The sequence below is a fragment of the Roseibium sp. AWQ4_254 genome, assembly GCF_056161025.1.
In genome coordinates this window covers 1-115,343 of record NZ_JBSWYH010000021.1, presented here as the reverse complement: position 1 = coordinate 115,343, position 115,343 = coordinate 1, and the positions used below count along the sequence as shown (strand labels likewise).

At 58.2% G+C, this 115,343-nt stretch carries 91 protein-coding genes, 4 tRNA genes and 2 pseudogenes; 20 read left to right on the top strand and 77 right to left on the bottom strand.

Translation table 11 applies throughout. The features are described from left to right. Nucleotides 1–39 precede the first annotated feature (39 nt). From ACXAIC_RS16850 to glmU, 3 genes are all read right to left on the bottom strand, one after another. A complete protein-coding gene (locus tag ACXAIC_RS16850; RefSeq protein WP_475182404.1) occupies nt 40–627 on the bottom strand; it encodes a hypothetical protein in 588 nt (195 codons plus the stop codon). Between the two features lie 54 nt (nt 628–681). Beyond that, complete coding sequence (glmS, locus tag ACXAIC_RS16845; protein ID WP_475182402.1) at nt 682–2,508, bottom strand: glutamine--fructose-6-phosphate transaminase (isomerizing); 1,827 nt, start codon at nt 2,506–2,508, stop codon at nt 682–684. 117 nt (nt 2,509–2,625) lie between these two features. After that, nucleotides 2,626–3,990 carry a bifunctional UDP-N-acetylglucosamine diphosphorylase/glucosamine-1-phosphate N-acetyltransferase GlmU gene (glmU, locus tag ACXAIC_RS16840; protein ID WP_475182398.1) on the bottom strand — a complete coding sequence of 455 codons (1,365 nt, stop codon included), beginning with the start codon at nt 3,988–3,990 and terminating at the stop codon, nt 2,626–2,628. A 482-nt stretch (nt 3,991–4,472) separates the two neighbouring features. Between glmU and ACXAIC_RS16835 the strand changes: the two genes are divergently transcribed. Beyond that, entirely contained in the window at nt 4,473–5,489 is a 1,017-nt protein-coding gene (locus ACXAIC_RS16835) for a hypothetical protein (RefSeq protein WP_475182395.1), read from the top strand. A gap of 233 nt (nt 5,490–5,722) precedes the next feature. Here the strand turns inward: ACXAIC_RS16835 and ACXAIC_RS16830 are convergent, their stop codons facing one another. The 3 genes from ACXAIC_RS16830 to ACXAIC_RS16820 form a co-directional block, all read right to left on the bottom strand. Continuing rightward, nucleotides 5,723–6,463 (bottom strand): cytochrome c biogenesis CcdA family protein, encoded by a 741-nt coding sequence (locus ACXAIC_RS16830; protein ID WP_475182393.1) that lies wholly within the window; start codon nt 6,461–6,463, stop codon nt 5,723–5,725. A 241-nt stretch (nt 6,464–6,704) separates the two neighbouring features. Then, entirely contained in the window at nt 6,705–7,670 is a 966-nt protein-coding gene (locus tag ACXAIC_RS16825; protein ID WP_475182390.1) for a TAXI family TRAP transporter solute-binding subunit, read from the bottom strand. Nucleotides 7,671–8,692: 1,022 nt separating this feature from the next. Beyond that, nucleotides 8,693–8,986 (bottom strand): hypothetical protein, encoded by a 294-nt coding sequence (locus ACXAIC_RS16820; RefSeq protein ID WP_475182385.1) that lies wholly within the window; start codon nt 8,984–8,986, stop codon nt 8,693–8,695. A gap of 502 nt (nt 8,987–9,488) precedes the next feature. On the opposite strand from ACXAIC_RS16820, the gene ACXAIC_RS16815 reads away from it, so the two are divergent. Beyond that, nucleotides 9,489–9,564, top strand: a tRNA-Lys gene (locus ACXAIC_RS16815). A 163-nt stretch (nt 9,565–9,727) separates the two neighbouring features. On the opposite strand, the gene ACXAIC_RS16810 is transcribed toward ACXAIC_RS16815, so the two are convergent. The 7 genes from ACXAIC_RS16810 to tpiA form a co-directional block, all read right to left on the bottom strand. Beyond that, nucleotides 9,728–10,114: a thiol-disulfide oxidoreductase DCC family protein gene (locus ACXAIC_RS16810; RefSeq protein ID WP_475182381.1), complete on the bottom strand. Its 387-nt coding sequence runs from the start codon at nt 10,112–10,114 to the stop codon at nt 9,728–9,730. Nucleotides 10,115–10,336: 222 nt separating this feature from the next. Then, nucleotides 10,337–13,486, bottom strand: coding sequence for an efflux RND transporter permease subunit (locus ACXAIC_RS16805; protein ID WP_475182377.1), 3,150 nt, complete (start codon nt 13,484–13,486; stop codon nt 10,337–10,339). Further along, nucleotides 13,487–14,650, bottom strand: a complete 1,164-nt coding sequence (locus tag ACXAIC_RS16800) for an efflux RND transporter periplasmic adaptor subunit (protein WP_475182374.1) — start codon at nt 14,648–14,650, stop codon at nt 13,487–13,489. Nucleotides 14,651–14,786: 136 nt separating this feature from the next. Continuing rightward, nucleotides 14,787–15,665, bottom strand: coding sequence for a VOC family protein (locus ACXAIC_RS16795; protein WP_475182372.1), 879 nt, complete (start codon nt 15,663–15,665; stop codon nt 14,787–14,789). Between the two features lie 74 nt (nt 15,666–15,739). Next, nucleotides 15,740–17,368 (bottom strand): CTP synthase, encoded by a 1,629-nt coding sequence (locus tag ACXAIC_RS16790; RefSeq protein WP_475182369.1) that lies wholly within the window; start codon nt 17,366–17,368, stop codon nt 15,740–15,742. A gap of 133 nt (nt 17,369–17,501) precedes the next feature. After that, entirely contained in the window at nt 17,502–17,888 is a 387-nt protein-coding gene (gene secG, locus ACXAIC_RS16785; protein ID WP_475182366.1) for a preprotein translocase subunit SecG, read from the bottom strand. 119 nt (nt 17,889–18,007) lie between these two features. Next, entirely contained in the window at nt 18,008–18,766 is a 759-nt protein-coding gene (gene tpiA / locus ACXAIC_RS16780) for a triose-phosphate isomerase (RefSeq protein ID WP_475182362.1), read from the bottom strand. Between the two features lie 229 nt (nt 18,767–18,995). Between tpiA and ACXAIC_RS16775 the strand changes: the two genes are divergently transcribed. From ACXAIC_RS16775 to ACXAIC_RS16755, 5 genes are read left to right on the top strand one after another with little or no spacing between them, the layout of a single operon-like run. After that, nucleotides 18,996–20,888: a SurA N-terminal domain-containing protein gene (locus tag ACXAIC_RS16775; protein WP_475182359.1), complete on the top strand. Its 1,893-nt coding sequence runs from the start codon at nt 18,996–18,998 to the stop codon at nt 20,886–20,888. Nucleotides 20,889–20,913: 25 nt separating this feature from the next. Then, the gene (gene trpD, locus ACXAIC_RS16770) at nt 20,914–21,927 is read left to right on the top strand and encodes an anthranilate phosphoribosyltransferase (protein WP_475182357.1); all 1,014 of its coding nucleotides are present in this window, start codon (nt 20,914–20,916) and stop codon (nt 21,925–21,927) included. Nucleotides 21,928–21,931: 4 nt separating this feature from the next. Further along, entirely contained in the window at nt 21,932–22,744 is an 813-nt protein-coding gene (gene trpC / locus ACXAIC_RS16765; protein WP_475182354.1) for an indole-3-glycerol phosphate synthase TrpC, read from the top strand. 12 nt (nt 22,745–22,756) lie between these two features. Continuing rightward, nucleotides 22,757–23,269 carry a cyclic pyranopterin monophosphate synthase MoaC gene (moaC, locus tag ACXAIC_RS16760; protein ID WP_475182351.1) on the top strand — a complete coding sequence of 171 codons (513 nt, stop codon included), beginning with the start codon at nt 22,757–22,759 and terminating at the stop codon, nt 23,267–23,269. Then, nucleotides 23,269–24,474, top strand: a complete 1,206-nt coding sequence (locus ACXAIC_RS16755) for a molybdopterin molybdotransferase MoeA (RefSeq protein ID WP_475182345.1) — start codon at nt 23,269–23,271, stop codon at nt 24,472–24,474. Before moaC ends, ACXAIC_RS16755 begins: the two co-directional genes overlap by 1 nt. Nucleotides 24,475–24,644: 170 nt before the next feature. Here ACXAIC_RS16755 and ACXAIC_RS16750 read toward each other — a convergent pair whose 3' ends face one another. The 9 genes from ACXAIC_RS16750 to ACXAIC_RS16710 all read right to left on the bottom strand — a co-directional run bounded on the left by ACXAIC_RS16750 (nt 24,645) and on the right by ACXAIC_RS16710 (nt 37,985). Continuing rightward, nucleotides 24,645–25,973: an HlyD family type I secretion periplasmic adaptor subunit gene (locus tag ACXAIC_RS16750; protein WP_475182339.1), complete on the bottom strand. Its 1,329-nt coding sequence runs from the start codon at nt 25,971–25,973 to the stop codon at nt 24,645–24,647. Beyond that, entirely contained in the window at nt 25,970–27,724 is a 1,755-nt protein-coding gene (locus ACXAIC_RS16745; protein WP_475182333.1) for a type I secretion system permease/ATPase, read from the bottom strand. The genes ACXAIC_RS16750 and ACXAIC_RS16745 overlap by 4 nt, the downstream gene beginning before the upstream one ends. A 320-nt stretch (nt 27,725–28,044) precedes the next feature. Further along, a complete protein-coding gene (locus tag ACXAIC_RS16740) occupies nt 28,045–28,845 on the bottom strand; it encodes an FAD binding domain-containing protein (protein ID WP_475182326.1) in 801 nt (266 codons plus the stop codon). Nucleotides 28,846–28,920: 75 nt separating this feature from the next. Beyond that, the gene (locus ACXAIC_RS16735; protein WP_475182321.1) at nt 28,921–31,281 is read right to left on the bottom strand and encodes a xanthine dehydrogenase family protein molybdopterin-binding subunit; all 2,361 of its coding nucleotides are present in this window, start codon (nt 31,279–31,281) and stop codon (nt 28,921–28,923) included. Nucleotides 31,282–31,477: 196 nt separating this feature from the next. Beyond that, entirely contained in the window at nt 31,478–31,969 is a 492-nt protein-coding gene (locus tag ACXAIC_RS16730; RefSeq protein ID WP_475182318.1) for a (2Fe-2S)-binding protein, read from the bottom strand. A 117-nt stretch (nt 31,970–32,086) separates the two neighbouring features. Continuing rightward, nucleotides 32,087–32,833: an SRPBCC family protein gene (locus ACXAIC_RS16725; protein WP_475182315.1), complete on the bottom strand. Its 747-nt coding sequence runs from the start codon at nt 32,831–32,833 to the stop codon at nt 32,087–32,089. A gap of 232 nt (nt 32,834–33,065) precedes the next feature. Then, nucleotides 33,066–35,273, bottom strand: a complete 2,208-nt coding sequence (locus tag ACXAIC_RS16720) for a bifunctional diguanylate cyclase/phosphodiesterase (RefSeq protein ID WP_475182312.1) — start codon at nt 35,271–35,273, stop codon at nt 33,066–33,068. Between the two features lie 35 nt (nt 35,274–35,308). Then, on the bottom strand, nt 35,309–36,943 hold the full coding sequence (locus ACXAIC_RS16715) for a sensor histidine kinase (RefSeq protein ID WP_475182309.1): 1,635 nt from the start codon (nt 36,941–36,943) through the stop codon (nt 35,309–35,311). Between the two features lie 232 nt (nt 36,944–37,175). After that, a complete protein-coding gene (locus tag ACXAIC_RS16710; protein ID WP_475182306.1) occupies nt 37,176–37,985 on the bottom strand; it encodes an alpha/beta hydrolase in 810 nt (269 codons plus the stop codon). 307 nt (nt 37,986–38,292) lie between these two features. Between ACXAIC_RS16710 and ACXAIC_RS16705 the strand changes: the two genes are divergently transcribed. The 3 genes from ACXAIC_RS16705 to lexA all read left to right on the top strand — a co-directional run bounded on the left by ACXAIC_RS16705 (nt 38,293) and on the right by lexA (nt 42,211). Then, entirely contained in the window at nt 38,293–39,873 is a 1,581-nt protein-coding gene (locus ACXAIC_RS16705; RefSeq protein WP_475182301.1) for an acyl-CoA synthetase, read from the top strand. Beyond that, on the top strand, nt 39,870–40,739 hold the full coding sequence (locus ACXAIC_RS16700) for a hypothetical protein (protein ID WP_475182298.1): 870 nt from the start codon (nt 39,870–39,872) through the stop codon (nt 40,737–40,739). The genes ACXAIC_RS16705 and ACXAIC_RS16700 overlap by 4 nt, the downstream gene beginning before the upstream one ends. Before the next feature lie 761 nt (nt 40,740–41,500). Then, nucleotides 41,501–42,211: a transcriptional repressor LexA gene (gene lexA / locus ACXAIC_RS16695; RefSeq protein WP_475182295.1), complete on the top strand. Its 711-nt coding sequence runs from the start codon at nt 41,501–41,503 to the stop codon at nt 42,209–42,211. Between the two features lie 4 nt (nt 42,212–42,215). Here lexA and ACXAIC_RS16690 read toward each other — a convergent pair whose 3' ends face one another. Further along, nucleotides 42,216–44,639 carry a ComEC/Rec2 family competence protein gene (locus ACXAIC_RS16690; RefSeq protein ID WP_475182291.1) on the bottom strand — a complete coding sequence of 808 codons (2,424 nt, stop codon included), beginning with the start codon at nt 44,637–44,639 and terminating at the stop codon, nt 42,216–42,218. Between the two features lie 138 nt (nt 44,640–44,777). On the opposite strand from ACXAIC_RS16690, the gene gltX reads away from it, so the two are divergent. From gltX to ACXAIC_RS16675, 3 genes are all read left to right on the top strand, one after another. Continuing rightward, entirely contained in the window at nt 44,778–46,202 is a 1,425-nt protein-coding gene (gltX, locus tag ACXAIC_RS16685; protein ID WP_475182287.1) for a glutamate--tRNA ligase, read from the top strand. A 227-nt stretch (nt 46,203–46,429) separates the two neighbouring features. Continuing rightward, nucleotides 46,430–47,722 (top strand): citrate synthase, encoded by a 1,293-nt coding sequence (gene gltA, locus ACXAIC_RS16680; RefSeq protein WP_475182283.1) that lies wholly within the window; start codon nt 46,430–46,432, stop codon nt 47,720–47,722. A 413-nt stretch (nt 47,723–48,135) separates the two neighbouring features. Further along, nucleotides 48,136–50,562 carry a methyl-accepting chemotaxis protein gene (locus ACXAIC_RS16675; RefSeq protein WP_475182280.1) on the top strand — a complete coding sequence of 809 codons (2,427 nt, stop codon included), beginning with the start codon at nt 48,136–48,138 and terminating at the stop codon, nt 50,560–50,562. A 141-nt stretch (nt 50,563–50,703) separates the two neighbouring features. Here the strand turns inward: ACXAIC_RS16675 and lpxB are convergent, their stop codons facing one another. From lpxB to proS, 19 genes are all read right to left on the bottom strand, one after another. Further along, nucleotides 50,704–51,888 (bottom strand): lipid-A-disaccharide synthase, encoded by a 1,185-nt coding sequence (gene lpxB / locus ACXAIC_RS16670; RefSeq protein ID WP_475182275.1) that lies wholly within the window; start codon nt 51,886–51,888, stop codon nt 50,704–50,706. A gap of 8 nt (nt 51,889–51,896) precedes the next feature. Continuing rightward, nucleotides 51,897–52,781 carry an LpxI family protein gene (locus ACXAIC_RS16665; RefSeq protein ID WP_475182272.1) on the bottom strand — a complete coding sequence of 295 codons (885 nt, stop codon included), beginning with the start codon at nt 52,779–52,781 and terminating at the stop codon, nt 51,897–51,899. A 3-nt stretch (nt 52,782–52,784) separates the two neighbouring features. Beyond that, nucleotides 52,785–53,582, bottom strand: a complete 798-nt coding sequence (gene lpxA, locus ACXAIC_RS16660) for an acyl-ACP--UDP-N-acetylglucosamine O-acyltransferase (RefSeq protein ID WP_475182270.1) — start codon at nt 53,580–53,582, stop codon at nt 52,785–52,787. Between the two features lie 6 nt (nt 53,583–53,588). Further along, the gene (gene fabZ / locus ACXAIC_RS16655) at nt 53,589–54,053 is read right to left on the bottom strand and encodes a 3-hydroxyacyl-ACP dehydratase FabZ (RefSeq protein WP_475182267.1); all 465 of its coding nucleotides are present in this window, start codon (nt 54,051–54,053) and stop codon (nt 53,589–53,591) included. 52 nt (nt 54,054–54,105) lie between these two features. Continuing rightward, nucleotides 54,106–55,143, bottom strand: a complete 1,038-nt coding sequence (gene lpxD, locus ACXAIC_RS16650; protein WP_475182263.1) for a UDP-3-O-(3-hydroxymyristoyl)glucosamine N-acyltransferase — start codon at nt 55,141–55,143, stop codon at nt 54,106–54,108. 78 nt (nt 55,144–55,221) lie between these two features. Then, the gene (bamA, locus tag ACXAIC_RS16645; RefSeq protein WP_475182259.1) at nt 55,222–57,465 is read right to left on the bottom strand and encodes an outer membrane protein assembly factor BamA; all 2,244 of its coding nucleotides are present in this window, start codon (nt 57,463–57,465) and stop codon (nt 55,222–55,224) included. 302 nt (nt 57,466–57,767) lie between these two features. Further along, nucleotides 57,768–58,910: an RIP metalloprotease RseP gene (gene rseP / locus ACXAIC_RS16640; protein ID WP_475182257.1), complete on the bottom strand. Its 1,143-nt coding sequence runs from the start codon at nt 58,908–58,910 to the stop codon at nt 57,768–57,770. A 108-nt stretch (nt 58,911–59,018) separates the two neighbouring features. Further along, nucleotides 59,019–60,227, bottom strand: coding sequence for a 1-deoxy-D-xylulose-5-phosphate reductoisomerase (dxr, locus tag ACXAIC_RS16635; protein ID WP_475182254.1), 1,209 nt, complete (start codon nt 60,225–60,227; stop codon nt 59,019–59,021). A 9-nt stretch (nt 60,228–60,236) separates the two neighbouring features. Continuing rightward, complete coding sequence (locus tag ACXAIC_RS16630; RefSeq protein ID WP_475182252.1) at nt 60,237–61,082, bottom strand: phosphatidate cytidylyltransferase; 846 nt, start codon at nt 61,080–61,082, stop codon at nt 60,237–60,239. Between the two features lie 12 nt (nt 61,083–61,094). Then, on the bottom strand, nt 61,095–61,856 hold the full coding sequence (locus ACXAIC_RS16625) for an isoprenyl transferase (protein WP_475182249.1): 762 nt from the start codon (nt 61,854–61,856) through the stop codon (nt 61,095–61,097). A gap of 30 nt (nt 61,857–61,886) precedes the next feature. After that, complete coding sequence (frr, locus tag ACXAIC_RS16620; RefSeq protein ID WP_475182245.1) at nt 61,887–62,450, bottom strand: ribosome recycling factor; 564 nt, start codon at nt 62,448–62,450, stop codon at nt 61,887–61,889. A 111-nt stretch (nt 62,451–62,561) separates the two neighbouring features. After that, on the bottom strand, nt 62,562–63,281 hold the full coding sequence (gene pyrH, locus ACXAIC_RS16615) for a UMP kinase (protein ID WP_475182240.1): 720 nt from the start codon (nt 63,279–63,281) through the stop codon (nt 62,562–62,564). A gap of 69 nt (nt 63,282–63,350) precedes the next feature. Next, the gene (gene tsf / locus ACXAIC_RS16610) at nt 63,351–64,268 is read right to left on the bottom strand and encodes a translation elongation factor Ts (protein WP_475182235.1); all 918 of its coding nucleotides are present in this window, start codon (nt 64,266–64,268) and stop codon (nt 63,351–63,353) included. Nucleotides 64,269–64,411: 143 nt separating this feature from the next. Continuing rightward, the gene (gene rpsB, locus ACXAIC_RS16605; protein WP_475182231.1) at nt 64,412–65,239 is read right to left on the bottom strand and encodes a 30S ribosomal protein S2; all 828 of its coding nucleotides are present in this window, start codon (nt 65,237–65,239) and stop codon (nt 64,412–64,414) included. A 373-nt stretch (nt 65,240–65,612) separates the two neighbouring features. Continuing rightward, entirely contained in the window at nt 65,613–66,410 is a 798-nt protein-coding gene (gene cpaB, locus ACXAIC_RS16600) for a Flp pilus assembly protein CpaB (RefSeq protein WP_475182228.1), read from the bottom strand. Nucleotides 66,411–66,713: 303 nt separating this feature from the next. Further along, nucleotides 66,714–70,232 carry a DNA polymerase III subunit alpha gene (gene dnaE / locus ACXAIC_RS16595; RefSeq protein WP_475182224.1) on the bottom strand — a complete coding sequence of 1,173 codons (3,519 nt, stop codon included), beginning with the start codon at nt 70,230–70,232 and terminating at the stop codon, nt 66,714–66,716. A gap of 527 nt (nt 70,233–70,759) precedes the next feature. Next, nucleotides 70,760–71,482: an ABC transporter ATP-binding protein gene (locus ACXAIC_RS16590; RefSeq protein ID WP_475182221.1), complete on the bottom strand. Its 723-nt coding sequence runs from the start codon at nt 71,480–71,482 to the stop codon at nt 70,760–70,762. A 9-nt stretch (nt 71,483–71,491) separates the two neighbouring features. Next, complete coding sequence (locus tag ACXAIC_RS16585) at nt 71,492–72,796, bottom strand: lipoprotein-releasing ABC transporter permease subunit (protein ID WP_475182216.1); 1,305 nt, start codon at nt 72,794–72,796, stop codon at nt 71,492–71,494. An 80-nt stretch (nt 72,797–72,876) separates the two neighbouring features. Beyond that, entirely contained in the window at nt 72,877–74,208 is a 1,332-nt protein-coding gene (gene proS / locus ACXAIC_RS16580) for a proline--tRNA ligase (protein WP_475182211.1), read from the bottom strand. Nucleotides 74,209–74,961: 753 nt separating this feature from the next. Here proS and ACXAIC_RS16575 point away from each other — a divergent pair. Then, nucleotides 74,962–75,747: a hypothetical protein gene (locus tag ACXAIC_RS16575; RefSeq protein WP_475182206.1), complete on the top strand. Its 786-nt coding sequence runs from the start codon at nt 74,962–74,964 to the stop codon at nt 75,745–75,747. A 201-nt stretch (nt 75,748–75,948) separates the two neighbouring features. On the opposite strand, the gene ACXAIC_RS16570 is transcribed toward ACXAIC_RS16575, so the two are convergent. From ACXAIC_RS16570 to tig, 29 genes are all read right to left on the bottom strand, one after another. After that, the gene (locus ACXAIC_RS16570) at nt 75,949–76,236 is read right to left on the bottom strand and encodes a DUF1467 family protein (RefSeq protein ID WP_475182203.1); all 288 of its coding nucleotides are present in this window, start codon (nt 76,234–76,236) and stop codon (nt 75,949–75,951) included. A gap of 4 nt (nt 76,237–76,240) precedes the next feature. Continuing rightward, nucleotides 76,241–76,645, bottom strand: a complete 405-nt coding sequence (mce, locus tag ACXAIC_RS16565) for a methylmalonyl-CoA epimerase (RefSeq protein ID WP_475182199.1) — start codon at nt 76,643–76,645, stop codon at nt 76,241–76,243. A 47-nt stretch (nt 76,646–76,692) separates the two neighbouring features. Next, a complete protein-coding gene (locus ACXAIC_RS16560; protein ID WP_475182195.1) occupies nt 76,693–78,372 on the bottom strand; it encodes a ribonuclease J in 1,680 nt (559 codons plus the stop codon). Nucleotides 78,373–78,405: 33 nt separating this feature from the next. After that, nucleotides 78,406–79,188: a biotin--[acetyl-CoA-carboxylase] ligase gene (locus ACXAIC_RS16555; RefSeq protein WP_475182191.1), complete on the bottom strand. Its 783-nt coding sequence runs from the start codon at nt 79,186–79,188 to the stop codon at nt 78,406–78,408. 6 nt (nt 79,189–79,194) lie between these two features. After that, on the bottom strand, nt 79,195–80,634 hold the full coding sequence (nuoN, locus tag ACXAIC_RS16550) for an NADH-quinone oxidoreductase subunit NuoN (protein ID WP_475182187.1): 1,440 nt from the start codon (nt 80,632–80,634) through the stop codon (nt 79,195–79,197). A gap of 23 nt (nt 80,635–80,657) precedes the next feature. Next, a complete protein-coding gene (locus tag ACXAIC_RS16545; protein WP_475182181.1) occupies nt 80,658–82,187 on the bottom strand; it encodes an NADH-quinone oxidoreductase subunit M in 1,530 nt (509 codons plus the stop codon). Then, a complete protein-coding gene (gene nuoL / locus ACXAIC_RS16540; protein WP_475182176.1) occupies nt 82,187–84,190 on the bottom strand; it encodes an NADH-quinone oxidoreductase subunit L in 2,004 nt (667 codons plus the stop codon). Before nuoL ends, ACXAIC_RS16545 begins: the two co-directional genes overlap by 1 nt. Nucleotides 84,191–84,196: 6 nt before the next feature. Further along, nucleotides 84,197–84,505 (bottom strand): NADH-quinone oxidoreductase subunit NuoK, encoded by a 309-nt coding sequence (gene nuoK / locus ACXAIC_RS16535; protein WP_475182170.1) that lies wholly within the window; start codon nt 84,503–84,505, stop codon nt 84,197–84,199. 99 nt (nt 84,506–84,604) lie between these two features. Then, complete coding sequence (locus ACXAIC_RS16530; RefSeq protein WP_475182166.1) at nt 84,605–85,219, bottom strand: NADH-quinone oxidoreductase subunit J; 615 nt, start codon at nt 85,217–85,219, stop codon at nt 84,605–84,607. A 97-nt stretch (nt 85,220–85,316) separates the two neighbouring features. Further along, nucleotides 85,317–85,805: an NADH-quinone oxidoreductase subunit NuoI gene (gene nuoI, locus ACXAIC_RS16525; RefSeq protein WP_475182161.1), complete on the bottom strand. Its 489-nt coding sequence runs from the start codon at nt 85,803–85,805 to the stop codon at nt 85,317–85,319. A 20-nt stretch (nt 85,806–85,825) separates the two neighbouring features. Next, a complete protein-coding gene (locus ACXAIC_RS16520) occupies nt 85,826–86,062 on the bottom strand; it encodes a hypothetical protein (protein ID WP_475182156.1) in 237 nt (78 codons plus the stop codon). Further along, nucleotides 86,059–87,117 carry an NADH-quinone oxidoreductase subunit NuoH gene (gene nuoH, locus ACXAIC_RS16515; RefSeq protein ID WP_475182152.1) on the bottom strand — a complete coding sequence of 353 codons (1,059 nt, stop codon included), beginning with the start codon at nt 87,115–87,117 and terminating at the stop codon, nt 86,059–86,061. The genes ACXAIC_RS16520 and nuoH overlap by 4 nt, the downstream gene beginning before the upstream one ends. Nucleotides 87,118–87,133: 16 nt before the next feature. Then, nucleotides 87,134–89,197, bottom strand: a complete 2,064-nt coding sequence (gene nuoG, locus ACXAIC_RS16510; protein ID WP_475182147.1) for an NADH-quinone oxidoreductase subunit NuoG — start codon at nt 89,195–89,197, stop codon at nt 87,134–87,136. Between the two features lie 26 nt (nt 89,198–89,223). After that, complete coding sequence (gene nuoF, locus ACXAIC_RS16505) at nt 89,224–90,525, bottom strand: NADH-quinone oxidoreductase subunit NuoF (RefSeq protein WP_475182143.1); 1,302 nt, start codon at nt 90,523–90,525, stop codon at nt 89,224–89,226. Between the two features lie 9 nt (nt 90,526–90,534). Continuing rightward, nucleotides 90,535–91,914 (bottom strand): NADH-quinone oxidoreductase subunit NuoE, encoded by a 1,380-nt coding sequence (gene nuoE / locus ACXAIC_RS16500; RefSeq protein WP_475182136.1) that lies wholly within the window; start codon nt 91,912–91,914, stop codon nt 90,535–90,537. Nucleotides 91,915–91,995: 81 nt separating this feature from the next. Beyond that, nucleotides 91,996–93,180, bottom strand: a complete 1,185-nt coding sequence (locus tag ACXAIC_RS16495; RefSeq protein WP_475182131.1) for an NADH-quinone oxidoreductase subunit D — start codon at nt 93,178–93,180, stop codon at nt 91,996–91,998. After that, the gene (locus ACXAIC_RS16490; RefSeq protein ID WP_475182125.1) at nt 93,173–93,604 is read right to left on the bottom strand and encodes a GFA family protein; all 432 of its coding nucleotides are present in this window, start codon (nt 93,602–93,604) and stop codon (nt 93,173–93,175) included. The genes ACXAIC_RS16495 and ACXAIC_RS16490 overlap by 8 nt, the downstream gene beginning before the upstream one ends. An 11-nt stretch (nt 93,605–93,615) precedes the next feature. After that, nucleotides 93,616–94,221: an NADH-quinone oxidoreductase subunit C gene (locus ACXAIC_RS16485; RefSeq protein ID WP_475182117.1), complete on the bottom strand. Its 606-nt coding sequence runs from the start codon at nt 94,219–94,221 to the stop codon at nt 93,616–93,618. Nucleotides 94,222–94,308: 87 nt separating this feature from the next. Next, nucleotides 94,309–94,887 carry a NuoB/complex I 20 kDa subunit family protein gene (locus tag ACXAIC_RS16480; protein WP_475182111.1) on the bottom strand — a complete coding sequence of 193 codons (579 nt, stop codon included), beginning with the start codon at nt 94,885–94,887 and terminating at the stop codon, nt 94,309–94,311. Next, nucleotides 94,878–95,243 (bottom strand): NADH-quinone oxidoreductase subunit A, encoded by a 366-nt coding sequence (locus ACXAIC_RS16475; protein WP_475182108.1) that lies wholly within the window; start codon nt 95,241–95,243, stop codon nt 94,878–94,880. The genes ACXAIC_RS16480 and ACXAIC_RS16475 overlap by 10 nt, the downstream gene beginning before the upstream one ends. A 540-nt stretch (nt 95,244–95,783) precedes the next feature. Then, nucleotides 95,784–95,860: transfer RNA gene (locus ACXAIC_RS16470), tRNA-Asp, on the bottom strand. Nucleotides 95,861–95,911: 51 nt separating this feature from the next. Beyond that, nucleotides 95,912–95,988: transfer RNA gene (locus ACXAIC_RS16465), tRNA-Asp, on the bottom strand. A 368-nt stretch (nt 95,989–96,356) separates the two neighbouring features. Continuing rightward, nucleotides 96,357–96,432 (bottom strand) — tRNA-Val (locus tag ACXAIC_RS16460). Between the two features lie 210 nt (nt 96,433–96,642). After that, a complete protein-coding gene (locus ACXAIC_RS16455; protein WP_475182105.1) occupies nt 96,643–97,302 on the bottom strand; it encodes a hypothetical protein in 660 nt (219 codons plus the stop codon). A gap of 351 nt (nt 97,303–97,653) precedes the next feature. Continuing rightward, nucleotides 97,654–97,929: an HU family DNA-binding protein gene (locus ACXAIC_RS16450; protein WP_006934728.1), complete on the bottom strand. Its 276-nt coding sequence runs from the start codon at nt 97,927–97,929 to the stop codon at nt 97,654–97,656. A 188-nt stretch (nt 97,930–98,117) separates the two neighbouring features. Further along, on the bottom strand, nt 98,118–100,547 hold the full coding sequence (gene lon, locus ACXAIC_RS16445) for an endopeptidase La (protein WP_475182097.1): 2,430 nt from the start codon (nt 100,545–100,547) through the stop codon (nt 98,118–98,120). A gap of 355 nt (nt 100,548–100,902) precedes the next feature. Next, nucleotides 100,903–102,168, bottom strand: coding sequence for an ATP-dependent Clp protease ATP-binding subunit ClpX (gene clpX, locus ACXAIC_RS16440; RefSeq protein ID WP_475182093.1), 1,266 nt, complete (start codon nt 102,166–102,168; stop codon nt 100,903–100,905). Nucleotides 102,169–102,405: 237 nt separating this feature from the next. Further along, nucleotides 102,406–103,041, bottom strand: coding sequence for an ATP-dependent Clp protease proteolytic subunit (locus ACXAIC_RS16435; RefSeq protein WP_475182090.1), 636 nt, complete (start codon nt 103,039–103,041; stop codon nt 102,406–102,408). 238 nt (nt 103,042–103,279) lie between these two features. Next, nucleotides 103,280–104,629 carry a trigger factor gene (gene tig / locus ACXAIC_RS16430; RefSeq protein ID WP_475182084.1) on the bottom strand — a complete coding sequence of 450 codons (1,350 nt, stop codon included), beginning with the start codon at nt 104,627–104,629 and terminating at the stop codon, nt 103,280–103,282. Between the two features lie 959 nt (nt 104,630–105,588). On the opposite strand from tig, the gene ACXAIC_RS16425 reads away from it, so the two are divergent. From ACXAIC_RS16425 to ACXAIC_RS16415, 3 genes are all read left to right on the top strand, one after another. Beyond that, on the top strand, nt 105,589–106,935 hold the full coding sequence (locus tag ACXAIC_RS16425; protein WP_475182414.1) for a formylglycine-generating enzyme family protein: 1,347 nt from the start codon (nt 105,589–105,591) through the stop codon (nt 106,933–106,935). A gap of 24 nt (nt 106,936–106,959) precedes the next feature. Beyond that, nucleotides 106,960–108,081, top strand: coding sequence for a hypothetical protein (locus ACXAIC_RS16420; protein WP_475182079.1), 1,122 nt, complete (start codon nt 106,960–106,962; stop codon nt 108,079–108,081). 181 nt (nt 108,082–108,262) lie between these two features. Continuing rightward, nucleotides 108,263–109,357: a hypothetical protein gene (locus ACXAIC_RS16415; protein ID WP_475182076.1), complete on the top strand. Its 1,095-nt coding sequence runs from the start codon at nt 108,263–108,265 to the stop codon at nt 109,355–109,357. Between the two features lie 220 nt (nt 109,358–109,577). Here the strand turns inward: ACXAIC_RS16415 and ACXAIC_RS16410 are convergent, their stop codons facing one another. Then, nucleotides 109,578–110,792: a S8 family peptidase gene (locus ACXAIC_RS16410; protein WP_475182066.1), complete on the bottom strand. Its 1,215-nt coding sequence runs from the start codon at nt 110,790–110,792 to the stop codon at nt 109,578–109,580. A gap of 49 nt (nt 110,793–110,841) precedes the next feature. Between ACXAIC_RS16410 and ACXAIC_RS16405 the strand changes: the two genes are divergently transcribed. After that, nucleotides 110,842–111,363, top strand: coding sequence for a transposase domain-containing protein (locus ACXAIC_RS16405; protein WP_475182062.1), 522 nt, complete (start codon nt 110,842–110,844; stop codon nt 111,361–111,363). A 175-nt stretch (nt 111,364–111,538) separates the two neighbouring features. Here ACXAIC_RS16405 and ACXAIC_RS16400 read toward each other — a convergent pair whose 3' ends face one another. After that, on the bottom strand, nt 111,539–112,660 hold the full coding sequence (locus tag ACXAIC_RS16400; protein WP_475182057.1) for an oxidoreductase: 1,122 nt from the start codon (nt 112,658–112,660) through the stop codon (nt 111,539–111,541). Between the two features lie 109 nt (nt 112,661–112,769). Here ACXAIC_RS16400 and ACXAIC_RS16395 point away from each other — a divergent pair, with 109 nt between their 5' ends. Further along, nucleotides 112,770–113,135, top strand: coding sequence for a winged helix-turn-helix transcriptional regulator (locus tag ACXAIC_RS16395; RefSeq protein ID WP_475182055.1), 366 nt, complete (start codon nt 112,770–112,772; stop codon nt 113,133–113,135). Nucleotides 113,136–113,201: 66 nt separating this feature from the next. Here the strand turns inward: ACXAIC_RS16395 and ACXAIC_RS16390 are convergent. From ACXAIC_RS16390 to ACXAIC_RS16380, 3 genes and pseudogenes are all read right to left on the bottom strand, one after another. Continuing rightward, nucleotides 113,202–113,522 (bottom strand): annotated as a pseudogene (locus ACXAIC_RS16390) (transposase); the annotation flags it as partial. 58 nt (nt 113,523–113,580) lie between these two features. Then, a complete protein-coding gene (locus ACXAIC_RS16385) occupies nt 113,581–113,970 on the bottom strand; it encodes a transposase (protein WP_475182050.1) in 390 nt (129 codons plus the stop codon). 129 nt (nt 113,971–114,099) lie between these two features. Then, nucleotides 114,100–114,633: a DUF6653 family protein gene (locus ACXAIC_RS16380; protein ID WP_475182044.1), complete on the bottom strand. Its 534-nt coding sequence runs from the start codon at nt 114,631–114,633 to the stop codon at nt 114,100–114,102. Between the two features lie 188 nt (nt 114,634–114,821). Here ACXAIC_RS16380 and ACXAIC_RS16375 point away from each other — a divergent pair, with 188 nt between their 5' ends. Beyond that, nucleotides 114,822–115,136: a hypothetical protein gene (locus tag ACXAIC_RS16375; protein ID WP_475182422.1), complete on the top strand. Its 315-nt coding sequence runs from the start codon at nt 114,822–114,824 to the stop codon at nt 115,134–115,136. Here ACXAIC_RS16375 and ACXAIC_RS16370 read toward each other — a convergent pair. Further along, nucleotides 115,081–115,251 (bottom strand): annotated as a pseudogene (locus tag ACXAIC_RS16370) (IS630 family transposase); the annotation flags it as partial. The gene ACXAIC_RS16375 and the pseudogene ACXAIC_RS16370 overlap by 56 nt on opposite strands. Nucleotides 115,252–115,343: the final 92 nt, after the last annotated feature.

Below are 115,343 nucleotides of genomic sequence, written 5' to 3'. Positions count from 1 at the left end.
AAGGTTTTAAGGCAATGGGCAGCTTACGAAGGCGACAAGTCACTCGAAAAATGTCGTTTCTTCAAGTGATTTCTGCATGGTATGGATCAAGATGTAGAAGCCTTTCAAGGCTTCCATAACACTGTCAGTGTCCTTTGATCCGACCGATTGCGTGTATCTGATTTTGTGAAAACACCCGTTCAGCAGCGCCATGGACGCTATGGTGACCTTGTGCTGTCCCTTCGTCGACACGGTGAAGTAAACGGCTTCCTCAACAAGGCGCGACGTATCCAAAAAGACGTCCGGCACGAGATAGGGATCTGATAGGTTCACGTCCGGGATCATCTTGCGCTGAAAATACTCTATTTCCTGAACAGCATAGGCCAGCTGCTTGGCCGCATCGCTCCGGTCCGGAGCCTTGATCCCAAAATCGTATATGTAAAAGGTTCCCTTGGCATAGTCCCCTTTGAACGGAAAGGATACGCCGTATTTCGGGTCAGAGTAAGTCTCAGGCGTGCCGATGTGCCAGGAGCCGCTTTCAAACAGTGCGAAATCGGGAATTTTGCACGCGGCCAGCGCAAAAGACGGACTTAGGAACAAAGGGCAAAAAGCGGCCAGAACGATCCTTAGGGTGGCAAAGGTTTTCAAATGATCGCCCCCCGTTTTCTGCCCAAAGGCGCGGCTACCAACCGTTGCAGCGCCCTATTCCACCGTGACCGATTTGGCCAGATTGCGTGGCTGGTCCACATCCGTTCCCATGAACACCGCCGTGTGATAGGCAATCAGCTGAACTGGCAGGGCATAAATGATCGGGGCGACCATGTCGGACATGTCCGGCAAGATCACCGTGCTTTCGGCAGCCCCGCCGCTTTCTTCCGCCCCGCGGGCATCGGTGATAAGCACGATGCGGCCGCCGCGTGCAGCCACTTCCTGCATATTGGAGACGGTTTTCTCGTAAATCCCATCATAGGGTGCGATCACAAAGACCGGCATATTCTCGTCGATCAGCGCGATCGGACCGTGTTTCAACTCGCCAGCCGCGTAACCCTCCGCGTGAATATAGGAGAGTTCCTTCAGCTTCAGCGCTCCTTCCAGGGCCAGGGGAAAGTTGGTCGAGCGCCCAAGATAAAGCGCGTTGCTCGCCTTGGAGAGGGGCTGGGACAGTTTTTCAATGTCGTATTCCGCCGCCAGCGCTTTCAGAGCCAGACTTGGCACTTCGGTCAGTTCTGTCACCAGGGCCTGTTCTTCGGCTTCCGTCAAGACGCCCCGTTCCCGGCCGGCCTGAAGGGCCAGCGCGGCCAGTACGGCCAGCTGGCAGGTAAAGGCCTTGGTCGAGGCAACGCCGATTTCCGGGCCCGCAATTGTCTGGAAGACGGTGTCGGCTTCCCGCGCGATGGTGCTTTCCGGCACATTGACGACGGCCCCAATGGCAGCTCCGTTTTCCTTGCAATAGCGCAGGGATGCGAGCGTATCAGCGGTTTCTCCGGACTGGGAAATGAACAGCGCCGCATCCCGGCTGCTGACCGGGGCTTCCCGGTAGCGGAACTCGCTTGCAATGTCGATTTCCACCGGCAGGCGGGCGTATTTTTCAAACCAGTATTTCGACACCAGACCGGCAAGATAAGCCGTTCCGCAGGCTGAAATGATCAACCTGGACAACCCGGCGAAATTCAGCTTGTCCGTTCCGGCAACATCGGCCGCCTTACGCGAATAGTCGAAATAGCGCGACAGGGTATGACCCAGCACTTCGGGCTGCTCATGGATTTCCTTGGCCATGAAGTGCTTGTAATTGCCCTTGTCCATCAAGTTGGAGGTGACGGAGGACTTAGATTCCGGTCGCTCGGCCGGCTGGTTGTGCTGATCAAAAACCTGAACGCCGCGTCGGCTCAAAACCGCCCAGTCCCCCTCCTCAAGATAAGTAATGCGGTCCGTGAAAGGCGACAGGGCAATCGCATCAGAGCCGAGGAACATTTCCCCCTCGCCATGGCCGACGGCCAGCGGCGAGCCCTTGCGGGCACCAATCATCAGATCTTCGTGCCCGGCAAACAAAAGCGCCAGGGCAAAGGCGCCGCGCAGCCGTGGCAGCGTGTCGGCAACCGCTTCCTGAGGCGACTTACCGCTCGCACAGGCGAGATGAAGCAAATGGGCGACGACTTCCGTGTCCGTGTCGGTGCTGAGCACTGCGCCTTTGGCAACCACCTCGTCCCGAAGATCCAGATAGTTTTCGATAATGCCATTGTGAACGACGGCGACAGACCCGGCCTGATGGGGGTGGGCATTGGTCACGGTCGGTGCACCATGGGTTGCCCATCGGGTGTGGCCGATCCCGGCGGTTCCGGGCAAAGGCGCCGCTGCCAGCGCCTCTTCCAGTTTGCGTAATTTGCCTTCTGCCCGGCGGCGCACCAGCTGGCCGTCGACAAGGGTCGCAACACCGGCGGAATCATACCCCCGGTATTCCAGCCGCTTGAGTGAATCGACAATAAGCGGAGCCACTTTGGAAGCCCCCAGGACGCCAACAATTCCGCACATGAAAATGTCCTCTTCAAATAGCAGCAAGCTAGTCTTCACTTAGTCGTCATCACTTAGACGAAGGAGTGCTTCCTGTTGAAATCAATACGTGTTTCAGAAAATGTCAGGGGCACCTGGTCAGGCACTCCGGGTCTTGTCAGCCTTGGCCTTTTGCAATTCGTCCCGCTTTTGCGCGGCGCGGCCTTCCTTGACCACCTGCCGGGCCCGGCCAAAGGCAAGCGCATCCTTTGGAATATCGTCCGTAATCACGCTGCCTGCGGAGACAAAAACCCCCTCCTCCAGACGCACCGGGGCAACAAGGGTGGAATTTGACCCGACAAAGCTGCCCGCGCCGATTTCCGTTCGGTGCTTCATAAATCCATCATAGTTGCAAGTAATTGTGCCTGCGCCGATATTCGACTTCGCCCCGATGCTGGCGTCGCCAATGTAACTCAGGTGATTGGCCTTTGCGCCAGCGCCAAAAACGGCATTTTTCACTTCCACAAAATTGCCGATCTTCACGTCCTCACCAAGAATCGCACCGGGTCTGAGACGGGCATAGGGGCCCACAACGCAGCCGGGACCGACATCGGCACCTTCCAGATGACTGAACGCCCGGATGCGAGCCCCGGCAGCCACCGTCACCCCTCCGGCGAAAACCACATTCTGTTCCACGGTCACCCCGGGCTCCAGAACCGTATCATGGGCGAAAAAAACCGTCTCCGGGGCCAGCAGCGTGCAGCCATCTGCCAGCGCCTGACGGCGGCGTCGTTTTTGGTAATCCTGTTCGCAGGCGGCCAGCTGCTCCCGTGTGTTGATACCCTGGGTCTCCACCTCGGAGGCTTCGACCGCAACCACGCTCAGCCCGCGCGCATTGGCGAGTTCCACAGCGTCGGTCAGGTAATATTCGCTCTTGGCGTTGTGATTGCCGATGGCCCCGATCAGGGACAGGGCTTGCTTGCCGGAAAAACCCATGACCCCGCAATTGCAGAACGTCACTTTCCGCTCGTCTTCACTGGCGTCCTTTTCTTCGCGGATTGCTTTCAGGCGGCCCTCTTCAACCAGCAACCGGCCGTAACCGGAAGGGTCTTCAGTTTCAAACCCAAGCACAACCACATCCGCCCCATCCGCCAGGTGCTTGCGTAAGGTCTGAAGCGTTTCCGGCGTGATCAAGGGCGTATCACCAAAAAGCACCAGAACATCGTCCGGAGCCTGTTCGAGTGCGGGCTGCGCAGACAGGACAGCGTGGGCCGTTCCAAGCCGCTCCTGCTGAATATAGCAGCGCGCTCCGGGCATGCGTTCGGCCACCAGCGCCTCAAGGTCCGCCATACCCGGCCCAGAGACAACGGCCACCGTGTCAGACCCCGCCTCTTCAAGCGCCTTCAGCACATGGCCCACCATTGGCAGGCCTCCAATTTCATGCAGCACTTTGGGCAACTCCGACTTCATACGGGTGCCAAGACCAGCTGCAAGGACAACAGACAGGCAAGAACGAGCAGTCATGAAAAATCCATCTATAAAAAAGCGGATGCAGTTCGGATGATCGGAGCTCTATATGCACCGATCCACAGAACATTAAAAGATCTGACGGTCAGAGCATTTTCGTTTTAGGTTCGTTAACCATAATGACCGCCTGATGCAGTATTGTTACTCAGATTCGTGATCAGGATCCGGAAAAAGACCTCTTGTTCGAACCGCAGGCCCCTAAGACACCCCGTGAGATAGTCCGGGACACTTTCACGCCGCCGCGCGTGGGCCTGTTGTCGTGGGCATTTGCCGCTCTTGTTATGGGGACTATCGGTCTGGCGTCCTATCAATTCGGCAGCAAAGCATTTTTTGTGGGCGACCGGCCGGCCGCAAGGGCACCTGGTCTGCTCCTTCCCCCTCAAGGCGCGGTTGAAACGACCGCCTCGCTTGTCTCGACTGTGCCGCATCACCGGGACCCAGCTACCACATCAGCACGACAACAGCCCGGCTTCGCCGCCTTGCGTGGCCTAAGCCTGGAACAGAGCCAGATTGAGGTGCTGCAAAAGGAAGTCGTCGGCCTGAGGCGGCGGCTCATGGCCCTGTCTGAGCAAAACATGGCCTATTCCCGGCGGATCGCGGCCCTGGAAGCGGAAATCGCCGTTGCAAAGCCTGATCCGGCTTCAGCAACGGTCCCCGCCATCGCCCCACCTGTCCCTGAGGCCGCCTCTCTTGAAGACACGCCCCCTGTGCCCCGGCCCGGTGCGGTGTCCTCATTGCCAAAACAAATACCTGATTCAGAGACAGGGAATGTAGCCGCTAAGCAGGCAACAACACCGCATGCCAAACCGGCTCGCCCCCCTGCATCGCCAGACATCCAGGCTGAAACCAGAACAGCAGCGACCTCCCCAAAATTTGAAGAGGCCCTGAAGCGGGCGAAACGAAAGATCAGCCTGTCCAAGAACTTGCCGCCGCCCGACACGACGCCGGCGCCAGAAGTGGCGCAAAACGCACCGGTGCGCATCATCTCCCAAGCTCCACCTCTGGCCTCATCCCCGCAAGAAACCCTGCCTGATATGACGGACCAGAGAGATCCTGGTGTCACCGGGGCCATTCACGGTCCGGAAACGATTGCCAATCAGACATTTGACAGCACACCGACCCGCACGACAGAAGCTCCGCGGGTGCTGAGCCCGTCCAGCCCGTCCGGCAAGATCAAGGGGGGGAGCCACAGTGCGATCCAACGCAGTGATTTCGGGGCAGTCATCGGCCACTACCCGTCTCATGCAGCAGCGGCAAAAGCCTGGGCGGACTTTAAGGAGCAGAATGAAGAACGCATGCACGACCTGCGGCCACTGCTGCTGAAGCGCCAGCGCGAAGACGCCGGCATTGCCCTGATGATCGGCCCCTTTGCAAATGCAGCCGATGCCTCTATCGCCTGCCTGCATCTTCTGGCCATGACAGAGCTGTGCCGTCCGGCCCTCTATGCTGGCGACCCGCTGACGACGACAGCCAGGATCCGGGACACTGTATTCTGACCCTCTTGCCACCTGCATTAATTCAAATGACATCTTTCAGTGACTTGAAGATCAATATACTTTTCAGTATATTAAAATACTTTTCTCAATTTATGATTTAAAATTCAGATTGCGGTCATTAGAATGGCAAAAATCCGTCTTGTCTTCTCGGAGAACACGTCCGATTGCGCGCATTGGTAAATTGAGACTGTGTCGCGTTCATCGCGTGTCAAGCACTCTGGATGCGGATTGCCCTAACCAATGGTCTGGAAGACCGGAAAGGTTTCCAGAAGCCAGTAAGACAGAACCGCCATCTGACCTGTCAGGAACATGACGCCGGTCAGAACCAGCACACCGCCCATGGCTTTTTCAACGGTCCCCATATGTTTGCGGAAACGTTTCATGAAGCCCAGAAACGGCCCGGCAAACAGCGCGGCGAGCAAAAAGGGAATACCGAGCCCAAGCGCATAGGCGCTCAAGAGAAGCGCCCCCTTCCCGACCGTATCTTCAGAGCCTGCCACAAACAGAATGGCTGCCAGAATCGGACCGACACAGGGCGTCCACCCGAAGCCGAAGGCCAATCCGATCACATAGGCGCCGAGGGCTCCGGCCGGTTTCTTCTCCACATGCACCCGCGCCTCCCTGTAGAGCAGACCGATCCGGAACACCCCGAGAAAATGCAGCCCCATCACGATGATGGCCGCCCCGGCGATGTAGCCAAGATAGTCCAGATAGGCCCGGATAAACTGACCGAGGAAACTGGCTGTCGCCCCCAGAAGCACAAAGACGGTCGAAAACCCAAGGACAAAAGCAACCGCGCTGAAAAAGACCCGTCTGGACGCCTCCCGGTCTTCCCCCGCCTCACCCGTGAGCTGATCCAGCGACACACCTGCCAGAAACCCGAGATAGGGCGGTACGAGCGGCAAAACACAAGGAGAGACAAAAGACAGAACGCCCGCCAGCAGGGCGCCGATTGTTGTTACATCCTGGATCATCGGTGGTGTGGGTCCGGTTGGCCGAAGTTAAAGACAGGTCGATATCGTCTCATCGTGGTAATACCGCCACCGGCTGCAATTACAAACACAAAAGCGCTCACCTTTTGGAGAGGCGCTGCTGAGATCCGGCCGGCCTTGCCGCTTCCATAGCAAATCGTGTTTGACCGGTTTTGTCTTTCGCAGCCTGATATCAAAAATGTCAACGCAGGAGACAAGGCAGATCCGGTCAAATGGCGCTGCCTTATCGCCCGATGCTCTGATCAGGCAAAAGGCCGTGTTCGGCGAAAAACTGCGCCGCGCCCGGATGGAGCGGCACCTCCGCGCTTGAAGCGGCCAGATCCGCTTGTTCCAGGCCACTCAGCGCTGGATGAAGCGTTTTGAACTCATCGAAGTTTGCGGCAACGGCTGCAACCAGGACCCTGACAACATCTTCCGGCATTTCAGAAGTGGTTACGACCGACGCCCCCACGCCGAAAGAGCGGACTGGCGTTTCAAGGCCATAGAGCCCCGCCGGAATACTTGCTGCCCTATAGTAAGGCGCCTCGGTAGCGAAGGGCTCCAGCGCAGCCTCATGAAGCCCGATAAGACGAATGCCGCATTGCTCCTGCGTTTCTTCAATCAAGGCTGCCGGATGGCCGATCAGGACAAAATAGGCGTCAATTGCTCCGGAGCACAACTCCTCTGGAACCGCAGAGCTGCCTGTATGGGAGAGCGCGATGTTGTCAGCATCCGTCCAGCCCAGCAGCTCGGCAAGGGTTTGCCAGGAGGCAAACGAGCCCGACCCGGCCGCTCCGATATTGATCCTGGCGCCTTTCAAATCTTCAAGGGAACTGAACCGGCTTGTGTCCCGCACCACAAGCGTTGCGACCTCGCGATGCAGTGTCAGAACCGTTCTCAAATCCCTGAACGGACCATCTTCCTGAAAATTCGAGGTCCCGAGATAGGCATGATGCAGCCAGTCGGACTGCGCAAACCCGAAATCAAGACCACCGGACCGGATCTGGCGGATATTGGTGATCGTGCCAAGCGTGGATTCAACCGAACAACGGATCCCATGCCCGGCCCGGGTCTCGTTGACAAGTTTGCAAGCCGCGCCGCCCGCCGGATAATAGACACCGGTCACGCCTGCAGTGCCAAGCGTGATGAAACGTTGCTGCAGCGCGTCTGCCGCTTGGGCCGGGGCAGACACTCCCGCGGCGATCCCCATGAGCAGAACCGGCAGTTGGCATGACACCAAGCAGACCAAGATCCGCCATTGCCAAGGTCTTTTCGTACATCTTCGCAAGCACATTAGAACCGGACCTTATTGCTACAACACCATAGGCTCCAAAAGACGTAACGTATAACAAAGTTTATACATAGCGCTATTAATCCAGACCGTTCTGACCGGGCTTGGAGGGTCTTCGGCCAAGAGCGCGTCGCGGTTGAGACGGGGTCTCGGGCCAGACGTGCGACAACGTACGAAGTCCCTCCGAGCGCCGCCTCCGGTGACCCATTCCCGCTCAACGGCCATCGTTGCTCCGCTTGCCCGGTCAACAGCACCGGGCCGCGCGATCCGCCAAGAGCATGTCGCGTTTTTCCAGATTGAAACTGCTTTGTCTTTTGCGTTGAAGTCTTTGATTTCAGGCAGCGAAAGGCAAATCCGATGAAAAGCGACTTGCTTTCGCCGATAATCGGAAATGGGGCCTCAAAGAGGTTATGCTCGACTGCGATTGGAACTGCGTGGCTTGACCAAATTTGGACAACACTCTCAAAAGCAAATTGCGATCTATTGATCTCAAAGGCAGCGGTTCCAAAGTGAAAGACAAATATCATACCAACCTCAATAGCTAGGAACCGATCTGACCGTGTTTGGGGACTGTTCGGCAAGGAGCAGGTTGCAGGGCGATATGGTTTATCGTTCAAAACCTGGGACGCAGCTGAACAGTCCTCAAACACGGCCTCGGTGGCCTGCTCCGGCCCGCCGGACTGCGTTGCGCCGCTTGAACGGCCAACCAGGCCGTCCTGCGCAACGCGCCTTGCCGGCAAATCCCGACCAGCGCCATCAGATGGGTTTCTATCTATTGAGGTTGGTATAATTCCCCCTGTCCAAGGGCCTCACATTGGCGGAAAAACAGATCAAAACGAAGCGCTAGAATCAAAAAAGGCGCCAAAGCGCCTGACCCTTCGACAAATGTCTCTTTCAAAACACCCAGGCCCCCACCCCAGGGCCACGGGTTAGGGGCAAATCTAGTTCGTCCGCCCTCCCCGGATCACTTCAAAAAGCATCCCGGACAGTTCTTCTTCGGGTTTACCATCCCGCAATCCCTGACGCCATTGGTCGATAATCAAACGCAAGCCAAGAGTTTCCCGGCTATGGGGCAAATCTCCAATGAAACCTTCAAAAAACGTATCAAGCCGGTCGCGGTCAATAACGCCTTGTTCAATCAGGGCGTGAATGAGCGTCATCGTCGCGGCGATGTGCCCTTTCACGAAATCGAACTCAACAGAGTTCGTCTGTGTGTCAATTGTTGTTGTTTGCATGTAACCTCGCTCGTCCACAATAAACTTACATCACAAATCAAAACCGCGCCACCTGACAGTTTTTCCAGTAGAATAACCATTATTTTCAATGCAATGAATATTTAATTTAGAAATATAGGTATTCCTATTACTTCTGCCTAACCTGAACTGCCGTTCAGTAGACAATATTCATTATATTCAAACCTCCGCACATATATCAGGCCCTCGCTCTAAACGTCCAGCCTTAAAAGCAAATACGGCCCGCTGAACACTTCTTTGGGCGTGGTTCGTCACCTTAAAACAACACTTTGCCCTTAAACGGTCGATAAACAGGGTTTGAAAGATGCGCCGGGATCAGAAGGCCCGCTTCAGCAGACCATTTTGCCAATTCCTGTCAGTTTTCCGCAGGGCTGTTGAAAAAATGAATTTTGCCTCTTGCAATGTCCCCGGTGTCGTCATAAACACACGCCACCAACGCGGCGGCGCCATCAAATCAGCGCCGCATTGCTCCGGAAATTGGTGAGAGCCGATAGCTCAGCTGGTAGAGCAACTGACTTTTAATCAGTAGGTCCAGGGTTCGACCCCCTGTCGGCTCACCAAAGTTCCGGACAGGTTTTAAAGCTCCTTTTCAAAGAATTTGCTTCATTGGTTGAATGAATGGGACCGTTTTCGTTGTCCTTTTCGATCTCCGCTTTTCCGGCCACTTGTACATAGCGTCCGAAACCTTGCAAAACTGCTGTGACACTGACCTCCGAACGCTCTTCACATCCGCCCGGTGCTCTCCTCTGCTCCCATGCTGACACGGCAATGGGGATACCGGTTGAAGCGGCGGTGGGCGAAGTGGCGATAGAGCCAACTTGTGAAACTGTAGGTGCCCGGCAGGGACACAAGCCTTGCCAGAACGGACCAGCCGGCGAACTGGCTCCAGAGCACGATAAAGGCATCAACACCTGTCTTGAGATCTCCGGCACCATCCCGCACACGCAGATATAACAAGGCATCCGCCTGGCAGAGACCGGTTCCAGCAAGCGCCGACGGGTCACTGGCAATGTCATGCCAGACGATCGCTTGTTTTGAAGGTCTCTTTTTGAAATAGCCAATTTCGCGGGAACACAGCCCGCACTTGCCGTCGTAATAGACCGAAATCATACCGCCTCCTGACATAATGCCTATCGTCTACGGCGGGCAGGTGCGGCCGGATTGGAATACGCTTAAACGCATGGCGGTGCGCTCAAAGAAACCAATGCGCGCAAGTGTCCGGTATACCGTCCTGAGCGCATCGCGTTTCTTTGGGTTTGCCTGTCGCGGCCTGATATCAAAGATGCCACGCAACAGACAAAACAGATCAAAACCATATGAAGGCGACACGGCCTAACTGGCGGGAGCACCCCGCCCGGCCGTGGTGTCAGCACCAAAGAAGCCTTTGACCTTCTCGCGCATATATTGAAGGCAAACATAGAGGATTGGGATCATCAGAACGCCGATCACGGTCGCAAACAGCATCCCGCCAAACACCGCAAAGCCGATCGCCTTCTGGCTGGCAGCCCCCGCGCTGGAGGCTGTCATAAGCGGCACGACGCCGAGAAGGAATGACAAGGCCGTCATCATCACAGCCCGAAAGCGCAGATGGGCCGCTTGGGTGGCCGCTTCAACGATGCTCTTGCCGCCATCCCGCTGCTCCATGGCGAATTCCACGATCAAAATCGCGTTCTTCGCCCCCATTCCGATCAGCATGATCATCCCGATCTGCGTGTAGAGATTCACGTCTCCGCCGGTCACCAGAACCGCCACCAGCGCACCCATCAGCGCGAAAGTAACCGACATCAGGATCGCCACGGGCATGGTCCAGCTCTCATATTGCGCCACAAGGAACAAGTAGGTGAAGAGCACAGACAACAGCAGGATAAAAAGCACGACCTGCCCGGAATCCAGCTGCTGCTGGGCCGTTCCCGTCCATTCATAGGAATAGCCAGGCGGCAGCGCATCCTTGGCCGCTGTCTCCACCTCGTTGATGACAACGCCTGTGGAGGCCCCCGGGGTCGGATCCGCCATGACGGCGGCTGCGCGGAACAGATTGTATCGGGTCAGGATCTGCGGTCCGAGCACGTTCTCCGTCGTCACGATAGTGCGCAGAGGCACCATGGTTCCATCTGTCGAGCGTACATAGAGACGGCCGATATCCTCAACCCGGTCACGGAACTGACCCTCGGCCTGGATCATCACCTTGTAGACCCGGCCGAAAATATTGAAATCGTTAATGTAATAGGACCCAAGATAGGCCTGCAATGTGGTGAAGACATTGGAGACATCAATCCCGAGCGTCTTGGCTTTCTCCCGGTCCAGATCGACAAAGACCTGGGGCACATTGGCCCGGAAGGTTGAATAGGCCCGAGAGATTTCCGGGCTCTGGTTGGCCGAATAGACCATGGAGCCCACCGCAGATGCCAGATCCTGCGGCGTGCCGCCACCGGTCTGTTGCAGCATCATCTGGACACCACCGGTCGTGCCGAGCCCTGGAATGGGCGGCGGGTTGAAGGCAATAATATTGGCGCCCGGAATGGTGGAGAAATCAGCCCAGAACTTGCCCAGGATCGCATTGATCCTGAGGCCTGGCTCCTGACGCTCCGACCAGTTCTTCATGGTGGCAATCACTAGAGCCGCGTTGGACGAGGTCGCACCGTTCAAAATGGAGAAGCCATTGACGATCACGACATTCTCCACCCCAGGCGTTGCCTGGGTCAACTCCACCACCCGTTTGGTCACCTCTTCCGTGCGCTGCAGGGAAGCCCCGTCGGGAAGCTGCACATCAACCATCAGGTAGCCCTGATCCTCCGAGGGCAGAAAGCCCTGCGGCAATGACGTGAACAGGGTCAGGATGACTGCAACGGCACCGCCGACCACGACCAGCCCCACAAAAGCCACCCGCACCAGGCGGCGGATAATTGCGGTATAGCCGTTGCGCACCCCGGTAATGCCCTTGTCGAACAGCCCCATAATGCCCCTCGGCGGACCGGACCGGGCCTTCAGGATCAGGCCGCAGAGTGCCGGTGACAAGGTCAGGGCGTTGATCGAGGAGATCACCACGGAGACCGAAATGGTGACCGCAAACTGGGAATAAAGCCGGCCGGTGATGCCAGGCATGAAGATCGTGGGCACGAATACGGCCAGCAGCACAAGCGTGGTCGCAATCACCGGACTGGTGATCTGCATCATCGCCTTTTCGGTAGCCTCCTTGGGCGCCAGCCCCTCATCTGCGATGATACGCTCCACATTCTCCACCACGACAATGGCATCATCCACCACGATGCCGATGGCCAGCACCAGAGCAAACAGCGAAATCGTATTGAGCGACATGCCAAGAGCCAACAACACAGCAAAGGTGCCGATCAGCGATACCGGAATGGCCACGGTCGGAATGATCGTTGCGCGCCAGTTGCCCAGAAAGATGAACACCACAGAGACCACCAGCAGGAAGGTCAGGAACAAAGTGGTGATCACATCATCGAGCGAGGCCTGAACAAAGTCCGTCGTGTTGAAAGGAACCCCATAGGCCATGTCTTCGGGAAAATCATTGGCCAGATTTTGCATGCGCTTCAGCACATTTTCAGACACATCCAGCGCATTTGCGCCTGGTGCCTGGTAGATCGCAAGGACCGTGGACGGCTTGCCGTTGAATTCTCCGGACGCATTGTATAACTGGGCGCCCAATTCCACCCGCGCCACATCGCCAATCGTCACCACTGCACCGTCGTCACCGGTGCGCAGAACGATTTTCTCGAATTCTTCCGGGGTCGACAAGCGCCCCTTGGCCTTGATGGTGTACTGAAACTGCTGACCTTCCGGAACAGGCGGCGCGCCAATCTGACCTGCCGCCACCTGGATATTCTGATCCTGCACTGCGGATATGAAATCGCTCGGCGTCATGTTTAGGCTGGCAAGCCGGTCCGGATCCAACCAGATCCGCATGCCATAGGCGAAATCGGTCATCACATCCGCACGGCCAACACCGGGAACACGCGCAAGCGCGTCCTTCAGGTTGATCGACGCGTAGTTGGACAAAAACACCGGGTCGTAGGTGCCGTTGGGCGAATAAAGTGTGACCACCAGCAGCATATTCGTGCTGGCTTTTTGAACGGTCACCCCATTCGCGGTCACCTCGCTCGGCAACTGGCTGGTGGCCTGGGACACCCGGTTTTGGGTGTTCACCGTTGCAATATCGGGATCGGTTCCGACCGCAAAGGTCACGTTCAGCGAATAGCTGCCGCTATCATTGCTGGTCGACTGCATGTAGAGCATGTCGTCCACACCGTTGACCTGCGCCTCAATCGGCGCAGCAACGGTCTCTTCCAGCACCTCCGCATTCGCTCCGGTATACGTGGCCGACACATTGACCACCGGCGGCGTGATGTTGGGAAACTGTTCAACCGGCAGGGATACATATCCCAGAACACCAGCAATTGTAATGACAATGGAAATCACCAGCGCGAATTTCGGCCGGTAGATAAAAAAGCGTGAAAACATTTAGCTCTGCTCCGCCGGCTTCGAAGCAAGGACGGGCTCAACCTCAACTCCCGGGCGGACTTTCTGAAGCCCTTCGGTGATGACTTCTTCGCCTTCTTCCAACCCCTTGGTGACGACAAAATTCGTGCCGACCTGCTGGCCCAGTTCAACATATTTCTGGGTGACTTTCTTGTCGTCTGACACTGCAAGGGCAAACGCCCCCTGCTGATCCCGCTGGATCGCGGCCTGCGGCACCACCAGAGCCGTTTCGCTCTTGGGGGCTTCCAGAACTACAGTCACATATGTCCCGGACAGGAGCCGCACATCCTTGTTTTCAAACTGCCCCCGGAACGAGATGGTCCCGGTGGTCGAATCCACCTTGTTGTCGATATAGACGATCTTGCCGGTCTCCCCATATTTCTGGCCATTGGGCAGAATGAGACTTATGGAGGGCGCCTGATCCGGTGTGAGGTCGGCAGGGTTGATATGGTGGGTTTTCACTGCATTCAGATACTGCGCCTCGCTCACCGAGAAATTCACATAGACCGGCGCAAGACGGATCAGCTTGGCCAATGACTCAGTCGACGGTCCGACCACTTCTCCCACACTGTAGGTGCTCTTGCCGATCTGGCCTGGAAACGGTGCAGAAATATCCGTGTAGCTGAGGTTGAGTTCCGCCTGCTGGAGCGAGGCCTGGGCCGCCTCGACCGAGGCTTGGGCCTGCTGAAGCTGTGCCAGCGTCGATTCGTAAGCTGCTTCCGATACGTGCCCCTTTTCCACCAAGTCCTTGTCGCGCTTCTCATCCGCCGCCTTGAGGGCCTCATCTGCCTTGGCACTGGCAAGATCCGCCTTGGCATTGGTGAGTTGCGCTTCATATTCCGCTTTTTCGATGGTGAAGAGCAGCTCGTCTTTCTTCACGAACGACCCGTCAGGCACGGCCTTTTTCTCCAGGAAACCACTGACACGGGCGACAAGGTCTACCTGATCCACAGCCGCAATCTGCCCGACAAATGTTTCGCTCTGGCGAACGTCCTCTGAGGTAACCTTGGCAACGGTCACGGAAGGCGGTGGGGCTGCCGGGGCCTGGGCAGTCTTCGACTCATCCGAACAGGCCGCAAGAAGACTTGCTGCTGCAACCGCAAGGGTGGCTCGGCTTGGGACACAGGCAAAACGCTGGAAAACCATTCGTGAACTCCGCTGTCGGCCCGCATGGGCACGCGCATGATTTGGCGTTCACTATAAAAGGACTGGTGCATTCAACAAGAGAATTCTAAATGCCAATTGCCGCAGCAGCTAGAAAATTAACGCTACGTCTTCAATCTTAAACGCCGCGTTGTGTGTCACCGCTTTCAAACACGTGCGAACGGTTCCGGTCACAGGTTGCCGGGACCAGAATTACGGTCAACCCGAACAGCGCATCAGCGGCCGTAATGTGTGGGGCCGAAACTTTTGAAGAGGCAATCTCCACAGCGGCAATCACCGGCAGATCTCCAGTCCCGACAGACGCCGCTGCCTTTCCGGTCAGGTCGTTATAGGCAGCCTGTGTGTGCACGAGAATCTGCCCGCGCGGTGTTGTCACAACAAGCGTTTCCTGCGCACTTTCAACTACAGACCCGCCTGAAAAGGCTTTTAGAAACGGCGCATGCGCAGCTGGATTGTTTGCGGCCATGTGCACGGCCAGCACACTGTGAGCCCCATTTGCATGTGCTTGAAAGGCCGGTTTCCAGAAATTTTCCGGATAGCGGTTGTCACAGGTGAAATAGCCGAGTCCCGGACTCGCCGGATCCTGGAGCAGTGTCAGGTCAAAGGCGACCTTTGCCGTACTGCCGTCGGGCAGATTGGCCACCCTTTCAAAGGAAAACGGGTCGAACAACGTCAGTCCGGCCGCTTCAAAAGCCTGCCGGTCTCCGGTCGCGCCCGCGCTTTCCAGAACCAGCATGCTAGCCCCTTCCCGCTTGCGCAGAAAATCCCGGTTGAAGGCGCCAAACGAAAACTCGCTGCCTTGGGGGGCCGGGATCTTGTCCGGCTCGGCCACACTGAGGAATTCAAGGAAAAAGCCGTCGAGCTGCACCAGCCGGTTGGCCGTACCCCAGGGGTGGCGGTTTTCAGGCGTCACCGTAAACCCGAGCGCCTCATAGGCCTGCCCCGCCGCGTCCAGATCATTGACGGCAACAACAAGATGATCCAGACCGCGCGCCATGGCCATTCCTTTGCAAAAGTGTTCCGAATTCCGCCAAAACCAAAGCCACGCGCAAAGGTGTCAGGCGGGACCGGTCAGACCATCCGGCTCTGCTGCAGGGCAGCGCCCACGAAAGAGGCAAAGAGCGGATGCGGCTCGAACGGGCGGGATTTCAGCTCCGGATGATACTGCACCCCGATGAACCAGGGATGGCCCTCGATTTCGACCGTTTCCGGCAGAACCCCATCGGGAGAGGTGCCCGCAAAAATCAGGCCGCAGGCTTCCAGCTGCTCCCGATAGCCGATATTGACCTCATAGCGGTGCCGGTGCCGCTCCGAAACATGCGTCGTGCCATAGATATCTGCAATCTGGGAGCCCGGTTTCAGGGCCGCCGGATAAGCACCAAGACGCATGGTGCCGCCCAGATCACCATCAGCAGCGCGCAGTTCCTTGTCATTGCCCTTCGTCCACTCGGTCATGAGGCCCACAACCGGCTCCTTGGCGGGGCCGAATTCGGTGGAATTGGCGTCAGAAATACCCGCCAGATTGCGGGCAGCTTCCAGAACCGCCATCTGCATTCCGAAACAGATACCGAAATAAGGGATGTTGCGGGTCCGGGCAAAATGCGCGGCGGCAATCTTGCCTTCCGCCCCCCGCTCGCCAAAGCCGCCCGGTACCAGAATGCCGTGCACACCTTCAAGATAGGGACTCGGATCTTCCTTTTCGAAGATCTCCGATTCGATCCACTCCAGATTGACCTTCACCCGATTAGCGATACCGCCATGGACCAGGGCTTCGATCAAGGATTTGTAGGCGTCTTTCAGCACCGTGTATTTGCCGACAATGGCGATCTTGACCTCGCCTTCCGGGTTGGCCACAGCTTCGGAAATGCCCTCCCAGCGGTCAAGAACCGGAGCCGGCGCGCCTTTCAGGCCAAAAGCCGCCAGCACCTCATCATCCAGGCCTTCCTCGTGATAGGCAATCGGCACATCATAGATGGATTTGACATCATAAGCGGGAATGACAGCACTTTCACGCACGTTGCAGAAGAGCGAGAGTTTGCGCTTTTCCGTTTCGGGAATCGGCCGGTCGCAGCGGATCATCAAAATGTCCGGCTGAATGCCGATGGAGCGCAGTTCCTTCACCGAATGCTGGGTTGGCTTGGTTTTCATCTCGCCCGCGCTCGGGATGTAGGGCATCAGTGTCAGATGCACATAAACCGCATCGCCGCGCGGCAGATCATTGCCAAGCTGGCGTATCGCCTCAAAGAAGGGCAGACCTTCAATGTCGCCAACGGTGCCGCCGATTTCCACCAGCACAAAGTCATAGTCTTCATTGCCGGTCAGGACGAAGTTCTTGATCGCATCCGTCACATGGGGGATGACCTGAACGGTTCCACCCAGATAGTCACCGCGCCGCTCCTTGGCGATGATGTCCTGGTAGATGCGGCCGGTGGTGATGTTGTCCTGCTGGTTCGCCGGACGTCCCGTGAACCGCTCGTAGTGCCCCAGATCAAGGTCGGTCTCCGCACCATCATCGGTGACAAAACACTCGCCGTGCTGATAAGGGCTCATGGTGCCCGGATCTACGTTAAGATAAGGGTCAAGCTTGCGCAAGCGCACCTTGTAGCCACGCGCCTGGAGCAATGCGCCCAGTGCCGCAGAAGCAAGACCTTTTCCAAGCGAGGAGACCACGCCGCCAGTGATGAAAATGTATCGCGCCATGGACCAATACCATATCCTTGCCGAGCGCTATTTGGCCACTCGGGAGTTGCGTTCTTAACACATAAAAATGCCCTGCGAGGGAAGCCGCAGGGCATATGTCAGGTGAAAGGACCGGCAGGCTGCCGACGCCGCGTTACTGAGCGGCGGGAACCTGCGGGCCGGAAGGCTCTTCGCTCTGCTGTTTCAGAGAATCGAGGATGCCGCCGTTGCCGCCATTTGCAGCGCCGTCCGCCGGTGCAGGCGCTTCTTCAGAAGCGGCCGGAAGCGCATCGAGAACCGAGCCCGGGCGTTCAGCGTTTTTTGCGATCAGGCTGAGAGCCAGAGACGTCGCAAAGAAAGCCACTGCAAGAATGGCGGTCGCCCGGGTCAGAACATTGGCCGTGCCGCGGCTGGACATCAGGCCACCGCCTCCGCCCCCGCCGCCAATACCAAGCGCACCGCCTTCGGAGCGCTGCAGGAGGACAACAAGCACCAGGGCCAGCACGACCATGAGGTGGATAACGATGACTACGGTTTCCATCGAATACCATTCTGTATTGAATTCAGGTTTGGCGGCCTTCTACACCAGACGCCGTCAGCTTTCCACCCTTCAATTGCGCCTTGATCACAGAAGCTTCAAGCCCCGCATCCCCGTCATCTTCAGCTATATGCGCTCAAGATACCGAGAAAATCATCAGCCTTGAGGCTTGCACCGCCCACAAGAGCCCCGTCCACATTGGCAACAGCCATCAACTCAGCCGCGTTGCCAGGCTTGACCGACCCACCGTAAAGAAGCCGCATTGCCGCGCCTTCCGCAGCAAAACGGCGGCTCAAGACGTCCCGCATCGCACCGTGCATCTCTGCCACGTCCTGCACGGTCGGGGTCAGGCCCGTCCCGATGGCCCAGACAGGCTCATAGGCAATGACCGTGTTCCTGGCCGTTGCCCCGTCCGGAACCGAACCGGCAAGCTGACCATCGACAATCTCAACCGCCCGGCCTGCCTTGCGTTCGGCCTCCGTTTCCCCAACGCAGATGATGGCGACAAGACCGGCGCGCCAGGCTGCTTCCGCCTTGGCTTTCACAGCCGCATCGCTTTCCCCGTGGTTCGTGCGCCGCTCCGAGTGGCCAACAATCACGGCAGAAGCCCCTGCATCTTTGAGCATCTCGGCCGACACGTCTCCGGTATGGGCACCAGAGGCGGCCGCGTGGCAATCCTGCCCGCCGACTTGCAGCGCGCCCTTGCCCGCCAGCTCCGCAAGACCTGCCACAAGCGTGGCCGGAGCACAGATCATCGTCTCCACCTTCTCAGCAAGAGCCTCGTTCAAACCGGCCTGCATTTTCCTGAACTCATCCTGACTGGCTTTTAGCCCGTTCATCTTCCAGTTTCCTGAGACAAGCGGTTTGATTCTGGTGGTCATAAGGTCTCAACTCCCGCAGATGGATCATCAGTGCCTGCCTTAGAGCAGATGCGGCGGTGTGTTGCAATCGCCGGTCAGCCGGGAAATCCGTTGCTCAGCCGAACTTTATCAAGGGCCGCCTTGCAGCGGAGGCCCCTCCTCACTATGATCCGCCCGCTCCGGTTTCGGAAGGTCCACCGGCCAGTTGCGAAAATCGGCTGTATGAAAGAAAAATATAAAGGAAGTCGTCATGCTTGACGCGCTGCGCAAGGGCGCTGGCACCTGGATTGCCAAACTGTTTATCGCGTTGCTCATTTTCAGCTTCGCCATCTGGGGTGTTACGGATTTTCTACAGGGTTTTGGCCAAAATACGGCGGCTAAGGTCGGGGACACAGAAGTTACCCTTTTGGATTTCGAGCGCACCTACCGGCAGGACCTTAACCGGCTCGCGCAGCAATTCGGCCGCCCGCTCACCAATCAGGAAGGCGCCGCCCTTGGGGTGCCCCAGCAGGCCCTTGGCCGCCTGATCGCCGAGGCGGCGCTGAACAACACAGCCCAGGAGCTGAAACTGGGTGTATCCGATGCCAGGCTGGCCAAAATCATTCAGGCCGATCCGGCCTTCAAGGGCCTTAATGGCCGCTATGACCGCAACCGTCTGGAACAGGTTCTGCGCAATAACAGCTACCAGGAGGATGCCTATGTCATTCAACGGCGCCGGGTGGCTGAGAGAAACCAGCTCGTGCAGGGACTTGCTGGCGACCTCAGCGCGCCGGAAACCTACCTGAAAGTGCTCAACGAATATCAGTCCGAAGCCCGCAGTGTGGACTATCTTATGGTCACCGCCGACACGATCGGTCCCATTGAAGATCCGTCTGCCGATGTTCTGACCGCCTATTATGACGGCAAGAAAGACAGCTTCCGGGCCCCCGAATACCGGGAAATGAAGTACATTGAATTGACACCGGACACACTAGCGCGTCCGCAAGATATCGAAGAAGCCGACGCCCGCGCCGAATATGAGCAAAGGGCCAATGACTTTCACCAGCCCGAACGGCGCAAAATCCGGCAAATGTCCTTCCCGTCAAAGAACGAGGCTGAGAAGGCCGCCACCGAACTTCAGGATGGCAAGACCTTTGACGATCTGATGAAGGAACGCAATCTGACCAACAATGACGTCAATCTCGGCGTCATGAGCAAGACCGACTTCCTGGACGAAAAGCTGGGCGACACGGCTTTTGGCCTGGACGCAGGCGCGTCCAGCGGCGCTGTGGACGGCAAATTCTCAACCGTCATCTTGAATGTTGAGGAAATTCTGCCCGAAAGCACCAAGCCATTTGAAGAAGTCAAGGACCAGATTGTTCAGGAACTGGCAAGAGAACAGGCCGAACGGGAAATCCTCGATCTTATGGATGAGATTGAAGATGCCCGGGCCGGCGGTGCCTTGCTGGACGAAATCGGCCAACGCTTCGATCTGAAAGTCATAACGGTCGCTCCCTTCGACAAAGACGGAAAGCTGGAAGACGGCACCGGGGCGGATCTGCCGAAGGCCGAGGGCCTTGTCGCGGGAACCTTCGACAGCGATGTAGGCATTGAAAACGACGTCCTGCAAATGGGCGATCAGGGCTTTCTCTGGTATGAAGTTGAAAAGGTGATCCCCTCACGCGAGCGCGCACTCGACGAGGTTCGCGACGACGTCATTGCCGCCTGGAAGGCCGAAGAACTCACCAAGCGGCTTGGGGATAAGGCAACCGACCTCCTGACCAAACTGGAAAGCGGCAGCCCGATGGCAACCGTTGCCACCGATGCCGGTCTTGAGGTCCTGACGGCCCAGGAACTGATGCGGAACCGTCCGAATGCTGACTTCGGAGCCGACGCTCTGGCCGCTGTGTTCAGCGGTCCGGCAGGAACCAACGCACTTGCCACATCGGCGGACGGCGCCAAACGCATCGTTTTGACCGTCTCTGATATTTCCCGTCCTGACTTTAACCCGTCAGCCCCTGAAATGACCGTACTGGACACGCAGCTTTCCGACCAAATGCGCGATTCCCTGATTGGCCAGTTCATCACCGACCAGGAAGACGCCGCCGGCGTTGAAATCAATCAGGCTGGCATTTCCCAGATCATCGGACTGGCACAGAACTGATGCCGAGGCAGGTGGGATTAACAGCATGACCCCATTCAAGGACATTCTGGCCAAGGTTGCCGATGGTCGGGCGCTGTCTCTGGAAGAGGCCAAGGTGGCCTTTGAGGTGATCCTGTCCGGATCGGCGACCCCGTCCCAGCTTGGCGGTTTCCTGATGGCCTTGCGGGTGCGCGGCGAAAGCATTGCCGAAGTCACCGGCGCTGTGGCCACCATGCGCTCCAAGATGCTGAAAGTGACCGCCCCGGACAATGCCATCGATATCGTGGGCACTGGCGGCGACAATTCCGGCAGCTACAATATTTCGACCTGCACCGCGCTGGTGGTGGCCGGATGCGGCCAGCCCGTTGCCAAACATGGAAACCGGTCCCTGTCCTCCAAATCCGGCTCTGCCGAAGCGCTGGCCGAACTGGGCATCAATATTGACATTGGTCCGGACAAGATCACTGATTGCCTGCAAAAGGCCGGGATCGGCTTCATGTTTGCCCCGCTGCATCACGCGGCCATGAAACATGTGGGCCCGACGCGCATGGAGCTTGGAACCCGGACAATTTTCAATCTTCTGGGGCCCCTGTCCAATCCGGCAGGTGTCAAACGGCAGATGGTCGGCGTCTTCGCTCGGAAATGGGTTGTACCGGTCGCTCAGTCTCTGAAGGAACTCGGGTCCGACAAGGCATGGGTCGTACACGGGTCCGACGGAATGGACGAAATCACAACGACCGGTCCGACCTATGTCACAGAGCTGAAAGAAGGCACCGTCCGGTCCTTCGAGATCTCGCCTGCAGATGCTGGGCTGCCCCTGTCCAGAGGCGAAGAGCTGAAGGGTGGGCTGCCGGCAGAAAACGCTAAGGCGCTTCGCGAAGTGCTGGCCGGTGCCAAAAATGCCTATCGGGATATCGTGCTGTTCAATGCAGCCGCCTCGCTTCTGGTGGCAGACAAGGTCACAAACCTGAAAGACGGCATCGAGATGGCTGCGGCCAGTATCGACAATGGCGATGCCGCCAGCACGCTTGAGCTGCTGGTTGACGCCTCAAACGGATAGTGACATGGCTGACATTCTCCAAAAAATCGAAGCCTATAAGCGTGAAGAGATCGCCGCGGCAAAGAGCCGGACCCCCCTCGCAGATCTGAAGGCACGGATTGAAGACGTTCCGGCCCCGCGTGGATTTCACGCAGCGCTGGAAGCCAAACACCGCGCAGGCGGCTATGCCCTGATTGCGGAAATCAAGAAGGCCAGCCCGTCCAAGGGCCTGATCCGGGCGGATTTCGACCCGCCTGCCCTTGCCAAAGCCTATGAGGCAGGCGGGGCTGCCTGCCTGTCGGTGCTGACCGACACCCCCTCCTTTCAGGGGAGCCCGGACTTTCTCACCGCCGCACGGGAGGCTGTCAGCCTGCCCGCCTTGCGCAAGGATTTCCTCTATGAGCCCTATCAGGTCTATGAGGCCCGGGCCTGGGGCGGAGATTGCATCCTGATCATTCTGGCAGCCGTCAATGATGCAACAGCAGCCGATCTGGAGCAGACAGCCTTCGGCCTCGGCATGGACGTGCTTCTGGAAGTCCATAACCGGGAAGAACTGGACCGGGCGCTGAACCTGTCCTCCAAGCTGATCGGCATCAACAACCGGAACCTCAAGACTTTTGAAACCCGTCTTGAGACCAGTGAAGATCTGGCGCCCCTTGTGCCTCGGGACCGGATAGTTGTCGGCGAATCCGGCCTCTTTACTCCGGACGATCTTGCCCGGATGGGCAACGTGGGCATATCCACCTTCCTGATCGGCGAAAGCCTGATGCGCCAGGAAGATGTGGCAGAAGCAACCCGCCGCTTGCTGACGCGCCACGCGCCCGCCAAACCGGACTGAACCGGAGCCGCTATGCCTGACAGGGACAAGACCCTCACCCATATTGATGAGACCGGGGCTGCCAATATGGTCGATGTCTCGGGCAAAGACGTCACGCACAGGATTGCCGTTGCCACAGGCACCGTGACCATGCGGCTGGAGACCCTGGAGCTTATCCGCTCCGGAAACGCCAAAAAGGGCGACGTAATCGGAACCGCAAGGCTGGCAGGCATCATGGCCGCCAAAAAAACCCATGAGCTGATCCCGCTCTGCCATCCGCTGATGCTTTCAAAGGTCTCCATCGAGATTGATCCCGATGACAGCCTGCCTGGCCTTGTTGTGACGGCCACCACGAAGGTGAGTGGCCAGACCGGCGTGGAAATGGAAGCGCTCACGGCCTGTTCCCTCGCCTGTCTGACCATTTATGACATGGCCAAGGCAGTGGACCGGGGCATGGTTATCGGCAACATCCGTCTGGTGGAAAAAGCCGGAGGCAAGTCGGGTCACTGGACCCTGGAACAAGACGGCAGCGAAGGAGGCACCTGATGGGCCTGATGCCGGTGGCCGAAGCGCTGGAAAAGCTGTTGTCAGGGGTCGAGCGCCTTCGAAGTGAACAGGTTGCCCTGGAAGACGCCAATGGCCGCACACTGGCTGCGGACCTCACCTCCACCCGCACCCAACCGCCTTTTGCCGCCTCGGCCATGGATGGCTATGCGATCCGCCATGATGACCTGAAAGGCGCGGGCACACGGCTTAGCGTCATAGGCGAAGCCCCTGCCGGGCATAGCTTCAACGGGTCAATCAGGCCCGGCGAAACCGTGCGTATTTTCACCGGAGCCCCCGTTCCCGAAGGAGCCGACACGATCCTCATCCAGGAAAATGCCGACCGCACTGGCGATGCTATTGCGGTTCTGGACATGCCGGCCAAGGGCGCCTTTATCCGCCCGGCGGGCCTGGATTTTTCAAAAGACGAGGTTTTGCTCCGAGCCCCGCTCACTCTCTCCTACCGGCATTTGGCACTGGCTGCGGCGATGAACCATCCCTCACTGCCTGTGGTGCGCAAACCGAAGATTGCCATTCTGGCTACCGGCGACGAGCTGGTGAGACCGGGCACCGAACCGGGGCCAGACCAGATCATCGCGTCCAACCATGCCGGTGTCGCCGCCCTGGTGGAGGATTGCGGCGGGGCACCGCTCGATCTTGGCATCTCGCCGGATAATCCTGTAGCCCTTGCCACCCATGTGCGGCAGGCTCTGGATCAACAGGCTGACATTCTGGTCACACTTGGCGGCGCATCCGTGGGTGATCATGATCTGGTTCAGGAGGTTCTTGGGCAGGAAGGCATGGATCTGGCATTCTGGCGCATTGCGATGCGGCCCGGCAAACCCCTGATGGCCGGACATCTGGGCCAGACCAAAGTGCTTGGCCTCCCCGGGAATCCGGTCTCCAGCCTTGTCTGCAGCCTGCTGTTCCTGAAACCTCTGATCCGCCAGATGCTCGGATATCCTGCGAGAGAACCAGATGCACAAACCGCCCGTCTTGGCGCTCCGCTGCCGGAAAATGACCGCCGCCAGGACTATGTGCGGGCTACGCTTAACCGGACCCCGGATGGCCAGCTGATCGCCACCCCATTTGACAAGCAGGACAGCTCCATGCTGGCGCTTCTTGCCCGCTCGGGCGCCCTGATCATCCGCCCGCCCCACGCCCCGGCAGAGGAAGCGGGCACCGACGTGCCCATCCTAGGTCTTTAGCGCATGCCGCGTCCACATGAATTCAAACTGGCGTGTCTCTTGCCTTGAAACCTCAGACTTCCTGATATGGAAGACGAATCCGATTCCATGCACTCAGCTCACAACATGCATTTGAGGAGGGCATAAAGGGAGCAGGAGCAGAGGATCCGGGACAACGAAAAGGCGCACTGTTAGCGCTCGCGCATGGCGTGGGCTATCTGGTCCATGACCGGTTTGACCAGATAGCTCAAGATGGTGCGGTCCCCGGTCTGGAGAAAGGTTTCCACCGGCATGCCCGGCACCAGCGTCTGCGAGCCAAGTTTTTCCAGTTCGTGGTCCTTGATCACCAGTTTGGCCGTGTAGTAGCTCAGACCGGTCCGCTCATCCTGGTTAAGGTCAGCCGAAACGGTCAAGAGCTGGGCTTTCAATTCCGGTGTCGTGCGCTGGTCAAAACTTGGGAACCGGACCCGGGCTTCCTGCCCCGGCGCAAGCTGATCGATGTCGACCGGCTGGACCTGCGCTTCGATGATCAGCTGATCTTCCTCCGGAACAATCTGCATCACCGTTTCTCCCGGAGAGACGACCCCGCCAATCGTATGGACGGACAACTGGTGGACATAGCCGTTGCGCGGCGCGACGATGTCGACGCGGGTCAGCTCGTCTTCTGCGGCAATTTTCTGTTCCTCAAGCTGGGCGACCCGCGACCTGGCTTCCTGCAGCTGTTCCAGAACTTCAGCGCGGTAGGATTCCTCAATTTGCAAAATCTGGATGTGACGTTCGCTGATCGCTTCCTTGGTGCGGGCGATCTGCGCGATCAGATCGCCATATTCCCCTTCAAGGCGAGCAGATTCACGGCGCAGCGCCGTCACCCGGCTCTTGGACACCAGCTGCTTGGTCAGAAGATTGTCGAGATCGGCAAGTTCTTCCCGGATCAACTCGATTTCCGTTTCCTTGGCCGAAACCTGGGCTTCAAGCCCGTCCGCCTGTTTGTTGAACTGGCGAACCTGTTCCTCCAGCTGGTTCTTGCGGCCTTCCTTGGATTTCCGCCGGGCTTCAAGCAGCAATTGCTGGCCGCGCTCAACGTCGCCAAGGGCTGCAATCCGTTCCTGAGGCCAGGAAATTGCCGGGAGATCATCCCGTTCCGCCTCAAGGCGCAATTCCTGAGCGCTGAGTTCCCGCAACTGTTTGGTGATCACGGAGAGGTTCGCCCGGGTAACCGTGTCATCCAGGCTGATCAGAAGATCGCCTGCCCTCACCTGATCGCCATCCTTGACCCGAATTTCCTTCACGATGCCGCCTTCGCGGTGCTGCACATGCTTGGTGCTGCTTTCCACAACCACCGTCCCGGATGAGACAACCGCACCGGAAATTTCCATGAAAGTCGCCCAGCCGCCGATCCCGATCACCACAAAGCCGGTTACGAAAAGGGCAAACAGCAAATGGCCGCGAACCGTTTTGCTGAGGGCTTCGTCTGCGGCATTTGCCGGGGCGCTGCCGTCCTGAGACTTGTTCTTCGTCATCGCACGACGCTCCCAACACCTTGCCGCATTGGCTGGACCGGTTGAACAACCTGTTTGAGCACATCTTCCTTAGGCCCAAAGCCCGCCATCTTGCCATCCTTCAGACAGAGAATTTTATCCACGGTCGCAATCGCACTCGGCCGATGGGCAATCACGACAACAATAGACCCCTTCTCCCGCATAGCCTTGATCGCATTGGTAAGCGCGCTTTCGCCGATCGCATCCAGGTTGGAATTCGGTTCGTCCAGAACCACCAGAAACGGATTGTTGTAAAGCGCTCTGGCAAGGGCAAGCCGCTGGCGCTGGCCTGCGGACAGGGACCGGCCACTGCGGCCAATCACCGTATTGTAGCCCTCTGGCAGCGCCACGATCATGTCATGCACATCGGCCAGCTTGGCGGCTTCAATAACCTTTTCCGGAGCCGCATCTTCCCGGAAGCGGGCTATGTTTTCGGCAATGGTGCCATCAAACAATTGCAGATCCTGTGGCAGATAGCCGATAAATTCGCCCCGTTTAGAGCTTTCCCACTGGCTCAGCTCAGCGCCATCAAAGCGGATCACCCCTTTGAGCGCGGGTGTGACGCCGACAAGGGCCCGGGCAAATGTGGACTTTCCGGACCCGGACGGGCCGATCACTCCAAGCCCATCCCCGGCCGCAAGTTCAAGGCTGATATTTTGCACATAAGGCATTTTCTCGCCAAACGGGCCGCAGAATACCTGCTCCATGGTGATGCCCTTGACCGGTAGCGGCAGGTCCATGACATCTTCGTCCGTCTCTGCCACCTGCAGCACCTCTTTCAGGCGGCGCAGCGCCTGACGGCTCGCGACAAAGCCGCGCCACTGGGCCACCGCCTGTTCAATGGGAGCAAGCGCCCGAGACGTCATGATCGAGGAAGCAATCATGACACCCGGGGAGATTTCCTGCTTGATCGCCAGCCAGGCACCAACCGCCAGAATTGCCGACTGGAGAACAAACCGGATCGTTTTGATCGCCGTGCCGAAGGCGCTGGTCCTGTCCGACGCACGGCGCTGGGTGGCCAGATATTCCTGGTTCTGGGCGTCCCAACGGGCGGTCAGGGTCGGCTGCATGCCCATGGCCGCAACCACCTCGGAATTGCGCTGACCGCTCTCAACGGCCGCGTTGCGCTTGCCTGACTGTCCGGCGGCATCCTCGGTCGGCTCCCGGGACATCATTTCATTGAGGCCAATCAGGATCGAAATGATCACCGCTCCGGCAAGACCAACAGCGCCCAGAAGCGGATGGAACAGAAACACGATTCCGAGATAGAGCGGCAACCACGGAATGTCGAAAATTGCCGCAGGCCCGGGGCCGGAGAGGAACTGCCGGATCGTGTCCAGATCCTGAACCGGACGCAAACGGGAGGCATTGCGTCCCAGCCGGACCGGCAGGCTGTTTGAGATCTTGTAGACAAGGCTGGACAGTCTGGCATCGACCCTTTGTCCCAGGCGCGACAGGATCCGGCCTCTGAGGCCCTCCAAAATGCCATAGAACACGTAGAGCACCATCGCCAGGGCGCCAATCACGACCAGTGTCGGAACCGATCCGCTGGCCAGCACCCGATCATAGACCTGGAGCATGAACACAGGGCCGGTCAGCATCAAGATGTTGATGACAAAACTGACCACCGCAACGCCCCAGAAGGCCGTTTTGATCGGTCGGAACGCGATAGACACAGGATTGTCCCGCGCGCTCATCGCACCACCGGCAGCCCGTTGATGTGCTCCAGCCATAATTACCTCTATCCCACCATTCATTGACCCAGGCGCAAAGACGCGCTCACCATAAGTCAACGAAACTGAAAGCTTGTGTGCTTTTTAGTCTAGATTGCCCGCCTTTAGATTTTGGGATTCAATTTTTCCAAAACCCATTTGTCAAACCAGTCCTTCCCCAAAGAACCGGATATAGCACCAAGACTTCAGCTCACCTGCCTCCAAAAGCTCCGCTAGGTCCAAATTTCTGTAAGTTTTTCAATGTTTCACCCAGAAAAACGAAGAAGCCCGGCTTTTAGCAAGCCGGGCTATCAAAATTATGACGATTGTGGAGAACTCGGTCAGCCTGCGGCGGCAACTGCCCGCTTGGCCATCACGGTAACCAGATTCGCCCGATAGGCTGCCGAGCCGTGGATGTCGCTCAACAGACCGCCCGCATCCACCTGAATGCCAGCCACCGCATCCGGTGACCAACTGGCAGACAGCGCCGCTTCCATACTGTCCACCCGGAACACACCATCGTCCCCGGCACCGGTCACCGCGACCCGGACCGTGCCATCCAGATGTTTGGCCACATAAACGCCCGCCATGGCGTAGCGCGACGCCGGATTCGGGTATTTCGCGTATGCGCCCTTTTCAATGAGCGGGAAGGCGACGGAGACGACGATCTCGTCCTCCTCGAGGGCAGTATCGAACATGCCGGAAAAAAACGTTTCTGCGGACAAATCCCGTTTGCTGGTTTTCACCGTGGCACCAAGAGCGACCAGTGCGGCCGGATAGTCCGCTGCCGGATCATTGTTAGCAATGGAGCCGCCGATCGTACCCATATGGCGCACCGCCGGGTCGCCAATGCCGCCCGCAAGCCCGGCAAGGCTCGGCAACTTGTCGCGGACGACGCTGGAAGACGCAACCTCCGCATGGGTGGTTGCCCCGCCAATGGTGAGCTTACCGCCCGCCTCGGAAATGCCCTTCATCTCCGCAATGCGGGTCAAATCGACCAGATCGGTCGGCGCAGCAAGGCGCTGTTTCATGGTCGGCAGGAGCGTCTGCCCACCGCCGAGAAATTTACCGTCATCGGCCTTGGTCAGCAGATCGGCTGCCTCAGAAACCGAACCGGCGCGGTGATAGGTTGTTTCATACATGTCTGGTTTCTCCCAGATGCAAGTGTGCGTTTCAAACAGGCGGAACCGGGCAGGACACCCCTGCCCGGCTTTCGATCATTCTGCAGCTTGCCGAAGTCCGGCCTGGCAAAGGTGCCAGACCTTTTCGGGGGTTGCCGGCATGGTCAGGTCATTGGTGCCGATAGCATCGGTGATCGCGTTGATCACGGCCGGAGGCGACCCGATCGCCCCCGCCTCCCCACAGCCCTTCATGCCAAGCGGGTTCCCCGGGCACAGGGTCTCATGGGTCGACAGATTGAACGACGGCACATCATCCGCTCGGGGCATGGTGTAGTCCATGTAAGATGCCGTCAAAAGCTGTCCGGTCTCATCATAGGCAGCGTTTTCCAGAAGCGCCTGACCGATACCCTGTACCAGCCCGCCATGCACCTGGCCTTCCACAATCATCGGATTGATGACCTTGCCGAAATCATCGGCCGCCACGAAGTTGATGATCTCCGTCTTGCCGGTCTCCGGGTCCACCTCCACTTCGCAAACATAGGTCCCTGAGGGGAAGGTGAAGTTGGTGGGATCATAGAACGCCCCCTCCTTCAGGCCCGGCTCCATGCCTTCCGGCAAATTATGGGCAGTGTAGGCTGCCAAAGCGACTTCGGTGAAACTCAGCTTCTTGTCCGTTCCGGCCACCTTCAGCTCACCGCCTTCAATCTGGATGTCCCCTTCCGAGGCCTCCATCAGATGCGCGGCAATCTTCTTGGCCTTGGCCTCAACCTTGTCGAGTGCCTTGACGATGGCGGACATGCCCACGGCTCCGGACCGCGACCCGTAAGTGCCCATGCCGAACTGAACCTTGTCCGTGTCGCCGTGAACAATGGAGACGGCATCGCTGTCCAAGCCGAAACGCTCGCTGATCAACTGGGCAAAGGTGGTCTCATGGCCCTGGCCATGGCTGTGGGACCCCGTGAGCACTTCCACGGTGCCAACGGGGTTGACCCGGACTTCTGCCGATTCCCAAAGGCCGACCCCGGCTCCGAGAGAGCCAACCGCTGCCGATGGCGCAATCCCGCAGGCCTCGATATAGCAGGACAGACCGAGGCCGCGCAGCTTGCCGCGGGATGCTGCTTCCGCCTTTCGGGCTGCGAACCCAGCATAATCGGCCGCCGCCAGTGCTGCATCGAGCGTCGCATCATAATCCCCGGCATCATAGCACATGATCACTGGCGTCTGATGCGGGAACTGGCGGATGAAATTCTTGCGCCTGAACTCTGCCGGAGACAGCCCGACCTCGCGCGCCGCCGTTTCCATGATGCGTTCCAGCAGATAGGTCGCTTCGGGCCGCCCCGCGCCGCGATAGGCATCCACCGGCGTTGTATTGGTGTAGACCGTTTTGACATTCGCATGGATCGCCGGAATGTTGTACTGACCCGACAGCAGGGTTGCATAAAGATAGGTCGGAACGGACGAGGAAAAGAGCGACATATAGGCGCCCAGATTGGCAATGGTTTTCACCCGCAGGCCGGTGATGCGGTTGTCTGCATCCAGCGCCAGTTCCGCTTCCGACACATGGTCCCGGCCATGGGCATCGGTCAGGAACGCCTCGGTGCGGTCAGACACCCACTTGACCGGACGGCCCACGCGTTTGGAGGCCCAGAGGCAGACCATTTCTTCCGGATAGATATAGATTTTCGAGCCGAAGCCGCCGCCCACATCCGGGGCGATCACCCTCAGCTTGTGCTCGGGGGCGACATTATAAAAGGCGGACAGCACAAGGCGCGCCACATGGGGGTTCTGGGACGTGGTGTAGAGTGTGTGGTGCTCTTCTGCATCATTGTAGCTTGCCAGCGCTGCGCGGGGTTCCATCGGGTTGGGGACCAGACGGTTGTTGCGGATTTCCATGCGCGTGATATGGGCGGCACTGTCAAACGCCGCATTGGCCGCTGCTTCGTCACCAATCTCCCAATCATAGATCAGGTTGCCTTCGGCTTCCGGATGCAACTGTGGCGCTCCGGGCTCCAATGCAGCCAGCGCATCGACCACGGACGGCAGCTCTTCATACTCGACAGTCACCTGATCCGCCGCATCCCGGGCCTGCGCCTGGGTGTCCGCAACCACAACGGCAACCGCTTGGCCAACATGGCGCACGATTTCCGGTTCCAGCGCTCGCCAGCCGCCCATCTTCATCGGCGTGCCGTCCTTGGAATGGATCATCCAGCCACAGATCAGATTGCCGATCCCGTCGCCGACCAGCTGATCCCCAGTCAGGACCGCGTCCACGCCGGGCATGGCTAGCGCTGCGCTTGGGTCAATGCCCTTTACCTTCGCATGGGCGTGGGGCGAGCGAACGAAGGCGGCATAGCCCATGCCCGGAAGCACCATGTCGTCCGTATATTGCCCCTTGCCGGTGATAAAGCGCTTGTCCTCCTTGCGCAGCGCCCGTGCGCCAATGCCTTCAACTGCCATAGTCTCTCTCCCAAAACCCTGTCCATGCGCTCGGCTGCCGGACGCTCCTCCGTCCCGTTGCAGCCCGGCCAAACGGACCGGCTCAATTTCTTGAAAAACCGCGGCCTTTTCCCTTGCGCCGCGATTGCGCGTTCACCCTGGCCGGGATCAGAACTTCAAAACTCATCAAGCCCTGCTCCAGCCACCCAACACCCGCCTATTCGGCGGCCTGAGCCATGCCGGCCATCTGGTCCGAGGCAGCTTTGATCGCTTTCACGATGTTGTGGTAGCCGGTGCAGCGGCAGATATTGCCTTCCAGCTCATCGCGGATGGTGGCTTCATCGAGATTTCCAGGCCCATGCCGGTTGATCATGTCGATGGCAGACATAATCATGCCCGGCGTGCAAAAGCCGCATTGAAGGCCATGATATTCGCGGAACGCGGCCTGAACAGGATGCAGATTGTCCGCCGAGCCGACCCCTTCAAGGGTAACGACATCACAACCTTCCGCCTGGCCGGCCAGCATGGTGCAGGATTTCACAGCCTTGCCGTCCACATGAACAACACAGGCGCCGCATTGCGAGGTGTCACAGCCCACATGGGTCCCTGTCAATCCGCGCGCATCGCGGATGAAGGAGACCAGAAGCGTCCGGTCCTCAACGTCAGCCGAAACCGACTTTCCGTTCAAAACCATCGATATTTTCGACATAAATTTCTCTCCCTCATATATGTCGTAGAGTCAGCGTGTCTCCCGGCGTTCCCCGTGTTTTCGACAGCGCTTATTCCGCAGTGTCACTCCTATCAAATCAAATTGGTGCCGAACTGGTCAACTTGCCAGTGCAAGAGCCAGGATCAGCACACCCAGCAAAGCCAAGCCCCAGACCATGGGCCCGCCAAAAGCGTTACGGCCGGCAGCCACTTCAAGGTTTTCCTCTGCCTTGTGCAAGGTCTCTTCCACCGCGTGCTCGGCGTCTTCAAGCGCATGAATCACTTCGGCAGGGGCGTCTTCAATGGCGATCCGCTTGGCTTCCTCGGCAAGCCCAGGGTCAAGCCCCTCGCCAACCGGGGCAGTGCCCGAGGCGGTTGCCGCTGAAGATGTTTGTACGGGGGCGTCCTCCCCGGCGGGCTGCTGGCCCTGCGACACCAGATCGGTAAACTTTCCGAAGAAATCTTCCGCCATTTTCTTGGCGGTAGAATCGATCAAGCGGCTGCCAAGCTGCGCCAGTTTACCACCGACCTGTGCCTTTGCGTCATAGGTCAGGACGGTCTCATCCCCGTCTTCGGTGAGCTGCACATTGGCAGAGCCCTTGGCAAACCCGGCAACCCCGCCCTTGCCTTCTCCCGATATGGTGTAACTTTCCGGCGGCGTGATGTTTTCCAGGGTAACGGCACCTTTGAACTTCGCCTTGACCGGTCCGATTTTTGTCGTGACCTGCGCCGTCATCTCCGTATCGGAGGTCTTTTCCAGACTGTCACAGCCCGGAATACAGGCAGCCAGCACTTCCGGATCGTTGAGAGCGTCCCAGACAACCTCTCTCCTGGCTGGAATCCGGTGGGAGCCATTCATCTCCATCTTGCTCTCCCTCACATGATTTTTCGTCGTTTTTTAAAAGATATCGCGAGCGCCCCAGACCCAGGATCGCACCGCGAGACGCGCAATTTTCGTTATCTGAGCCTGCTTCGGCACAAATTTCAATCGCTTATGTCCTGAGAATGTAAGAAAACCTGATCAGGCAATCCCCGGCCTGCAAGGACCAAGAAAAACCGAAGGAAAACGGCCCAAGCGAAAGTCGAACCGGACCTGATCAGCTATCCGCCTCGTTTGTTTCGGCAATTGCGTGAATAAAATTACCAAGTTCCGCCGTCGCGAGCGGCTTCGCATAAAAATACCCCTGCAGAAAATCACATTGCAGTGACTGCATGATCTTCTTCTGTTCAGATGTTTCCACCCCTTCCGCCGTCACGCTGAGACCAAGCGCCTGGGCTACCGCCATAATAGACTTCACCACTGCCAGCGCATCCGTGTCTGTTTCCATGTTCATCGTGAAACTGCGGTCGATCTTGATGCCGTCCACGGGCAGCTTGCGCAGATAGCTGAAAGACGAATAACCGGTCCCAAAATCATCGATGACAACCTTGGCGCCCTTGTTACGAAGCCAGCTCAACAAAGAGATCGTCACCTGGTCATTGCTCAGGAACAGGCCTTCGGTCACCTCGAACACCAGCCGGTCCAGGGACAGGTTTGCAGCCGTGGCCGCGTTTTCAATGTCCTTGTAGATGCGGTTTTCCTGCACCTGCATAGGAGATAGATTGACATTCAGCCGCACGTCATCAGACAGCCCTCCCACCTGGCTGAACTGGGAAAAGGCATGCTTGAACATCCAGGCGCCGATTTCCGTGATCAATCCGCTGGCTTCCGCTGCCTCAATCATGCGTGCTGTGTTCAGGAAGCTGCCTGATGGCGTGCGGAAGCGCATCAGTGCCTCAAAGGAGGCAATGCTCTCGTCACGCGCCTGCATGATCGGCTGATAGTTCAGCGAAAACTCCGTACGGTTGCCCGAGCCGGTCAGGAGCGAGGCCAGCCGCAAGCGTTCCAGAGCCGCCTCTTGCATAAGCGGATGGAATACGGCGTGATTGGTCAAACGCTTCTGGCGCACATCATTCAATGCAATCGAGGCATAGCGGACAGCTTCCTCGGCATCCAGGTTCCTGGCATCGGCGACCGTAAAGCCGAGCCGCAGCCGCAAAGTGATCTGGTTGTCACCAAGGCTGATCGGCTCCTGGAAGGCCTCCTCGACCCGCGCAACCACATCCTGAATCCGGTTCTCTTCGCCGCCTTTCAGCAGGATCAGGAATTCATCGATTTCCTTGCGTGCAATCGTCAAGGCTTCGGGGAAGGTCTGGGACAACCTGTGCCCGGTGCGTTTGAGAACCGCCCCGGCCTTTTCATCGCCAATTCCGTCGGCAATGATCCGGAACCGCTGGATATCCGTGTGTACAACAAGCAGCGTGCCATGCTTGTCTGTATTGCGCTGATAGGTCTCCAGAAAGCCGGAAAACGTCGACAAGCCTGTGACCCGATCCACGTAGGCCAGATTGCGAATATGTTCCAGAAGGCCGGTCTTCTCGTACCCAAGCGCAGCATTGGAGATGAAGAGCTGGACGACTTCAGAGCCAACCAGATCATCCAACTCTGCTTCGGTGAGAGCGACGTAAAACGCCCCGGCCATACCATTTCGCGTCAATAACGGCATGGCGATCCCGTAAAGCGACGGGCAGGATTGGTGGCTTTCGATGCAATCCACAATCGTCGTGCGCACATGGTCTTCCCCGACCACCCCGAGCGGCAGGTCGACCTTGTCTTCAAACTCGCCGCTGGCCGCCAGAACCCGGACGGTTGACAGATCCGCGCTGCCCACATCGGGCAATGCTTCCAAACCGCAGATCATCGCATCAAGCGGTTTTCCGACAAGCTCTTCAAAGTGCTTGAGCGCTGTATCGGCAAATTCGCTCAAGCCATTCTTTTCGACGATCGAAGACAGATGCGCGTTAAGCTGCTTCAGTTTCTGCCGGTTCGCCTCCAGCGACATCACCAGCGTGTAACCGCGCAGGGAGGTGATGATTGTGGTAATCAGCTTGGTCCGGGACAGCTCCGCCTTTTCAGCATAGCCGTCTATGTCGAACTTCATGATCACATCAGTCTGCGGTGCATAGCCGGGCTGACCGGTGCGCAGGATCAGACGGGTAAACTTGTTGCCAAGTTCAGAGCGGATCCAACGGACAAGCCCGAGACCCGCCGTATCGCTTTCCATGACCACGTCAATCAGAGCAACCGCAATATCGTCATGGGTCTTGAGCATATCCCGCGCTTCCTGTGCGGACAGCGCGTGCAGCAGCTCAAAGGGACGTTCCTCGAATTCATAGCCGGCGACGGCAATCTTGGTCACGTCATGAACGTCCGGATCGTCATCCACGACAAGGATTTTCCATGGCGCCTTTGTCGTTTTGGTCACCTCAGGCTCAGAGGGGACAAGAAAGTCCATGACCATCAGTGAATACTCCTTGCGGTCGATCTCCCCGAAGGAGCTTTGACAGGCAACTCAATTGTGAATTCCGTCCCTGCACCTACTCTGGAAGAAACGGCAATCGTGCCGCTCAATGCTTCCGTGACAAGCTGATAACAGATCGCCATGCCGAGGCCCGACCCGCCTTTGCCGAATTTCGTAGTGAAGAAGGGTTCAAACACCTTTTTCAAATTCTTCTCCGGAATACCAACACCAAAGTCCTTGCAGACAAAAACGATCTTGTCCCCCTCTTCCCCGTCGTCATTGCCCGGAGCACCTCTGACAATTTTCGAACTGATCCTGATGGTGCCTTCGTTCCGGCCTTCATAAGCATGTTTCATGGCGTTTTCGACCAGATTTGACACCAACTGACTGACCGCCCCGGGATAACTCTCGATGATTCTGTCTGCCGCCAGATCCAATTCTACGTTAAATGAGGTTTTCTTCAGAGTCGGCTGTAATGTCGCAAGCGTCTCCCGTATGATATGGTCGAAGTTAAACTGGCGCATTTTTTCGCTCTGACGGTCAACGGCAACCTGCCTGAAATTGCCTACAAGCTCACGAGCGCGCCCAAGTGTCTTTTCAATAATCCCTGCCGTATCGGAAATACGCTGGACCTCCCGTTCCAGCCTGTCCTTGCTCAGGCTCTGCTGGTCAAGCTCCCGCGTCAGGCTGTCGGTTGAATCCTTGATGGTCGTTGCCGCCATCAACGCATTGCCCAAAGGCGTGTTGAGCTCATGGGAGACCCCCGCCACGAGTGCGCCCAGCGCCGCAAGATTGTCCGCTTGGATCAGCTCTTCCTGCACCAGCTTCAACTGCTCGGTCCGGTGGGTCACCAGTTCTTCCAGATTGGTCTGGTATTCCTGGATCTTTTTCAGATCGAGATGCCGCCGGTAAACCATGGATTGCAGGCTTTCGGCCAGAATACCAATCTCGTCGGCCCGGTCCGGCATCAGCCGCGCACTGGGCGGCGCCTCGATCAGGCGCGGCGTCGACAGATATTCGACAATGGCCGATAGCGGCTGACCGATCAAACGGCGGAACACGGCCCGGATAACAACGGCCAAGAGCATCAGATAAACGATGATCGCTGCAACCGTATAGCCAACAGTGGAGACGATCTCATTCGATATCGTGTTGCGGTCGATCAGAATGAAAACCTGCCCGATGGCATCCTTGTGCAGGATCGTGCTGGGGGAATTCAGCGTGTAGCTCAGAGCCTCCTTGCGGCGCGGGCCTTCGACCACCTCACCGAAGTTCCCGGTATCCGGAGTTTCCACCCAGACTCTCTCAACCACTTCAAGACTTTCCAGGCCACGGATAAGCTGCAAAGTGGCATCTGCATTGACCGTCCAGATCGCCCGTTCAAACGGGCGTTCAGTCGCCTGAAAGAAAGCTTCGGTCACGCGAATGGCCCTGGCGTGGGAGGCATCCCAGGTGATTTTCGTCAAAATCCCAATGAAAACAACACCAAGCACCGCAAACAGGCCAAGCGTATAAAGAATGAACGTACGCGACAGGCTGACCCGGCCCATCTCTTTGGGAGTATATGGCAACGACGCACTGCCGCTCACGCTCAAGGCACCCACCCCAAATTCCGAGGAGATCAGTCTCCTCATTGTTCTCACCTGCACCGGCGTCACATGCCGCCCCCGGGAAACCTTTGCTCAAGGTTTCAAACAGCAATTCCGGTGTTTCTAAAGTCATGATATCGGCACCGTTCTACCGGCAGCCAACCTTAGTTTCGGATTTTGCTTAGGGTTTCTAAATTTTCCATAAAAATCAATTGTAAATTAAATCATCAGCAATGCAATTTTTCCTTCCATTTTCTTAAGATAAACGCAACCTCCATCAAAACAGAAGCGTTTTTGTCACGGCGCTTTTGGCATCCAGCAAACCATCAATCACGTCAAAATGGTGCTTGCCCGTTTCTTCCCTGTAGCGCGTGCCTGGCCAGGCTTCGGCCAACAGCTTTGACTGGCGCAAAAACTCCGGCCGCTCATCTGCACCCACCCAGGCTGTGACTGGGCAAGTGCCGAGCCGGGTCTGCAGCGCGGCGCTTTCCAGAACAGCGTCTTTTTCGCTCAGGCCAAAGGAGTCATTCATGCTTGTATGTCTCAAGGGTCTCAGATCGTGCAGGCCGCTGATGGACACAACCGCCGCAATCCGCTCCAGAACCGGCTGGGTCAATGGGGTATCCTCACATAGCATTCGGGTCACCAGGTGCCCGCCCGCGGAATGACCGGCAAGACGAACCGGCCCCTTCACCTGTCCGGCGGCTTTAAGGATCGCAGCGCCGACCTGCTCCCGGATCTCTGACAGTGAAACGGCAGGAGAAAGATCATAACTGGGAAGACACACGGCCCAGTCCTGCGACAGAGGGCCGGCGGCCAAATGCGACCAGAAGCTCTTGTCAAATTTCAGCCAGTAGCCGCCATGGACAAAAACAACCAGCCCCTGCGCTGTACCACTCTTTGGAAAAAACAGGTCAAACCGGTGGCGCTGCCCGTCCCCATAGGCAACATTTAGTCGCTTGCCCTCCCAGCCCTTCCGGAAAGCCTCCGCCTTCTCCGCCCAGCGCAGAGGATACTGTTCAGCACCGGGGATATAGGAGCCGTTCGCATAAGCATCATCCCAGTCGGCGCGCGTTCTTTCACTCATCTTGGAAACCTGAAAAGAAGGAAATTTGAAAGCCCGGCCAACATACACAAATTACCGGCTCATGAAATGGCAAAGCCTGTGCGCTCCTGTGCATGCGCGGCCCCGGTCTGACGCATGACCTCCCAAAAGGGCCAGCGCGAACCTTTCAAAGGCCGGTTTTCCAACAGGATCACATTCTTCTGTTTTAAAAGACCTCTTCTGTTTCGATTGCCGGAGCCTTGCTCTAATCTGCGCGCAAGAGAAAACATCCGCAGGGGCCAATGTGAAGTTGTCTCGTCAGCCCCTCCGAACGGGAGGCAATTCACACATGATGCAACGCTGTTCTGCGCGCGTGCCCAATCTTGCGCATTTTCTGACCCGAAACGCTGCCAGATTCCCAGACCGTCCGGCCCTTGTCTGGGAGGGGAAGACCTGGAACTGGGCAGACCTTGACCGGCGCGTTTCAGCCCTTTGCTGCGCCCTGGAGACCGAGTACGGCCTTGCCAAGGGGGACCGCCTTCTGGTTCAGGCGGAGAACTCCAACCAGATGGTGGAAGTCATGCTGGCCGCGTTCCGGCTTGGAGCGGTCTGGGTCCCCTGCAATTTCCGTCAGGCCCCGGGGGAAACCGCCTATGCCAGCCAGAAGGCAGAAGCGGATGTCTTCATCTTCGATGCCCGCTTTGAAGCACAAGCCAACGCTGTCTCCGCTGAAAGGCCTCAGCTCAAGGGCTCTCTTTCCATAGGACCAGGCGCCCCCGCCCCGTCCTATGAATCCCTGATCGACCGCTATTTGGGACAAACAGCCGGAAATACAGCCGTTGAGCATGATGATCCGTGCTGGCTGTTTTTCACATCCGGGTCAACCGGCCGTCCAAAAGCTGTCGTGCTGACACACGGCCAGATCGGATTTGTCACGGTCAATTATCTCGCAGATCTTCTGCCCGGCACAACCGAGCAGGACGCATCCCTTGTTATCGCACCGCTCTCCCACGGAGCGGGCCTGCAGCTGATCGCCCAGCTCCCGGCAGCCTCTTCCCATGTCCTGATGCCGCGCGGCGGGTTCACCCCGGCGGCGGCTTTCGAGCTCATCGGGAAACACCGGATCAGCAATCTCTTCACGGTTCCGACCATTGTCAAACGGCTGGTGGAAGATCCGGCTGCCGATGACTTCGACCATTCCAGCCTGCGCCATGTCATCTATGCGGGCGCCCCCATGTACCGGGAAGACCAGAAAAAGGCACTTGCCAGGCTGGGGCCGGTGCTTGTGCAATATTACGGCCTAGGCGAAGTGACCGGCAACATCACTGTTCTGCGCCCTCAGGACCATTTCGCCGAAGATGGTCCGTCTAGCCGCATCGGCACCTGCGGCACCGAACGCACCGGCATCGAAATCAGCATTCAGGACGAGGCGGGAAACCATCTTGGCCCAGGCGAAACCGGAGAGGTCTGCGTGATAGGCGCCGCCGTCTGTTCCGGCTATCTGGACGATGAGGCCGCCAATGCAAAATCCTTCCGCAATGGCTGGTTCCGCACCGGCGACCTCGGCCATATGGACGAGCAGCGCTACCTCTACCTGACCGGGCGGGCCTCGGACATGTATATTTCCGGCGGCTCGAATGTCTATCCGAAGGAGATCGAGGAAATTCTTCTCACCCATCCGGCGATCTCGGAAGTGGCCATTCTCGGAATTCCCGATCCGCATTGGGGAGAGACCGGCCTTGCCGTCTGTGTGGCGCAGACCGGGCAGCAGGTTCAAGATGCGGAGCTGACAGAGTTTCTGACCGGCAAGATCTCCCGATACAAGATGCCCGCGCGCTATCTCTTTGTGGATGCGATGCCGACCAGCGCCTATGGCAAAGTCACGAAGAAACTGGTTCGGGACGTCCTGACCAGCCGGGGCCTGATATGAGACGGCCAGCACCGTCAGCCCTTGCCGATATCCGCCATCCGGGCCCTGCCGCGGCCGACAGGCGCCCCTTTGCGCTCTGCGACGCCATTCCGATAGCGGTTCCCGTGCCCGCCGGCACACCGCTCCTGACCAATCTTGGCGTGTGGGCTGCTGCGTCCGGCTTTTCCTCCGCCGTTCTGGATCTGTCCGGCCTCCCCCTCTCGGCCTTCGACTACGTCATGCCCGACCGGGCCATCGACGACCGGCACGCCGCCTGGTACAGCGACACCCACCACTCCGCCGCTGCTGTCCTTGAGGAGGCTGTCGCCATCCTGGGTTGGAAGGACGGGAGCTGGTTCGCCCATATTCACGGCTTCTGGCAGGACGGGAACAAGCAACGCCTCGGCCACCTGCAGCCCCACACGCTGACGGCCACGCAGGACATCACGGTCTCCGGCTGGGGCCTCAGGGGCGCGCGGTTCGAGGCGGAGCTGGACCCGGAAACCGAATTCACGCTGTTCCGGACCAGGACAGAGGACAGCGCCTCCCCGCGGCCAACGCATAATGCACTGATCACGACCCTCGCCCCGTTTGAGGACCTGTCCACCAGCATCGAAAGCCTGGCAGCCACACTTGGCCCTGGCCCCTATTGCGTTTACGGCCTCGGCAGCCTTGCCGGAGCCCGGTTCACCGACAGCGCGCCCATGACAGGCCTGATTTCCGAAATCCTGTTGCGCCCGGGAGCTGGAGCGGAAAAAGGAACACCGCCCGCTGTCCCGGTCCGCTGCGCGGACCTGACCGGTGCTCTCTTTGAGGGTATACTTGTCCCCGGCGGCGCGCCGACGCTGGTAACGTGCGAGCTGCTGATCGTCAGGGAGAACGGATGACCCCGACTTGAAACGCCGGTTTCCAAAGCGCACAAGTGTACGCACCGGACTTAAATGGCACGGGCCGAATTTCATCGGCACCAGAAAGTCTTGTCCGGGAAAATGCGGAATTTCGCGGTTCTAATTGTCAGGAGTAGCTGGTTTTCAATCCGGACTTCTATAAAACGTAGAAATAGGGAAAAGACGTTGAAGCGCGGAAACCTTGGGGGGCATTTCCAAAGCAAGACAGTCCTACTGGATTATTCGTTCCGTGGCATGCGTGGCACACGGTTTTCAAGACTGTATCCGGTTCGTTGTCAGTGTCATCTTTAAAAATTTTCGAATAAGTTTGTCCGTTGTTCGGACAACCAAGTTTTAGGAAGTCTGGGCAGCTTCGTGCAGGTGTCTGCGGCTACACAACATCTATTGCAATCAGACAACACAACAGCACCCCATGACCAAATCTCTGCGCCGCCGACGCAGACTATTCTGTAGTGAAGAATTGAGCCAGCGGAGCAAAACGGGGCCAATTGCCCGATGAATGCAAAAGTTCCCGATTTTCAGTCCGGAGCACCATTCATCGTACGGTTGAGTTTTGTCATGCCGCCCAGCCAGCGATCAATACGGCCAAAAGTGCAACTGCCAGTGCCGTTTTACTCTGACAGATCCACAAGTGGCCCGGCAGAACAGTAAGAGAACATTTACGCTTGCGGAACACAATGAGAACAGGTAATGTGTTCTTGATTTGTACCAGAACCTTCTCATGGTCAAGGAATGCCGATATGCTGACGCGCAAGCAGTATGAACTGCTCATGTTCATTCATGAAAGACTGAAAGAAACCGGTGTTCCGCCGTCCTTTGATGAAATGAAGGACGCTCTCGACCTCAGGTCGAAGTCCGGTATTCACCGGCTGATCACGGCTCTGGAAGAACGCGGCTTCATCCGCCGCCTGCCGAACCGGGCCCGCGCCATGGAAGTGGTCCGGCTGCCGGATTCCATTGCACCGGGCCTCGGCGCCCCCCGCCAGCGTGGCAGCTTTTCCCCGGAAGTCATCGAAGGGTCTCTTGGCAAGCCGGAACCGGCTCGCCCTGCACCGGAGCCTGAAGTGGCGGGAACGGAGATTCCAGTCATGGGGCGCATTGCCGCCGGGGTGCCGATCGAAGCGATTCAGACCCACAGCCATTCCATCACAGTGCCGCCGGAACTTCTCGGCAAGGGCGAACATTATGCTCTGGAAGTGCGCGGCGATTCCATGATCGAGGCCGGTATTCTGGACGGCGACACCGTGCTGATCCGCCGCACGGAAAGCGCCGATAGCGGCGATATCGTGGTGGCGCTGGTGGATGATGAAGAGGCCACCTTGAAGCGGCTGCGCAAGAAAGGCGCCTCAATTGCCCTGGAAGCTGCCAATCCCGCTTACGAAACCCGCATTTTCGGCCCCGGCCGGGTGCGTGTTCAAGGACGGCTTGTCGCCCTCTTCCGCCAATATTGACCGTTTAGCCACCTCCCTGGCGCAGGCTGGTACGCGTCACCTTCCCCGCCCGGTTCCACGGACGGGGCTCCTTTTGAAGCGCAAACTGGATGTCCGTGACAGCCAGTACCCGTGTTTTCAGCGCATTGGGGGCAGATGCCTGATCCTCTCTTTCCCGTTTCCGGGTTCCCTGCCCTTCCGGCACAGCCTCTTCCATGGCCGGGGAAGCGGCGCGCGCCAGCCAGATCGAAACAGCACCGCGCGCATGGCGCAGGGATTTGTCAATCACAAGGGGAGCAGAACAGGATTGGGGCGCGACCAGATCGCTCACGACCAAATCAGCCCATCGGCAATCCATTTCAAATGCCTCAGGCCTCTTTGTGAGAGCCAGTTTGAGAGGCCTGTGCTCGAAGCCGTCAGGCACGTGCGCCCCGGCCACTTGATAGGCACGTATCACGCAGCCGCCGGGATCACAGGCGATTTGAGGCGCTTTCATCCTGCGCGATTTAATTTCGCCCTCTGGAACTCCCTCCGTCTGAAACCAGATATCACCAGCAAAACTGTCCCGGCGGGCAAACCAGCGCAAATCCCCAATCCGGTCCCGGGCTGCGAGCTTGTTTCCGGAAGCGGCAATCTGGATGTCCGGCGGCCGGCTGACCTGCACAAGCACCAGGCCAAGGATCAGGGGCCCAAAGGCCAGGCAGCGCCACCGGCCCGGCAGCAGCAGCACGCCGAACAGGGCAGCTGAAAAAGCCAGCATCTCCGGCAGACCAATCCGGCCAATGGCGCCTGCAGCTCCACTAAGATCAGACACGAAGCCCGCCACATCAAGAAGCAACCTGACACCAAAGGCCATCAGGCTGAGGGGCACAGAGGCCAAGCCAAACGGCATCAGAACAAGCGACAGAACCCCCATGGGCATGACCAGCAAGGTGAAGATCGGCATGCCGAGCACGTTTCCCAGAAGCCCCAGGGGGGCTATGCGCCCAAAATGATGGGCGGCAATGATCCCGGTTGCCAGTCCGGCCACCAGCGCTGTGACAGCCAGCCCCAACGACCAGCGCAGGGTAGACCGGGCAAGCTGCAGCAAAGGCCTGCCCCCATTGTGGGTCTGGCGAATCAGCGGATCCGGTCGGTTCCGCCAGAGCTCGTAAACCGCCACGAGGCAGATCACCGCGGCAAAGGACATTTGAAAACCTGGAAAAAGCAGCCTCTCAGGCGCCAGACCCAGCAGGAAAAGCGCAGCCAGCGCGACACTGCGCAAGGTTAGCCCCCGGCGGCCGGTCAGAACGCCCAGAAAGACGAGACCTATCATCAAAAACGACCGCTGGGTAGCAATCGATGCCCCGGACAGAACCAGATAAAAGACCGCTGCCGCCAGCGCCAGCACTGCGGCGATCTTGTGAATTGGCCAGCGCAGGGCAACTGGCGGGAAAAGGGCCAGAAGAAAAAGCACCGCGCCATAGGTGCCACCAGCAAAGAGCGCCATATGCAATCCCGAAATTGCAAGAATATGGGCAAGCCCCGCCGCGCGAAGGTTCTCTTCCTGCGGCTCCGAAATACCGCTCCTGTCGCCCACAAGCAGCGCCACAACAAGACCCGCCTCCGGCCTGCCCCCCAGGATTTTTGTGATCCTGTTTGCAAACCAGCTGCGCATCTCCCCGACAACGGCGGTTAGACGCAGCCCCGCAGGCAGGGATTGCGCCTCCAGAACCTCCGGCACGCCAAAACTGAACCCGGTAGCCCCGATCTGCGAAAAATAGGCCCGGAGGGAAAAGTCATATCCTCCCGGCACAACCGGCCCAGCCGGAGGAAACAGACGGGCTTTGAGACGGACCAAAGTTCCGGTTCGCGCCGGGCTCGCTGCCGGTATCCGGACCCTTACCTTTTTCGGAAAGACGACCGCCCCGGACGATTTGCCGTTGACAGACGTCACCTCAAGCACAACCCGCACTCCAGAGGCCCGCGTTTCACGGGAGACAACGGTCCCTGTGAGCGTCGCAATCATGGGTTCTCCAAGGCGCGGCGCTGCGACAAAGGCTGTCCGCACGGCTCCGCTGGTCGCACCGGCCAGAAAAGACACAAGCAGCACCATAATAGGCCCAAGCCCCCGTGTGCGTTGCATTTTGAATGCCGCAAGACACGCCAGGGCGAGGACACCCGCAAGCGCGGGCCAGAAGGGTTCTTGAGGCAGTCCCATATAGACCGCTATGCCGGCCGCGAAGGCAAAAGCGGTCCAGAGCAGCCCACGCTCCTGCCAATAAGAACCGGACTGGGCCGGCCGTTTCGCCGTAAAACGCGCGAGCCAAATCCACAGATCGGCACCGGGATCAGCTGCCTTGCCAGTGGCCGTCTCTTTCTGGCGCGCACCTGCAGCTACAGACGTATGAGCTTTCGGCGTCCCGGAAAGACTTTTGAGGTCTTCGTGCGGTGCGTTCTCGTCCGCCACTGCTCCGCTCCCCTTCAGCCTGGCTTCGAGAAACCGACAAGCCTATTTAGCCGCGCCAAAGCCTGTGATAAGACCGCGCCACACACGCAGTGCGCCCCGCGCGCTCACCTTATTGATGAGATTTTCAAAAAAAGCACCATGGCACAAGAGATCGTCACGCGCTTCGCACCGTCCCCGACCGGGTTCCTTCACATTGGGGGCGCCCGCACGGCCCTGTTCAACTGGCTGTTCGCCAAACATCATGGCGGCAAGATGCTGCTCCGGATCGAGGACACCGATCGGGCCCGCTCGACCCAGGAGGCCGTGGACGCTTTGGTCGATGGCCTCACCTGGCTTGGCCTTGACTGGGACGGCGACGCGATTTCCCAGTATTCGCGTGCCGGTCGCCACAAGGAAGCGGTGGAGCAGATGCTGGCTAATGGCACCGCCTACCGATGCTACTCGCCCCCCGAAGAGGTCGAGGCGATGCGGGAAAAGGCCCGCGCTGAAGGCCGCCCGCCCCGCTATGACGGCACCTGGCGCGACCGGCCAGCCTCAGAAGCGCCGGACGGAATCGATCCGGTGATCCGCCTCAAGGCTCCCCAGGACGGCGAAACGGTCGTTGAGGATCTGGTGCAGGGCCGCGTGGTCATTCCGAACAAGGATCTCGACGATCTTGTACTCATGCGCTCGGACGGAACCCCCACCTACATGTTGGCAGTTGTCGTGGATGACCATGACATGGGTATCACTCACATTATCCGCGGCGTCGATCATCTGACCAATGCGGCCCGTCAAACACTGATCTTTCAGGCCCTGGGCTGGACCGTACCCGCCATGGCCCATATTCCATTGATCCATGGCCCGGACGGGGCCAAGCTTTCAAAGCGCCATGGGGCCACAGGCGCCGAAGCCTACCGCGCCATGGGGTATCTGCCGCAGGCGATGCGCAACTACCTTGCGCGCCTCGGCTGGAGCCACGGGGATGAAGAAATCATGGCGCTGGACGACATGATCCGCTGGTTCGGGATGGACGCTGTTGGCCAGTCCGCCGCCCGCTTTGATTTCAAGAAGCTGGAAAACCTGAACGGGCATTATATGCGCGCAACACCGGATACGGAGCTTCTGGATCATTGGAGGGTCTATCTCCAGCATGCTGAAGATGGCGCTGCCGTACTGGACTGGATGGCGCTGGAGGCCAACCGGGCCACCGCCCTTGCTGCGTTGCCCGGATTGAAAGAACGTGCCAAGACGCTGGTTGAATTGACAGAAAGCGCTTCTTATCTTTGGCGGCAGAGGCCGCTGCAGACAGATGAAAAGGCAGACAAAATTCTCACCGATGACGCCCGCACCCTTTTGGGCGAGCTCGGCGTTGCGCTCAAGGACGTGTCTGACTGGACGGCCGAAGCCCTGGAATCAACCGTAAAAGCTTATGCGGAGCAAAAAGACCTTAAACTCGGGAAAGTTGCCCAGCCACTGCGCGCAGCCCTGACAGGCCGGGGCACGTCACCGGGAATCTATGACGTTCTGATTGCCCTCGGCCGGCAGGAATCGCTCGACCGGATCCAGGATCAGGCGGCCTAAGGCTTTCCGAAGCGAAAGCCTTTTCAACGCGGTGCCGCCTTCACACCTGGCGGCACGCGTAAAACTGGTCTTTGACCAAAGCGTTACACGGGCCTGCTTGCGGCACTGCGGCAAATGGGCTACGCAAGACGCGAGTTTTCTAAAGAGCCGTCCGGCAGGATCCTGGCAAACGCGGTTTGCGGGACACACTCTGGAGGGCAAACCAGGATAAATGAAGGGGTTTCTGTATGGCCGACAACAACGCCAAGCTCAACGTCGGTGGCGCCGACCACGATTTCGACGTTTTTGACGGATCCATCGGACCGTCGGTCGTGAACATCTCGTCCTTGTACAAGGACACTGGCATGTTCACCTATGACCCGGGCTTTACCTCAACCGCATCTTGCGAATCCAAGATCACCTATATCGACGGCGACGAAGGCACCCTTCTTTACCGCGGATACCCGATCGAACAGCTTGCCGATCATGGCGACTTTCTGGAATCCTGCTACTTGCTGCTTTACGGCGAACTGCCGACCAAGGTCCAAAAGGACGATTTCGTTCAGCGTGTGACCTATCACACCATGATCCACGAGCAGATGAACCGGTTCTTCTCCGGGTTCCGCCGGGACGCGCACCCGATGGCCATCATGGTCGGAACCGTTGGCGCCCTGTCCGCGTTCTACCACGACTCCACAGACATCACCGACCCGCATCAGCGCATGGTGGCGTCCCTGCGCATGATCGCCAAGATGCCAACCATCGCAGCCATGGCCTATAAATATCATATCGGCCAGCCCTTCGTTTATCCGCGCAATGATCTCGGCTACGCCGCCAATTTCTTGCATATGTGTTTTGCGGTGCCGTGCGAGGAGTACAAGGTCAATCCGGTACTGGCCCGCGCCATGGACCGCATCTTCATCCTGCATGCGGACCATGAGCAGAACGCGTCCACCTCCACCGTGCGCCTTGCCGGCTCCTCCGGTGCCAACCCGTTTGCCTGTATCGCGGCCGGCATTGCCTGCCTGTGGGGACCGGCCCATGGCGGCGCCAACGAGGCGGCACTCAACATGCTGTCGGAGATCGGGTCCGTTGATCGCATCCCGGAATTTGTCGCCCGTGCCAAGGACAAGGACGATCCGTTCCGTCTGATGGGCTTCGGCCACCGGGTCTACAAAAACTATGACCCACGCGCGCGCATCATGCAGAAAACCACCCATGAGGTGTTGGGCGAGCTTGGTATCAAGGACGACCCTCTTCTGGACGTTGCCATCGAGCTGGAAAAAATCGCGCTCAACGATGAGTATTTCATCGAGAAAAAGCTCTACCCGAATATCGACTTCTATTCCGGTATCACATTGCGCGCGCTCGGCTTCCCGACAACGATGTTCACCGTACTGTTCGCTCTGGCCCGCACCGTCGGCTGGATCGCCCAGTGGAAGGAAATGGTGGAAGATCCGTCCCAGCGCATCGGCCGTCCGCGCCAGCTTTACACCGGGGCGACCAAGCGGGACTACACGCCGATCGATCAGCGCCGCTAATCTTTCAAACGAAAAGTTTTGAGAACAGTCTGACGCAAAATTCAAACGCCCTTCGGTGCTTCCGGAGGGCGTTTTGCCTTAAGGGAATGGAAAACACTTTCCAATCAGAGCTGCCGCAGACCGGAAGAGCACCTCCGAAAATACGCCACCAAACTTCGACCAGGATCAGGCTAAAAACAAAAGCAAGTCGAATACATCACGAATACGCAAAAAACCGCTCGAAGCGTAAAGTAAAAACTTGTTTCAATTTAAATAAAACAATATAATATCTAGATTCCATTCAACGGAAGTGACTATTTTCTGCACAAATTAACAGCAAAAACACAAAATATACGGAATAATAACAAGTTAAATCCTAGCCTCGTATCCGCATTTATGACGATTAGAAGTGATATAAACTTCACGAGGGCGATATGGCTTTTTGGAAATATGCAACGGACGTCAAATTCGGTATCAAGGTCGGAGGAGGATTTGCAACTATAGTGGCTCTGACCGGCATTGTCGGTGGTGTCGGTGCCTATGGTGTGATGACGTTGTCGGACCGGATGCAGGTCGCCAAACAATCGACCTCCGTGATCGCCCAGCTTCAAAGCCTTGCTGGCAAGCGGGAAGAGTTTCTCACGCTCCGGACCCCTGCCGCAGCCAAAGCAGCGCTGCAGGATCTCGACCGGCTTGACCTTGAGCTTGTGCAGCTTGAGGGTCAGCTGTCCTCCTCCGGATCGGACACGAGCAAGGTCAGAGACGCAGCAAAGGCTGTTGCGCATTTCCGTAACGCTTTTCAAAAAGTCGTTTCTCTTGCCCGGACCCAGACCGAAAAACGGGAGGAGCTGGAAAGCTCCTTGAAAGACCTGGAAAAGGTGGCCACCGCGATTCTGGCAAAAGCCAGTGACGCACGGCACAAGGTTAGTGACCGGGACGCGAAAGCCCGCAAGACAATTCTGTCCGCCAACAAGGCCGGAGAAGCCACATCAGACTACCTGGAAGAAGTGCTTCAATTACAGAACCAATTTGCCGATGCCAAGAACAACAAGGCGGAACTAGCCAAGATCGAGGCAGGCCTGAAGGCGTTGCTGCCGGATGCAGTCAGCATGACCGCCACCTCTGTGGATGGAATTGATAAGGCCGATTTTGAAAAACTGCGCACCGATACAGAGGCGGCCATCGGCACAGTGACCAAGCTTATGGCCTCCAAAGACTATATCGAGATCTTTGATCTGACCGATGCTGCCAAACTGCAACTCAGCGATCTGGTGAAAAGCCTCAAGAAAATCGGCACAAAGCTCTCAGTGGCGATCCAGACTGTCAACAAACAGGCAGATGACATCAACCGCCACTTCTATGTGGCTGATGACGTCGCAAACACGGTTATGCGCCTTGAAACCAATGCCAACGCGGTCAAGGCGTCCGCCTTCCACTTCATCATCTCACCGGACAGGCATGCGCAGCAAGTTGTCTCCAAAGGCCTGGCCGATCTGACCGGCCTGACAACACGGCTGGAAAAGAGCGCCAGCAGCTTTCCAGACATTGCCAAGAAAGTATCGGACATCCAGAGCTCTCTGTCAGTGTTCGGAACCGCATTCCGGGGCCTGGCGCAAAACAGATTCGAACTCATGTCAGAGATTTCAGACATGAAAGCCCTGGCCGCAACGGTCAGCACACGGATTTCCGGTATCTCCAAAGAACAAAATGAAACAGCCCAGACCAGCAGCAAAAACGCGCTCAGCATCATCATTGTAGCGCTTCTGGCGGCGGTCAGTGCCGGGGCCGGACTTGCCTTTGCTCTCAATTACGCGGTGAACCGCCCGCTCCGCCGGACGACACAGACCATGTCTCATCTGGCGCAAGGCAACACCGATATCGAGATCACTGGAACGGACCGCGGCGATGAGATCGGTGACATGAACCGCACCTTGCAGGTCTTCCTGGACAATGCCCGCGACCGGCTGCGCCTTCAGGCTGAAACCGAACAGGATCAGCATATGCGCTCAGAACGGGCCCAGAAGACCGAACAGCTTGTCACGGAGTTCCGCAGGACCGTCTCGAGGGTTCTGGGCACGGTCGGTGAGACCGCCACCACTCTTGACAGCACGGCCCGGGACCTGAGCACGATTGCGACGGAGAATTCCAGCCTGGCCGACACAACATTCGGCATTACCGATGAAGCCACCCAGAACGTGCAGACGGTCGCAAGCGCGGCGGAAGAACTGGCAACTTCCATTGGAGAGATCGCCCGTCAGGTCAGTCTGACAACCCAGGTTGTCGGCCGGGCGACCAAAGGCACTCATGTGACCAATGACAAGGTCAAGAGCCTGTCCAGCGCCGCCACCAAGATCGGTGAAGTGGTCACTCTCATCCAGGCAATTGCCGAACAGACCAACCTGCTGGCCTTGAACGCCACCATCGAAGCGGCCCGGGCGGGCGAATCCGGCAAAGGATTTGCGGTCGTGGCTGCAGAGGTCAAGGAACTTGCCACCCAGACCTCCAAAGCGACCGAGGACATTAGCTCGCAGATTTCCGAAATCCAGCAGGCCACCAATGATGCCGTCTCCGCCATTCAGGACATCACGGACACGATGGAAGAGGTGAACAAATATACTGCCAACATCGCCTCGGCGGTGGAACAGCAAGGCACGGCCACAAAAGAGATTTCCGTAAATGTGCAACGGGCAGCGGAGCGGACCGGGTCTGTGAAGGCCAATATGTCCAACCTCTCCGAGGCTGTCTCCCAGACCAGCCAGTCGGCCAATCTGGTCCTGACCTCCTCAACGGAACTGTCTCAAAAGACCGAAGACCTCAATCAGGAGGTTGCCCGTTTCCTCACCAATGTGGCCCAGGCCTGAGACAGCTGTACCAGCCTCAACTGAATGAGCGTGGCATCAGGGCAGCAAAAGAGAAATCCGATAAAATGCGGATTTGCTCCAAGATTCCCGGCTCCCTATCAAACCGGATGGTGGTTCTGAAAACAGGGAGACCGGGAGCATTCAGGCCGGTGTGGCGGTTTTGCCCGAAAGGGCGTTGAGGACAACCTCCGCTGCCGCCTCGCTCTGGCTATGACCGCCGGGAAGCCGCATCAGACCCTCCAGTTCGGCAAGGTCTACCAGCTGCTCCTCCCGAGCTTCGCCCGGTGACAAGAGCGCTTTCAAATGCCTGGCCAGAACGTCTGGGCGGACTTCCTCATCCAGAAACTCGGGAATCGCCTTTTTGCCGAGGATGATATTCGGCAGAACAAAGGACTCCACGCTGGAAAATCTGAACAGGCGATTGAGTTCTTTCAGGCGTCGGAAGAACCAGTCCACCTTGTAAGCGACCACCATGGGAACCCCGGACAGGGCGAGTTCCAGAGAGACGGTTCCAGACGCTGCCAAGGCGGCGTGAGCCCGTCGGAACGCCAGTTGCTTGGCGTCCAGCCCGGTCACGATCTCAGGCACATATGGCCAGACAGAGACCTCCTTGCGGATCCGCTCTTCCAGGTGACTGACGGCTGGCAGCAGCACGGTCAATTCGGGCACATCAGTCTTCAGGCGGGCCACCGTTTCGCCGAAAACAGAAAGCAGCCGGTCAACCTCGCTGCTGCGGCTTCCTGGCAGAACGACCAGCACCGGCGCGCCATCTCCAAGGGATGTGCGTTCGTCGCCAAAAGGCCGCAGATCCTCCAGCTTCTCACTCAGGGGATGGCCAACATAGTGGGTCCGCGGTCCGCCCAGGCTCCGGTGCACCTCCGGTTCAAAGGGCAGAAGAGCCAGCAAGTCATCAACATAGGCACTCATTTTCCGCGCGCGCCCGGACCGCCAAGCCCAGACCGACGGAGAAACATAGCCGACAATCGGGATATGCGGAGCCCGTTTGCGCACCCGGCGGGCAACATTGTGGGTGAAGTCCGGGCTGTCGATGATCACCAAAACATCCGGATCCGCAGCAACAACGGCATCGACCGTCTGGTAGACACGCCGGACAATCAGCGGCAGCCGCTTCAGCACCGCGCTGATGCCCATGACGGACACATCAGACATGTCAAAGAAACTGGTCAATCCAAGCCCGGTCATCCTTTCGCCGCCAACGCCGCAATAGCGCACCCCAGCGCCGAGCCTGCCATTCAAAGCTTTCATGAGTTCGGAGCCGAGCTGGTCGCCGGACTCCTCCCCGGCAACCAGGCAAATCGAAGGCATCTGTCCGGTCATTGGTCCGGACCGAGCGCAAGCGTGTCCTGATCAATGCCGATCAGATAAAGCCCTGCAGCATTCGCCTTTTGAAGCGTTTCTTCCTTTTCGGCGATCAGCGCTCCTTGTGCTTCAACGGCAATCCCGGCCAGGCCAGCAGCAACCGCAAGCTCGATCGTGCGCGGACCGACTGTTGGCAGATCGACCCGCAGATCCTGATTGGGTTTGGCCGTTTTGACGAGCACCCCGGCCTTGCCTTTGGAGCGGACCCGGCCGCTGCGTTTCAGCTCCGCGCAACGCTCCAGCATCGCATCTGTGCCTTCGGCCCCTTCCAGCGCGATCACGCGCCCGCCCACAGCGACAGCGGCCTGCCCAATATCAAGTTCCCCAAGCTTCTCCGTGGCTGTCAGAGCCAGTTCCAGATCGCGCCAGTCGGTCTTTTTCGGCTGCACCTTGCCAAGGACACCGCTTGCCGCCAGCAAGTGGGGTGCAACATCCCTGATCCCCACAACCTTGTACCCCTCGACTTCGAACAAACGGATGACCTTGGTCAGCAGGCTGTCATCCCCGCCTGCCAGTGCCCGCAAAATGGTCGGCAGCCGCTTCAAGGTGCCAAAGTCACCGAAAATCGACGTAAAGTCCGGACGCGCCGACACGCCGCCGATCAACAGAACCTGGTCGCAATCAGATGCGCTCAAGAACCTGTAGAGACGCCCGATCTCGCCCCAACCAAGCTCCGCACTGGCCCTTTTGCGGGTCAGCTCATCCGCTTCGCCCTTGATGGCAACAATGCGAAAGTCCCGTCCCGTCTCCAAAAGCGCATCGGCGATTTGTCCGGGCAAGCTGCCATTGCCAGCGATCAACGCCAGGCGCCCCCCGGCTCCGCCTTCCGGCTTCCTCATGGCTTAGTCTTCGCTGCGCGGCGTGCAGAAACGGCGGTCGTCCTTGGCCAAAATGAAATCGGTCACTGTCTTGACCAGCGGCTGATCGGCGCTGTCACCGGCAACAGCTTCCGCCCGGCTGCGCAAGGTACCCTCTTCGCTGTCAAACAAGGCCCGGTAGGCCGCTCGCAGGGCATGAATTTGATCCCGGGGCACACCTTTTCGCTTCAGCCCGACGAGATTAAGCCCGGCGAGACGCGCTCTGTCTCCGATCACCGACCCATAGGGAATAACGTCGAATTCCACACCGGTCATGCCGCCGACAATAGCGCCGGTGCCAATCCGGGACCATTGGCGCACCGCGCTGAGGCCGCCCAGAATGACAAAATCGTCCAGCTCCACATGGCCGGCAAGCGTCGCATTGTTGGCCAGAATGGCATGATTACCCACCTGGCAGTCATGCCCCACATGCGAGCCCATCATGAACAGGCAGTTGTCCCCGACGCGGGTCAGGCCGCCCCCGCCTTCAGTGCCCGGATTCATGGTGACATGTTCGCGGATCTGGTTGTCCGCACCGATTTCAAGACGCGTTTCCTCTCCGCCGAATTTCAGGTCCTGCGGCTTGTGGCCAATGCTGGCAAATGGAAAGATATGGGTCCGCGCCCCCACCCGCGTGTGACCAGCCACCGCAACATGAGCCTCGAGCGTGACCCCTTCCGCCAGTTCCACATTGGAGCCAACGATGGAATAAGGGCCAATCCGCACCCCGTCTCCGATGACAGCCCCGTCTTCCACAATCGCCGTTGCATGGATGTCAGTCATGTGTCCTCACGCATCTATCAGCATGGCGCTGACTTCCGCTTCCGCAACCTTGGTTCCGTCCACCATGGCAACTGCATCGAATTTCCAGATGTTTGAACGCTGCTTGATCTTCTTCACATGGAAATGAACCTGATCGCCCGGCTCGACAGGTTTGCGGAACTTGGCCTTGTCGATGGTCATGAAATAGACAAGCTGCGGCGGCGCGTCATCCCCGCGCGCGTGAACACACAGCGCTCCGGCGGTCTGGGCCATAGCTTCAATCAGCAAAACGCCGGGAAACACCGGCCGTTCTGGAAAATGGCCGGTGAAATGCGGCTCGTTGATGGTGACGTTCTTGATGCCAATACAGCTGTCATCGCCGTCCATTTCGATGATCTTGTCGATCAAAAGAAAAGGATAGCGGTGCGGCAGAAGCTTCATGATTTTCATGATATCTGCGCTGGCAAGAGTCTTTTTTTCTGCGTCTTCCATGTAGTGCCCCTTGGCGGATTAACTCCGTTGTGTTTTTGGCGATGGCTTCCCTTTACGAGCCGCTGCCGCGTTCTGCAAGTTTTCTTAACGCAGCCACTTCCCGGAACCATTGTTTCACGGGCTTTGCCGGTGTGCCCCCATACCGCCCCCCAGGTGCCAGATCGTCATTGACCACGCTGACTGCTGCAACCTGCGCGCCCATGCCAATGGTGACATGTCCCCGCACGCCGCTCTGTCCGCCGATGGCAACAAAATCTTCCAGCGTACAACTGCCTGAAAGCCCAACCTGAGAGACCAGAACACAGTGGCGCCCAACCACCACGTTATGGCCAATCTGCACCTGGTTGTCGATTTTGGTGCCCTCACCGATCACCGTATCCCGGTTCGCCCCCCGGTCAATGGTTGTGTTGGCGCCGATTTCCACGTCATCCTGAATCACGACACGGCCAATTTGCGGAACTTTCAAATGCCCTTGAGGTCCCATGGCATAGCCGAACCCGTCCTGTCCGCAGCACACACCCGGATGCAGGAAAACCCGATTGCCCAAAACACTATGCTGCACGGTGCAATTTGCACCAATCACACAATCCCGGCCGATCCGGACACCGCGCCCGATGACCGCATTGGCCCGGATCACCGTGCCGGCCCCGATCTCGGCCTCCGCGCCGATCACCGCACCCGGCTCAACCCTCACGCCGTCTTCCAGACGCGCTGCCGGGTCGACATGGGCCCGCTCTGAGATGTCAGCGCCCGCCACATCCCGGGGCACCATCGCCTCCGGATAAAGCTTTGCAAGGATCTTTGCCCAGGACCGGTAGGCATCTGCACAGACCAGCACCGCAACCCCTTCGGGCACCTTGTCCTTGTGGCGAGTATTGACCAGACAGGCCGCCGCCTCGGTGGTTTCCAGCTGTTTGAGATAGGCCGTGTTGTCAAAAAAGACCAGCGCGCCTGGTCCGGCATCTTCCAAAGGCGCCACCTTTGACAATTCAAGCGACGCCTCCCCCCGGTAGATTTCCGCTTCAGCCCACTCTGCGAGCGTCTGAAGGGAGACAGGGGCAGGACGTTGGAAGAACGTGGGCTCGGACATATCGAATCCTGATTACAAGACAACAAAAAGGCCGCCGAAAGGATCCGGCGGCCGTTTTCTAACCTATCAGACCGCGCTTTAGAAGCGGGTCCCCCCGCTCAAGCGGAAGATCTGCGTCTTGTCTGAGTCTTCCTTGACGACCGGGTACGCGAAGTCGGCGCGCAGCGGGCCAAAGGGCGAGTTCCACCGGATCCCGGCGCCAACAGAGGCTCTGATCGACAGATCATCGGAGTCGATCTTACCACCATTGCTTTCAACCAGATTGACCAAATCGCTGTCCGCATCCCACAGGGACCCGGCATCGGCAAAGACGGCGCCGCTCAGGCCGAATTCCTTCGGAATGACCGGGAACGGGAACGTGCCTTCTGCAGTGGCGGCGAAGTAGAAGCGGCCACCGATAGCATCCTCGGTCGAAGCGTCCCGCGGACCAATCCCCTGGTTTTCGAAACCGCGGACCAGATTGCCGCCCAGCATGAACTGCTCGGATACCCGCAGGCGTTCGTCGCCAAGGGCCATGATGTTTCCGCCGCGCACCCGCAGGCTTCCGACAACACCATAGTCAGCCAGAAGCTCCTTGTAGGCACGGGCCTGAACTTCGGTTTTGACATAGTAGCTGTCGCCACCGAGACCCGCGAATTGCTGACCGAAAGAGGCAAAGATGCCATCGGTCGGATCCACGTTGCGGTCCAGCGTGTTGTAGCGCAGGTCATAGCCAACCAAAGAGGTCAGATAGGTACCAAGGGAGTCACACACCGCGAGGGACAGATCCGAGGTGTTACAGTTATTGATGTCCGTGGACTCGCTGTCCGGATCGGAGTTCTTCTCCTGGAAGATGTTATAGAACAGCCGGAGCGTGATCTCTTCTTCCCGGAGCGGCAGAGTGAAGCCGAAGCCGCCACCCGTCTTTTCCTGATCGAAGGACCGGTAGTCGTTGGCATCGTCCACCTTCCGGTACAGATCGACATCAAAGGCAACCCGGCGGCCCATGAAGAACGGCTCGACAAAGCGGAACTCGTAGGACTGGGTATCCGTTCCACCGCCGACAGAGAGCTTCACGAACTGGCCGCGGCCAAGGAAGTTCTTCTCTGTGACCGAGACATCGCCGATCACCCCATCCACGGTCGAGTAGCCGACACCGAAGGAGATTTCGCCGGTCGGCTTTTCTTCGACCCGCACATTAACAATCACGCGGTCCTGCGAGCTGCCCTGCTGGGTCGTGATCGAAACTTTCTCGAAGAAACCAAGATTGTTCAACCGACGCTCGGCCTTGTCGATCAGCGCCCGGTTGAACGCATCGCCTTCAACGATATCGAATTCACGGCGGATGACATATTCCCGGGTTCGGTCGTTGCCGATCACATTGATCCGCTCGATATACGCACGCGGGCCTTCTTCGACATAGTAGATCAGGGAAATCGTATTGTCGTCATAGTTGCGCGCGCCGCGCGGGCGGACCCGGGCAAAGGCGTAGCCTTCTTCGGAGACACGCAGTGTCATGTCTTCAACGGTCTGCTCAATCCGCAGGGAATTGAAGGTCTGGCCGCTGCGCGTGCGGAGGAGTTTGCGCAGGTCCTCCGGATCAACTTCGGGAATGGTTGAGACCACTTCCACATCGCCAATTTCGTATTTTTCACCTTCATCAACCGTGAAGGTGACATAAAAGATATTCTGCTCGCGGTCCAGATCAGCGCTCACGGAGACGATCCGGAAATCCGCATAGCCCTTCTTGTTGTAGTATTGGCGCAGCAGTTCCTCGTCCGCGGACAGACGGTCCGGGTCATAGGTATCCGTGCTGCGCAGGAAGCTGAGCAGGCCGCTTTCACGGGTCCGGATCACGTCCCGCAGGCGGCCGTCACTGAAGGCCTTATTGCCGATGAAGCTGATGCGCTCCACACCAGTCTTGGCGCCTTCATTGATTTCAAAAACGAGATCAACCCGGTTCTGGCCACGGTCAATGATCTGAGGCTCAACGGATGCGCCGAAGCGGCCGGAGCGGCGATAGGCTTCCAGAATATTCTGAACGTCAGCCTGCACCTTTGCACGGGACAAAGTCGAACGCGGCTGGGACCGGACAGCAGTTCCAAGCGCGTCATCCTTGATCTTCTTGTTGCCTTCAAAAGACACGCGATTGATGATCGGATTTTCCGATACTGTCACGACGATCGTGCTGCCGCGCGGGGTGATGTCAACAGTGGAAAACAGGCCTGTTGCATAGAGCGCTTTAAGCGATTCATCGACATCGAAGGCGGAGTAAGACCGCCCCGGAACGATGGTCATGTAGCTGATGACGGTTTCATCCTCGATGCGGGTATTTCCCTGCACCTGAATGGACCTGGCTACTGCAGCCTCAGCGGACCTTGCAAAGGACCATTCCCCATGAGACGCAGGCAAAACCGACCCGATCGAAAGCACGGCCACCGCCAACAACACGGCCCGTGTAAGTTTCTGCAATCGCTGCATATTCGCGCTATGCCTTTTTTTTAAATACGCAATCTGAGAACCCACTATCACCCCGGCAGATTCTCAGAACCGACGAACGTTGTATAGGTTTTTGCTGATAACGCAACTGCCCTTGGCGGCCGAAATCGATTTAGCCTGAGGACGTTGCGTCAATGTCACGGCCATCAGGAATCACTCGACACATGTCGCAGGATATCCTTCCAGGTAACAAAGACCATCAGCATAAGTACCAAGCCCAATCCGATGCGGAATCCGACATCCTGAACGCGCTCGCTAAGCGGTTTGCCGCGCAGGGCCTCCGCCGCGAAATACACCAGATGCCCGCCATCCAGAACCGGAACTGGAGCGAGATTGATAAGGCCGATACTGACAGACAGCACGGCCGCGAGTGAAATCAGGGGAATCAGGCCCTGCTCGGCCACCTTGCCGGAAATTTCCGCGACCCGGATCGGACCGCCAAGCTGGTCCGCCGATTGCCGGAGGGTAATCACCCCCCAGATATAGCTGACCGTGCCTTCCATGATCCGGTAGGTTTCCCGAGTGCCCTCTGCAACAGCCTCAAGCGGCCCGTATTTGATGCGTACGATATTGTCGGGATCAGCCCGCCCGCGCAGGCCGATATCCCCTGCCATCTGCCGCTCGCCGAGGAAAACTTCTTTTTCCTTGGCATCCGGGGTCACGGTCAGCGTGACCAGCTTGCCATCCCGCTCGACCTCAAACACAAGCGGGACATTGGCGCTCATCAGAACCACCTGGCGCAGGTCACCAAACGTGTGGATGGCACGGCCGTCGATTTCCTTCACAACATCCCCGGCCACAATCCCGCCCCGTTCGGCAGCTCCGCCCGGGAACACCTCGTCCACAACCGGAACAAGCCCCTGCTTGCCAGCCGAGACGAAAAGCGTCGCGAAAATCACGATGGCGAGAAGGAAGTTGGCGATTGGGCCCGCAGCCACAATTGCCGCACGCTGCCAGACAGGTTTGGCAATGAAAGCTGTTTTGCGCTCTTCCGGGCTCATCTTTTCGATCAGCTCGCGGTTCGGCACGCTGGCCGCATTTTCATCCCCGGCAAACTTCACATAGCCACCCAAGGGAATCATGCAGAGCTTCCAGCGGGTGCCCTTCCTGTCGTTCCAGCCGAAGATCTCCTTGCCGAATCCGACGGCAAACGCATCCACTTTCACGCTGCACCAGCGTGCAACGGCAAAATGACCAAGCTCATGGAAAAAAACGACGATTGTCAGAACAAACAGGAACGGGACAATTGTTCCGACAACGAGGGAATAAGCAAAACCAAGAAATTCCATGAACGGATCCGACCTGACACATTTTTGAGCACTATCTCAGCACTCTATTAACAGGAGAATTACGGCGCGTTAATGATGGGTGCATTTTTTACAGCGGCATCCCTGTCATCAAGACTGCGACTGGATCCATTCTACTGTCTTTTGGCGGGCTTCAACATCCAGAGCGAGCACGTCGTCAACACTTTTTGACGGACCGAGCACTCCTGAGGCGGATAATTGTTCCAAAACCGTTTCAATTGCCCTTGGAATATCGAGAAAGCCGATTTTCTGCGCCAAAAACGCATCGATAGCGACCTCGTCGGCCGCATTCAGCGCGGCCGGAGCTCCACCGCCCGCTTGCAAGGCCTCAAGCGCCAGCCGGAGTGCGGGAAAGCGCACCGGGTCCGGGGCCTCAAAGGTCAGGGAACCGAGCTCCGCAAGGTTGAGCCGCGTCACCGGAACCTCCATGCGCCTTGGAAAGGCGAGGCAATGGGCGATCGGTGTGCGCATGTCCGGGCTGCCAAGCTGAGCCAGAAGCGAACCGTCCTTATATTGAACCAGCCCATGCACCGCAGATTGCGGATGCACCAGCACCTCCAGCTGATCATGGGCCACGGGAAACAGATGCGCCGCCTCGATCACCTCAAGGCCCTTATTCATCATTGTGGCGCTGTCGATGGTGATGCGGGCCCCCATCTCCCAATTGGGGTGTTTCAGGGCCTGGCGCGGCGTTACCCCGGCCATCTGTTCCAGCGAGAAGGTGCGGAACGGTCCGCCCGACGCAGTAAGGATGACCTTTTCGACAAGATCGGCCTTGTCCGTTTCAAGGACCTGGAAAATCGCATTATGCTCACTGTCCACAGGCAGCAGCTCAGCGCCGGTTTCCCGGATCCGGGACATGAACAGATCACCGGCACAGACCAGGCATTCCTTGTTTGCAAGCGCAAGACGCCGCCCTTTGCGGATGGCCCGGAAGGTCGGCTCCAGTCCCGCAGACCCGACAATGGCGCCCACCACCAGATCCGTCTCCCGGTCGACCGCCTCCAGAACCGCAGCGGAGCCGGAAGACACCATAATCCCAGAGCCGGAGAGATGTCCGGCAAGCTCACCATGGTTCTCGGCACATGCGAGCACGGCCGAATCGGCTTTGAGCCGCAGGGCGGTCTTGGCAAGAGAAGCCGCATTCTGATTGGCAACCACCGCCACCACATCGAAGCGGCCAGGATTGCGCTCGATCAGATCCGCAAGGCTTTGGCCGATGGAACCGGTTGCCCCAAGCACCGTGATTTTCACCGGGGCGTCGCTGCCCGCTCCCCTCGCCTCAGCCGGCATACCCATGTCTCCAAATCACCTCAGCCCCAGGCCCGCAATCGGGTCCGCCAGGGACCCTCCGGCGGCCAGCCCCAGGAAAACGGCAAAGATCGCAGCGGCCACCAGCCCGTCGATCCTGTCCATGATGCCGCCATGCCCGGGAATCAAGCGGCTGGAATCCTTGACATCAAAGCGGCGCTTGATAGCCGATTCCAGCAAGTCCCCCGCCTGGGAGACGACGGACAGGACAACCGCGAGCCCTGCCCAGGCGAGAAGCGCCGTTCCGCCAAGCAGCATCACCAGCCCCGTGCCGAACAACACCGCGCACAGAAGGCCGCCCAGGGCCCCGGACCAGGTTTTCTTGGGTGATACGCTCTGCCACAGCTTCGGCCCGCCCAGGGCCCGTCCGGTAAAATAGGCAAAGATATCCGTTGCCCACACCACGAACAGCAGAAAGAAAGTGAAGATCAGGCCATTGCTGCCATTGCGCGCCGCCAGAAGGCCAAACAGGGCAAAGCCGCTATAGAGCAAGCCTTCAGCGCCCCAGCGCCCAACCCTGCCAAACCGCCCGAGAGCCAGGGTCAGCAATGCGCCCAGCAGCAGCACGGCCAGTCCTGCCCCCGGCCTGCCGAGACTGCCGAGAAGCGCAAGCACAACCAGGCTGATCAGGCTGATCAGAGTGCCGGCAAGCGCCTCCCGGCACCCGGTAATGGTGCGCCATTCCCATAAGAAAAGCGTCGCGGCCACCAGGATCAGCAACGCATAGGCAGTGCCGCCCCAATACGTGACCGCAAGCACCAGCGGTCCGAGAATTGCCGCCGAGATCAGGCGCAGCTTCAAGTCCGCCGTCTTCTTTTCGATTGGTCCGGTATCCGCCATCATAAGGGCGCCACGTCAGAGCGCCTTGGCATCAAGGCCGCCATATCGCCGCTGGCGATTGCTGTAGCACTGGAGCGCCTGTTCAAGCGCCGTTTCATCAAAATCCGGCCAGTTCAGGTCGCAAAAATAGAATTCCGAATAGGCTGCCTGCCACAAAAGAAAGTTGGACAGGCGCAATTCGCCGCTGGTGCGAACAATCAGATCCGGATCCGGCAGACCAGCCGTGTCAAGCGAACGGGTGATCATCTCTTCGGTGATCTCTTCCACCCGCATTTCCGCGTCCTGCACCCGCTGCGCGAGATGCTGAACGGCCCGCACGATTTCCGAGCGCGAGCCATAGTTGAAGGCCACCACCAGATCCAGGCCCGTATTGTCCCGGGTCAGCTCTTCAGCTTCTTCCAGCAGTTTTAGGATGCCCGGCTCCAGATCGGCGCGGCCTCCAATGATCCTGATCCGGACATTGGCCTCATGAAGCTCGCTCAGGTCCCGTTGCACGAACCGCCGTAAAAGCCCCATGAGAAAGGAAACTTCCGTTGCCGGCCGGCTCCAGTTCTCCGAGGAAAAACTATAGATCGTAACGATCTTGACCCCGAGCTTGCCGGCATGGCGGATGGTCCGCCGCAACGCCTCCAGCCCCTGCCGGTGCCCTTCGGTACGCGGCAGCCCCCGGGCGGTCGCCCACCGGCCATTGCCGTCCATGATGAAAGCAACGTGGTGCGGCGGCTTGGAGAAGGTTTCATCCCCGGCAGGTGAGTGCGGATTCGGGCTGACGCTCATCGGCTTCCCCACGTCTCGGATCCGAGGCCCCTAGACCTGCGAAATTTCCTGTTCTTTCTTCTCCAGCATGCTGTCCACTTCATTGATCATCTGATCGGTCAGTTTCTGGACCTCATCGGAGGCGACACGGCTGTCATCCTGGGAAATTTCACCGTCTTTTTCTGCCTTTTTGGCGTCATCCATGCCATCACGGCGCACATGGCGGATAGCCACCTTGGCCTGTTCGGCGTATTTGTGGGCCACCTTTATCAGTTCCTGGCGGCGTTCCTGGTTGAGTTCGGGGATCGGCAAGCGCAGAAGCTGTCCATCCACAACCGGGTTGAGCCCAAGGCTTGATTCGCGGATCGCCTTTTCGACGGCCGCCACCATGCCCTTGTCCCACACCTGCACCGCCACCATACGCGGCTCCGGCACGGACACAGTGGCAACCTGGTTGATCGGCATGGCCTGGCCATAGGCATCCACGGAGATCGGATCAAGCATGGAAGCAGAGGCGCGGCCGGTACGAAGTCCGGCGAAATCGGTTTTCAGCACCGACAGGGCTCCCTGCATCCGGCGCTTCAAATCATCCAAATCGACACCTTCAACCGACATCTTAACCTCACTTTTGTTTTGTAATTGGCAAAATAGAGTCCCAGCGCGCGCCAACATGGCACAAACGCGCTGAAACACAAGAGCTTGACGGACGATCAGTCTTTAAAAGTTTCAGTCGCCCACGACTGTATAAGTACCTGTTTCCTGCAGGACACTTACCAGGGCTCCAGGGGTGTGAATGGAAAAGACGATCACCGGGATCGAGTTGTCCCGCGCGAGCGCAATCGCGGTCGTATCCATGACCTTCAAGTTGCGCGTGATAACCTCTTCATAGCCGAGCGTTTCATAGCGCTCCGCGTCCGGGTTCTCTTTCGGATCTTCCGAATAGACACCGTCCACCTGCGTGCCCTTCAAGAAGGCATCGCACTTCATTTCAGCTGCGCGCAAGGCTGCGCCGCTGTCGGTGGTGAAGAAGGGATTGCCTGTGCCGCCGGCGAAGATGATGACGTCCCCGTCTTCCATGTAACGGTCGGCCACACGCTGGGAAAACGTCTCGCAGATCGAGGGCACCGCAACGGCGGAAAGCACCCGCGCATTCACTTTCAGCCGACGCAGCGCGTCAGCCAGGGTCAGGCTGTTCATGATAGTGGCCAGCATGCCCATATGGTCGCCAGTGACCCGGTTGCCGCCCTTGGCCGCAACCGCCACGCCACGGAAGATGTTACCGCCGCCGACAACCACGCCGACCTGGGCGCCAAGCGCCACCGCATCAGCGATTTCCTTGGCAATTCTTTGCACAATGGCCGGATCGATCCCGAATGCCTGTGACCCCATCAGGGCCTCACCGGAGAGTTTCAGGAGGATCCGTTTCCAACGCAAAGAATTCGACATGAGTTCACCCGTTTTAGAATTGTCTTTCTAAAAAAAAAGCGCCGGTCTTGCCGGCGCTTTTCCTTGAGCTTACTGCCCGGTGGCTGCCGCCACCTCTGCGGCGAAGTCCTGCTCCTCTTTCTCGATCCCCTCGCCCAAGGCGAAGCGGACAAAGCCGGAGAGTTTGACTTCAGTCCCCAATTCTTTCGAAAGCGCTTCGACAGCCTGTTCAACCGTTTGATCCGGATTGATCACAAAGGCCTGCTTAACGAGGGTAACTTCCTCGTAGAATTTGCGCAAACGGCCTTCCACCATTTTTTCAATGATGTTTTCCGGCTTGCCGGATTCGCGGGCCTGCTCGGAGAACACGGTCTTTTCGCGTTCCACAACAGCAGGGTCAAGCGCGTCCGTATTCAAGGCCAGCGGGCTGGTGGCCGCAACATGCATGGCGATCTGACGGCCAAGAGCATCGAGTTTGGCCGCATCGCCGGAGGATTCCAGCGCGACCAGAACGCCGATCTTGCCGAGATCGTCGGCCACCTTGCCATGAACATAGGTGGACACGACGCCAGCAGAGACAGACAACAGCGCAGAGCGGCGCAGGGTCATGTTCTCGCCAATGGTCGCAATCGCTTCGGTGATTGCATCAGCAACCGGCTTGCCGTCAAGATCAGCCGCAGCCAGAGCTTCAACGGACCCGTCGGTTGCCACGGCAACCTTGGCGACCTTGGCCACGAGCTCCTGGAACCCTTCGTTGCGGGCAACGAAGTCGGTCTCAGAGTTCAGCTCGATCACAGCCGCCTTGGTGCCGCCAGAAGCAACACCAACCAGGCCTTCTGCCGCAACGCGGCCAGCCTTTTTGGCGGCCTTTGCCAGGCCCTTGGTCCGCAGCCAGTCAACAGCCGCTTCCATGTCGCCGCCTGATTCATTCAGTGCGGTCTTGCAGTCCATCATGCCAGCGCCGGATTTCTCGCGGAGCTCTTTTACCATCGCAGCGGTAATGCTCATCGATTGCCTCGTGGATGGGGGTTTCAGATGAGACACGGTTTAGCCGATGGCTTTCCGCGCCTTTATGACGGGACCGCAACAAACTGCGGCCCGTCTTGCGAATTCAACAACAAACTGCCGCGTAAACCCGCGGCAGCCTTAGCTCAGGCTTCGGCAGCAACCGCTTCGGCTTCAACCGGAGCGTCTTCCGCCACCGGAGCAGCTTCTTCGGTTGTCTCAGCCAGGGCTTCTTCCACCGGAGCCTCTTCCGATTCGCCAATGTCCATGCCGGCAGCGCCCTGGGCGCGGGAAATACCGTCAATGGCAGCACGTGCGATCAGGTCGCAGTAGAGCGAAAGCGCACGGCCGGCATCGTCGTTGCCCGGCACCGGATAGGTGATGCCATCCGGATTGGAGTTGGAATCGAGGATCGCAGCCACCGGAATTCCCAGACGGCGTGCTTCCTGAATGGCAATGGCTTCCCGGTTGGTGTCGATCACGAAGATCAGGTCCGGGATACCGCCCATATCCTTGATACCGCCCAGGTTCCGCTCGAGCTTCTCACGCTCGCGGTCCATGAAGAGACGCTCTTTTTTCGTCAGGGCGTTGGCCGCATCCGAAGATAGGGTCTCTTCCAGCTTGCGCAGGCGCTGAATGGACTGGGAAATGGTTTTCCAGTTGGTCAGCATGCCGCCGAGCCAGCGTGCGTTGACGAAATACTGAGCGGAGTTGCGGGCAGAAGACGCCACGGCTTCCTGAGCCTGACGCTTGGTGCCGACGATCAGAACGCGGCCACCGCCGGCAACCGTATCAGACACAGCTTTGAGCGCCTGATGAAGAAGCGGAACGGTCTGGGACAGGTCCATGATGTGAACATCGTTGCGTACACCAAAGATGTACTGACCCATGCGCGGGTTCCAACGGTGTTTCTGGTGACCAAAGTGAACGCCAGCCTCGAGCAGCTGACGCATGGTGAAATCGGGCAATGCCATGGCCCTTAATCTCCTGATTTTTCCGGTTTAACCTCCGCAAGAGGATGTGGGCCGGAGGATCACTCCTGTCGGCCACCGGATGGACCCCGATAAGCTCAGGTTCCGCCCCTTGCGTGTGGAATGGGCGCCTTATAGTGGGCAGAGAATTTTATTTCAAGACCCAAAACCCGGTTTTGTCGTCCGTTTTCAAGGACACAAGTGCTCCGGTGGTGGAGGAAAACTGCCAGATCTGCCGCGCAAGGGGCTGGCGCCAGCCGCACTGCCCGCATGCGGACGTGTCAAATCTGACAGACGACGCGCAGCACGAGGTCAAGAACGCCGGTCAAAGGCGGTTCCAAGTCTATTGGAAAGAGATGGATAAGACCAGCCAGGGTCAATCGAGCACATTGCCGCCCTGGCTGGAGCCGACGGACCAGTGATCGGGCTGCACGCGGACAAACACCTGCGACCGGTGCCGCTCGGCAACTTCCGCATTGTCGGCCGAATCTTCGGCGCTGCGCAGAGCCAGGGCAATCGAGCCCACCTGCTGGGCCTGAACCACGACTTCCGACTGAAACAGTGTCAGCTCGAGGGTTGCCGTGCGCTTTGGCGACAGGTTCTTCTGCTCCTGCTCTCCGGCCGTGGTGCTGTCGATTGCCAGGACGCGGATGTTCTCAAGAATGGTCTCGCTGGCGACCCCAACCCCTTCCACCTCCCGGGAAAGGATCAAATCCACCTTGTCACCTGGAAGAATGAATCCGCCTGCGGAGGTTTCCTGCTCAACCCGCACCGCAATTGCCCGTTTGCCCTTGGGCAGCATGGTGGCCATATAGCCCTTGTCCGACTGGATCAGACGCTCACTGCGGATCGGCTCGCCGGAATAGATCGGAGAGCGTGCAATGCTGCCCATAAAGTTGACCAACTCAACTCCGCCGCCTGCTTTCTTGGTCACCGCGCCGTTCGGAACCCCATTTTCCGGCCACTCGGCCCAAGTGACATCCTGATCGGTGAGCTTGCCGCCCAGGGGAATATCTCTTGAAGCCACCAGCACTTCGGCCTGCGGCTCGCGCACGATCTGAACCGGCGCAGGTGCGGCGGACGTTTCTTCAGACGCCATCACGAACCGGAAGGTCTCATACCCCGCCCCAAGGGAGACCAGAAGCACAAAAATTCGAGCAATCTTCGTCCACAATTTGCGTTTTCCCCAACACACATTCCTTGTCACGCTAACAATACAGGAGAACCCATGAAGACTTAAATACCGCAAACAACAAAACACGGTCACGATTAACAAATCGTCAAATTTTTACATTTGATCTGACCAAGATAATTTTAAAAATACAATTTTATTATATTTTTTTACATTCCTTAATTCTAAAATCGCATGTAAACTGGAACAGTAGACTGAAAACAGGAAATATCGAGATACAATAACAATTCAGAAAAATTCGGGAATGAACAGCCATTCGGCCGCGCTTACACGCCGCTCCTGGTTTCAGGCCATTTGCACATCGGTGACGCCAGGCACCGCTTTCAGCGCACCGCCAATCTCCGGCGACAGGCGGAACCGGCCGGGAAGCTTGACCTCAACCTCACGCGCCCCGTTTTCCAGAAGCACAATCACGGTCACATCCCCTTCCCCGCGCACCTGAAGATGCTTGGCAAGGCTCGCGATCGGGCGCTCATCGCGCACAAAGACCCGCATGCTTTTCTGAAGCCGGGCAGCCATCTGGTCGATGGGATCAACCTGCTCAATCCGCAGCGATGGCTCCTCGTCGCGCATATCCGCTCCGACCAGCACCACAACGGACCGGCCCGTTTGCAGCAAGTCCCGGAACTGTTCCAGCTTTTCCCGGAACAGCAGTGCCTCATATTGTCCCGTCGCATCGGACAGGCGGGCAATGCCCATGCGCGTACCCGTCTTGGTTTTGCGCTCCTGCATCGACACCACGGTTCCGGCCAGCCGGCCATGGGAGGCCCCGCGTTTCACCGCTTCGGCGAATTGGGTCCAGGGCTGCACCCGCATCTTTTCCATAACACTGGCATATTCATCAATCGGGTGGGCGGAGAGATAGAAGCCGATGGCCGCGTGCTCGCGCTGCAGCTTCTCCTCATTGGTCCAGCCATGGACCTCGTCCAGCTGCAGCGGCTCTTCACTGTCGCTGCCGCCAAAGAGTTCGTCCTGGCCCAGTGTGCGGTTTTCCTCGGTGCGCTGCGCCAGCCCCATGATCCGGTCCAGCCCTTCAAAGACGCGGGCCCGGTTGGGCTCAAGTTCGTCAAAAGCTCCGGCGGCCACCAGGTTTTCCAAAGTCCGCTTGTTCAGCGCCCTGGGAGAAATACGGCGGGCGAAATCGCCCAGGCTCTTGAACGGCTCATTGCCGCGCACCTCAACAATATGCTCCACCGCCTGCTCGCCCACACCCTTGATGGCACCCATGGCGTAGAGGATCTTGCCATCCGCCACATCGAAATAGACCTGCCCACGGTTGATCGAGGGCGGCACGATCTCAATGCCCATGCGCCGGGCCTCCTGGCGGAAATCGCCGAGCTTATCCGTGTTGCCCAGATCGAGTGTCATGGACGCGGCCATGAATTCCACCGGGTGGTTCGCCTTCAGCCAGGCGGTGTGATAGGAAACCAGCGCATAGGCGGCCGCGTGGGACTTGTTGAAGCCATAGTTGGCAAATTTCGCCACGAGATCAAAAATCGTCCCGGCCTGGTTCTTGTTGATGCCCCGCTCCACCGCTCCATCCACGAAACGGGCCCGCTGAACTTCCATCTCTGCGGCAATCTTCTTGCCCATGGCGCGGCGCAGAAGGTCTGCTTCACCAAGGGAATAGCCGGACAGGACCTGCGCAATCTGCATCACCTGCTCCTGGTAGACGATGATGCCGTTGGTCTCCATCAGGATCGGCTCCAGCAGCGGATGCAGGCAGTCGGGATCCTGTTCGCCGTGTTTCACCGCGTTGTAGACGGGAATGTTTTCCATCGGGCCCGGACGGTAGAGCGCCACAAGCGCAATAATGTCCTCGAACCGGTCCGGTTTCATGCCCGCAATCGCCCGGCGCATGCCCTGACTTTCCAGCTGGAACACGCCGAAGGTTTCACCCCGCGCCAGAAGCTCGTAGGTTTTGAGATCGTCAATGGGCAAGGCTGCCACATCCACGCCGATCCCGCGCCGCTCGATCAGCTTGACCGCCGTGTCGATGACAGTGAGCGTCTTCAGGCCGAGAAAGTCAAACTTCACCAGACCCGCATCTTCCACCATCTTCATGTTGAACTGCGCCACCGGCATATCGGAGCGCGGGTCGCGGTAGAGCGGCACAAGCTGTTCCAGCGGCCGGTCGCCAATCACGACACCGGCCGCGTGGGTGGACGCATGCCGGTAGAGGCCTTCCAGCTTCTGCGCCATGGACAGCAGCCGCTCGACAATCTCCTCTTCCCTTGCCGCTTCGCGCAGGCGCGGCTCATCTTCCAGCGCCTGACCCAGCGTGACCGGATTGGCCGGGTTCGCCGGTACCAGCTTGCAGAGCCGGTCGACCTGGCCATAGGGCATTTGCAGCACCCGGCCCACATCGCGCAGCACAGCCCTGGCCTGCAGCGATCCGAAAGTGATGATCTGGGCCACTTGCTGGCGGCCATATTTCTCCTGAACGTACCGGATCACCTCTTCCCGGCGCGTCTGGCAGAAATCGATATCGAAATCCGGCATGGAGACGCGTTCCGGATTGAGGAAGCGCTCGAACAGGAGGGAAAAGCGCATCGGGTCGAGATCGGTAATCGTTAGAGACCAAGCCACCAGAGAGCCTGCCCCGGAGCCACGGCCCGGCCCGACCGGGATGTCGTTCGCCTTAGCCCATTTGATGAAGTCGGCAACAATCAGGAAGTATCCCGGGAATTTCATCCGCTCGATGATGCCGGTCTCGTAGTCCAGCCGTTCCCAATAGTCTTTTTCTTCCAGACCCGGCGCCAGCCCGTGGGCCTCAAGGCGCGCCTGCAGGCCTTCCCTTGCCTGGCGCTTGAGTTCTTCAGCCTCCGCCTGTTCCGCCTCCTCCGGATCCGCATCCGCCCCGGCAAAACGGGGCAGGATCGGAGCCCGGCGCAGGGGCCGGAAGCTGCAGCGCCGGGCAATCTCCACCGAAGAAGCCAGCGCCTCGGGAAGATCACAAAAGAGCGAACACATCTCTTGCCGGCTCTTGAAATAATGTTCCGGGGTCAGGCGGCGGCGGTCATCTTCAATCAGCACCCGGCCTTCGGAAATGCAGATCAGAGCGTCATGGGCCTCGTAATCCTCACGTTTTGGAAAAAACGCTTCATTGGTCGCCACCAGAGGCAGCCCAAGTTCATAGGCCAAAGCCAGGAATGCCTCTTCGGTGCGCCGCTCGCCCTCCATGCCATGGCGCTGAAGCTCTACATAACAGCGGCCGGGAAACCCGTCTGCCAAACGTCTCAGCCGCCCCCGGGCAAGATCCTTCTGCCCTGCCAGCAGGGCCGCCCCCACCGGCCCGAGATGGCCGCCGGTCAACAGGATCACATCTTCGGATTTCGACAGGAGATAGTCCGCAGACACATGCGGCTTCAGACCGGTTTCCGTATCTAGAAAGGCGCGGGATGTCAGTTCCATCAGGTTGCCATACCCGGCCTCGGTCATAGCAATCAGGACCACATCGGCCAGCGCCGGTTCGCCCCTGCGCCCGCTCTCCAGCCCATCGTCAAAGAAAACCGACATCTGGCAACCGGTGACCGGCTGAATGCCAGCCCCCCAGGCCTTGGCGGAAAATTCCTGCGCTCCGAACAAATTGTTGGTGTCGGCAATGGCGAGCGCAGGCTGACCATCCTCCTTGGCAAGATCCAGGAGTTTCTTGATGGGCAGCGCCCCTTCAAGGAGCGACAGCGCCGAGTGGACACGCAGATGGACAAAGCCCGGGCCGCCTTCCGAAAGCGCAGTGCCCGCCGGGACCACATCACTTGGCGCCCTGGAGGCTCCTTGGGAAACTGTGTCGATCGCCGTCATGGAGGGTACCGCCTGTTGAAGAATCAGCACTCCAGTGAAGCCTGTCTTGCCCGGCCTGTCGAGCCATCTGCCGACTTGTACCCGTTGTTCTTGGGAGCCTTTGCATCAAACGGCCCGGGGGAGCAATCGCGGATAAAGCGCGCCCCATGCCAGCACGTCAGACCCGGCCCGGCGCGCAGCGGCCATCAGCCCCAAGCCTCGCGCCATTTTTCAAATCAGCCGTCAGCCAACCGCCAGAAGAACATCGCCCCAAACGGTCAGCGTGGTGCAAAAACAAACCAAAGAAGCAAGGGCTGCAAAATCACGAGCGATATGGATCATGTCATCCTCCAACGGTCAACTCTTACGTTGAAAAGAAGAATGTTCTATTTTTGTTCGTATTGCAAGCACTTTTTGTTCCCCTTGCTTTAACCAAGATCAAGCGCTTCTTAAACATCTCGTATTTGCTTTGTTCTCTTTGGCTCCATCCTGAAAGACGCAGCGCCCGGACAGGAGCCCTGTCCGGGCCCAGCCCCGCCATGCCAGCCTCAGGCTTTCAGGGGTTTGACCAGTCCGTCTTCCAGGGTGATCGCCCTGTCCATGCGCGCGGCAAGTTCCAGATTGTGCGTGGCGAACAAGGTCGCAACCCCGGACGCCCGCACCAGCGCCGCGAGCGCATCAAACACATAACTTGCCGTATTCGGATCAAGATTGCCGGTCGGCTCATCCAGAAGCAGGATGCGCGGCGCATTGGCGACGGCCCGCGCAACAGCAACCCGTTGCTGCTCGCCACCCGATAATTCTGAGGGATGATGACTGCCGCGCTCGCCAAGGCGCATATAGGCTAAAAGCTCGTCCGCCCGCTCAGCCGCCACCTTGCGCGGCAATCCCCGGATCATCTGCGGCATCATGATGTTTTCCTGAGCGGTGAACTCCGGCAGCAGATGGTGGAACTGGTAGACAAAGCCGATGTCATTGCGCCGCAGAGCCGTGCGCTCATCATCGGTGAGCTCCGAGCAATTGACCGGCCCCAGAAACACATCGCCAGCATCAGGACGCTCCAGCAGCCCGGCAATATGCAGCAAGGTGGACTTTCCGGTGCCGGACGGGGCAACAAGTGCAACCATCTCTCCGGCATCAATCCTTAAATTGGCCCCACTGAGAATATGGAGCTGGCGCTCCCCCTCATCAAAACAGCGGGTAATTCCGGAAAGTTCGAGCGCTGCAGGGGCAATTCCCGGCGCCCGGCGTGGGTCAACGGCCATGTTCATCTCCCGCCCTCACTCGTATCTGAGCGCTTCGACCGGATCGAGGCGGGCCGCCCGCCAGGCCGGATACAGAGTTGCAAGCAGTGACAGCACCAAAGCCATCACCAGCACGGTGATTGTCTCGCCGCTATCGATATCGGCCGGCAGTTTCGACAGGAAATAAAGCGTCGGATCGAAAAGCTGCGTAGACGTGAGCCAGGACACAAACTGGCGGATGCTCTCAATGTTGAGGCAGACGATCAACCCCAGAAAGAACCCAGCCAAGGTGCCGACACAGCCGATGCTGGCGCCGGTGATCAAAAAGATGCGCATGACCGCCCCCCGTGTCGCCCCCATGGTGCGCAAGATGGCAATGTCACGGCCCTTGTCCTTCACCAGCATGATCAGGCCGGCAATGATATTGAGGGCGGCCACCAGAACAATCAGCGTCAGGATGATGAACATCACATTGCGTTCCACCTCCAGGGCGGAAAAGAACGTGACATTGCGCTGGCGCCAGTCGGTTACGAAAGTGGGCCTGTTGGCCGCATCTTCGATTGCGTGGGTCATGACGCCGACATTGTCCGGGTCGCTCACATAGACCTCGATCCCGGTCGCCTTGTCGCCCATGTTGAAATAGGCCTGCGCTTCTTCCAGCGGCATGAACAGGAAGGTGCTGTCATATTCGCTCATGCCGATCTCGAAGATCGCCGAAACGGGATAGGCCTTGACCCGGGGGGTGACGCCCATGGGCGTAACGCTGCCGCGCGGGGAAATGATGGTGATGTTGTCGCCGACCGTCACCCCGAGCTGCTGGGCCATGCGGGCGCCGATAGCCACCCCCTGCCCCGCATCGAAATCATCAATCGATCCGGACTCAATGTTGCCGGCAATCAGCGGCACCCGCCGCAGGTCGCTCTCATAAACACCGCGCACCAGGGCACCGAGATTGCCCGCAGGGCCCGAAACGAGCGCCTGACCTTCAATGAAGGGAATCGCCGCAACCACGTCCGGAACGGCTTCCAGCCGCCCGGCCACCGCGTCATAGTCGTTGAGAGGCTGATCGATGGGCTGGACCAGCATGTGGCCATTGATGCCGAGGATCTTGCCGAGGAGTTCGGAGCGGAACCCGTTCATCACCGCCATCACGATGATGAGTGTCGCCACTCCCAGCATGATTCCGGCGAAGGAAAAGCCCGCGATCACCGAGATAAAGGTCTCCCGGCGGCGCGAGCGCAGATAGCGGCTGGCGATCATCCATTCAAAGGCGGAAAAGGGGCGTGTGGGCGCGGCCGGTCCCCGGTCCTCGCCTGCGTCCACCGTGTCTGTTGCCGTCATTGTCAATCCACTTCAGCACTGCCCAAAACCGGATGCCCCAAAGGCACCCGAATCCCCGCCCCGAGGATCACCGCAGCTGATCAGTCCGTCAATGCTGCCGTGAGTTTGTTCAAGGTTGCCTCCGGGGTGAGCATTTCCTTTTCCCCAGTTGAACGGTCCTTGACTTCCAAAACACCATCTTTCAGCCCTCGGGGACCAGCGACCACCTGGAACGGCAGCCCTATCAGATCCATGGTCGCGAACTTCGCCCCGGCCCGAGTGTCCGTATCGTCGTACAGCACCTCGATACCGGCCGCTTCCAGCTTGGCATAAAGATCTTCGGAGGCAGCATCGGTCACTGCATCGCCCGGCTTGAGGTTGACCAGCCCGACATGGAACGGGGCAACCGATTTCGGCCAGATGATTCCATTTTCATCATGATTGGCTTCAATCAAGGCCCCAAGAAGGCGAGACACTCCAACCCCGTAGGACCCCATATGCACGGTCACCTCGGAGCCTTCCGCTGTTGCCACTTTCGCACCCATCGGCTCGGAATACTTGGTGCCGAAATAGAAAGTCTGGCCAACTTCGATGCCGCGCGCAACGATGCGCTTGTCTTCGGGAACCGCTGCCTCGAAAGCCGCCTTGTCGACCACATCTTCCGTGGCCGCATAGTGGGAGGTCCAGTCGTTGACGATCCCGCTCAAATCGCTCTGGAAATCAACATCTGCTCCCGGCGTTGCTTTGGTCAGATAATCCGAATGGCAATAGACTTCGCTCTCGCCGGTCTCCGCCAGAACGATGAATTCGTGGCTGAGGTCACCGCCAATCGGGCCAGTCTCGGCCCGCATGGGGATCGCCGTGAGCCCCATGCGCTGATAGGTCCGCAAATAGGCCACGAACATGCGGTTATACGATTCAATCGCCCGCTCCTTGTCCAGATCGAAGGAATAAGCATCCTTCATCAGGAATTCGCGGCCGCGCATGATTCCGAAGCGCGGACGCACTTCATCGCGGAATTTCCACTGGATGTGATAAAGGTTCAGCGGCAGATCCTTGTAGGAGCGCACATAGGACCGGAAAATGTCCGTGATCATTTCCTCATTTGTCGGCCCATACAGCATGTCGCGCTCGGACCGGTCCGTGATGCGCAGCATTTCCTTGCCATAAGCGTCATAGCGCCCGCTTTCGCGCCACAGTTCGGCGGACTGAATGGTCGGCATCAACAGCTGGATCGCGCCAGCCCGAGCCTGCTCTTCTTCAACGATGCGTTCGATCTTGCGCAAAACCTTGAGCCCGAGCGGCAGCCAGGAATAGATACCAGCCGATTGCTGGCGGATCATGCCGGCGCGCAGCATGAGCCTGTGAGAGACGATCTCGGCCTCCTTGGGAGTCTCCTTCAAGATAGGCAGAAAGTATCGGGAAAGACGCATGAATTTACTCTCGGGTTGCGCATAGCCTTGTTTATTTATGCGCAGTCAAACCGCATGCGGCGCCCAAAAACAAGCCTTTTGCAAACACAACCGATTGTTTTCGGACTTTATGCAACGGCTGTGGCATGGACTGAAAGACACAAGCCCTCCCTGGCAGCCAGAGTATTCGTTGCACCGGTACATTTAAAAAATAAAAAAATTAATTCGCCACTCTTACTTAATCGCAACTTACAGTCTTCATGAGTGGTTAAAATATGCAGGCAAATTAGGCAGGCAAAAAAGTTAGGCTCTTTACGACAAACAGGTGACAAGTGAAATTTGTTCCGCTACGTTCCTATCCCATAACAAAAAGGTGCCACGGCAGAAATGCCATGTTACTCAAGAACATCGCGGTCTGAGTCTTGGGAGGATGGTCCCTCAGGCGCATCTTAGGATCAGCAGCCGCCCAGCCAGGTTGAAACATTAGCCGGCAAGGGAAAAGGGTCAATTTAGACGCGGAACTTTGAAAGGCAGGGCACACCCTGCCTTTTTCTTTGACTGCACGGTCAATCTGAAGCTCCCGAAAAGCTCTTTTCGACCCCTTTCAAGTCAAATGAAATCACAAGACTTTCAGACACCAGAACATCCCTTACGTAAGAAAACGCATCAAGAGCACGCAACCAAAACACTTACCCAAGGTTGATCTTCCTTTCGCATTTCGCATTAATAACGGCGCAAATAATACTGAATGCAGATTACAGGGAGGATTTATCGATGTTTCAGCTTACCCGGACCGCCTTTTGCGCGGCCACAATCACGCTCGCCGTGCCGGTTTTCTCTGGCTCCGCATTGGCCGGCCCCGTCGGTGGCACAGGCCTGGTCACCCCGGATGTCATTTTCGGCTCCGGCAATGCCAACGGATCTTTCACCGGGGGCCAACAAAACAACGTGGAGCTGGGCCTTCGCGGCAAGCAGCGCTACAACGCATCCGGTGTGCCGGAAAACACGTTCAACTATGACGGCGACCGCACCTACACGTTTTTGCCTGCGGACAGCAACGCCCCGGCCAACCGGTCGGCCTTCAATTTTGAATGGAGCATAAATGTTGATCTGTCAGGCCTTGCCAACCGGATGCTGAACGGTCTGACCTATATTCTGGAGATCGATCTGGATCCGACCGGCGCAACCCATTTTCTGTCCTTTGATCCAATCAACACACTTTACGCGGACCATGCGCTTGGCGACAATTCAACGGGCAATGGTGGCGGCACCGTGGCCGGTAGTCCGTCAACCTATGCCGCTCTGCTGACCTCCAGCTCCGTTGCCCAGCAATCCTGGAATCTTGGCTTTTTCATCCCCGGCGGGATCAACCCGCAAGCAGAAGGGCTCTACACCATCAATCTGAGCGCCATACTCTCGGGCAAGACTCTCGCTTCGACCTCTATCGACATTCAGTATGGTGCCGTACCGGTTCCTCTGCCTGCCGCCCTGCCGCTTCTGGCCGGGGGGCTCGGACTTCTCGGAGTTGCCAGCTGGCGCCGACAGCGCAAATCGGCCTGACCACTCTGACGGCTGTGCTGGGTTGAACGGAACGCGCTTATGCGGGCGCCTTGAAAGCGGTCTGCCTTTTGCGCAATCCTCTCCGCCGCCAGACGGCGAACGGCACATCCGGTGGCTGGTCATTTGCGATAGACAGCCCCGGAAAGAAAGGCGGCCCTAAGAGGCCGCTTTTGCCCTCGGCCCCTCCACATTATCGCCAGTCTATTGCGTCTGGCTATAGGGAGTGTCGGGCGGAAAAAGAAAGGGAATATCGTCCAGACCGTAGCCGGCAGAGCGAAGGCCAAAAAAGATCGAGAACAGCACGGTCGTGACAAATGTCGTCAGAACCAGCACCTTCAGAAATCTTGGCTTTTCAGGCGCGCTTGGCTCGGACCCGGGCTGCACATTCCCCGCCTCCTCCTGGGTGCGATGCAGCCCGAAGGGCAGGATCGCAAACAGAATGATCCACCACATCATGAAATAGATGGCCAGGCTGAAGGCGACGGACATGGGATCAAGCCTCTTCCAGCTCGGTCAAGGTGCCGAGAAAATCCTTCGGATGCAGAAAGAGAACAGGCTTGCCATGGGCCCCGATCTTCGGCTCGCCATCCCCCAGGACCCGGGCGCCATCGGCCAGAAGCTTATCCCGGGCCGCCAGAATGTCCTCCACCTCATAACAGACGTGGTGAATGCCACCGGATGGATTCTTTTCCAGAAACTTGGCGATGGGGGAATTTTCCCCCAGCGGCTCCAGCAATTCGATCTTGGTGTTGGGCAGCGTGATGAACACCGTGCTCACCCCGTGGTCGGGCTGTTCTTCCCGGGCAGAAACGTCTGCGCCAAGCGTATCCCTGTACACTGCCGCCGCCGCTTCGATATCAGAAACGGCAATCGCAACATGATTGAGCCGGCCTATCATTTGAACTCCTCCACCAGGAAAAGCTGCCCTTCGGCAGCCTCCCGCGATTATAGTTGCGTCACCATGACCTTACAGAGCGTCTTTTTGCCCCACACGCTCAGGATCTCGGACCGGGCGGCCCTGCGCGCGGCTTCCCCGACCAGGGCCTTGTCCTTGCGCCGGGCCTTGGGAATACTGGTGACCGCCCCGGTCACAGCCTTGATGACAATATCCTCCATCGGCTCGCCTTCATCATCCGTATCCGGAAGCCCCATCAGCGTGACATCCGGGTCGGTCAAAAGCTCCCCGGCCCGGTTGACCACCAGCGCAACGACTGCCGCTCCGGCATAGGAAAGCTTGCGCCGCTCCTTCACACCGGTCACCTCCGGGTCGTCCAGAATATCGCCATCCTTGACCAGGATTCCAGACGGTGCCTCATCAATGATCCCGGCCGAGCCCGCGCTCAAACGGACGATGTCGCCGTTCTTGCCGCGCACCACTTCCGGAACGCCCAGCTGTTTTGCAAAGGCAGCGTGGGCCGAAAGATGCAACGGTTCCCCATGCACGGGAAGCACGACTTTCGGTGTGAGCAATTTGTATAATTGCTCCAGCTCGCCCCGGCGCGGGTGTCCGGACACATGCACCAGCGCATCCCGGTCCGTCACGATGTGCACGTCGCTACCGGCCAGATTGTTCAGAACCTCGCCCACCGCTTTTTCGTTGCCCGGAATCGTGCGCGAGGAAAAGATCACCATATCGCCCTTGGAAAGCGCGATGTTGCGATGGTCTCCGGCCGCAATCCGTGCCAGCGCGGCCCGGTTTTCCCCCTGGGAGCCGGTGCACAGCAGCACCGCCTTTTCCCGCGGCAGATAGCCAAACGCCTCTTCATCGTGAAACGGCGGCAGGCCGTCCAGATAACCTAGTTCACCGGCAACCTCTATCACCCGGTGCATGGACCGGCCGACAACAACCACATCCCGCTCATTGGCGGCTGCGGCTTCAGCGATCGCCCGGATACGGGCCACATTGGAGGCAAATGTGGTCACGGCGATCCGGTGTTTTGCTCCGGCCATGACCTTTTTCAGCTCTTCAGCCACATCGGCCTCGCTCGGGCTGACACCGTCCCGCACCGCATTGGTGCTGTCACAGACAAGCGCCATCACCCCTTCCCGGCCCAGTTCGGCAAGACGCTCCATGTCAATGGGACGGCCGACGCCCGGGGTCGGGTCGATCTTCCAGTCGCCAGTGTGCAGCACAAGGCCCGCCGGTGTGCGGATCGCAAGAGCACACGGCTCGGGGATGGAATGGGCCATAGCCACGAATTCCACCTCGAACGGACCAATCTGATGCCGTTCCCCCTGATTGACCACCGTTACAGGCACCTCTTCGGCGCCCGGCTCGCTCTCGGCTTTGGCCGCCAGCAGTCCGGCGGTGAACGCCGTCGCATAGACTGGCACCTTCAGGAACGGCCACAGGTGCAAGATACCGCCATAGTGATCCTCATGGGCATGCGTAATGACCATGCCCGCGATATTGTCGACCTCATCTTCCAGAAACTTGATATCCGGCAGCACCAGATCAATTCCCGGCAGCTCGGGGCCAGCAAAACTGACGCCGCAATCGACGATCAGCCAGGTCCGGTTGTCCGCAGGGCCAAAGCCGTACAGTCCGAGATTCATTCCGATTTCGCCAACACCACCCAAAGGCAGGAATACGATTTCATTTTTCTTGTTATTGGCCGAAGCCATGGAGTGCTCCCTTAAAGCATGTTCGCAAGGCGGTTACCGGCGGCTTGCCGCCGGGAAAAACACATCGCCTGCATAAATGGTCCGGACCCGGCCATCCGGTTGTTTGAGCACCAGATGCCCGCGTGAGTCCAGATCGGCAAAAATGCCGTGAATGTCTTCCTGAGCTGTTCGGACCGTGATCTCCTGACCGAGATGGGCTGCCCGTTTCAGCCAGCCGGTCCTGATCTCCTCAAACCCGCCCGGTTGCTGCCACCGCGCAAGATAGCCGGCAAAAGAAGCGGTCAGCGCGCCGAACATCTGTTCAGCAGACACCAGATATCCCAGGCTTCTGAGATCAGTCGCCTGATACATCGAAAGCGGTGGATGAGAGACGCAATTCACTCCGATGCCGATGACAATCGCCTGCCGGCCATCGGCAAGGATTTCGGCTTCCAGAAGAATGCCTGACAGCTTGGCCCCGCCGACCAGAAGGTCGTTGGGCCATTTCAGTGCCACCAGATGAAGGGTTCCAGCCGCTTTGTCAACGGCATCGGCCAGCGCGACCGCCGTCAGAAGGGGCAATTCCCCGACCCTGTCAGCCGGTTGCGGGGCGATCAACAGCAGGCTGGCGAACATGTTACCGGTCGGCGACGCCCATTCCCGGCCTCTACGGCCACGCCCCGCCGACTGGGCTCCTGCACGGATCCACAGATTGCCACGGTGCCCCTGACGCGCCCGTTCGAAGCACAGCGCATTTGTGGAACTGACGGTGTCATGCTCTTCAAAGAGAAAGTCCGGCGCCCCCGGCACCGGACGTTCAGACCTGTTCTGGGACATGAGCGGTCAGAACAGCGACTGGGCGGCCGCGCTGGCCGCATTCACCACCTGCCCCGGCGCCAGCCAGAACAGGACGACAAAGACGCTTGAGAGGCCCAGAACCACTTTCAGTTCGGCTGGCATTGCCTCAAACCCTTCCACCGGCTCATCGAAGAACATCACCTTGATGACCCGCAAATAATAGAAGGCTGCGATCACCGACATCAGAACCGCGATAATTGCCAGCGGATAAAGCCCTGCCTCTACAGCCGCTGAAAACGCGTACCACTTGCCGAAAAAGCCGACCATTGGCGGAATGCCGGCAAACGAGAACATCAACAAACCCAGCAGAACTGCCATGGGCAGGTTGGACTGGGACAGGCCTGCCAGATCATCAACCTCCTCGACCATGCCATCCTTGCGCCGCATAGACAAAATGCAGGCAAACACGCCAAGGATCATGCCGAGATAGGCCATCATGTAGAAGATCACCCCTGCGACCCCGGCCTGGGTCCCGGCGGCAAGCCCGACAAGCGCAAACCCCATGTGACCTATGGAGGAATAGGCCATCAGACGTTTCAGGTTGCGCTGCCCGATGGCGGCAAAGGACCCAAGCGCCATGGAGGCAATGGAAATAAACACCACGACTTGCTGCCAGTCGCCGGTGACCGGCTGAAAGGCGTCGATCACAATGCGCACCAGAATGCCCATGGCCGCCACTTTCGGCGCAGCCGCCAGGAAAGCAGTGACCGGCGTCGGCGCGCCTTCATAGACATCAGGGGTCCACATATGGAACGGTACCGCCGAAATCTTGAAGGCAAGGCCCGCCAGAATGAAGGTCAGTCCGATCACAAGGCCAATGCTTGCCTCCTGATGGGCCAGAATGTCTGCGATGCCGGCAAAGGAAATCTGACCGGTAAAGCCGTAGACCAGTGACATGCCATACAGCAACATCCCGGAGGACAAAGCCCCAAGCACAAAATATTTCAGGCCCGCCTCCGTGGAACGCACACTGTCCCGGTTGATCGCCGCAACCACATAGAGCGCCAGACTCTGCAGCTCCAGACCGAGATAAAGCGCAATCATGTCATTGGCTGACAGCATCAGCATCATGCCAAGCGTCGCCAGAACAATCAGGATCGGATATTCGAAATGGTCAAAAGATTGGCTCTTCGCATAGGCCCAGGACATGGCAATCGCAAAGAACGAACCTGTCAACACCAGCAGCTTCAAGACATAGGCAAAATGATCCAGAACAAAGGACCCGCCGAAAGTCTGACCAAAGACCGGAACGAACAGGAGGATCAGGAACGCTGTGCCCAAGAGCCCCATGGCCCCGCCAAACACAGCATAGCTGACATCCCGCCCACCGAATGCTCCGATCATCAAAAGCACCATGGCGCCGATGGCCATGATGATTTCCGGCACCACCGGCAGAAGGTCTGGCAATTGGGTCACATCTGACATGGCTGTGTCTCGTCCTTCAAACCTTACTGCGCCGCCGCAGCGGCGGCGGCTTGCTGGGAAGACGCCCCGGCCGCATCAAGCGCTGCAGTATACTGGGTGATGAGATGGTCCACCGACCCCTGGGTCACATCCAGGATCGCCATCGGATAGAAACCGAAAAAAATGGTCAGGACAATCATCGGGAACAGGATCACCTTTTCCCGCAGATCCAGATCCAGCATCGATTTCAGGCTTTCCTTTTCCATGGCCCCAAAAACGACCCGCCTGTAGAGGTACAGCGCATAGGCGGCCGACAGGATCACGCCGGTCGTGGCAAAAAACGCAACCCAGGTGTTCACCTGGAATGCCCCCATCAATGTCAGGATCTCCCCCACAAAACCGGACGTGCCCGGCAGGCCCACATTGGCCATGGTGAAGATCAGGAAGACCACCGCATATTTGGGCATCCGGTTGACGAGCCCCCCATAGGCCGCAATCTCGCGGGTATGCATGCGGTCATAAATCACGCCGACACACAGGAACAGCGCCGCCGAGACAATGCCATGGGACAGCATCTGGAAGATGCCGCCCTGCAGCCCCTGCTCGTTCATGGTGAAGATGCCCATGGTCACATAGCCCATATGGGCAACGGAGGAATAGGCAATCAGCTTCTTGATGTCCTCCTGGGCCAGCGCCACCAGGGAGGTATAGATAATTGCCACCACCGACAGGGTGAACACGAAAGGTGCGAACATGTCCGAGGCCAGCGGAAACATGGGCAGCGAAAAGCGCAGGAAGCCGTAGCCGCCCAGCTTCAGCAGAACGCCCGCCAGAATGACCGAGCCAGCAGTTGGCGCTTCCACGTGGGCATCCGCCAGCCAGGTGTGCAGCGGCCACATGGGCATTTTCACAGCAAAGGACGCAAAAAGGGCCAGCCATAGCCACGTTTGAATGCCAGCGGGAAACCCATACGCCATCAGCGCTTCAATATCGGTCGTGCCGGCGCTCCAGTACATGGTCATGATCGCGACCAGCATCAGCATCGACCCGAGCAGCGTGTAGAGGAAAAACTTGTAGGACGCATAGACCCGGCGCTTGCCGCCCCACACGCCGATGATCAGGAACATCGGGATCAGGCAGGCTTCGAAGAAAATGTAGAACACGAACAAGTCAAGCGCACAGAAGACACCGATCAGGAGCGTTTCCAGCACCAGAAACGCAATCATGTATTCCTTGACCCGTTTCTGGACACTCTCCCAAGAAGCAAGAACACAGAACGGCATCAGGAAGGTGCTCAGGATCACGAACAGGACCGAAACGCCGTCCACGCCCATCCGGTAGTTGATGTTCCCGCCGAGCCATTCACGGCTTTCGACAAACTGGAACCCCGGATTGTCGTAGTCAAAGCTGCCCCAGATGAACAGGGACAGGAGAAACGTGACACCCGTGGTCACCAGGGCAACCATGCGAATGTTGCGTTTGCTGTCTTCATCCTCGCCGGGCACGAGCAGAATGAACAGCACCCCAAGCAGCGGCAAGAACGTGGTGAGCGACAGTATGGGCCAGTCAATCATCAGTGAGCACCCCCGCCGGTGCCTGCACCGGTGAACATGGACCATGTGATCAGCGCAGCCAGGCCGATCAGCATCGCAAAGGCATAGTGATAAAGATATCCGGTCTGCAGGCGCACGACCCAGGACGTGACATTCTGAACCCGCGCGGCAACGCCGTCCGGACCAAGGCCATCAATGATCGTGCCATCCCCCTTCTTCCAAAGAATCCGGCCCAGCCACATGGCCGGGCGCACAAACAGGAAATCGTAAAGCTCGTCGAAATACCACTTGTTGAGCAGAAACTTGTAGAGCCCCTGGTGGCGGTCGGCGAGCTTCTTCGGCAGCTCCGGAGAACGGATGTAAAAGAGATAGGCAACCAGGAAACCGAGCACCATCATCACGAAGGGCGACACCTTCACCCAGGCGGGCACATGGTGCATGTCATGCAGCACATGGTTGGTCTCGGAGGTGAACAGGGCCCCCTTCCAGAAGGCGTCATAGCCGTCCCCGTAAAAGGCGCCGCCAAAAACCATACCGGCCAGGACCGCCCCGATGGACAGGATGAACAGGGGGACCGTCATCACAAGCGGCGATTCATGGACGTGTTTCATGACATCAACCGGTGCGCGCGGCTTGCCATGGAAGGTCATGAAGGTGAGCCGCCAGGAATAGAACGAGGTCAGGGCCGCTGCGGCCACTGTCAACCAGAAGCCGTAGAGCGCTATCGGTCTGTCATGGTCGCCGCCCGCAGCCGCATAGGCGGCCTCAATGATCGCATCCTTGGATATGAATCCGGCAAAGCCGATGTGAATGAACGGAATGCCGACACCTGTCAGGGCCAGTGTGCCGATCATCATGGTCCAGTAGGTGACCGGAATATGTTTGCGCAGGCCGCCCATCTTGCGCATGTCCTGCTCATCGGACACCGCATGGATCACTGAGCCCGCGCACAGGAACAGCAGCGCCTTGAAGAAGGCATGGGTGAACAGGTGGAAAATGCCGATAGAATAGGCCCCCACCCCGAGCGCAACGAACATGTAGCCGAGCTGGGAACAGGTGGAATAGGCAATCACCCGCTTGATATCGTTCTGAACCAGACCGATTGTTGCTGCAAAAAAGGCCGTTGTCGCTCCGAAGAAGACGATCACGGCCAGCGCCGTATGGGACAATTCCATCAGCGGCGACAGGCGCGCGACCATGAAGACCCCAGCGGTCACCATGGTGGCAGCGTGAATGAGCGCGGAGACGGGTGTCGGCCCCTCCATCGCATCCGGGAGCCACGTGTGCAGCAGAAACTGCGCGGACTTGCCCATGGCTCCCATGAACAGCAGCAGGCAGATTACCGTCATCGCCATATGCGGATGCAGGTGAAAGCCGAGAAAGCTCATCACCGGTTCGGTGCCCTCTATGAAGGACGGCGCATCGTTGAAAATGGTCGTGAACTCAATGCTCTGGAACACGTAGAAGACGCCGAAGATCCCAAGCGCAAAGCCGAAATCCCCCACCCGGTTGACAACGAAGGCTTTCATGGCCGCCGCATTGGCAGACGGCTTCTTGTACCAGAACCCGATCAGGAGATAGGAGGCAAGGCCCACCCCTTCCCAGCCGAAGAACATCTGCAGGAGATTGTCTGCTGTCACCAGGCACAGCATGGCGAAGGTGAAGAGCGACAGATAGGCGAAAAAACGCGGGCGGTGCGGGTCATGGTGCATGTAACCAATGGAATAGACATGTACCAGCGCCGAGACGGTGGTCACAACAATGAGCATCACCGCCGTCAGGGTGTCCACCCGCAGCGCCCAGGAGACCTTCAAATCGCCCAGGGTTATCCAGCGGAACAGTTCCACGGTCTGGGCTTCCGAGCCGCCGAGCCAGAACCCGACAAACGTGATCCAGGACAAGAGGGCGGCCAGGATGACCAGGCCGCTGGTCACAAATTCGCTGGCCTTGTCGCCGATGGCGCGGCCGAATAGACCGGCGATCAGGAAGCCGATCAGCGGCAGGAACAGGATTGCAGAATACATCGGCCCCTACCCTTTCATCACGTTGACGTCTTCCACGGCGATAGAGCCGCGGTTCCGGTGGAAGACCACCAGAATGGCCAGCCCGATGGCCGCCTCGGCAGCCGCCACGGTCAGAACCAGCAAAGTGAAGATCTGCCCCATCAGATCGCCCATGAAAGAAGAAAAAGCGACGAAATTGATATTGACCGACAGAAGCAGCAGCTCAATCGACATCAGGATAACAATCACGTTTTTCCGGTTCAAAAAGATCCCAAAGATCCCGATCGTGAACAGGATGGCCGCGACCGAAAGATAGTGCGACAAACCGATTTCCATGGGCGCCTCGCCGTGCTCCCCTCGTTTACCCCTACCCGGCCCTGCACAGAGGAGTGTGCCTTGGCCCGGACTTTCCCGATATGACGCAAGCCTGCCGCGTCAAATTCCCTTGCCGGTTCCCACCTTCCGGACCTCAATGGCCGTCTCCCGGGATCTGGCAACCTGCTCCGAAATATTCTGGCGCTTGACGTTGGGCTTATGGCGCAGCGTCAGCACAATCGCGCCTATCATGGCCACCAGCAGCACAAGACCGGAAATCTGGAAGAAATAGATGTATTTCGTATAGAGGACCGAGCCGATGGCCTCGATATTGCTAACCTGCGCAAGATCCGGTGTCGGCTCCGCGGTATGCGCAACAAGCTCGGGCACCATCACCCAGGCCCCGAGCCCCATCAGCAGCTCGATCATCAAGATCAACCCGACAAGTCCGCCAATGGGCAGGTATTGCAGCAAGCCCTGACGCAGCTCGACAAAATCGACATCCAGCATCATCACGACAAACAGGAACAGGACCGCGACCGCGCCAACATAGACAACCACCAGCAACATCGCCAGATACTCGGCGCCCAGCAGAACGAACAGGCCAGCGCAATTCACAAAAGCCAGGATCAGGAAAAGGACGGATGTCACCGGGTTGCGGGCCGCGATCACCATGAACCCTGAGGCCAGCGTGACACCGGCAAACAGGTAGAAAAAAAGGGCTTTCAGGATCATATCAAAGACCTGCCTGTGGTGTGGCCTGATCGGGCCGGAATGTCGGTGCCCGGCCGGATTGCCGGGCTGAAGTGTCGGACCTGTTCACATAAAGCTCCTAACGGTAAGGAGCATCCATTTCAATGTTGCGGGCGATTTCGCGCTCCCAGCGGTCTCCGTTGGCGAGCAGCTTGTCCTTGTCATAGTAGAGTTCTTCCCGGGTCTCCGTTGCGAACTCGAAATTCGGCCCTTCCACAATCGCATCCACCGGGCAGGCTTCCTGACAGAAACCGCAATAGATGCACTTCACCATGTCGATGTCATAGCGGGTTGTGCGGCGGGTGCCGTCATTGCGGCGCGGCCCGGCTTCAATCGTGATCGCCTGGGCCGGGCAGATGGCTTCACAGAGTTTGCAGGCAATGCAGCGCTCTTCCCCGTTCGGATAGCGGCGCAAAGCATGTTCGCCCCGGAAGCGCGGGCTCACCGGACCTTTCTCGAACGGATAGTTGACCGTTGGCTTCGGCTTGAAGAAATACCGCATCGCCAGAAAGAATGCCGATACGAACTCCTGCAGAAACAGCGATCTGACGGCTTGACTAAGTCCCATCGCGTCTTGCCTTTCCTTCCTCAGCCAGCCAGCTGGCTGGCGGCCCAATACCCGACAACCGGACAGCCGATCATCGAAACTCCAAAACACAGACCGCGCAAGAGCGTTCCGTATCGCGCAGACCGGCCTCCGTCTCCGCCGGCCTGCCTGTTTGCCGTCTCAGATGCCTGAAGCAACCCCTTCAGGATCTTGTAGTCCAGCCAGCCCACATAGAGGCCCACACACGCCCCGACCACCCCGGCAAGCGAGACGCTCATGCAGCGCCCGGCGCCCAGCCAGTGGCCATCAGCACAGCGGCAACAACAACGACCATGGCCAGCGACAGGGGCAGAAAAACTTTCCAGCCCAGGCGCATCAGCTGGTCATAGCGGTAGCGCGGCACCATGGCCTTGACCATGGCGAACATGAAAAAGCCAAGCAGACATTTTAGAATGAACCAGACAATGCCCGGCACCCAGGTAAACGGCGCGAAGTCGAACGGTGGCAACCATCCCCCCATGAAGAAGATGGTCATCAGCGCGCACATCAGGCAGATGGCGACATATTCGCCCAGCATGAACATCATGTAGGGGGTCGAGCCGTATTCCACCATGAAGCCGGCCACCAGCTCCGATTCCGCTTCCGCCAGATCGAAGGGCGGGCGGTTGGTTTCCGCCAAGGCTGAAACAAAGAACACCATGAACATGGGGAACAGCGGCAGCCAGTACCAGTTCAGGAAAGACAGCCAGGGCACTCCAAGCATAGTCGCCAGGCCGGTCTGCTGGGATTCTACAATGCCGGAGAGGTTCAATGTGCCCGCGCACAACAGCACGGTGACGATCACGAAGCCGATGGACACCTCATAGGACACCATCTGGGCGGCGGAGCGCAGGGCCGACAGGAACGGGTATTTCGAGTTGGACGCCCAACCGCCAATGATCACACCATAGACTTCCAGCGAGGACACCGCAAAAACAAACAGAACACCCACATTGATGTTGGCGATGACCCAGCCGTCGGCCACCGGGATCACCGACCAGGCCGCCAGCGCAAGAAGCACGGAAACCAGCGGCGCCAGCAGGAACAGGATCTTGTTCGCCCCGGACGGGATCACCGGTTCCTTCAGCACGAATTTCAAAAGGTCGGCAAAACTTTGCAGCAGCCCAAAGGGGCCGACCACATTCGGGCCGCGCCGGATCTGAACAGCCGCCCAGATCTTGCGGTCCGCATAAAGAACATAGGCGACGATCACCAGAAGCACGACCATCAGCAAAATGCTCTGGAAGGCCATCCAGAGGAACGGCCAGCCGTAGGTCGTCATGAACTCAGCCATTTCCTGTCCCCTACCCCTATTCGGCAGCTTCTGCTGTCCGCGTTTTGGCCAGCACCGAACATTCGGCCATCGTTTTGGAGGCCCGCGCAATCGGATTCGTCAGGTAAAAGTCCCTGATCACATTTGCAAATCCGGCCCCGTCCATTTTCGCTGGCGCTTTGGCAAGCTTTTCAATATCGGCGCTGTTGCCTGCTTCAATCGCATCAATTCCGGTCATGTGCGGATGGGCTTCAAACAGCTTGGCCCGCAGCTCGCCCAAGGAATCAAACGGCAAGGTCTGGCCAAGGCTTGCGGACAAGGCCCGCAGGATCGCCCAGTCTTCGCGTGCTTCGCCCGGCGGGAACGCCGCCCGGTCGGCCATCTGGACCCGGCCTTCCGTATTCACATAGAGCGCAGTTTTTTCCGTATAAGCCGCCCCCGGCAAAATCACATCGGCGCGGTGCGCGCCCCGATCCCCATGGGTGCCCTGATAAATGACAAAGGCCCCATCCGGGACCTCAACCTCATCAACCCCCAGAAGGAACAGCACATCAAGCGCGCCCGGCGCCAGCATGGCGGCAGTGTCCTTGCCGCCTTCACCCGGCACGAAGCCAAGATCCAGCGCGCCAACCTGGGCCGCTTCCGTGTGCAGGATGTTGAAACCGTTCCAGCCCTCCTTGATCACGCCGAGCGATTTGGCGGCAGCAGCCAGAGTAGCCAAAACCGCCGCCCCGTCCGGGCGATTCAAGGCGCCCTGCCCGATGATGAACATCGGCTTGTCCGCCTTGGCCGGCGCATGACCGGTAAACTGTTTCAGGCTGTCTGGACCGGCACCGAGATAGGTCACCGGATAGGTCAGATCCGCGTTTTCGCCGATCAGACCAATCTGCAGATCGCCCTGGGACCAGCGCTTGCGGATCCGGGCGTTCAGAACCGGAGCTTCCTGGCGCGGATTGGTGCCGATCAACATGATCGCATCCGCTTCTTCAATGCCTTCGATGGTGGAATTGAAGAGATAACTGGCCCGGCCATTCTTCGGATGCAGCGGAGAGCCGGGATACCGGCTGTCCAGATTGGCGCAGTCAAGTTTTTCAATCAGGCGCTTGAGCGCGAACATGTCTTCCACGCCAGCCAGCTGGCCTGCAAGCGCCCCAACGCGCTCTGCCGGTGCTGCCTTCACCTTTTCGGCAATAATCCCCAACGCCTCCGGCCAGGACACTGGCCGCAGCTTGCCGTCCTTGCGGGCATAAGGCCGGTCGAGCCGCTGGGTCTTCAGACCGTCCCAGATATAGCGGGACTTGTCGGAAATCCACTCCTCGTTGACCTCTTCATTCAGCCGCGGCATCACCCGCATGACTTCCTTGCCGCGTGTATCAACCCGTATCGCGCTGCCGACTGCGTCCATCACGTCGACGCTTTCGGTCTTTGTCAACTCCCACGGACGGGCATGGAACTCGTACGGCTTATGGGTGAGCGCGCCAACGGGGCACAGGTCCGCCGCATTGCCCTGCAATTCAGAGGACAGGGCCGCTTCCAGATAGGTGGTGATCTCGGCGTTTTCACCGCGCCCCACCAGTCCCATATCGGTGACACCGCACACTTCCGTGGTGAACCGGACGCAGCGGGTGCAATGGATGCAGCGGGTCATGATCGTTTTGATCAGGGGCCCGATATCCTTGTTCTCCACCGCACGCTTGTTTTCATAGAACCGGGACCCGTCCACCCCATAGGCCATGGCCTGATCCTGCAGGTCGCATTCTCCACCCTGGTCACAGATCGGGCAATCCAGCGGATGGTTGATGAGCAGGAACTCCATCACCCCTTCGCGGGCCTTCTTGACCATTTCGGACTTGGTCTCAACGACAGGAGGTTCCCCGTTCGGTCCGGGCCGCAAGTCCTTGACGCCCATAGCACAGGAGGCGGTCGGCTTGGGCGGCCCGCCCTTCACTTCAACGAGGCACATGCGGCAGTTGCCTGCAATCGACAGGCGGTCGTGATAGCAAAAGCGCGGCACCTCGGCGCCCGCCTCTTCACAAGCCTGCAGCAGTGTATAGTCCGCAGGAACGTCCACTTCATTGCCGTCGATGATGAGCTTCGTCATCCGTTGCTCTCCAAATCCCGTTCCGCTTACTCAGCCGCCACCATCGCCGAAGACGATTTCGACTTGGCGACATAATCATCGATTCGCTGCTCGATGACCGGCCGGAAATTCTTGATCAAACCCTGGATCGGCCAGGCGGCCGCATCTCCGAGCGCGCAAATCGTGTGGCCTTCGACCTGTTTGGTGACTTTGAACAGCATGTCGATCTCCTCATAGGAGGATTCGCCCTTCACCATGCGCTCCATCACCCGCCACATCCAGCCAGTGCCTTCCCGGCAGGGCGTGCACTGGCCACAGCTTTCATGCTTGTAGAAATAGCTCAACCGGGCAATCGCCTTGATGATGTCGGTGGACTTATCCATCACAATCACCGCCGCTGTGCCAAGGCCGGAGCCCATTTCCCGCAGCGTGTCGAAATCCATCGGCGCGTCCTTGATCTCCTCACCGGTGCAGCACGGCACGGACGACCCGCCCGGGATCACCGCCAGCAGATTGTCCCAGCCACCACGGATGCCACCGCAATGCTTGTCGATCATTTCGGAGAACGGAACCCCGAGTTCCTCTTCAAAGGTCGCAGGCTGGTTCACATGGCCGGACACGCAGAAAAGCTTGGTGCCGGTATTGTTCGGCCGCCCCAGCGCGGAGAACCAGGCCGCTCCACGGCGCAGGATCGTCGGGGCAACGGCAATGGATTCCACGTTATTCACTGTGGTCGGGCAGCCATAGAGGCCGACATTTGCCGGGAATGGCGGCTTCAGGCGCGGCTGGCCCTTTTTGCCTTCCAGGCTTTCCAGAAGAGCGGTTTCCTCACCGCAAATATAGGCGCCCGCGCCGTGGTGGACATAAATGTCGAAATCGTAGCCGTTCTTGTTGTTCTTTCCGATCAGGCCAGCTTCATAGGCCTGATCGATGGCGGCCTGCAAGCGCTCGCGCTCGCGGATGAACTCGCCGCGCACATAGATATAGGCCGCCACCGCGCCCATGGCGAAGCCCGCCACAAGGCAACCTTCCACAAGTGTGTGCGGATCGTGGCGCAGAATTTCCCGGTCCTTGCAGGTGCCCGGCTCCGATTCATCCGCATTGACGACCAGATAGGCGGGACGGCCGTCGCTTTCCTTGGGCATGAACGACCATTTCAGCCCGGTCGGGAAGCCTGCGCCGCCGCGCCCGCGCAGGCCGCTGTCCTTCATCTCCTGTATGATCCAGTCCCGGCCCTTGCCGAGCAGCGCTTTGGTATTGTCCCACTGGCCGCGCTTCTTCGCGCCTTCCAGACCCCAGTCATGCAGACCGTAGATATTGGTGAAGATCCGATCCTGATCCTTCAGCATCTCTTCCCCCTAGTCTTCGCTCTTGGAGGATGCCACGTCACCGGCCTCCACACGCTTGGAAAATTCGGTTGCTTCGCCGGAGGCCAGGATCTTCGCCTGCGCGATCCAGCCATCCCGCTCGATCCTGCCCTTGAACTTCAGCCGGCTATCCACCCAGGCCACTTCCGCCGGGCCCCAGCTGGCCACCTGGTCGAAATGATAAAAGCCCAGGCCGTGCAGCGTGGCTTCCAGCTTGGGGCCGACCCCTTTCAGCTTTTTCAGATCATCCGCCTTGCCGCCACGCGGACCGTCCAGAACCTCGGGCGCCTTTTCGTCCACCGCAGGGGCAGACGCCTTGGCAGCAGCGGGTTTCTTGGCAGCCGGTTTCCTTGCCGCTGACTTCTTTGCCGCAGCCCTTTTCGAGGCAGGCTTTTCCGTCTCAGCTGGTGCGTCAGCCACCGTGTCCTGTCCTGTCTCCACCGGTTTGTGCGGCGCCTCAGAGGCCTTGGCCACAGACGCTGCAGGAGCTTCAGTCTTTGCGGCGGGCGCCGCCTTGGAGGCCGGGGCCGCGTCTTTCCCGGCCGCTGGCGAGGCTTCCTTGTTGGGGGCGCTCTGAGGGGCAGTAGCCGTCTTTTCCGCCCTTTCGGCGAAAGCAGCCCTCACCTTGGCCACCGCGTCTTCAGCCGGGGTTGGCACGCCGCCAAAGTCGGCCCCGCCGGTGTTGATCGCAGCGCCGGCAAAATGGTGTGATGCCTTTTCCGCGCCGTCCACAATATGGGGCTCCGGCCCGGTGCCGTTTGTGTCATCGGCCAGCTCAGTCAGGGTTGTCTGTCCGCCTTCGGCCATGGCGAAGCGGCGGCCATTTTGCGGGCCCGGTGTCACAGCGCGGCCTGCCGAAATGTCATCGATCAGCTTTTCAAAGCTTTCCGGGGTCAGATCCTCATACGTATCCTTGAAAATCTGGACCATCGGCGCATTCACGCAGGCGCCAAGGCATTCGACCTCTTCCCAGGAAAACAGGCCATCCTCGGAAATTTCGTGCATGTGCTTGGCGATCCGGGACTTGCAGATCCGGATCAGGTCTTCCGAGCCGCGCAACTGGCAGGGGGTCGTGCCGCAGACCTGAATATGGGCTTTTTTGCCCACAGGCTGCAGCTGGAACATGGTGTAGAAGGTCGCGACTTCCAGAACACGGATCTTGGGCATGTCCAGCAGGTCCGCGAGATAGCGGATGGCCGGTTCGCTGACCCAGCCGTCATTCTGCTCCTGGGCCCGCCATAGCAACGGGATCACCGCAGAAGCCTGCCGGCCCGCCGGATAGCGGTCGATCAGCTTTTTCGCCCAGGCAAGATTGGCCTCGGTGAAAGCAAAGCTGTCTGGTTGTTCCGCGGCAAGCCGGCGAACTGCCATGGTGTTATCCCCGTTCTGTCACACTGACCGGAGCCGGACGGGCGGCTTCCAGGGTCGGAATTTGGCGGCACAGTTCCCTCATCAGCGGTCAACCTCGCCGAACACGATGTCCAAGGAGCCAAGCACGGCCGAGACATCGGCCAGCAGGTGCCCCTGGCACAGGAAGTCCATCGCCTGCAGATGGGCATATCCAGGTGCCTTGATCTTGCAGCGATAGGGTTTGTTCGTTCCATCGGCGACCAGATAGACCCCGAACTCGCCCTTGGGCGCTTCGACCGCCGCATACACTTCCCCGGCCGGAACGTGATAGCCTTCGGTATAAAGCTTGAAATGATGGATCAGCGCTTCCATTGAGCGCTTCATCTCACCACGTTTGGGCGGCACGATCTTGCCATCCACCGCCGAAATCGGCCCGGTTTCCACGGTTAGCTTTTCCAGGCACTGTTTCATGATCCGGACCGACTGGCGCATTTCCTCAACGCGGATCAGATATCGGTCATAACAATCGCCGTTCTTGCCGACGGGAATGTCAAATTCGAGCTCCGAATAACATTCATAAGGCTGGGATTTGCGCAGATCCCACGGCGCGCCAGAGCCGCGCACCATGACCCCGGAAAAGCCCCAGGCCCAGGCGTCTTCCAGATCGACAACGCCAATGTCGACATTGCGCTGCTTGAAGATACGATTGTCGGTCAAAAGGCCTTCAATATCGTCCAGTGTCTGCAGGAACGGGTCGCAGAAATCCCAGATATCGTCCAGCAGATCGCGCGGCAGATCCTGATGAACCCCGCCGGGACGCACATAGGCTGAGTGCATACGGGCGCCGCAGGCGCGCTCATAAAAGACCATCAGTTCTTCACGGGGCTCAAACCCCCATAGCGGCGGTGTCAAGGCCCCCACATCCATAGCCTGGGTGGTGACATTCAGCAGATGTGACAAGAGCCGGCCGATTTCCGAATAGAGCACCCGGATCAGCTGCCCCCGCTTGGGCACGGTGATGCCAAGAAGGCGCTCGACTGCCAGAGCATAGGCATGCTCCTGGTTCATCGGCGCCACATAGTCGAGACGGTCGAAATAGGGCACCGCCTGCAGATAGGTCTTCTGCTCGATCAGCTTTTCCGTGCCCCGGTGCAGCAAACCGATATGCGGATCAACCCGGGTCACAACCTCGCCGTCCAGTTCCAGCACGAGACGCAAAACGCCGTGGGCCGCCGGATGCTGGGGACCAAAATTGATGTTGAAATTGCGAACCTGAGCTTCAGCCATTTTGAGGCCCTTGTTGAGACGCAAAGAGCTCCATCACCTCAGCCCCGGTCAATTGCCTGGTCTTGTTGGAATAGGCGAAATTGCCGGGTTTTTCGTCAATGAAGATCTCCGTGGTGAAGTCGAACGCCCCCGGATCGTCAAACGCGCCAACGGCGACACCCGCATGGGAGCCATCCTTCATCTGCCAGAACAAGTTGCTGCCGCAGGTCTTGCAGAATTGCCGAACACCCCAGTCCGAGGATTCGAACGTGCCGAGCTGAGTGTCGTCTTCCACCTCGATGGAGCTGCAATTGACTTCCATGAACGCCCCGCCGCTCCAGCGGCGGCACATGGAACAATGGCACACGCCCATTTCCATCTTGTCGGGAACCGCGGTAAAGCGGACCGCACCGCACAGACATCCACCTGCCAGTTTCTCGCCCATCGCGCTGCTCCTCACGTTGCCGATGCTTTTTCATCGCCGGGCAGCACGTAGTCCGTGCCTTCCCAGGGCGAGAGGAAATCAAAGGAGCGCATTTCCTGGTTCAGGCGCACCGGTTCATAGACAACCCGCTTTTTTTCGTCGTCATAGCGAACTTCCACAAACCCCGTGACCGGGAAATCCTTGCGCAGCGGATGGCCGTCAAATCCGTAATCGGTCAGCAGACGACGCAGATCCGGATGACCGGTAAACAGGATGCCATACATGTCATAGGCTTCCCGCTCGAACCATTCTGCCCCGGGGAACAGCGGTGTCAGCGAGGCCACCGGCGTGGTTTCATCCGTTTCCAGCTTCACCCGGATGCGCTGGTTCTGAACCGGCGACAGGAAGTGGTAGACCACATCGAAGCGTTTTTCCCGCTCCGGATAATCGACGCCGCAAATGTCCGTGAGATTGATGAACTTGCACGAGCTGTTGTCGCGAAGGAACCGGACCGTTTCCAGAATATCGGTCGCATTGACGGTCAGGGTCAGTTCGCCATAGGCCACTTTCCAGGAGACAAGAGAGCCACCCAGCCCAAGCTCGATATGCTCAGCGAGTTCCTTCAGCGTCTCATCCATCAGCCCGACCTCACTCCACAGGAGTTATTTTCTGGACGCAAAGGCGCCCGCCCTCTCCAAACCGGCCACCTTTCAGCGGCAGGTCCCCTATCGTTCAATCGTTCCTGTCCGCCGGATCTTCTTTTGCAGCAGCAAGATGCCGTAAAGCAGCGCTTCGGCCGTTGGCGGGCATCCGGGCACATAAATATCCACGGGTACAACCCGGTCACACCCGCGCACCACGGAATAGGAATAGTGATAATACCCCCCGCCATTGGCGCAGGATCCCATGGAAATCACATAGCGTGGCTCCGGCATCTGGTCATAGACCTTGCGCAAGGCCGGGGCCATTTTGTTGGTCAGCGTTCCCGCCACAATCATCACATCGGACTGGCGGGGGGATGCGCGCGGGGCAAAGCCGAACCGTTCGGCATCATAACGCGGCATCGACACCTGCATCATCTCTACGGCACAGCAGGCCAAGCCAAAGGTCATCCACATGAGCGAGCCGGTCCGCGCCCACTGGATCAGGTTGTCCGTGGACGTGACGAGAAAACCCTTGTCGGCAAGCTCGTTGTTCACGTCCATGAAAAACGCGTCATCTTCTCCGGCAGGTCTGCCGGTCTTCGGATCAAGAATGCCCTTGGGCTGAGGAGCAACAAGCGGCTCTGTGGTGGTTAATCCCATTCCAGCGCTCCCTTCTTCCACTCATAAATAAAGCCGACGGTCAAAACGCCCAGGAAAACCATCATGGACCAGAAGCCGTACCAGCCGAGTTCCCCAAAGACAGCCGACCAGGGAAACAGAAAGGCTACTTCCAGATCGAAAATGATGAACAGGATTGCGACAAGATAAAACCGGACGTCGAACTTCATGCGCGCGTCATCAAAGGCGTTGAAACCGCACTCATATGCTGAAAGTTTTTCCGGATCCGGGTTCTTGTAGGCCAGCAGGAACGGGGAAATCAGCAGCGCGAGGCCTATTACCAACGCAATGCCAACGAACACCACAATCGGGACATATTCCCGCAAGAGTTCTTCCATGTCTTTCGCGTCCTTGCATTTGCAGGGCGGACCAGAACACGATCCGGAGCCAGGCCCCCTTGCCCGCATCCCTCTAAAATCCGGAAGGGTGCGTACAGCCCGTCGGCCATCTTAACCAACATGCGTCCGCACGCTTAACTTACCGTTTGGTGCAACGCAAGACCCTACCATGGTCAAACACTTGTCACACTTGATCAAAATGGCCAATGATCCCTTACGTTTTCTGCAGTTGTGTGCCCCGTTGAAAACTTTGCAAGACTTCGGGCGCATATGCCGCACTTGCGCGAAATGACCAACCTGCTCCGTGAAACGGACTTTGGCGGATTCCCCGACGTTCCCGAGTCGGTCCGCACCGGCGCATCGGCGGCGTAACTGCGAGATTGCAAGGGAGAAAGCAGCTCTTGAGGCGCTAAAGGAGCAGGCACAAAGCTCCGGGGCTGACCGTAAAGCCACACAGGCCGGGAAATCGGACCAAGGCACGTCTTACATCTTGGGAAATGGGCAGGCTGTGCGACGGACAGCCTTCAAGAAAACCGTGAGTGGCGCGAGTGACGGGGCTCGAACCCGCGACCTCCGGCGTGACAGGCCGGCACTCTAACCAACTGAGCTACACCCGCACATTCACGGTTTTTGCGCCCTCCCCAACCGGATCTCGATCCGACAAGGAGTGGCGCGAGTGACGGGGCTCGAACCCGCGACCTCCGGCGTGACAGGCCGGCACTCTAACCAACTGAGCTACACCCGCTTCGTCCGGCAACGCTCTGTCGCCGTGAAGTGGCGCTGATGTACGGCGGCTGGATGGGGAAGTCAAGCGCCCAAGCCTGTCAAATATGTCGTTTTTTTAAAAGCCAGCCAAAAGCGCGGCCCACCGCCCTCCTGCCCCTCGCAATCATTGTGGATAATTTGTCCGTTCCCCATGTGTGTTCCTTGTGAAAAGAAGGTAGGAGAACCGTGATTTAGCAAATAGGTTCAGATGATTAGTCTCGTTTGTGGCAAAACGCTGCCCGCCTCAACATGCTCAGACAGACGCTCCAGGCGTTCTAAATCAAAAACGCACGCAACGGAATTCCCGGACGGTCATCCGATCAAGATATCATGAAAAAGGAGAGGGAATGGTGGGCGATGAGAGACTCGAACTCCCGACATCTTCGGTGTAAACGAAGCGCTCTACCAACTGAGCTAATCGCCCTCAACGAGGTGAGACGCCTTTTAGGGGCTCTGGAGACGCTTGGCAAGAGTAAAACGCGTCCGTCCGCCCATCACGCACCTGCCTGTGGATGACGGGTCTCCACGCCGCGTTTTGGAGCCCGTCCCGCTTGGACGGTCTCACGGGCTGGCGTCCTGACCATTTTCACCTCAGACCGGGGCGCCCAACGAGTTTGCGCTTGCAACGGCCGCATCACCACCTGAGCCCATAGGCAAAATTCAGCATGTTGATCAGTCCGCCGCGCGGGTCATCCTCCGCCAGCCCCTTGGCCTGGAAGAAGCGGACAAGCCGGTCAATGCCCGCCTGATCGTCCGGGCCTCTGGGCGGCATCTGGCCCATGAGCTTGGCGGCAATCAGCCAGGAGAGTTTGCGCCCATAGCGGGCCTGATTGGCGTAGAAATCCGGGTTGCTGGCCGCCTTTTCAAAGAGCCGCCCCCAGGCCTGATTCACCTGATCGTTGATTGCCTCGATCCGGATCAGCCCCGCCCCGCCCGGGCTGCGTGCCCGGTTCAAAAGGTGATCGATATTGTAGCCGGCCAGATCGGCTGGTGTGGCGCTGACCTGATAAACCTGCCGGACGAAGCCGAGCCAGGCGTTGCGATAGCCCGAATAGCCCGCCCGCACCCAGACGCTTGCATTGGTATCTGGATTGCCGTCACGGCGCACAATCACCGCATTGCGCAAGCTTCTGCGGCCCGATTGCCCGGTTTCCACCTCAAGATCCAGATCATCCAGAAACGCATGGCGTTGCAGCTCTTCAATCGTCTCGACCTGCACCTGTTGAAAGGGATCATTTTTCCAGGCGACAAAGAGTGCGTTCTGGCGGTTGCGGATAATGGTTTGCAACGACATGGGGTCTCGCGTCTCCAAAAGGATAAAAGAAACACCCCATTCTAAGGGCAACTATGTCCCGGGAAAGACTGCAAACACTTTTGAATAACTCTCGCAATCACTCCAGAGCGCAGCACGTTCACCGGGCACCAGAACGGTTTGTCGTCTCTTGCGCTGAGATCTTTGAGTTCAGGCTGCAAAAACTGAACCGGGAGAATGCGCTGTGCTCAAGACTATGACGGCAAGCCATGCCCCATGCGCACCGGTGTAATCACGCGGTTCCGCCCCCCGCTGAAGCTCAAAACAAGAAAACCCCGCTTCTGCCAGTGCAGAAACGGGGTTTTCGAGACAAATTGTCCCGAACACGTGAGCTTAGGCGTTCACAGCGTCCTTCAGGCCTTTGCCAGCCTTGAATTTCGGCGTCTTAGAAGCCGGGATCTGGATCGTTTCGCCAGTCCGCGGGTTCCGGCCTTCGGTGGCTGCACGCTCAGAGACCGTGAAGTTCCCAAAACCGATGATGCGGACTTCGTCACCGCTTTTCAGCGTTTGCGTGACTGCATCAAAAGTTGCGTCAACTGCTTCGCCTGCCTGCGCTTTGGTGAGGCCAGTCTTTTCTGCAACAGCTGCGATCAGATCGTTCTTATTCATAGCAGATACCTTTCTAAGAAACGGCAGAGTGCCGACGATTCCTGTCAGCGCCGTTGCGCGAAATTCGTGCGAATTGACATGAAACGCAAGTGGTTTTTTCGCAGAAAACCGCCATTTTGACCGATTATTCAAAAGAAAAGCCCCGGAAGGTCCGGGGCTTTGGTTTTTATCGGGCAAAAAAAGGGTCCTCAGTGCGCCAGAAGTCCGGACTTGTCCTTTTCCGACTCACCCGCCTTGGCTGCAGCCTCAGCAGCGCTTTCGTCCCATTCGATCCGCTCCGGCAAACGCACGAGCGCGTTTTTCAGGACGTCTTCCATCCCGGTCACCGGCACAATTTCCAGCGAGTTCTTCACCGAATCCGGAATATCTGCCAGATCCTTGGCATTGTCTTCCGGGATCATCACCAGCTTGATGCCGCCGCGCAGCGCCGCCAGAAGTTTCTCCTTCAAGCCGCCAATCGGAAGCACCCGACCGCGCAGGGTGATTTCTCCCGTCATCGCCACATCCCGGCGAACCGGAATGCCGGTCATGGTCGAGATCACGGCCGTTGCCATGCCGATCCCCGCGGACGGGCCATCTTTCGGGGTCGCCCCTTCCGGAACGTGGACGTGGATATCGGTCTTGTCGAATTTCGGCGGTTCAATGCCGAAATCAACAGCCCGCGAGCGCACATAGGAAGCGGCTGCGGAGATCGATTCCTTCATCACGTCCTTCAGGTTGCCCGTCACGGTCATCTTGCCCTTGCCCGGCATCATCACGCCTTCAATGGTCAGCAACTCGCCGCCCACTTCCGTCCAGGCCAGACCGGTGACAACCCCGACCTGGTCTTCCAGCTCGGCTTCGCCGTAGCGGTAGCGCGGAACCCCGAGATAGTCTTCGACCACTTCAGGCGTCACCGTGATGCTTTCCTTGTCGCTCATGAGGATTTCCTTGACCGCTTTCCGGGCCAGGGTCGCCATTTCACGTTCAAGGTTCCGCACACCGGCTTCACGGGTGTAACGGCGCACGACGAATTGCAGGGCATCATCCTCGATCTTGAATTCACCGTCCCGCAGACCGTGGTCCTTTTCAGCCTTCGGAATGAGGTGACGGCGGCAAATCTCCACCTTTTCCTCTTCCGTGTAGCCAGCAATGCGGATCACTTCCATACGATCCATCAGGGGGCCTGGAATGTTCAGCGTATTGGCGGTCGTCACGAACATAACATCGGAAAGATCGTATTCGACCTCCAGATAATGGTCCATGAAGGAGGAATTCTGTTCCGGATCCAGCACTTCCAGAAGCGCCGAGGACGGATCCCCACGGAAGTCCATGCCCATCTTGTCGATTTCATCGAGCAGGAAGAGCGGGTTTGACTTCTTTGCCTTCTTCATCGACTGGATGACCTTGCCCGGCATGGAGCCGATATAGGTCCGCCGGTGACCGCGGATCTCCGCTTCGTCACGCACGCCGCCCAGGGACATGCGCACGAATTCACGCCCCGTTGCCTTGGCGATTGACTTGCCCAGCGAGGTCTTGCCGACACCCGGAGGACCGACGAGGCACAGGATCGGTCCGCGCAGCTTGTTCGCCCGGCTCTGGACCGCCAGATACTCCACGATCCGCTCCTTGACCTTTTCCAGGCCATAGTGATCCGTGTCGAGCACCTTTTCCGCCAGGGCCAGATCATGCTTGACCTTGGACTTCTTGCTCCATGGGATACCGATCAGCCAGTCCAGGTAGTTGCGCACGACGGTGGCTTCCGCCGACATCGGGCTCATCTGCTTGAGCTTTTTGACCTCCGCAGCCGCCCGTTCCCGCGCTTCCTTGGTCAGCTTGGTCTTCTTGATCTTTTCCTCAAGTTCGGCCAGCTCGTCGCGGCCGTCCTCGCTGTCACCCAGCTCCTTCTGAATCGCCTTCATCTGCTCATTCAGATAATATTCACGCTGGGTCTTCTCCATCTGGCGCTTCACGCGCGAGCGGATGCGCTTTTCCACCTGCAGGACGGAGATCTCACTCTCCATCATGCCAAGCACACGCTCCAGGCGCTCGGCCACGGAGACAACGCCGAGGATTTCCTGCTTTTCCGGAATCTTGATCGCCAGATGCGACGCAATCGTGTCGGCCAGCTTGGAATAATCGTCAATCTGGTTGACCGCGCCCAGAACCTCGGGAGAAACTTTCTTGTTCAGTTTCACATAGTTCTCGAACTCGGAAACGACGGAGCGGGCCAGAGCCTCCACTTCGATATTCTCGCCATCGCGCTCGGGCAGAACGGTTGCAGACGCCTCGAAATAGTCAGTCCGGTCGGAATACTGGCCGATCTGCGCCCGTGCGCCGCCTTCCACCAACACCTTCACGGTGTTGTCCGGCAGTTTCAAAAGCTGAAGAACCGTTGCCAGCGTGCCCACATTGTAGATCTGGTCCGGATTGGGATCGTCATCAGCCGCATTCATCTGGGTGGCCAGAAGAATGTGCTTGTCGGTGGTCATCACCTCTTCCAGCGCCTTGATCGACTTTTCGCGGCCAACAAACAGCGGCACGATCATGTGGGGGAAGACGACGATGTCGCGCAAGGGCAGAACGGGATAGACAGCGGTGCTGTCCGGATCAGTGGCGCGGATTTCTGCGTCGCTCATTTTTTATCCTTTCTCAGCGTGTTCCAGCCCCATTGACAAAAAGCAACCGGAACACTGGGAAACGGCTTCCGGGCCTCACCCGACTGGCCGAACCGCAGCACCCCGGCCGGGCGCGCTTGCAGTCCGCACAAGCCATTCTTTAGGTCTATTAGGTGGACACCTCACCTGCCCCTGTCAAGGCGGGCGTTCCGGTCATTCAGGTCTATCTGTTGACGACTCACACGGCCGGTGGAAAACCGCAGGGCGGTTTCACATCCCCTTCCAAAAAACAAAATGCCGCTCTTCAAGAGCGGCATTTATTCACTTCTTTTCAAAAGTGCAAGGCCCAGCCCTGAGACAGCTCAGGGCGAAGACATCAGGCACTGGTCGCAGAGCTTTCCTCACGGTCCTCATAGATATAGAGGGGCCGTGCTTCGCCTTTGACCACTTCCGGTGAAATCACCACTTCCTTGACGCCCTTCAGACCCGGCAACTCGTACATTGTGTCGAGTAGGATCGATTCCAGAATGGAACGGAGGCCGCGGGCCCCGGTCTTGCGTTCAATCGCCTTGCGGGCAATCGCTTTAAGCGCTTCATCGTGGAAGGACAGTTCCACCTGTTCCATCTCAAAGAGACGCTGATACTGCTTGACCAGAGCGTTTTTCGGCTCGGTCAGGATCGTGACAAGCGCATCTTCGTCAAGGTCTTCCAGGGTCGCGATGACCGGCAGACGGCCGACAAACTCCGGGATCAGGCCGAACTTCAGCAGATCTTCCGGTTCCAGCTCTGCGAACAGCTCGCCCACCCGCCGGTCTTCCGGTGCCTCGACGCGGGCCTGGAAGCCAATGGAGGTCTGGGTGCCCCGGTCGGAGATGATCTTGTCGAGACCAGCAAAGGCGCCGCCGCAGATGAACAGGATGTTGGTCGTGTCCACCTGCAGGAATTCCTGCTGCGGATGCTTACGCCCGCCCTGGGGCGGAACGGAAGCGACGGTGCCTTCCATGATTTTCAAAAGGGCCTGCTGCACGCCCTCCCCGGACACGTCCCGTGTAATCGACGGATTGTCGGCCTTGCGGCTGATCTTGTCGACCTCATCGATATAGACAATACCGCGTTGCGCGCGCTCGACATTGTAATCGGCTGACTGGAGCAGCTTCAGGATGATGTTCTCGACATCTTCCCCGACATAGCCAGCTTCCGTCAGCGTGGTCGCATCGGCCATGGTGAAAGGCACATCCAGAATGCGCGCCAGAGTTTGCGCCAGAAGTGTCTTGCCGCACCCGGTTGGCCCAACCAGAAGGATGTTGGATTTCGCCAGTTCCACGTCGTTGTTCTTCGACGCGTGATTGAGGCGTTTGTAGTGGTTGTGAACGGCGACCGACAGAACCTTTTTCGCACTGCCCTGACCGATGACATAGTCATCGAGCACATCGCGAATTTCCTGAGGGGTCGGGATTCCGTCCCGCGACTTCACCAGCGAAGACTTGTTTTCCTCGCGGATGATATCCATGCACAGCTCGACACATTCATCGCAAATGAAAACAGTCGGGCCGGCGATCAGCTTGCGAACCTCGTGCTGGCTCTTGCCGCAGAAGGAGCAGTAAAGCGTATTCTTAGAATCGCTGCCGCTGGCCTTGGTCATGTAGTCAACCTCGCGTTTATGGGGCCTTTCCCCTTATCTTTCCAGGTGAGGCTAAAATATGGCCTTCCCGGTCTAGAGGCCGCGCGGATCTGCGCCACCCCACAATATAATGTCATCATGCTTCACCATTAAAAATCAATATAGGTTTAAGGTGAAGAGGAAAACCCGGTTTCAATGGGGGAATAACCGGTCTTTTGGCAGGAAAGTGTTTCCTTCCTTAAGACCGGGTAAGCCCGATCAGCCTTCGGCTTCGCCCCCAAGGGTCGAACGGTCAGTGATAACATTGTCCACGATACCGAATTCCTTGGCCCTTTCTGCCGTCATGAAATTATCGCGCTCCAGCGCTTCCTCGACCTGATCAAGGCCCTGGCCGGTATGCTTGACATAGATCTCGTTGAGCCGGCGTTTCATGGCCAGGATTTCCTGTGCATGAAGCATTATATCGGCTGCCTGCCCGCGGAAGCCGCCGGACGGCTGGTGCACCATCACCCGCGCATTCGGCAAAATGAAGCGCATATCCTTCTGGCCGGCCGCCAGAAGCAGAGAGCCCATGGACGCAGCCTGGCCGATGCACAGGGTCGACACCGCCGGGCGGATGAACTGCATCGTGTCGTAAATTGCCAGACCGGAGGTCACAAGCCCGCCGGGCGAATTGATGTAGATCGCAATTTCTTTGGAGGGATTCTCCGCTTCCAGATAAAGAAGCTGCGCGCTCACCAGGGTTGCCATGTGATCCTCGACCGGACCGGTCAGGAAAATGATGCGCTCCTTCAAAAGGCGCGAGTAGATATCGAAGGCCCGCTCGCCCCGGTTCGTCTGCTCGACAACCATCGGCACGAGAGTGTTCATGTAGATATCGACAGGATCCTTCATACCTCATCCATATGCTTGAGATGATGCCCGGCATTGCCGGACAAACCACAGCCCCCCAAACCGCAGAGACAGCCTGCACCGGCAGAAATTCCGGTGAAACGCGCCACATCAGGGGCCTGACTCGAAAAAAGCGACACCCCGTATATATGGGATGTCGCCCTCAACGCAAAGTCATGACAGACGCGGTGTGAAGGCAAAGTTAAAGCCCGCGACCGCGCCTGGGGATTTTCTGAGACGCTTAAGCGTCGTCCTCGTCATCTGCAACCAGCTTTTCCAGCTCTTCCTTGGTCACCGTCTTGTCAGACACCTTGGCAAGCTCGAGCATGAAATCGACGACTTTTTCCTCATAGATCGGCGCCCGCAGGGACGCGAGAGCCTGCTGGTTGCTCTTGTAGAATTCGAACACTTCCTGTTCCTGACCCGGGAACTGGCGCACGCGGTCGTAAAGCGCACGCTGCATTTCCTCGTCGGTCACCTGGATGTCGTTCTTCTCGCCGATTTCGGACAGAACCAGTCCAAGGCGGACACGGCGCTCGGCGATCTTGCGGTATTCCGCTTTCGCCTCGTCTTCCGTTGTGTCCTCATCCTCAAAGCTCTTCTCATTCCGCTTCATGTCTTCTTCGACCTGACGCCAAACGATGTCGAACTCTGATTCAAGCAGCTTTTCCGGAAGCTCGAACGTGTAGTGCTCATCGAGCTTGTCCAGAAGCTGGCGCTTGACCCGCTGGCGGGTCATCTGACCGAACTGGCTCTCGATCTGGCCGCGGACGATTTCCTTCAGCTTGTCGAGGGATTCAAGGCCAAGGCCTTTGGCAAATTCGTCATCAACAACGACTTCCCCCGCTGCAGCCACCTCTTTGACCTCAACGTCGAAGGTCGCGGCTTTGCCAGCCAGGTGCGCGGCCGGGTAGTCGTCCGGGAAGCTCACTTCCACGAGTTTCTTGTCGCCTGCCTTGACACCGATCAGCTGGTCTTCAAAGCCCGGGATAAACTGGCCGGAGCCGAGAACAAGCTGACCGTTTTCGTCAGCACCGCCTTCAAAAGGCTCTCCGTCAATCTTGCCCAGATAGGACATGGTGACCCGGTCGCCGTTTTCAGCCGCCCCATCCTTGGTATCGAACGGCGCATTGTTCTTGGCGATCTCGGCAACCTGCGTGCCGACTTCTTCATCGGCGATCTCGACAACCGGGCGCTCGATTTCAAACCCGGCGAAATCGACGATTTCGAACTCAGGCAGAATGTCATAGGTCATTTTGAAGGACAGGTCCGCATCCCCGGCCAGGATTTTTTCCGCCTCATCTTCCGGCAGGTCGATCTCCGGGGTCAGCGCCGGGCGCTCGGAGCGCTCTTCGACGGCCTTCTGGGTGGTTTCCTGGATGGTGTTCGACAGGATTTCCGCCATGGCCTGACGGCCGTACATTTTCTTGAGATGCGCAACCGGCACCTTGCCCGGACGGAAGCCCTTGATGTTGGCCTTAGATTTCATCTCGGCCATGTAATCGTCGAGCTTGGCGGCAAGATCGCCTGCCGGAATGTCGATTTTGAGCTCTCGCTTAAGGCCCTCGGAGAGGGTTTCGGTTACCTGCATGGGTTTTGTCGTCCTCGGTCCTGAGCGGCAATACGCCCCGGAGGTTTCGTTTTTCATCCCGTGTGCCGCGCCGCAAGCGCTTCCCTTTTTCCGGAAGCGTTCAAAAGCAGCGCCCCGCCCCGAAACGGTTCCCGGGACGCACGATGGGAGCGCGATAAAGGCTAGGCCGGAAAGTGTCAAGGGCCATGCCCTTTCAAAGGCCTGCGAACCCCGTTCCCGCCCCCCGTTTCAACGCATATATGCGCGGCCGGACAGCGTCTCCACCCGTCTGTTCCCGGCCTGTCCCAAGGGCGGTGTCAAAAACGACGCCGCCCGGACACGAAATGCCGCTGCGTAAATTAATTTGTGATCGAAATTATTTCAATTTAAATATGGTCATGGTTAACGTGATTAAATTAATACTTGCCATTTTTGAAAGAGACAAACATGACATCTGGTTCACTTTCACCCCTGTGGATAGGTAACGGGACGGATTTCCTTTGGGGATATAGATCCAGAATGTCTTGATTTTATAGATATTTAAAAGGCTTTCCACCCAAAGGTAAGAATTGATAAATTAAATCTCATTCAACACAAAGATGAACAAATTTGGAGCGATTTGAAAAAAATATTGCTCCGACTATTGCCAAGATTCGCCATGCGTTTTGATGTTCAAATGAAGGCTGAACACTTAGGTTTAAGACCAGAATTAGGCACACTTAGCGAACGACGCCACATTTGTGCCATAAATCATTCATACTCGCCAAGAAAAATATGCGTTGAATAAAATTGTCACTGATATTTATGCGTAAACGGCGTTAAAGTAGTGCTGTTTTAGTGAAGTCGGGTGTGAGCATAAAATGAGTAACTCATCTGCGTCGGGCGGTCGGGGCCGCGTCAATCCTGATTATTCTCCATTTGAGGAGTTGCGGGAAAACTCCAAAAATTTGGACAAATGGCTTGAGCGCAATTTGGCGCATATGTCTGAGGGGCCCACCAACGAAAACCAGGCGCCGGACCAGTATGGGGCAAATGACCGGGGCAATATGGCACGCTCGCCTAAAATCCGCTGGGCGGAAGACGAAGATGATGTCCAGCAGATTCCGGAGATCTTCAAGAGACAGGACCAGAATGGCGGACGGTCGAACCGGGGCCCTGTGGTGCAAACCACCCTGTCCGTGCTCAAATTCCTGGCTGTGATTGCAGCCGTCGGCTTTCCGATCGGCTATTTCCACGACGAGCTCGGCGGCCTGACCCAATCCCTGTTCAAGGGCTTTGACGGCATCAGCGGCGACGAGCCTGCACTCCAGCCCGCCCCGCAGGCGGAACGCTCTCCGACCGGGGACTTGCTCAAGGCGCGCGAAGCGCTCAAGGCTGCGATGCAGAACAAGGCCGCAAACGAGCAGTCTGAGGCGGATGAACCTGTTGCGGTAGCCGCCAAACCGGCAGCAGCAAACAAGGCAGCTCCCAGCCAGCAGACAACCATTGCCCGGACAGCCGCTCCGAAAACCAGCCCGGCGAGCCCGGCCCGCTCTGCAGCCTCCAAGCCGGCGCCAGCGGTTCAGGCACGCCCGTCTGCAGCACAGACCAAGCCGCAGGCTCCGGCAGCCGCGCCGCGCCAGAGCGCTGCGCTTCAATCCGCCCCCCCGGCCTCCGGAAAGGGCCCTGGTTTTCCGGACATGCTCGCCATTCCGGGCGGAGAATATCAGGTTCCGCTCATGCGCGGCGAAAACATTCTGGACCCTTACCGGGTGATCACAATGGAGCCTTACGAGATTGCGCGCCGGGAAGTAACCCGCGGCGACTGGCTGGAATGTGTGGCCCGGGGCGCGTGTTCAACCGGGAGCCTTGAGCCGGAATTCTTCGCCAAAGAAAACCTGATGTTGCCGATGACGGCCATTTCGCTCGCCCAGACCGAGGAATATATTGCCTGGATAAACTCGAGGCGGCCGCAAGGCACTCCGGAATACCGCCTGCCAACGGACGCCGAATGGGTCGTTGCCGTGCGCGGTGGTACAGAAGACAACACCGTCTATCCATGGGGCAACGCCTTCGACAACGTCTATGCCCGCTTGCGGCGTGACCTCGTGCCGATTACCGAAGCCATGGAAGTCAATGGCCTGATCGGGTCCATCGGCAACGCGGAAGAGCGCACCTCCGATTGCTGGACCACACGCCTCAAGGACAACAGCTGCTATGGCGGACGGGGCGTTGTGCGCGGTGCGCCTCCGGGCGAGACGACGGAAAAGACGGCCGCCCTCACCTTCCGCACAGGCAGAGCCGTTGACAATCCCTATTCTTATGTCGGCTTCCGACTGGCCCGATAACCTTAGAACTGGAGATGATCTGATATGAAGCTGTTCCCGGCTTTAAGTTCCGCCCTGTGCCTTGCGGTCAGCTGCGTTGCAGCTGCTTCAACAGGTCATGCGGCAACCTGCAAAAGTGAAGTGACCTCCTATACGGTCGCATCCGGTGACACGCTCTCCAGAATCGCACTGACCGTGTTTGGCGATTCAGACGAATGGGCTCTGATTTACGAATATCCGGGCAACGCAGAGTCCATTGGCCGGAATCCGAACATTCTGAGCATCGGCACAGCCCTGTCCATTCCGCCCTGCCCGGGCGCTGTCACACAGCTGCCCAATGAACTGGAACAGCGTCAGGACGCCCCGGCGCGCGCGGAAACGCAGACCGGTTCGGGCACAGATGCCAACACGATCTATATCGTGACCGGCGATGACTGGGCGCCTTACGTGGATTCAGACTGGCCCCAGGGCGGCATGGGCACGCTTCTGGTGAAGGCCGCTTTTGATGCAGTCGGCATGGGCGACCGCGTCCGCATCCACAATATCAATGACTGGAACGCCCAGCTTTATGATCTGGTTCCGTCCGACCGGTATCAGCTCGCTTTCGGCTGGTCCATGCCGGACATGACCTATTGGAAGACCTGTGACCGGGTCGCCAAACCCATGCAGATCCGGTGCAAATACAACCAGTCCGAACCGGTCTTCACCATCTCGCTCGGTTTCTTCAGCGACACCAGCCGGTCGGATCTGAAAGACATCACCATCGAGGACATGAAGACCAAGCGGATCTGCCGGCCGACAGGCTGGTCCACATTCCAGATGGAAGAAAACGGCATTCCGCTCGAGAACCTCGTCGGCGCAGCCAACCCGCAAGGCTGTTTTGAGAAAATCATCAACGGTGAAGCAGACTTTGCGGTTGTGAACCGGCCAAGCGGCATCGCCATCGCCACCAAGATGGGGATCCGGGACAATATCGAGATGGCGCCTTTCACAGTGCCCTACGCGATCCACCTGGTCGCCTACAAAGACAACCCGCTGAACACGACCGCCTATCTTGATGAGTTCAACAAGGGTCTGAAAATCATCATCGACAATGGCACCTACGCCCAGATCTCGTCCTATTTCAACGACGAATTCGCGCGCCGGACGCAGGAAAACAGCAATTAGTCTTCGCATCACTTTTATCTGCCAGACTGTCCGCTCCGCCTGTGTGCCGGAGTGGAGCCGCGCCGCCCGGATGGGCGGCGTGGTGCATGGGCTGCTATGTTTAAAGCGGAACGGGAAAAAAGAGGATCCGCAGACAAAAAGGGGCATTCGACATGAAGGGGCTAACGCAATGGAGGGGAAAATGAAATTTGCAGTTGGAGCCTGGCTTGCGGCTGCAGGTCTGATCGGCCTGTCGCCCGCCCATGCAGAAACCTGCACGGCGCAAGTTCAAAGCTACAAGGTAGCGGCAGGCGACACGCTGCCTGCAATCGCCGAAAAAGTCTATGACGATGCAGGCGCCTGGCATCTCATTTCCGACTATCCGGGAAATGCCGGTATTGTGGGCCGGAACCCGGCCTCTCTGAACCCGGGCACGACCATACAACTCCCGCCTTGCCCAACGACGGCCCTGCCCGCATCAACGGCTCTCCCACAGGATGGCCTCGACGTGGCATCCCTGGCTCTGGACAGTCTGATCCCGACGCCGATCTACATTGCTGCCCGCAAGAACCATGCGCCGTTCGCTTCTCCGGATTGGCCGCAAGGAGGGATGGCAACCATGATCGTGCGCGCCGCTTTTGATGCGGTCGGCCTGGGTGACCGGATACGCATCCACCATATCGGCGATGCCAACGCACAGTTCAAATATCTTCTGCCCACCGGCCGCTACAAGCTCGGCCTTGGCTGGAACATGCCAGACATGGGGTATTGGAAACAGTGCTCGGCCCTGCCGCAGGACATGCAGGTCCGCTGCGACTACAAGGCGTCCGATCCGATCGTGCCAATGTCCTTCAGCTTCTTTTATGAAATCGGCCGGGCCGATCTGCAAAATGCCACCTATGAGCAGATCAAGGCAGGCCGCTTGTGCCGTCCCGCCAGCTGGTCGACCTTTCAGCTCGTGGAAAACGACATCCCTCTGACAAATCTGACCAGAGCCGCCAACATGCAGGATTGCTTCCGGCTGCTTCTGGAAGGCAATGTGGACTTCGTCGTCGGCTCACGTCTCAGCGCCATTGCCAGCGCCACGAAGATGGGCATCCTCGACAAGGTGGACATGGCGTCCTTCACCGGCGTGTCCTTCGGCTATGAGCTCATCGCCCACAACGACAATATCGACGGGGCTTTTGACTATCTGGAGGCGTTCAACAAAGGACTCCAGATCATCATTGATAACGGCGTCTATGGCCAAATTACGTCCTACTACAATGATGAATTCTCCCGCAGGCTGCAGAACTGACGGTCCGCAGGCCTGAACCCCAAACGGCCTCACGAAAACGGCGCCGGATCCCACAGGTCCGGCGCTTTTTTTAGCTGTGAGCCGTGCCGCGTTCAAAGGATTTCCGGACGTTTTGTCCGTTGCGGCGAAATCTCTGTTTTCACGCAGCGAATGGCAAATCCAAGGAAGCAAGGTTTGCTCACCAACCGCACAGCACGGCCAAGGCAGATCCCCCGATCACTCAGACGACAGCTGCCAAGGGCGCCTGCGCGAGCCCTGCCCCCCGGTCCAGCACGTCGACACCCGGCGCAAAGACATGCGTCACAGAACTTGCCCGCAGCCGCGCTGTCACCCCCTCCGGGGTTGTGGGAATGTCCATGTTCCGCATCTGCTCCCACCAGAGCGCTGCAAGCCCGGCAACATGCGGGGTGGCCATGCTGGTGCCGTTAAAGGAGACCAGACCGCCGCCGGTTTTTGCGGAAATCACATCGACCCCCGGGGCTGCCAGAACAGGATTGGTATTCGAGAACGGTGCCACGACAAGACCATTTGGACTTTCTCCCAGAGCGCCGACAGACATCATGCGCTCTGCTGCAGCAGGGATCGATGCACTCACTTCAAAATTCGGGTTGATATCGCGCTCACTTTCATTTCCCGAGGCGGCCACCACCACGACCCCTCCGGTAAAGGGGATTGATGCTTGGAACATGTCCATCAGACGGTCGAAAATCCGGATATTCATCCGGTAACCTTCAAGAGCTGCGCTCGCGGCCAGTTTCTCGGGAAATCCATCATCGATGAGGTTCTTGACCAAACCGGGAAAGTCGAACCCGAGAGACATGGAAATAACACGCGCACCCTGGCTGACGGCCCATTGCATGCCTTCAAACAACATGTTGGTGCTGCCCGAGCCATCATCGCCCAGAACCTTGCCGATCGAAGCACTTGTAACGCCGGGCGCAACCCCGATCCGCAGACCGTCCACATCCCGCCCGAACACGGTTCCGGCACAATGGGTTCCATGCCCTTGCACATCGCCATTGCCGCTGCCTGTAAAGTCTTTTTGCTCCAGGGTGACGCCTGCAAAGGCCGGATGTGCCGCATCAATTCCGGTGTCAAGCACGGCAACCTTCACCCCGGTACCGCTGGCAGGACTGGTCAGCGCGCCAACCGCCTGCACACCCCAGGTGGCCGTGCCCTGCGCCTGTGCGGCCGCCCCCGCCATGGGCACCGGCGCAATCAGCTTTGTCGGCATCACCCGCGCCACAGACAGGATATCCGGGTCTCGGGTCACGTCGTTCAGCTGCTGCCGGTCGAGCTGGTGGGTCGTGACTTCCGGCTCCGGCGGCATCCCCCCGGCCAGACCAGCTCCAGCCCGGGCCACTGCGCCGCGCATATTCAAATCAAGTGTTCTGAGTGTTCTATTCTTGTCTCTCAATACAATAAAGTCTGACATCGTAACGCCTCCCATTTGTAGAGTTACGCAAAGACAATAAACGCATAGAGTGTCAAAATGGTGGTTTCACCCAATCTCCCCGTCCCGCCGGAAGGGCGGATGCTGGCCGCTCCAATCAACGGACACGATATCTCGCGGGGCCGTTGGAAATACCGCGAAGCCAAATACAGTGCGCAGTTTCGTCTGCTGCTCTCGCTCAGCCTGGGGACGGGAATGCAGCGAAAATCATAAGCCTCCTTGTAACAAACCAATCCTGGGCCCTTATCCGTGTGCGCTCAGCCGCCAGCCGAAAGCCCGGCCGTATCTCGACAACGGGCATCTGGAACTGGACAACAATTGCGCGGAGCGGGCAATGAAACCGATTGCCCTTGGACGAAAAAACGACCGCTTCATGGGCTCAGAAGGCTGCCGCAAATTCGCGGCTATCGCCTATACCCTGATCGAAACCGCCAAACTCAGCGGCATCGACCCGCAAGCCCGGCTGAAATGGGTTCTGGTACAAATCGCCGACCAAAAGATCAATTGCATCAACGACCTCATGCCTTGGTGTTACGCTGCAAAAGCAGCGTAACAGAGCGCGTCGCCACCATGAAGACCGGCTTCACCGGACGGACACTGTTGACCGGGAAAATTTGCGCGTTGAAACTCAAAAATTCCCGTTGTCGGGCTCGAAGCTGGCCCTCGCTGCAGTTTGAGCAAATGTTTATAACCTGCAGGCAAATCTTCGCGGCCCGGCACCTCGTTAGTTAAGCCGATTGTTCGGCTTCCCACTTGAACTGGCTGGAAACTGAAACGCCGTAGGTGAACAATTCAAAAGAGAAGTCCTTAGGCTTTTGCCGGTCTGCTATCCGGTTCGGAAGATCCGGGTTGACCATAGCGGATTTGCCGATAGCGAGAAAATCCGCCTCTCCCTCGCAAAGAACTTCCCGCGCGAGATCGACATCTTGCAATCCGCCATTGGCGATCACGGGCAATCCCGTTTTTTCACGCGCGAATTTGGTCAGTCGTGCGCCGTCCCTGGTGCTGCTGTGATATGCGTAACCTTTCCGCTCGCTGGCCAGATGGATGAAGCTCGCCCCGGCCTCCTGGACTGCCGCGAAGATGATGGCTGCGTCATCCAGACCGCCGGGCCAAAAATAGTCGGGCTGCGTCGCCTTTGCCTGGGATAGACGAACCCCAGTGACAAAGTCGCTGCTACATGTAGCGCGAACCCCCGATATGATCTCGCATGTCAACCGGATCCGGTTTTCAACAGAACCACCGTAAGGCGCGGTGCGCAAATTGGTTTCGGGTGTCAGGAATTGATCCAGCAGATACCCGTTTGCACAATGGATTTCCACGCCATCAAAGCCAGCAGCTTCCGCCCGTTTGGCCGCCTGAATGAAACCGGCCTTTATGTCCGCTATATCCTGTCCAGTCAGTTCGACAGGCGTTTCATATGGCCCCTGTTTTGTGCCGTACATTTGCAACATGTGGCCTTGCGGCCGCACAGCTGATGGCCCGCGCGGAACATCCACCACCTGCGACACCGCTCCAGCGTGAATGAGTTGAAGGATGATCTTGCTGCCATTGGCGTGGACCGCTTCTACAATTTTCCGCCATCCCTCTTGTTGCGCGTCCGTGCACAGACCAGGCTGATGGGCGTAGGCTTGAGCGATCGAGGTGTCAGGATAGGCTCCCTCAGCGATAAGCAGGCCAAATCCGCCTTTCGCAAAGCGCGTGTAATACGCGGCCATTTCCGCCGTTGGAATTCCGTCCGCTGTTGCGCTGGCGCGGGACATCGGGGCAAGAACATACCTATTTGCAAGATCCAGTTTCTGAATCGAGCCAGGTTTGAGAGCAGGGTGAATTTCGCTTTTCAGTGTCATTGGGTTTGGCTTCCTGTTGTGAATGAAGCCGAAATAGTTCTAACTTGCACTTGTAGCAAGAATGCACAAAAAAGACCTATACATACAAAAATGTAAGTAAGGGATCGGCATGGCCAACCTGTTCAATGAAGAACAACTGTTCTGTCCGACCGAGACCGCCCTCGAAATTATTGGCGGAAAGTGGAAGGGAATGATCCTCTGGTGCCTGTGTCAGCGCACAATGCGGTTCGGTGAACTACACAGGACAATCCCTGATATCACGCAGCGTATGCTGACGAAGCAACTACGCGACTTGGAAAACTACGACATCATTGTACGCAAGGTGTACCCTGTGGTCCCTCCGAAAGTCGAATATTCGCTTAGCGAACACGGTATCGCGCTAAAACCCATTCTTCAGCAATTGGAGGACTGGTCGAAAGACTACCTCAACGCAAAGATCGAAGCTTCTGCTTCAGACAGCAATAGACCGGTTTAGTCATTTTCGGAGGCGATTGGGCAGGTTTTGCCTTGTGACAAAGCAAATGCCCACTCCGAGCAGAAATTAGGCCGTGTGGCCGGATTTGATCAAGATGAATGCTGCGGCGATTGCGACGATGGAGCGGAAGTTTCTGGCTGTTTTCTCGCAGCGCAGAGCGACCCTTTTGAAGCGTTTAAGCTTGCTCATGACTTGTTCGATGCGCGCGCGGCCCCGGTAGAGCGCTTTGGCGAAGTGCCTGGGAATGTCGCGCCGGTTTGATTTGTACGGGATGACCGGGACAGCCCCAGCCTTTCGCGCAGCTTCTCGATTGGCGTTGCTGTCATAGCCCTTGTCGGCAACGATGGCCCGGTGCTTGATCTCGGGGCCGGTTTCCATGAGATCGGTAAACTGCTTGCTCCACCGGTCAGTTCAAAGCCAAGCGGCAGGCCGTTCCGATCCGTTTTCAGATGGATCTTGGTACCGACCCCGCCGCGCGAACGCCCGAGCGCTTGACCTTCCTGCCCCCTTTGGCGCCTGCCGCTGAAACATGGGCGCGACTAACGGTGCTGTCGAACATGGCAATCAGATGCGCCCCTTCATCAAGTCCGGCCAGAATGGAAAAATAGTCCTTAAACACAGCTGCCTTGCCAAGACGGTCGAAGCGTTTCCAGACGCTGTTCCAGGTGCCGAACCGCTCCGGCAAAGCGCGCCAGGAGATGTTGTGAAGCGTAAAAAAGTGCAGCGCCTCGAGAAACAGACCGTCATTCTGTGCCTTCGCGCCAACCCGTGGCAAGCAAGCCCGGAAAACCTCCAGGGCCAGTTCGAAGTCCCGTTCTGTCATCTTGGTACACATCGCCGACCTCCATATCACGTCGGCAACCTATGAATCACTTTGAAATCAAATCCGGAGTCCCAAAATTTATACCTGTGTCGATTCGTCCACGCGGCCTAGTAACACGCTATAAACGGGATGATTACCCTGTCATTCGGAAAACGTCGCGTCCCAATTCGCGTCATTCCAAGATTGGTAGACGGAATGTGCGTTCTTCATATCCTCCCAAACCCAAACCATGCGATCGACGAACCAGATTTTTGCCAGCACAACGCCGTGATATCCGCCGAACGCCGCCCAAAAGTCCTGAATGAAGAAGCCATAGGCTCCGACAGAAAAAAACACGCCTGAAAACAGCATGATAGCCGTCACAGCTTTGCGATGATGTTCCGGTATCGGGATATCGTTTCGATTGATGTACGCTCGCTCCCCGAGCACGCCTTTTGTTGCCCAGGATGAAGTCGTCGAAGGCGGAGAAAACAAGCGTGGATTCATCCAGATCCAGAGCATCGCGGCCGCGATAGGAAGCAGCGAATACCAGCCGATCCAAAAAGCGCTCCACGCCGCGAAGAAGACCAATGGTGCTCCGGCCGCTCTGGAATAAACGCTCAGCGGATTGGCGTGGCTGGCCCAGGTCATCTGTTCCATACCCATAAGCCGTTCGGCTCCTTTGAAGATGTCCATCGTGCGCGGTACTCTTGCGAAACGGCCCAAATGCGAACCTTGGCTGTGATACATCATGAACGCAACTTGGACTCAAAGCGGACTTTTGTCGCGATTTCAATAGAGGCCATACCAAGCTCAAGGGTGAGTTCGCAGAGACCATTCGCAGCTTGCAGCCAAGTCAGAAACTCTTTGACCTCGTAACGCCCATGATCCGGGATATCTGGAGTGAACGCTCGGCCCTTCTCGAAGATGCAATCAAGTCCGGACAGTGGCGCTTGCGCGAAACCGATAAACAGATCGAAACGCTTCTGGACCGGATCATGGACGCAACCAATCCGACCGTTATCAAAGCCCACGAAGACAAGATTGCTGTTCTGGAGCGTGACAAGCTGAAACTGCGCGAAAAGCTGGAAACAAAAGCACCTGAGAAAGGCACCTTCGACAACATGCTAGAGCGTTTCCCGCTTACTCCGGCTCATATCCTGCGGCAGCGAAGTAGTTTCTTGCCTCTGAGGGCGTGACTGCGTCTATCGCAGACGCGGTTGCCGCCCATAGGTCCTCGACGGTTCTTGCGGCCGCTTTCTTCAGGAGGGCCTTGATCTTTGAGAAGGCCATCTCGATCGGATTGAAGTCGGGGCGTGAGCGTCCGCTGAACCCCACCTCCCGCTTTTCGATTTTGCGCCTTAAGTGTCCACTTATGCAAATGGACACTTAAAGGCGCGTGATGA

Coding starts and splice junctions, on each gene's coding strand:
- gltA (WP_475182283.1), top strand. CDS start 46,430: ATGGCCGACAACAACGCCAAGCTCAACGTCGGTGGCGCCGACCACGAT.
- tig (WP_475182084.1), bottom strand. CDS start 104,629: ATGCAGGTAACCGAAACCCTCTCCGAGGGCCTTAAGCGAGAGCTCAAA.
- frr (WP_475182245.1), bottom strand. CDS start 62,450: ATGTCGGTTGAAGGTGTCGATTTGGATGATTTGAAGCGCCGGATGCAG.
- ACXAIC_RS16420 (WP_475182079.1), top strand. CDS start 106,960: ATGAAGCTGTTCCCGGCTTTAAGTTCCGCCCTGTGCCTTGCGGTCAGC.
- rpsB (WP_475182231.1), bottom strand. CDS start 65,239: ATGGCATTGCCCGATTTCACCATGCGTCAGCTGCTCGAGGCTGGCGTT.
- ACXAIC_RS16730 (WP_475182318.1), bottom strand. CDS start 31,969: ATGTCGAAAATATCGATGGTTTTGAACGGAAAGTCGGTTTCGGCTGAC.
- ACXAIC_RS16675 (WP_475182280.1), top strand. CDS start 48,136: ATGGCTTTTTGGAAATATGCAACGGACGTCAAATTCGGTATCAAGGTC.
- ACXAIC_RS16490 (WP_475182125.1), bottom strand. CDS start 93,604: ATGGGCGAGAAACTGGCAGGTGGATGTCTGTGCGGTGCGGTCCGCTTT.
- trpC (WP_475182354.1), top strand. CDS start 21,932: ATGGCTGACATTCTCCAAAAAATCGAAGCCTATAAGCGTGAAGAGATC.
- ACXAIC_RS16435 (WP_475182090.1), bottom strand. CDS start 103,041: ATGAAGGATCCTGTCGATATCTACATGAACACTCTCGTGCCGATGGTT.
- ACXAIC_RS16805 (WP_475182377.1), bottom strand. CDS start 13,486: ATGTTTTCACGCTTTTTTATCTACCGGCCGAAATTCGCGCTGGTGATT.
- nuoK (WP_475182170.1), bottom strand. CDS start 84,505: ATGGAAATCGGTTTGTCGCACTATCTTTCGGTCGCGGCCATCCTGTTC.
- secG (WP_475182366.1), bottom strand. CDS start 17,888: ATGGAAACCGTAGTCATCGTTATCCACCTCATGGTCGTGCTGGCCCTG.
- ACXAIC_RS16555 (WP_475182191.1), bottom strand. CDS start 79,188: ATGTCCCAGAACAGGTCTGAACGTCCGGTGCCGGGGGCGCCGGACTTT.
- moaC (WP_475182351.1), top strand. CDS start 22,757: ATGCCTGACAGGGACAAGACCCTCACCCATATTGATGAGACCGGGGCT.
- ACXAIC_RS16700 (WP_475182298.1), top strand. CDS start 39,870: ATGAGACGGCCAGCACCGTCAGCCCTTGCCGATATCCGCCATCCGGGC.
- proS (WP_475182211.1), bottom strand. CDS start 74,208: ATGCGTCTTTCCCGATACTTTCTGCCTATCTTGAAGGAGACTCCCAAG.
- ACXAIC_RS16545 (WP_475182181.1), bottom strand. CDS start 82,187: ATGATTGACTGGCCCATACTGTCGCTCACCACGTTCTTGCCGCTGCTT.
- clpX (WP_475182093.1), bottom strand. CDS start 102,168: ATGACCAAGGCCAGCGGCAGCGATTCTAAGAATACGCTTTACTGCTCC.
- ACXAIC_RS16585 (WP_475182216.1), bottom strand. CDS start 72,796: ATGACGGCAACAGACACGGTGGACGCAGGCGAGGACCGGGGACCGGCC.
- nuoL (WP_475182176.1), bottom strand. CDS start 84,190: ATGTATTCTGCAATCCTGTTCCTGCCGCTGATCGGCTTCCTGATCGCC.
- ACXAIC_RS16665 (WP_475182272.1), bottom strand. CDS start 52,781: ATGAGGAAGCCGGAAGGCGGAGCCGGGGGGCGCCTGGCGTTGATCGCT.
- ACXAIC_RS16750 (WP_475182339.1), bottom strand. CDS start 25,973: ATGACGAAGAACAAGTCTCAGGACGGCAGCGCCCCGGCAAATGCCGCA.
- dxr (WP_475182254.1), bottom strand. CDS start 60,227: ATGGGTATGCCGGCTGAGGCGAGGGGAGCGGGCAGCGACGCCCCGGTG.
- ACXAIC_RS16400 (WP_475182057.1), bottom strand. CDS start 112,660: ATGACACTGAAAAGCGAAATTCACCCTGCTCTCAAACCTGGCTCGATT.
- ACXAIC_RS16590 (WP_475182221.1), bottom strand. CDS start 71,482: ATGAACATGGCCGTTGACCCACGCCGGGCGCCGGGAATTGCCCCTGCA.
- ACXAIC_RS16790 (WP_475182369.1), bottom strand. CDS start 17,368: ATGGCGCGATACATTTTCATCACTGGCGGCGTGGTCTCCTCGCTTGGA.
- lpxD (WP_475182263.1), bottom strand. CDS start 55,143: ATGTCCGAGCCCACGTTCTTCCAACGTCCTGCCCCTGTCTCCCTTCAG.
- ACXAIC_RS16775 (WP_475182359.1), top strand. CDS start 18,996: ATGCTTGACGCGCTGCGCAAGGGCGCTGGCACCTGGATTGCCAAACTG.
- ACXAIC_RS16575 (WP_475182206.1), top strand. CDS start 74,962: ATGTTTCAGCTTACCCGGACCGCCTTTTGCGCGGCCACAATCACGCTC.
- glmS (WP_475182402.1), bottom strand. CDS start 2,508: ATGTGCGGAATTGTTGGCGTCCTGGGGGCTTCCAAAGTGGCTCCGCTT.
- ACXAIC_RS16795 (WP_475182372.1), bottom strand. CDS start 15,665: ATGGCGCGCGGTCTGGATCATCTTGTTGTTGCCGTCAATGATCTGGAC.
- tsf (WP_475182235.1), bottom strand. CDS start 64,268: ATGAGCATTACCGCTGCGATGGTAAAAGAGCTCCGCGAGAAATCCGGC.
- ACXAIC_RS16395 (WP_475182055.1), top strand. CDS start 112,770: ATGGCCAACCTGTTCAATGAAGAACAACTGTTCTGTCCGACCGAGACC.
- rseP (WP_475182257.1), bottom strand. CDS start 58,910: ATGGAATTTCTTGGTTTTGCTTATTCCCTCGTTGTCGGAACAATTGTC.
- ACXAIC_RS16385 (WP_475182050.1), bottom strand. CDS start 113,970: ATGTGTACCAAGATGACAGAACGGGACTTCGAACTGGCCCTGGAGGTT.
- ACXAIC_RS16455 (WP_475182105.1), bottom strand. CDS start 97,302: ATGTCGTTGCAAACCATTATCCGCAACCGCCAGAACGCACTCTTTGTC.
- ACXAIC_RS16425 (WP_475182414.1), top strand. CDS start 105,589: ATGTCTGAGGGGCCCACCAACGAAAACCAGGCGCCGGACCAGTATGGG.
- fabZ (WP_475182267.1), bottom strand. CDS start 54,053: ATGGAAGACGCAGAAAAAAAGACTCTTGCCAGCGCAGATATCATGAAA.
- ACXAIC_RS16560 (WP_475182195.1), bottom strand. CDS start 78,372: ATGGCTTCGGCCAATAACAAGAAAAATGAAATCGTATTCCTGCCTTTG.
- ACXAIC_RS16380 (WP_475182044.1), bottom strand. CDS start 114,633: ATGGACATCTTCAAAGGAGCCGAACGGCTTATGGGTATGGAACAGATG.
- ACXAIC_RS16725 (WP_475182315.1), bottom strand. CDS start 32,833: ATGGAGATGAATGGCTCCCACCGGATTCCAGCCAGGAGAGAGGTTGTC.
- lexA (WP_475182295.1), top strand. CDS start 41,501: ATGCTGACGCGCAAGCAGTATGAACTGCTCATGTTCATTCATGAAAGA.
- ACXAIC_RS16485 (WP_475182117.1), bottom strand. CDS start 94,221: ATGGATGAGACGCTGAAGGAACTCGCTGAGCATATCGAGCTTGGGCTG.
- trpD (WP_475182357.1), top strand. CDS start 20,914: ATGACCCCATTCAAGGACATTCTGGCCAAGGTTGCCGATGGTCGGGCG.
- dnaE (WP_475182224.1), bottom strand. CDS start 70,232: ATGACGGCGATCGACACAGTTTCCCAAGGAGCCTCCAGGGCGCCAAGT.
- ACXAIC_RS16740 (WP_475182326.1), bottom strand. CDS start 28,845: ATGTATGAAACAACCTATCACCGCGCCGGTTCGGTTTCTGAGGCAGCC.
- ACXAIC_RS16810 (WP_475182381.1), bottom strand. CDS start 10,114: ATGATTTCGGTCTATTACGACGGCAAGTGCGGGCTGTGTTCCCGCGAA.
- ACXAIC_RS16450 (WP_006934728.1), bottom strand. CDS start 97,929: ATGAATAAGAACGATCTGATCGCAGCTGTTGCAGAAAAGACTGGCCTC.
- nuoE (WP_475182136.1), bottom strand. CDS start 91,914: ATGGCAGTTCGCCGGCTTGCCGCGGAACAACCAGACAGCTTTGCTTTC.
- gltX (WP_475182287.1), top strand. CDS start 44,778: ATGGCACAAGAGATCGTCACGCGCTTCGCACCGTCCCCGACCGGGTTC.
- nuoH (WP_475182152.1), bottom strand. CDS start 87,117: ATGGCTGAGTTCATGACGACCTACGGCTGGCCGTTCCTCTGGATGGCC.
- pyrH (WP_475182240.1), bottom strand. CDS start 63,281: ATGTCGAATTCTTTGCGTTGGAAACGGATCCTCCTGAAACTCTCCGGT.
- ACXAIC_RS16415 (WP_475182076.1), top strand. CDS start 108,263: ATGAAATTTGCAGTTGGAGCCTGGCTTGCGGCTGCAGGTCTGATCGGC.
- ACXAIC_RS16375 (WP_475182422.1), top strand. CDS start 114,822: ATGATCCGGGATATCTGGAGTGAACGCTCGGCCCTTCTCGAAGATGCA.
- ACXAIC_RS16570 (WP_475182203.1), bottom strand. CDS start 76,236: ATGTCCGTCGCCTTCAGCCTGGCCATCTATTTCATGATGTGGTGGATC.
- glmU (WP_475182398.1), bottom strand. CDS start 3,990: ATGACTGCTCGTTCTTGCCTGTCTGTTGTCCTTGCAGCTGGTCTTGGC.
- lpxA (WP_475182270.1), bottom strand. CDS start 53,582: ATGACTGACATCCATGCAACGGCGATTGTGGAAGACGGGGCTGTCATC.
- ACXAIC_RS16625 (WP_475182249.1), bottom strand. CDS start 61,856: ATGAGCGTCAGCCCGAATCCGCACTCACCTGCCGGGGATGAAACCTTC.
- nuoF (WP_475182143.1), bottom strand. CDS start 90,525: ATGCTGAAGGATCAGGATCGGATCTTCACCAATATCTACGGTCTGCAT.
- lon (WP_475182097.1), bottom strand. CDS start 100,547: ATGAGCGACGCAGAAATCCGCGCCACTGATCCGGACAGCACCGCTGTC.
- ACXAIC_RS16530 (WP_475182166.1), bottom strand. CDS start 85,219: ATGATCCTGAAAGCCCTTTTTTTCTACCTGTTTGCCGGTGTCACGCTG.
- ACXAIC_RS16480 (WP_475182111.1), bottom strand. CDS start 94,887: ATGGGATTAACCACCACAGAGCCGCTTGTTGCTCCTCAGCCCAAGGGC.
- mce (WP_475182199.1), bottom strand. CDS start 76,645: ATGATAGGCCGGCTCAATCATGTTGCGATTGCCGTTTCTGATATCGAA.
- ACXAIC_RS16710 (WP_475182306.1), bottom strand. CDS start 37,985: ATGAGTGAAAGAACGCGCGCCGACTGGGATGATGCTTATGCGAACGGC.
- ACXAIC_RS16800 (WP_475182374.1), bottom strand. CDS start 14,650: ATGGTTTTCCAGCGTTTTGCCTGTGTCCCAAGCCGAGCCACCCTTGCG.
- ACXAIC_RS16475 (WP_475182108.1), bottom strand. CDS start 95,243: ATGGAAGAACTCTTGCGGGAATATGTCCCGATTGTGGTGTTCGTTGGC.
- ACXAIC_RS16825 (WP_475182390.1), bottom strand. CDS start 7,670: ATGGGGATCGCCGCGGGAGTGTCTGCCCCGGCCCAAGCGGCAGACGCG.
- ACXAIC_RS16745 (WP_475182333.1), bottom strand. CDS start 27,724: ATGGCTGGAGCACATCAACGGGCTGCCGGTGGTGCGATGAGCGCGCGG.
- tpiA (WP_475182362.1), bottom strand. CDS start 18,766: ATGACCACCAGAATCAAACCGCTTGTCTCAGGAAACTGGAAGATGAAC.
- ACXAIC_RS16495 (WP_475182131.1), bottom strand. CDS start 93,180: ATGGCTGAAGCTCAGGTTCGCAATTTCAACATCAATTTTGGTCCCCAG.
- nuoG (WP_475182147.1), bottom strand. CDS start 89,197: ATGACGAAGCTCATCATCGACGGCAATGAAGTGGACGTTCCTGCGGAC.
- ACXAIC_RS16755 (WP_475182345.1), top strand. CDS start 23,269: ATGGGCCTGATGCCGGTGGCCGAAGCGCTGGAAAAGCTGTTGTCAGGG.
- ACXAIC_RS16820 (WP_475182385.1), bottom strand. CDS start 8,986: ATGCAAACAACAACAATTGACACACAGACGAACTCTGTTGAGTTCGAT.
- ACXAIC_RS16715 (WP_475182309.1), bottom strand. CDS start 36,943: ATGAGGAGACTGATCTCCTCGGAATTTGGGGTGGGTGCCTTGAGCGTG.
- ACXAIC_RS16705 (WP_475182301.1), top strand. CDS start 38,293: ATGATGCAACGCTGTTCTGCGCGCGTGCCCAATCTTGCGCATTTTCTG.
- ACXAIC_RS16520 (WP_475182156.1), bottom strand. CDS start 86,062: ATGAGCGTCTCGCTTGCCGGGGTGGTCGGGGCGTGTGTGGGCCTCTAT.
- lpxB (WP_475182275.1), bottom strand. CDS start 51,888: ATGCCTTCGATTTGCCTGGTTGCCGGGGAGGAGTCCGGCGACCAGCTC.
- ACXAIC_RS16735 (WP_475182321.1), bottom strand. CDS start 31,281: ATGGCAGTTGAAGGCATTGGCGCACGGGCGCTGCGCAAGGAGGACAAG.
- ACXAIC_RS16830 (WP_475182393.1), bottom strand. CDS start 6,463: ATGATCCAGGATGTAACAACAATCGGCGCCCTGCTGGCGGGCGTTCTG.
- nuoN (WP_475182187.1), bottom strand. CDS start 80,634: ATGTCAGATGTGACCCAATTGCCAGACCTTCTGCCGGTGGTGCCGGAA.
- ACXAIC_RS16410 (WP_475182066.1), bottom strand. CDS start 110,792: ATGTCAGACTTTATTGTATTGAGAGACAAGAATAGAACACTCAGAACA.
- ACXAIC_RS16630 (WP_475182252.1), bottom strand. CDS start 61,082: ATGATGGCGGATACCGGACCAATCGAAAAGAAGACGGCGGACTTGAAG.
- nuoI (WP_475182161.1), bottom strand. CDS start 85,805: ATGGGACTTAGTCAAGCCGTCAGATCGCTGTTTCTGCAGGAGTTCGTA.